This is a genomic window from Streptomyces sp. NPDC004051 (assembly GCF_053604275.1).
The window spans coordinates 1-81,006 of sequence record NZ_JBSGHG010000033.1; the positions used below are offsets into that span (position 1 = coordinate 1).

Consider the following 81,006-nt stretch of genomic DNA (forward strand, 5'->3'; position numbering starts at 1 on the left):
GGACCGGGTCACGGGCGAGATCACCGGCCGCCCCGGCGCACAGCGTCTCGCCGTCACCTCCGGGGGCACGATCCCGGACACGGGGGCGACCGACTGGCAGGAGCCGAGGAGCGCATGTCCGCGGAGAGCACACCCGAGACCGGCCCCCGGGCCCGGACGACGCGCCGCACGTCCCACGACCGGCGGCACAGCGGTCTGCGGGCCACGGCGTGGGCCGTCACGGCCGTCCTCGCCCTGGGCGGCGCCGGAGCCGGATACGTGTACGCCGGGCTCGACGGCAACCTCAGCAGCGTCGACATCGACCGCCTCCTCGGCACCGACCGGCCCGAGAAGGCCGGCGACGGCTCCGAGAACATCCTCGTCCTCGGTTCCGACAGCCGCTCCGGGGGCAACCGGAAGCTCGGCGGCGGCGCCGACGACGGCGGCGCCCGCGCCGACACCGCGATGATCGTGCACGTCCACGGGGGACGCGAGAAGGCGTCCGTGGTGTCCGTTCCGCGGGACACCGTCGTCGACCGGCCCGAGTGCACCGACGGCGGGGGCGGCGCCCACCCCGCCGCGCACGGTGTGATGTTCAACTCCGCGTACGCCATCGGCGGGGCCGCCTGCGCGGTGAAGACCGTCGAGTCGATGACCGACCTGCGCATGGACCACTACCTGGAGATCGACTTCACCGGCTTCCGGAAACTCGTGGACGAACTGGGCGGCGTCGAGGTCACCACCACCGAGGACATCGACGACCCCGACAGCCGCCTCGAACTGGCGGCCGGCACCCACCGGCTCGACGGCGCGCAGGCCCTCGGCCTGGTGCGCACCCGGCACGGCGTCGGCGACGGCTCCGACCTGGGCCGCATCCAGCTCCAGCAGGCCTTCCTCAGGGCCCTGGCCCGGCAGGTGAAGGACCTCGGCCTCCTCACCGACCCCAAGAAGCTCTACGACATCGCCGACACGGTCACCAGGGCCGTCACCACCGACTCCGGTCTGGGCTCGGTGAACTCCCTGATGTCCTTCGCCGACGACCTGAAGGACATCGGCCCCGGCGGCATGCACATGGTGACCATGCCGGTGCGTTACGACCCGGCCGCCCCCAACCGCGTCCTGCCGCGGCAGGAGAAGGCGCGGCTGGTCTGGGAGGCCCTGCGGAACGACGAACCGATCCCGCGCGCGGCGACGGCGGACACGGCCACGGGAGGGGCCGGGGGCGTCGTCAGCGCCCCGTGAGCACGTCCCGAACGCCCCCTCGGCCCCCGGCCGCCGCGAGCCGGGTCCGCGGTCCGTACCCGGGAAACTCCGAGAGATCCCGGGAAACCCCGGGAAACCCCGGGAAACCCCGGGAACAAACGTCGGCCGCCCCCGGTTTTGGGGGATGGCCCCAGTCCTGGCAGACTGGTACGTCGGCTCCGGTTCACGCTCCCGCATCCCGTGGTGGCGACCCGGCGCCCTCCCCGATCTAGGAGACACCTTGAAGCGCGACATCCACCCCGCGTACGTCGAGACGCAGGTCAGCTGCACCTGCGGCGCGTCGTTCACGACCCGCAGCACCATCGAGTCCGGCACCGTCCGGGCCGAGGTCTGCTCCGAGTGCCACCCGTTCTACACGGGCAAGCAGAAGATCCTCGACACCGGTGGCCGTGTGGCCCGCTTCGAGGCCCGCTTCGGCAAGGCCTCCGGCTCCAAGAAGTAGCGAGCCACCCATCGCCGGTCCGCGGCAGCGCCTCCCCCGGGAGGCGCCCGCCGGGACCGGCGTTTTTGGTCGCCCGCCTTCCCCTTCCCACGCAGCAGCAGGAGCCCAAGATGTTCGAGGCCGTCGAGGAACTCGTCACCGAACACGCCGACCTGGAGACGAAGCTCGCCGACCCGTCGGTCCACGCCGACCAGGCCAACGCGCGCAGGCTGAACAAGCGGTACGCCGAGCTCACCCCGATCGTCGCCACCTACCGCTCCTGGAAGCAGACCGGCGACGACATCGAGACCGCGCGTGAACTGGCCGCCGACGACCCGGACTTCGCCGCCGAGGTCAAGGACCTGGAACAGCAGCAGGGGGAGCTGACCGAGAAGCTGCGGCTCCTGCTGGTCCCGCGCGACCCCAGCGACGACAAGGACGTCATCCTCGAGGTCAAGGCGGGCGCGGGCGGCGACGAGTCCGCCCTGTTCGCGGGCGACCTGCTGCGCATGTACCTGCGCTACGCCGAGCGCGTCGGCTGGAAGACCGAGATCATCGACGCCACCGAGTCGGAGCTGGGCGGTTACAAGGACGTCCAGGTCGCCGTGAAGACCAAGGGCGGCCAGGGCGCCACCGAACCCGGACAGGGCGTGTGGGCCCGGCTGAAGTACGAGGGCGGCGTGCACCGCGTGCAGCGGGTGCCGGCCACCGAGTCGCAGGGCCGTATCCACACCTCCGCGGCGGGCGTCCTGGTGACGCCCGAGGCGGAGGAGATCGACGTCGAGATCAACCCGAACGACCTGCGGATCGACGTCTACCGCTCCTCCGGCCCCGGCGGCCAGTCCGTCAACACCACCGACTCCGCCGTGCGCGTCACGCACGTGCCGACCGGCGTCGTCGCCTCCTGCCAGAACGAGAAGAGCCAGCTGCAGAACAAGGAGCAGGCACTGCGTATCCTGCGCTCCAGGCTGCTCGCGATGGCGCAGGAGGAGGCGGAACGGGAGGCCTCCGACGCCCGGCGCAGCCAGGTCCGCACCGTCGACCGCTCCGAGAAGATCCGTACCTACAACTTCCCGGAGAACCGCATCTCGGACCACCGCGTCGGGTTCAAGGCGTACAACCTGGACCAGGTCCTGGACGGCGACCTGGACGCGGTGATCCAGGCCTGTGTCGACGCGGACTCGGCTGCCAAGCTCGCCGCAGCGTAACTCTCGTAGACAGTCCGGAGGACCAGCGTGCAGCAACCATTTGGGGGGCGCCCCCCGAACCCCCGCAGCGTGCTGCTCACGGAGGTGGCCCAGGCCACCCAGCGGCTCGCCGACGCCGGCGTGCCCTCGCCGCGCACCGACGCGGAGGAGCTCGCCGCGTTCGTGCACGGAGTCAAGCGCGGCGAGCTGCACCAGGTGAAGGACTCCGACTTCGACGCCCGGTACTGGGAGGTCGTCGCCCGCCGCGAGGCGCGCGAACCGCTCCAGCACATCACCGGGCACGCCTACTTCCGCTACCTCGAACTCCAGGTGGGGCCCGGGGTGTTCGTGCCGCGCCCGGAGACCGAGTCGGTCGTCGGCTGGGCCATAGACGCGGTACGGGCCATGGACGTCGTCGAGCCGTGCGTCGTCGACCTGTGCACCGGCTCGGGCGCGATCGCGCTCGCGCTCGCGCAGGAGGTCCCGCGGTCCCGGGTGTACGCCGTGGAGATGTCCGAGGACGCCCTGGTGTGGACCCGCAAGAACATGGAGGGGTCACGGGTCGAACTGCGTCAGGGCGACGCCCTGACGGCCTTCCCGGACCTCGACGGCCAGGTCGACCTGGTGATCTCCAACCCGCCGTACATCCCGCTCACCGAGTGGGAGTACGTCGCCCCCGAGGCGCGCGACCACGACCCCGAGATGGCGCTGTTCTCCGGCGAGGACGGCCTCGACCTCATCCGCGGCCTGGAACGCACCGCGCACCGGCTGCTGCGTCCCGGCGGGGTGGTCGTCGTCGAGCACGCCGACACCCAGGGCGGCCAGGTGCCGTGGATCTTCGCCGAGGACCGTGGCTGGACCGACGCCGCCGACCACCCGGACCTGAACAACCGGCCCCGGTTCGCCACCGCCCGCAAGGCGGTCCCGTGAGCCCCCCGCAGACTTCACCCACCCCCAGCCGCACGTGCACGAGGAGGCCCGCCAGATGGCTCGGCGATACGACACCAACGACGCGACCGATCGCGCGACCGGTCTGCGTGAAGCCGCGTCCGCCGTCCGCCGTGGCGAGCTCGTGGTGCTGCCGACGGACACGGTCTACGGCATCGGCGCGGACGCGTTCACCGGGGAGGCCGTCGCCGACCTCCTGGAGGCCAAGGGACGCGGCCGCAACATGCCCACACCGGTGCTCATCGGCTCGCCGAACACCCTGCACGGCCTGGTCACCGACTTCTCCGAACAGGCCTGGGAACTGGTCGACGCCTTCTGGCCGGGCGCGCTGACCCTGATCGCCCGGCACCAGCCGTCCCTCCAGTGGGACCTCGGGGACACCCGGGGCACGGTCGCCGTGCGGATGCCGCTGCACCCGGTCGCCATCGAACTGCTCACCGAGGTCGGCCCGATGGCCGTCTCCTCGGCCAACCTGACCGGGCACCCCGCGCCGGAGAACTGCGACGCGGCGCAGGACATGCTCGGCGACTCCGTCTCCGTCTACCTCGACGGCGGGCCCACCCCGGGCATCGTTCCCTCGTCGATCGTCGACGTCACGCGCCCCGTGCCCGTACTGCTGCGCGAGGGCGCCGTCTCCCCGGAGGAGCTGCGCAAAGTGGTACCCGACCTCGAGGTGGCGAATTGACGGCGCCCGAGTCGGGGCGTGGCATAGGCAGCGGGGAGAGCGGCGCGGAGGAGACGACCACCTTCGGGTTCCCGCGCGACAGCTTCCGCATCCTCCACGTCAGCACCGGAAACGTCTGCCGCTCGCCCATCACCGAGCGGCTGACCCGGCATTTCGTGAACCAGCGGCTGGGCATCCTGGGCTGCGGCCTGATCGTGGAGAGCGCGGGCACCTGGGGTCACGAGGGCGCGCCGATGGAGACGCACGCGGAGACCGTGCTGGCCGAGTTCGGCGCGGACGCCTCCGGCTTCGTCGGCCGTGAGCTGCTGGACGAGCACGTCATCCGCGCCGACCTGGTCCTGACCGCGACCCGGGACCACCGCGCCCAGGTCATCTCCATGGGCCACTCGGCGGGCCTGCGCACCTTCACCCTGAAGGAGTTCACCCGCCTGGTGAACGCGATCGACCCGGCGACGCTGCCCCCGCTGGACGACGGCCTGGTCATGCGCGCCCGCGCCCTGGTCCGCGCCGCCGCCGCGCTGCGCGGCTGGCTGCTGGCCCCGACCGCCGAGGCGGACGAGGTCTTCGACCCGTACGGGGCGCCCCTGCCCCTCTTCCGCTCCATCGGCGACGAGATACACCAGGCCCTGGACCCGGTCGTCACCGCCCTCACCGGCGTCCCGACCCAGGTCTGACCGCCCCACCCGGCTCGCGCGCCCGACCGCCCTGTTCGGGTCGCGCGCCCGATCGCTCCACCCGGTGCGCGCTCGACCCGCCCCGCCTGGGGCGCCGGGGCTTCCCGACCCGGCCCGGGCCCGCCCGTCCTGCCCGGGGTGCGGCGCCCGACCGTCCTGCCCGGGGTGCGCGCCCGGCTGCCCCGCCCGGGGTGCCGGGGCTTTCCTGTCCCGGGCGCCGCGGTCCCGGGTCGTTCGTACCGCCGTCGTGCGGCGGGCCGTGCGGGTTGTCGGGGTGGTGGTGGCCGCGAGGCGACCGCCCGTCTACCTCCGGGGGCGTCCTGCCGCCCCGGGAGGGTGCGGCGCCGGGCGGACCGGGGACGGCGGGCCTACATTGGTCGTACGCCGGCGTCGACGTCCGGGAGTCCACCATGACGGTCACCCATGCCCTCGAGGGCGAGTTCGGGGTCCTGCGCAGGCAGGACCCCGAACTCGCCGAGATCCTGCTCGGCGAGCGCGAGCGGCAGGCGACCACGCTCCAGTTGATCGCCGCCGAGAACTTCACCTCGCCGGCCGTGCTGGCCGCCCTCGGCTCCCCGCTGGCCAACAAGTACGCCGAGGGGTACCCGGGCGCCCGCCACCACGGCGGCTGCGAGTTCGCCGACGCCGCCGAACGCCTCGCCGTGGAACGCGCCAGGGCGCTGTTCTGCGCCGACCACGCCAACGTCCAGGCGCACTCCGGCTCGTCGGCCGTGCTGGCCGCCTACGCCGCCCTGCTGCGCCCCGGAGACACCGTCCTGGCCCTCGGCCTGCCCCACGGCGGCCACCTCACCCACGGCTCGCCCGCCAACTTCTCCGGCCGCTGGTTCGACTTCATCGGCTACGGCGTGGACGCGGAGACCGGGCTCATCGACCACGACCAGGTCCGCACCCTGGCCCGTACGCACCGGCCCAAGGCGATCGTGTGCGGCTCCATCGCCTACCCGCGCCACATCGACCACGCCTTCTTCCGCGAGGTGGCCGACGAGGCGGGCGCGTATCTGATCGCGGACGCCGCGCACCCCATCGGCCTGGTCGCCGGGGGAGCGGCCCCGAACCCGGTCCCGTACGCGGACATCGTCTGCGCCACCACGCACAAGGTGCTGCGCGGGCCGCGCGGCGGCATGATCCTGTGCGGCGCGGAACTGGCCGAACGCGTCGACCGCGCCGTCTTCCCCTTCACCCAGGGCGGGGCGCAGATGCACACGATCGCCGCCAAGGCGGTCGCGTTCGGGGAGGCGGCGACACCGGCGTTCACCGTGTACGCCCACCGGGTGGTCGCCAACGGGCGGGCGCTCGCCGCCGCGCTGGCCGACGAGGGACTGACCGTCACCACCGGCGGCACCGACACCCATCTGATCACCGCCGACCCCGCCCCGCTCGGCCTCGCCGGGCGCGAGGCCCGCGGCCTGCTGGCGGGGGCCGGGATCGTCCTGGACTGCTGCGCGCTGCCGCACGCCGACGACCGCGGACTGCGCCTGGGCACCGCGGCGGTGACCACGCAGGGCATGGGGGAGCCGGAGATGGTGCTGATCGCGGGCCTGCTGGCGAGCGTCCTCAGAGGAGGCACCGAGCCCGCACGGGCCCGCGAGGACGTACGGGAACTGACCGCGGCCTTTCCGCCGTACCCCGGCTGAGACGTGTCACCCGGCTCGCCCGGTCGGGGTTTCGCACCCGTGTCGGCGCGCATGCGGGGCAGGCGCGCCCGTGTGCCGGACCGGCCGCGCCGTCACTCGTGCAACCATCGTCGCTACCCGGAAGTCCTCACCCGTATGCGTGCCTCGCTAGGGTGTGGGGCTGTGATGGCCAGCGAGATCTGTGGGGAAGCCCGTGCGTGAATACCTGCTGACGCTCTGCATCACGGCCGCGGTGACGTATCTGCTGACAGGGCCGGTACGGAAGTTCGCGATCGTGGCGGGGGCGATGCCGGAGATCCGGGCACGTGACGTGCACCGGGAACCCACTCCGCGGCTCGGCGGTATCGCCATGTTCTTCGGCCTGTGCGCGGGCCTGCTGGTGGCCAGCCACCTGACGAACCTGAACCAGGTCTTCGAGCGGTCCAACGAACCGCGCGCCCTGCTCTCGGGGGCCGCCCTGATCTGGCTGCTCGGCGTCCTGGACGACAAGTTCGAGATCGACGCCCTGCTCAAACTGGGCGCCCAGATGATCGCCGCCGGCGTCATGATCCTTCAGGGCCTGACCATCCTGTGGCTCCCCGTCCCCGGCGTCGGCACGGTCTCCGTGACCCCGTGGCAGGGGAACCTGATCACCGTGGCGCTGGTCGTCATCACCATCAACGCGGTCAACTTCGTCGACGGACTGGACGGCCTCGCGGCCGGCATGGTGTGCATCGCGGCCTCGGCGTTCTTCCTGTACAGCTACCGGATCTGGTACGGCTACGGTGCCGAGGCGGCGGCCCCCGCCACCCTGTTCTCCGCCGTGCTGATCGGCATGTGCCTCGGCTTCCTGCCGCACAACATGCACCCCGCCCGGATCTTCATGGGGGACTCCGGGTCGATGCTGATCGGTCTGGTCCTCGCGGCGAGCGCCGTGTCGGTCACGGGCCAGCTGGACGTCGAGGCGCTCAACGTCGACCTGGGCGGCACCCGGGAGACGACCCACGCGATGCTGCCCGTCTTCATCCCGCTGCTCATGCCGCTGACGATCATCGCGGTGCCCGTGGCCGACCTGGTCCTGGCCATCGTGCGGCGCACCTGGCGCGGCCAGTCGCCGTTCGCGGCGGACCGGGGCCATCTGCACCACCGTCTGCTGGAGATCGGCCACTCGCACAGCAGGGCGGTGCTGATCATGTACTTCTGGTCGGGGCTGATCGCCTTCGGCGCGCTCGCCTACTCGGTCAACTCGGCGTCGATGTGGATCGTGCTGGGCGTCGTCATCCTGAGCGCCCTCGGCCTGCTGTTGCTCCTGCTGCCCCGGTTCACCCCGCGCGCCCCGCGTTGGGCGGAGGCGTTCCTCCCGCCGCGCTACCGCCGCCGCAGGGCCCTGAAGGCGGCGAAGGCGCCGGAGACGTCCGGGGACACCGGCACGGCGCGGTCACGGGCCGCCGACGCCCCCGAGGAGGCCGCAGGCGGCGACCGCGCCCCGGCCGCCGCCGGCGTCTCGGGCGTCAACGGCGCGACGGCCCTCGGCCACCACGCACGTCTGGGCGACCGGGGGAAGGCCGGCAGCTCCCGCTGACGGGACGTCACGAGAGGCTTCTGGGCGGACATCACGGTCAAGGTAAGAATCCGACTAGAGCATTGCCAAGTCGTGGGGCTGCGATGGGGCGCTCTTGGGGGTGCGAAGCGCCCCAATATCAGACAAGTCCCCCTCTCGCGCGTTCGGACGTGCCGCTTCACCCTCGTGCGTGATGTTCCGCACGCCCATTAGGTAAAGACTCCATCAAATAGTTTGTGATACCGTTCACGAGTCTCGCCGGAGAGAGCCGACGGACCGTGGTGCGACGGTTCGACGGTGGGGAGGAAAACTCACTCCATCCGGGGGACTACGCTCGTCCCCGACGACATCTCATGTGCCTCATGCCTCATGCCCCCTGCTCAAAGCGGAGTTCCGTCATGCCGTCCAACGACGTCCGGATCCTGATTCAGTCCGCCGTCCCCACCGCTGCCGTCGGTGCGGTCGCGGTCGCGGTCGGTGGTGCCGTCGAAGGCGGCCAGGGGGTGATCGGAGCGGTCATCGGGGCGCTGCTCGTGATCCTGCTCATGGGCACGGGGCTGTACGTCCTGCAGTGGATCGCCAAGTCGATACCGCATCTGTTCCAGGCGATGGGGCTGATGATGTACATGACGCAGATCTTGCTGATCTTCGTCTTCATCGCGCTCTTCAAGGACACGACCCTGTTCCACCCGAAGGTCTTCGCCCTCTCGCTGCTCGTCTCCACCCTCACCTGGGTCGCCGCGCAGGCGCGGGCCACGATGAAGGCCAAGACCTTCTACGTGGACCCCGAGCCGACGCCGGCCGGGAACGCGGCGGGGAAGAGGGATTCCGCGGAGCGGTCGTCGTGAGACGTAGGGCCGGGATAAGGGCGCACCACGGACCCTGCTATCGTCCGGTGCCAACTGCGGCATCGCGGGCGCGGGCATCCACGCTGACGCCTGTCACATCGCGAGGCGAGATGCCCCACTGCCGCCCCCACATCCGTAACACCAGTCCCGTGCCGAACCGCGGCCCCGTGCCGCGCCGACACCACGAGGTTGCCGAATCCATGCGCCACGCTGAAGGAGCCCGCGGTGAGTGCTGACCCGACACAGGTGCTCGCCTTCGAGACCGACTGCCACATCTTCGACGGCTGTGGCTTCCCGTCTCCCGGGCTGCACTCGTTCCTGTTCGAGCCCCTGTGGGGCGACGGCGACAGCAGCGTGTACTTCAACAAGACGATGCTGCTGGCGCTGCTCGGCTCGATCATCATCATCGGCTTCTTCTGGGCGGCCTTCCGCCGGCCCCAGGTGGTCCCCGGCAAGCTCCAGATGGTCGCCGAGGCCGGCTACGACTTCGTCCGCCGGGGTGTCGTCTACGAGACGATGGGCAAGCGCGAGGGCGAGAAGTACGTCCCGTTCGTCGTCGCGCTGTTCTTCTTCGTCTGGATGATGAACCTCTGGTCCATCATCCCGTTCGCCCAGATGCCGGTGACGTCGATCTTCGCCTACCCGCTGGGGCTCGCGCTGATCGTCTACATCGTCTGGATCTCGCTGACCTTCAAGCGGCAAGGCTTCGTCGGCGCCCTGAAGAACTTCACCGGCTACGACAAGTCGCTCGGCGCCGCGCTGCCGGTCGTCATGCTGATCGAGGCCTTCTCGAACCTGCTCGTGCGGCCCTTCACCCACGCCGTGCGACTCTTCGCGAACATGTTCGCGGGTCACATCCTGCTGGTGCTGTTCACCATCGCCAGCTGGTACCTGCTGAACGGCATCGGGATCGCCTACGCCAGCGTCTCGTTCCTGATGGTCCTGGTGATGACCGTCTTCGAGCTCTTCATCCAGGCCCTGCAGGCGTACGTCTTCGTCCTGCTGACCGTGACCTACATCCAGGGCGCGCTCGCCGAGCAGCACTGAGCGTCCTGCACCTCCCCCATTCGACCGGTGGCCCACCCCCACCGGCCCGTGAAGAAAAGGAAGAACCGGAATGTCCCAGACCCTTGCTGCCGTCAGCGGTTCGATTGCTTCCATCGGCTACGGCATCGCCGCCTTCGGCCCCGGCATCGGCGTCGGCATCATCTTCGGCAAGGGCACCGAGGCCCTCGCCCGTCAGCCCGAGGCCGCCGGTCTGATCCGCGCCAACCAGATCCTGGGCTTCGCCTTCTGTGAGGCGCTCGCCCTGATCGGTCTGGTCATGCCGTTCGTCTACGGCCTCTGATCGTCTGATCCGCGACCGGCTCACCAGACGAAAGGCACTCTGATATGAGCCCCATGCTTCATATCGCGGCCGAGGAGCTTCAGAACCCCCTCGTCCCGCCGATTCCCGAGCTCGTCATCGGCCTGCTCGCCTTCGTCATCGTTTTCGGTTTCCTCGCCAAGAAGCTCCTCCCGAACATCAACAAGGTTCTGGAGCAGCGGCGTGAGGCCATCGAGGGCGGTATCGAGAAGGCCGAGGCCGCTCAGACCGAGGCCCAGAGCGTTCTCGAGCAGTACAAGGCCCAGCTCGCCGAGGCCCGGCACGAGGCCGCGCGCCTGCGCCAGGAGGCGCAGGAGCAGGGCGCCACGCTCATCGCCGAGATGCGCGCGGAAGGCCAGCGGCAGCGTGAGGAGATCATCGCCGCCGGTCACGCTCAGATCGAGGCGGACCGCAAGGCCGCCGCGTCGGTGCTGCGTCAGGACGTCGGCAAGCTCGCCACCGACCTGGCCGGCAAGCTCGTCGGCGAGTCCCTCGAGGACCACGCCCGGCAGAGCCGCGTGATCGACCGGTTCCTCGACGACCTCGACCAGAAGGCCGAGGCCGCACGATGAACGGAGCGAGCCGCGAGGCCCTGGCAGCCGCACGTGAGCGTCTCGACGCGCTGACGGACTCCACGTCCGTCGACGCCGGCTCGCTCGCCGAAGAGCTGGCCGCCGTCACCGCGCTGCTCCACCGCGAGGTGTCGTTGCGCCGGGTCCTCACCGACCCGGCGCAGGCCGGCGAGGCCAAGGCGGAACTGGCCCAGCGCCTGTTCGGTACCCAGCTCAGCGGCAACGCCGCCGACCTGGTGGCCGGCATGGTGCGCTCCCGCTGGTCGCAGTCCCGCGACCTGGTGGACGCACTGGAACAGCTGGCCGACCTCGCCGACCTCACCGCCGCGCAGCAGGCGGGCGCACTCGACGGTGTCGAGGACGAGCTGTTCCGGTTCGGCCGGATCGTCTCCTCGAGCAAGGAGCTGCGCGCCGCGCTGACCGACCGCAAGGCCACCACCTCCGCCAAGAGCGAGCTGCTGCGCAGCCTGCTCGGCGGCAAGGCGAACGCGACCACCGAGCGTCTCGTGACGCGTCTGGTGACCGCGCCGCGGGGACGTAGCCTGGAATCGGGACTCGACTCCCTCTCCAAGCTCGCCGCCGAGCGGCGCGATCGCATGGTGGCCGTCGTCACCTCCGCGGTGCCGCTGAGCGACGCGCAGAAGCAGCGCCTCGGCGCCGGCCTCGCGAAGCTCTACGGCCGCCGCATGCACCTCAACCTCGCCGTGGATCCCGAGGTCGTCGGCGGGATGCGGGTGCAGGTCGGCGACGAGATCATCAACGGCTCCATCGCGGACCGGCTGGAGGACGCGAGCCGCCGACTGGCGAGCTAGCGCCGACGCAGCAACTGAACACCAAGAACGTACTTGCGGCCCTGGTTGGGCCGTGCAGAGGATTCACCTCTTCCGGGGGGAGTCCCGACTCGTGGAATACCCCCCAAGTGAAACTTCGGGCCCAACAAGGAGAGCAGGGAACTCAGATGGCGGAGCTCACGATCCGGCCGGAGGAGATCCGGGACGCACTGGAGAACTTCGTCCAGTCGTACAAGCCGGACGCGGCCTCGCGCGAGGAAGTCGGCACGGTCACCCTCGCCGGCGACGGCATCGCCAAGGTCGAGGGTCTGCCCTCGGCCATGGCCAACGAGCTGCTGAAGTTCGAGGACGGCACCCTCGGCCTCGCCCTCAACCTCGAGGAGCGCGAGATCGGTGCCATCGTCCTCGGTGAGTTCAGCGGCATCGAGGAGGGCCAGCCGGTCGCCCGCACCGGCGAGGTCCTGTCCGTCGCCGTGGGCGAGGGCTACCTCGGCCGCGTGGTCGACCCGCTCGGCAACCCGATCGACGGCCTCGGCGAGATCGAGACCGAGGGCCGCCGCGCCCTCGAACTGCAGGCCCCCACGGTCATGCAGCGCAAGTCGGTGCACGAGCCGATGGAGACGGGCTACAAGGCCGTCGACGCCATGACCCCGATCGGCCGCGGCCAGCGTCAGCTGATCATCGGCGACCGCGGCACCGGCAAGACCGCGCTGGCCGTCGACACGATCATCAACCAGCGTGACAACTGGCGCTCCGGCGACGTGAACAAGCAGGTCCGCTGCATCTACGTCGCCGTCGGCCAGAAGGGCTCCACCATCGCGTCGGTCCGCCGCGCGCTGGAGGAGAACGGCGCCCTGGAGTACACGACCATCGTCGCCGCCCCGGCGTCCGACCCGGCCGGCTTCAAGTACCTGGCGCCCTACACCGGCTCGGCCATCGGCCAGCAGTGGATGTACCAGGGCAAGCACGTCCTGATCATCTTCGACGACCTGTCGAAGCAGGCCGACGCCTACCGCGCCGTCTCCCTGCTGCTGCGCCGCCCGCCGGGGCGCGAGGCCTACCCGGGTGACGTCTTCTACCTGCACTCCCGCCTCCTGGAGCGCTGCGCCAAGCTCTCCGACGAGATGGGCAAGGGCTCGATGACCGGTCTGCCGATCGTCGAGACCAAGGCGAACGACGTGTCGGCGTTCATCCCGACCAACGTCATCTCCATCACCGACGGCCAGTGCTTCCTGGAGTCCGACCTGTTCAACGCCGGTCAGCGCCCGGCCCTGAACGTCGGTATCTCGGTCTCCCGCGTCGGTGGCTCGGCCCAGCACAAGGCGATGAAGCAGGTCTCCGGCCGACTGCGCGTGGACCTCGCCCAGTTCCGTGAGCTGGAGGCGTTCGCCGCCTTCGGCTCCGACCTGGACGCCGCGTCGAAGTCGCAGCTGGAGCGCGGTCAGCGCATGGTCGAGCTGCTGAAGCAGGACCAGTACCAGCCGATGGCCACCGAGGACCAGGTCGTCTCCGTCTGGGCCGGCACCACCGGCAAGATGGACGAGGTACCGGTCGCCGACATCCGCCGCTTCGAGAAGGAGCTGCTGGAGTACCTGCACCGCAGCGAGCAGGGCCTCATGACCTCCATCCGCGAGGGCGGCAAGATGTCGGACGACACCCTCCAGGCCGTGGGCGACGCGATCGCGGCCTTCAAGAAGCAGTTCGAGACGAGCGAAGGCAAGCTGCTCGGCGAGGACGCTCCGGCCGCTGCCGCCAAGTGACGTTCAAGGAAGGGACCTGACTCATGGGAGCCCAGCTCCGGGTCTACAAGCGTCGCATCCGATCCGTCACCGCGACCAAGAAGATCACCAAGGCGATGGAGATGATCGCCGCCTCGCGCGTCGTCAAGGCGCAGCGCAAGGTGCGGTCCTCCACGCCGTACGCCGACGAACTGACCCGCGCGGTCACGGCCGTCGGCACCGGTTCGGACGCCAAGCACCCGCTGACCACGGAGGCGGAGAACCCGACCCGTGCCGCGGTCCTGCTCCTCACGAGCGACCGCGGCCTGGCCGGCGCCTTCAACGCCAACGCGATCAAGGCGGCGGAGCAGCTGACCGCGCGCCTGGAGGGCGAGGGCGTGGAGGTCGAGACGTACATCGTCGGCCGCCGCGGTCTGGCGCACTACAACTTCCGTGAGCGCACGGTCGCGGAGTCCTTCTCGGGCTTCACCGACGAGCCCTCGTACGCGGACGCCAAGACCGTCGCGGCACCGCTGATCGAGGCCATCGAGAAGGACACGGCGGACGGCGGTGTGGACGAACTCCACATCGTCTACACCGAGTTCGTCTCGATGATGACGCAGACCGCGGTCGACTCCCGGCTGCTTCCGCTGCGCCTCGAAGAGGTCGCGGAGGAGACGTCCACCAAGGACGAGATCCTCCCGCTGTACGACTTCGAGCCCTCGGCGGAGGACGTCCTCGACGCCCTGCTGCCGCGCTACGTGGAGAGCCGCATCTACAACGCGCTGCTCCAGTCGGCCGCTTCGAAGCACGCCGCCACGCGGCGCGCGATGAAGTCGGCCACCGACAACGCGGGTGAGCTGATCAACACGCTCTCCCGTCTTGCCAACGCGGCCCGCCAGGCCGAAATCACCCAGGAAATCAGCGAGATCGTCGGTGGCGCAGGCGCTCTGGCCGACGCAAACGCGGGGAGTGACAATTAATGACCACCACTGTTGAGACCGCGACGGCCACGGGCCGTGTCGCCCGGGTCATCGGCCCGGTCGTCGACGTGGAGTTCCCCGTCGACGCGATGCCGGAGATCTACAACGCCCTGCACGTCGAGGTCGCCGACCCGGCGAACGCGGGCGAGCTGAAGACGCTGACCCTGGAGGTCGCCCAGCACCTGGGTGAGGGTCTGGTCCGCACCATCTCCATGCAGCCCACCGACGGTCTGGTCCGCCAGGCCGCGGTGACCGACACGGGCTCGGCCATCTCCGTCCCGGTCGGCGACTTCACCAAGGGCAAGGTGTTCAACACCCTCGGTGAGGTGCTGAACAGCGACGAGAGCTACGACGGCGAGCGCTGGCCGATCCACCGCAAGGCGCCGAACTTCGACGAGCTCGAGTCGAAGACCGAGATGTTCGAGACCGGCGTCAAGGTCATCGACCTGCTGACCCCGTACGTCAAGGGCGGCAAGATCGGTCTGTTCGGCGGCGCCGGCGTCGGCAAGACGGTGCTCATCCAGGAGATGATCTACCGCGTCGCCAACAACCACGACGGTGTGTCGGTGTTCGCCGGTGTCGGTGAGCGCACCCGTGAGGGCAACGACCTCATCGACGAGATGAGCGAGTCGGGCGTCATCGACAAGACCGCGCTGGTCTTCGGTCAGATGGACGAGCCCCCGGGCACCCGTCTGCGCGTCGCGCTGGCCGGCCTCACCATGGCCGAGTACTTCCGTGACGTCCAGAAGCAGGACGTGCTGTTCTTCATCGACAACATCTTCCGCTTCACGCAGGCCGGTTCCGAGGTGTCGACCCTGCTCGGCCGCATGCCCTCCGCGGTGGGCTACCAGCCGAACCTGGCCGACGAGATGGGTCTCCTCCAGGAGCGCATCACCTCGACCCGCGGTCACTCGATCACCTCGATGCAGGCGATCTACGTCCCCGCGGACGACCTGACCGACCCGGCCCCGGCCACCACCTTCGCCCACCTCGACGCGACGACGGTGCTCTCCCGTCCGATCTCCGAGAAGGGCATCTACCCGGCCGTGGACCCGCTGGACTCCACGTCCCGCATCCTGGACCCGCGCTACATCGCGCAGGACCACTACGACGCGGCCATGCGGGTGAAGAACATCCTGCAGAAGTACAAGGACCTGCAGGACATCATCGCGATCCTCGGTATCGACGAGCTCGGCGAGGAGGACAAGCTCGCCGTCCACCGCGCCCGTCGCGTGGAGCGCTTCCTGTCCCAGAACACCCACGTCGCCAAGCAGTTCACCGGCGTGGACGGTTCGGACGTGCCGCTGGACGAGTCGATCGCCGCGTTCAACGCGATCTGCGACGGTGAGTACGACCACTTCCCGGAGCAGGCGTTCTTCATGTGCGGTGGCATCGAGGACCTGAAGAAGAACGCGAAGGAGCTGGGCGTCTCCTGAGCCTCGCGCTCGAGTCGGGGGGCGGGCACCGCCCCGCCCCCTGACCCCCGCCCATTAGACTTGTAACCAACACCCGGCGGACCTGCCGGGTGGTGACCCGAGGAGCCATCTTGGCTGCTGAGCTGCACGTCGCGCTGGTCGCGGCCGACCGAGAGGTCTGGTCGGGCGAGGCCACCCTGGTCGTCGCGCGCACCACGTCCGGCGACATCGGCGTCATGCCCGGTCACCAGCCGCTGCTCGGTGTGCTGGAGTCGGGCCCGGTGACCATCCGTACGAACGACGGCGGGACGGTCGTCGCCGCGGTGCACGGCGGTTTCATCTCGTTCGCGGACGACAAGCTGTCGCTGCTGGCCGAGATCGCCGAGCTGTCGGACGAGATCGACGTCAAGCGCGCGGAGCGGGCGCGGGACCGTGCGAAGTCGGAGGCCGACGCCTCGGCGGAGCGGCGCGCGGACGTACGACTGCGTGCGGCGGCGGGGCACTGAACGACCCGAGGAGCCTTCCAGGCCGTCTAGGCTCTGGGGGAGCCGTGCAATGACGTGACTCAGCCGCGGCTGGGACCGGAGCGATCCGGACCCGGTCGCGGCTGAGGCAGATCTGGATGATTTTTCCGTTCCGTTACCTAGGAGACGAGGAGGTCGGTGTCGATGGTCCTCGCTCTGACTGTGTGCGGAAGTGTCGTGGCGCTCGTGGTGGTGGGCCTCTTCGTGTTCGGCCTGCGCCGCCGCTTCCTCCAGCGTTCCGGCGGAACCTTCGACTGCAGCCTGCGCTGGGACGTCCCGGAGGAGGGCGACACCGGCGGCAAGGGCTGGGCGTACGGGGTGGCCCGCTACAACGGCGACCGGGTGGAGTGGTTCCGCGTCTTCTCCTACGCGCTGCGTCCGCGCCGCGTCCTGGAACGCTCGTCGATCGAGGTGGCCGGCCGCCGGGTGCCGGAGGGCGAGGAGGAGCTGGCGCTGCTGTCGGACGCGGTGATCCTGGCCTGTCTGCACCGGGGCAGGCGGCTGGAGCTAGCGATGAGCGACGACGCGCTGACCGGTTTCCTCGCCTGGCTGGAGGCGGCGCCCCCCGGGCAGAGGGTGAACGTGGCGTAGACACGTGCAGACGCGGGTGCTCCCCCGGACGAGGTCCGGGGGAGCACTTCTCGTTGCGTGTGATGCGGTGCCGGTGGCCTACTTCAGGCCGTTGTGGATGGCGCCGACCAGTTCGCCGTTCGCGGTGTCACCGCTGAACTCCCAGAAGAAGGCTCCGCCCAGGCCCTGGTTCTTGGCCCAGGCCATCTTGCCGTTGATGGTGGCGGGGGTGTCGTAGGACCACCAGTTGGTGCCGCAGTGGGCGTACGCCGTGCCGGCGATGGTGCCGGTGACCGGACAGCTGTTCTTGAGGATCTTGTAGTCCTCGATGCCGGCCTCGTAGGCGCCGGGCGCCGGGCCGGTGGCCGCGCCGCCGGGGGCGGCCTGGGTGACGCCGGTCCAGCCGCGGCCGTAGAAGCCGATGCCGAGCAGCAGCTTGCTCGCCGGGACGCCCTTGGCCTTCAGCTTGGCGATGGCGGCGGCCGAGTTGAAGCCGTCCTGCGGGATGCCGTTGTACGCGGTCAGCGGCGAGTGCGGGGCGGTGGGGCCGTCCTTGTCGAAGGCGCCGAAGTAGTCGTACGTCATCACGTTGTACCAGTCGAGGTACTGGGCGGCGCCGCCGTAGTCGGCCGCGTCGATCTTGCCGCCGTTCGAGCCGTCCGCGGTGATGGCGGCGGTGACCAGGTAGTCCTTGCCGAACTCGGCGCGCAGGGCCTGGGAGAGGTTCCTGAAGGCCGCCGGGCCGCTGGTGTCGCAGGTGAGGCCGCAGGCGTTCGGGTACTCCCAGTCGATGTCGATGCCGTCGAATACGTCGGCCCAGCGCGGGTCCTCCACGACCTGCTTGCAGGACTTGGCGAATGCGGCCGGGTTCTGCGCGGCCTGGCCGAAGCCGCCGGAGTAGGTCCAGCCGCCGAACGAGTACAGCACCTTGATGTGAGGGTACTTGGCCTTCAGCTGGCGCAGCTGGTTGAAGTTGCCGCGCAGCGGCTGGTCCCAGGCGTCGGCGGTGCCGCTGACGGACTGGTCGGCGGTGTAGGCCTTGTCGGTGGCGGCGTAGGCGTCGTCGAGCTTGCACTGGCCGCCCACGACGTTGCCGAACGCGTAGTTGATGTGCGTGATCTTGGCGGCGGAGCCGGACGTCACCAGGTCCTTGACGTGGTAGTTGCGGCCGTAGACGCCCCACTCGGTGAAGTAGCCGAGGTTGATCTTGCCGCCGGTGGGCGGCGGTTCCTCGGTGTTGCCGGTGGTGCGGACCCGCACCGCGCCGCTGACCGGACCGGTCTGGTCGGCGGTGTCCCGGGCCTGGACGGTGTACGAGTAGTCGGTGCCCTTGGCCAGCCCGGTGTCCGTGTACGAGGTGCCGGTCACGGTGGCGACCCTGGAGCCGTCGCGCAGCACGTCGTAGTTCTTGACGCCCTTGTCGTCGGTGGCCGCGGACCAAGACAGCCGCACGGAGGTGTCGGTGACGCCCGAGGCGCTGGGGGTGCCGGGGGCGGAGGGGGGCGTGTCGCCGGGAACGGAGGCGCCGTCGCAGCTGCCGCCGTTGAGCTTGCATCCGGTGGGGGAGCCGGAGCCGCTGCCGTTGAAGCCGAAGGAGATCGACGCCCCGGGAGCGAGGGTGCCGTTCCAGCCGACGTTCTTGGCGGTCCAGTGGTTGCCGGAGTTGGTGACCGTGGCGTCCCAGGCGGAGGTGACCTTGGTGCCGGAGGGGAAGTCCCACTCCACGGTCCAGGAATTGATCGTCGTGGTGCCGGTGTTCTTCACCGTCCACTTGCCCTCGAAGCCGGATCCCCAGTCCTGGGTCTTGGCGTAGGTGGCGGTCGCCGAGGTCGCGGCCTGGGCGGGGGTCGCGAGGGCGACGAGAGCGGAGAGGGGGAGGAGCAGGGTCGAGAACCCTGCCACGGCTCTGTGTCTGAAGCGCATACCGCGCCTCCTTCGTGGGGTGACGGATGTCGCCGTGGGCATGACTGAGCCTCCACACCCACGGTGCCGCGAGGATAGAAAGGTCTGGACCACGGGTCAATAGGTCTGGACCACCTACTCGTTCCGGTCAGATCCCCAGCTCCTGCGCCAGTACCGCGGCCTGCACCCGGCTGCGCAGCCCCAGCTTTCCCAGCAGGCGGCTGACGTGGGTCTTCACCGTGGCCTCCGCCATGTCGAGGCGCTCCGCGACGGCGGCGTTGGACAGGCCCTCGCCGAGACAGGACAGCACCTCCCGCTCGCGCCGGGTGAGGGAGTCCAGCACCGCCGGATCGACCGTGGACCCGCGGGCGGGCTTCGCGGCGAACGCGGCGATCAGCCGCCGGGTCACGGCCGGGGCGACGATCCCCTCCCCGCGCGCCACCGTGCGCACCGCCTCGACGAGGTCCTTCGCCTCCGTGTTCTTCAGCAGGAACCCCGAGGCGCCGGCCCGCAGCGCCCCGAAGACGTACTCGTCGAGGTCGAAGGTGGTCAGCACCAGCACGTCGGCGAGCCCCTCCGCGACCACCTGCCGGGTGGCCGACACCCCGTCCAGGCGCGGCATCTGCACATCCATCAGCACCAGGTCCGGACGCAGTTCACGGGCGAGCGCCACCGCCTGCTCACCGTCCGCCGCCTCACCCACCACCTCGATGTCGGGCGCGCTGCGCAGGATGAGCACCAGCCCGGCGCGGACGGCCGACTGGTCCTCGGCGACCAGGACGCGGATCATCAGGTGTCTCCTTGCACGACGTCGGTGACGGGGAGGGTGGCGCGCACCACCCACAGCCTGCCCTCCGGACCGTTCTGCGGACCGGCCTCGAACGTGCCGTCCAGCAGGGCGGCCCGCTCCCGCATGCCGACGAGACCGGCCCCCGAACCCGGCGCACGCGGGGCCTCCCGGCCGCAGTGGGGACTGGTCACCCGGATGTCGAGGGCACCGGCCGACCGGCGCAGGCACACGGTGACCCTGCCCGGCGCGGCATGCTTCAACGCGTTCGTCAGCGACTCCTGCACGATCCTGTACGCGGCGAGTTCCACCGGTGCGGGGACGTCGCTGTACGTGGCGTCGAGGGTGACGTCCAGGCCGTTGGCGCGGGCGCCCGCCACCAGGGTGCCGAGGCCGTCGAGGGTGGGGGTGGCCGCCGGTTCCCGGTCGTCCTCCCCGTCGCGCAGGATGCCGATGAGCCGTCGCATCTCGGACAGTCCCTGCACGCTGTTCTCCCGGATCACGCCGAGTGCCTCCTTGGAGGTGCCGGGGTCGTCCAGGGAGAGGGCGGCCGTGGAGTGGATGGCGATCGCGGAGAGGTGGTTGGCGACCATGTCGTGCAACTCGCGGGCCATGCGGGCACGTTCCGCGGTCACCGCCTGGGTGCGGTCCATCTCCGCGAGCAGCGCGGTCTGTTCGGCCCGCAGCCGGGCGGCCTCGGCGGCGTCGCGGTGGTTGCGCACGATGAGGCCGGTCGAGGCGGGCCCGAACGTCACGGCACCGACGACGAGCCCGAGGAGCAGTGCCTCCGGCACCCGCCACACGGCGTAGGGAACCAGCGTCGCCGCGATCGTGAACATGCCGGTGATCCACGGCAGCCGGCGGGCGGTGGCGGACGTGCCGTACACGACGGCGGCGTACATCAGGTCCGTGTACATCACGATCGTGGCGATGCTGCCCCGGGTCATGACGTCCGCGGCCAGCGCGAGCGTGCCGACGGCCAGGGCGGTGCGCGGGGTGGTGCGGCGCAGCAGTTCGCAACCGGCGGTCACGGCGAGCGGCACGAGGAGCGGCCAGCGGCCGTCGAAGAGGACGGTCGGGTCGTCGCCCGGCCGGACGCCCAGGCCGAAGCCCCACAGCAGCAGCCCGCCGGCGAGTCCGGCGAGCGCGACCCCCACGTCGAAGCGGGGCGGGCGGGGCGGTCGTACGGCCATGGCACCATCCAACACGGTGCGCGCACCCGGCGCCTGACCCCCGCGGACGGTCCTGGACTGCATCTTTCGATGTACCGCGAGTTCATCGGCGGCGACGACGCCCCGGGCCGCCCCGCACGGGAGCCTGGAAGGGTGACCGAGAGGAGCGAACCGTGATCGTCGCCTTGATCGCCGCATGCGAGATCGGCTTCTGGGTGCTGCTGGCCGCCGGACTGGCCTTCCGCTACCTGCTGAAGATGCCGCGCACCGGCCTGGCGCTGCTGCTGTGCGAGCCGCTGCTGGAGGTCGTCCTGCTGGTCGCCACCGCGCTGGACCTGAGGAACGGTGCCGAGCCGAGCTGGGCGCACGGTCTGGCCGCGCTCTACATCGGCTACACCGTCGGGCACGGCCACCGCACCGTGAAGTGGCTCGACGGCCACGCCGCCCACCGGTTCGGCGGCGCCCCGAAGCCTGCCGGCCCGCCCCGCTACGGCACGGCCCGCGCCCGGCACGAGACCAGGGTGTGGCTGGGCACGCTGGCGGGGGCCGTCGTGGCCACCGTGCTGCTCCAGCTCGCCATCCGGTACGTCGGCGACGCGAGCCGGGTGGGTCCCCTGGAGGGCTGGCGCGCCATCGCCTGGCGGGCCGCCGGCATCCACGGCCTGATCGCCCTGACCTACTGGCTCTGGCCGAAGAAGGCCCCGGCGGGCGAGGGGCGGGCGGAGCGGGACGGGCTCGCCGAGCCGAAGAAGAGCCTCCGCCGGTGAGCCCGCCCGGGCGTCTGCCCGCTGCCGTCGCCCCTCAGCGCTCCCCGCCCGGCACCCACAGCACGTCGCCGGTCTCCTTGTTGGCGGTGCGGGCCAGGATGAAGAGGAGGTCGGAGAGGCGGTTGAGGTAGGTGGCGGCGAGGGGGTTCATGGTGTCGCCGTGCACCTCCAGGGCCGCCCAGGTGGAGCGCTCCGCGCGGCGGACCACCGTGCAGGCCTGGTGGAGCAGGGCGGCGCCCGCCGTGCCTCCCGGGAGGATGAAGGAGCGCAGCTTCTCCAGCCGCTCGTTGAAGTGGTCGCAGTCCGCCTCCAGCCGGTCCACGTAGAACTGCTTGACCCGCAGCGGCGGGAACTCCGGGTTCTCCACGACCGGCGTCGACAGGTCGGCGCCCACGTCGAACAGGTCGTTCTGTACGCGGGTGAGGACCTTGACGACCTCCTCGTCCAGGGCGCCCAGCGCGATCGCGGCGCCGATCACCGCGTTCGCCTCGTTGGCGTCGGCGTAGGCGGCGATGCGCAGGTCGGTCTTGGCGACCCGGCTCATGTCACCGAGGTTGGTGGTGCCCTTGTCGCCGGTCTTCGTGTAGATGCGTGTCAGATTGACCATGCCGCCAGCCTAGTGACGCCCCGGCGGCCCGGACACCGGTGTGCCGACCGTCACGGCCCGCCGTGACGGTCGGTCCCGCGTGGGCGGAGCGCCGGTCAGATCCCGCAGGTGGGTGCGGACCAGTACGGTGACGGGTCGAAGGCCACGTGGGTGTGGTCGTTGTGGCCCGGGTAGCCGGGACCGAGGATCTCGGAGAAGCCGTGGACCCGGGACTGGCGGGCGAGGGTGCACAGGCTCGGCGAGCCGACGAGGTCGGCCGCGTCGCCGTAGAGGTGGCGGCTGGTCGACGAACCGCCGACCGCGCTGTTGCAGGCGTAGGAGCGGAAGCCGCTGGAGACGGTGATCGGCACGTCGCCGAGAGCGTGCCGCAGCGCCTCCAGCTTCCACATCGTTTTCAGCGCGTTCGCCTTGGCGGTGGCCGCCGGGACCGCGCCGCCCGACCAGGTGGAGTTGCACTTGTTGAGTTCGGCGTAGCCGAAGTGGACGGGCGTGCAGTCTGGGTCCTGGAGCGCGTAGATCTTGCTGAAGGTCTGCGGACCGGCGACACCGTCGGCGGACAGCCCGTACGCCGACTGGAACTTCTTGACGGCGGCGGCGGTGCGGGCACCGTACTGGCCGTCGTAGGAGAGCCGCTCGCCCGAGGTGACCCAGCCGGCGACCCGGATCTGCAGCTGCGTCACGTCGCTGCCGGAGGAGCCCTGGGACAGGGTGCGGTTCCAGGTGTAGCACTCGTCGGCGTGCGCCGCGCCGGCGGTGGCACCCACTCCGAGAACCGTACCAGCCATGACCATGACAAATGAGAGAAGGGTGCGTGCCGCGCGTCTCAGCATTTTGGCCTCCCGACCGTCCGTCGCTGGATGGAACGGTGCCGCCCACCCGGACGGCACCCGCCGACCAGCGTGCGGCACGGTGCTACGCGCGTCAACAATCAGTGGGCGAATGCCTGGAGTTGACGGTGGGGAGGGGTGGTGACCGGACCCTGGGAGCCGCGGAGTCGGCGGGAGTGATGGGCGTCTCACTGCGTGAGGCGTGACACGCATTACTAACCCCTCACACATTCGCTCGTGGGCGCTAGTGTCCGCGAGTGACGTACAGGAACAGTGTGTGAGTGGTTCGAAGGGGAGTCGCACAGTGGCACGGAAGCTCGCCGTCATCGGGGCCGGCCTCATGGGGTCCGGAATCGCCCAGGTCTCCGCTCAGGCGGGCTGGGACGTCGTCCTGCGCGACGTCACCGACGAGGCGCTCACACGAGGTGTCGACGGGATCAGGTCGTCGTACGAGAAGTTCGTGAGCAAGGGCAGGCTCGAGGCCCACGACGCCGACGCGGCCCTCGCCCGGATCACCACGACCACCGACCTGGACGCCTGCGCGGACGCGGACGTCGTGGTCGAGGCGGTCTTCGAGAAGCTCGAGGTCAAGCACGAGATCTTCCGCGCCCTCGACGGGATCGTGCGCGAGGACACCGTGCTCGCCTCCAACACCTCGGCCATCCCGATCACCAAGATCGCGGCCGTGACGGAGCGGCCGGAGCGGGTCGTCGGCGTGCACTTCTTCTCGCCGGTGCCGATGATGCAGCTGTGCGAACTGGTCCGCGGCTACAAGACCAGCGACGAAACCCTCGCCACCGCCCGCGAGTTCGCCGAGTCGGTCGGCAAGACCTGCATCGTCGTCAACCGTGATGTGGCCGGCTTCGTGACCACCCGCCTGATCAGCGCCCTCGTCGTCGAGGCCGCCAAGCTCCACGAGTCGGGTGTGGCGAGCGCCGAGGACATCGACCTGGCCTGCAAGCTGGGCTTCGGCCACGCCATGGGGCCACTGGCCACCGCCGACCTGACCGGCGTCGACATCCTGCTGCACGCCACCGGGAACATCTACACCGAGACCCAGGACGAGAAGTTCGCCCCGCCCGAGCTGATGCGCCGGATGGTTGACGCCGGTGACATCGGCCGGAAGAGCGGGCAGGGCTTCTACGCGTACTGATCACCCCGAACACCCCGGTGCTCATCACGCACCGGGGTGAATTCGGTACCGGTTCGCTCACGCGGGGCAACCTCTGCGGGCTCCACGCAGTCAGAGGGTGCATCACCCTCGTCGAAAACGTGAGAAGCCCGAACACCTGAAGAACCTGAACACCTTGAAAACGGAGCACGGCACGCACGGGAGCGCATATGCATATCAGGGGCGACCACGCCGAACTGGTCGTCGGGGGCCGCCTCGATGTCCGCAGCGCGGCGGACGCCCGTACGGTCCTGCACTCGGCCGTCGACGGCGGAGTCGGCGATCTGCTGCTGGACCTGTCCGAACTGGACTCCTGGGACGCCACCGGACTCGGCGTGATCATGGGGGTCCATCGACGGGCCGGCCGCTGCGGCCGGCGGCTGGTGCTGCGGGACGTACCGCCACAGCTGCAGCGCCTGTTGGTGGCCACCCGGCTGCACCGGATCCTGGCGATCGAGGGGGGCATCGGGGTGGACACGCTGCCCCGGGTGTGAGGTCCGTACGGGGGCTGCACCGGATGAACCGGTGAGAGCCCCCGGCGACCCGTGCGACGTGCGCAGAATCCTCACGAGACTGTGATGTCCCGGACCGGACGCCACCCCGGACTGTCGTAGATACTGGGGGAAGGTTTAGGGTTCGGCTGCCCGCTGCCTCACCAACCCTCGAGCGGGCCCGGGCCAGGAGCGACAGCGCGGTGTGCAGCACGGCCGGGAGGGGCTTGGACCCAGGCACACGACGCTTTTTGGGGGCTAGGACCTTATGGACCCGAACAACCCGGGACCCGAGGAGTACGGTCGTGACGGCGACGCGCACGCGCCGCGCCAGCGCCCGCCCAGGGAATCCCTCGCATCCGACTTCGGGCAGCCCGCGCCCGTGCTCGCCCGTACGGCGCAGCTCGTCTCCGGCGACTTCCTGCTGACCGTCAACCCCGTCGACGGCAGTGAGATAGAGCCCTGCCCGCCCGCCGAGCGGCCCGCACGCCCCGTGAAGCTGACGGAGGCCGAGCGCGCCGAGACCGACCAGGCCGCCCGGCCGCCCGTCCCGCCCGGCCCGTCCCGGCCCGAGCTGCCGCTGACGGCCCGCCAGGACGAGCGCGAGAAGCTGCTCCGGCTGCTCGCCCGCGGCCGCTCCGTGCGCCTCAGCGGCCCCGCGGGCTCCGGCCGCACCCGGCTGCTCGACGCGGTCGCCGAGGACTGCGCGGACCTCGCCCCCGGCGGCGTGGTCCGCCTGGACGGCCACCGCCGCAGCGCCGACGATCTGCTGTACGACCTCTTCCACGCCGTGTACAGCGCGCCGCTGCACCGGCCCGGCCGGGACGAACTCGCCGAGTGCCTCCGTGAGGTGGGCGCGGTCGTCGTCGTCGACGACCTCGGGTTCGGCGGCGCCGCCCTCGACGAACTGCTCGACGCGACACCCGAGTGCGCCTTCCTGCTCGGCGCCACCCCGGACGTGCCCGCCCCGTCGGCCGACTCCGCCGTGGAGGAGGTCGTCCTCGACGGACTCGACCGCGCGGCCGGTCTCGACCTGCTGGCGCGCGCCGTCGGCCGGGACCTCACCGAGGACGAGTCGAACTGGGCCGGCGACCTCTGGTTCGAGTCCGAGGGCCTGCCGCTGCGCTTCGTGCAGGCCGGTGCCCTGCTGCGGCAGCGCGACCGGCTGCGCGCCGGCACCAGCGCCGTCGACGAGTTCGGCGTCTTCGAGGACGTCTGGCCCGGCGACCCGGCCGACGAAGTGCCCGCCGACGCCGCCGAGGGTGACGAGATCCCGCTGCCCTCGCTCGGCGAGGCGGCCGCCCCCGCCCCGCTGCTCGCGGCACGGCTCAGCGCCTCCGCACGCGCCACCCTGCGGTTCGCCGTCGCGCTCGGCGGCGAACTCCCGCACCAGGCGCATCTGCCCGCGCTGGTCGGCGACACCCACGCCGACGCCGCGCTCGGCGAACTGGCCGCCTGCGGGCTGGTCGCCCCGGCCGGCTCCCGCTACCGGCTCGCCGCCGGCGTACCGGCCCAGCTGGAGGCCGCCGGGTACGCCGACGGGGCGCAGGCGCAGGCGCGCACCGCCGCCCAGCACTACGCCTGGTGGGCCGGGCACTCCTCGGTCACCCCGGAACGGGTCTGCGCCGAGGCCGACGCGGTGCTCGCCGCGCTCGCCGTGGTGGCGCCGCTCGCCTCGGCCGCCGGCGAGGGCGAGGAGGACGTGGCGGTGCAGCTGGCCCGCACCGCCGCCCCCGCGTTCGCCGCGGGCCTGCACTGGAGCGCCTGGGAGCGGACCCTGCGGGCCGGTGCGGAGGCCGCCCGGCTCGCCGGGGACGTGGCGGAGGAGGCCTACTTCCACCACGAGCTCGGCATCCACGCCCTGTGCGTGGGGGAGCTGGACCGCGCCCGCGCCGAACTGGAGGCCTCCGTCGGCCTGCGCGGGGCCGTCGCCGACAAGCGCGGCACCATCGCCGGACGCCGGGCGCTGGCCCTGGTCAGCGACCGCTCCGGCATCCCGGCGGCGCTCGCGCCGACCGCGGGGGATGAGGTGCCGGAGGCCCGGCACGAGGAGTCGGCCTCGCCGCCCCGCGGGGTGCCGATGGCCTTCCCGGAGCTGCGGCCGCCCACCGACACCGGCCTGGTCGTCCACCACACCACGCCCGTGCCGGTGGTTGCGCCCAAGGCCGCGCCCAAGGCCGGTGTCGGGTTGAAGGGCCTGGCCCGGCGCAACCTCGTGGCGGCCGGCGCGGGCGCGCTGCTCGTCGCCGTGCTGGGCACGGTGGTCACCCTCGGAGCCACCTCGGAGAACGACCCCGGCACCCCGTCGGAGAACGTCGGCGTCAACCCGTCCGCGAGCCAGGGCGCCGACGACGGCAGCCTGGGCGCGGACCGGCGGACCGAGAAGGGCGGTGACACCGGCGACGCCACCAGCCGGCCCGCCGACCCCGGCCCGGACGGCACCCTCGGCACCTCCGACGACCCGACGCCGACGGCCACGGAGTCGGGCGAGGCCTCGGCCGACCCGAGCGACACCGACCCGACGGACGACTCGACGACCACGCCCGCCACACCGTCCCCGTCCTCGTCCTCGCCCGCGAACCCGTCGACGACCAAGCCGAGCGATCCCACCGACAAGCCGACCGATCCGACGGAGGAGGAGCCGACGGACGAGCCCACGGACGAGCCGACCACCCCGACGACGAACCCGACGGAGGACTACACCCCGCCGCCGGAGACGTCCGCCTCGGCGAGCGGCCCCGCCTCCTCCACCCCGACCCGGACGGAGCCGGGGGCGAGCGGTTCGGCGAGCGTCCCGCAGAGCAGTGAGGCGGGCACGCCGAGCAGCTCCGGAACAGCGATGATCTGACGCCCGGGCCGTCCGCGGGCGCCCGGGAACACTTTCGGGCATGTGCGAGGGGCCGGGCTCCCGACGGGAGCCCGGCCCCTCGCACATGCCGTGACGCCCCTCAGAACAGGCGCAGCTTGTCGTCCTCGATGCCCCGCAGGGCGTCGTAGTCGAGGACCTGGCAGCCGATGCCCCGGTCGGTGGCGAGCACCCGGGCCTGCGGCTTGATCTCCTGGGCCGCGAACACGCCGCGCACCGGGGCGAGATGCGGGTCGCGGTTCAGCAGCTCCAGATAGCGCGTGAGCTGCTCCACGCCGTCGATCTCCCCACGACGCTTGATCTCCACCGCCACGGTCTGTCCCTCCGCGTCGCGGCAGAGGATGTCGACGGGACCGATGGCGGTCATGTACTCGCGGCGGATGAGGGTGTAGCCCTCGCCGAGCGTCTCGATGCGGTCCGCGAGCAGCTCCTGGAGGTGTGCTTCCACGCCGTCCTTGATCAGGCCGGGGTCGACGCCCAGTTCGTACGAGGAGTCGTGCAGGACCTCCTCCATCGTGATGATGAGTTTCTCCCCCGCCTTGTTGACGACGGTCCAGATCCCCTCCTCGTCACCGCTGCCCTCCTTGAGCGTGCAGGGCGGCGACATCCAGTTCAGGGGCTTGTAGGCCCGGTCGTCGGCGTGGATCGAGACACTTCCGTCCGCCTTGACCAGGATCAGGCGGGGTGCCGAGGGCAGGTGCGCGGTGAGCCGCCCGGCGTAGTCCACGGAGCAGCGGGCAATGACGAGACGCATGGTCGGCAACGCTACTCGACGGGCCGCGGTCGAGGCGATTCGCCCCGGTCCCGCGGGCGGCCCGGAACCAGGTCACAGAAACCACTCCAGACCCTCGAGACGTGTCCTGTATCTCCTGGAAAACGCGTGTTCGGCGATGGCCGATTACCGGCCCACAGCAAGTCCCCCATCCGGGGATTCTCCTGGTGCGGCCCCGGTCAGTTGCTTACGGTATTGAACGGGAGGTCGCGGCGTGTGCACGCAGCGTGTCGGATTCTGCGAACTCCCGTATCTGTCAGGCAACCCCCGCACGGCGGGGGTGCGAGAGGAGAACCCATGTCGCTCGACGTCTCACCGGCCCTACTCGAACAGGCCGAGCGAGGCGAGGTCGACGAAGCAGACTTCGTCGACTGCGTCCGGACCTCCCTGCCCTACGCGTGGGAGATGATCAGCTCCCTGGTGGCCCGGTTGAAGGTGGACGGCGGAGAGTTCGCCGACAACCAGACGCCTCCGCCGGACGAGCAGGCTCGCGGTCAGCTGCTGCGTGCGCTCGCGAGTGACGCGATACGCGGCGCGCTGCAGCGGCACTTCGGTGTCCGGCTGGCCTTCCAGAACTGCCACCGGTTGGCCGTGTTCCCGCTCGACTCCTCGGTCGACGAGAGGCTGGCCAAGTTCACCTCGGTCCGCGGACAGTTGCTGAACCAGTCGCCGGAACTGCGCGACTGCTGACGCACCACGACGCTTGCCGCTCCGCACACGGGAGGTGCGCTCTGTACCGGGGCGGCAAGTCCCGCCGGAATCCCCCGCTCGTTCAGACGAGTTGGGGGATCACCTCGGCACCGAGCCGCCGTACGTTCTCCTCGGTCGCCGCGAGGTCGCCGGAACCCTCGACGAGCAGGGCGAACCGGGAGATGCCGGTCCGCTCGCTGGTCGCGGCGAGCCGGTCCGCGCACAGCTGTGGGGTACCCACCGGGTGCAGCCCGCAGAGCAGTTCGGTGTAGGCCAGCGGGTCGCGCATCCGCCGTTCCCGGCCGTCCACCGTGACATGGGCCTCGAGCCCCTGCCGCAGCCAGCCGGGCAGCGCCTTGAGCAGCGTCTCCGCCGCGTCGGTGCGCCGGTCGGCGATCTGCACGACGCCGGCCGACACATGGGCCGCGCGGTGGACCTCCGCCGCGGGCCGTCCGCAGGCACGCGCGTGCCGCTGCCACAGGGCGACCATCTCGGCCTTCTCCTCGTCCCCCACGTGCATGCCGAGCAGCATCGGCAGTCCGCGCTCGGCCGCGAGCCGCACGCTCGCAGGGGAGGTGCAGGCGACCACCACCTCGGGGCCCTCCACCTCGACGAGGGACTCCGACGGGCGCGGGACGACGGGCACTTCACGGAACCGGAAACGCTCCCCGGCGGCCGCGACGGAGGGTTCGCGCAGCCAGCGCGTCAGGAGGTCGAGCGATTCGGGGAACCCCTTCTCGTACGCCTCGAGGCCGGACCCGAAGACCTCCAGGTCGACCCACGGCCCGCCGCGCCCGACGCCCAGCGAGAACCGCCCGCCGCTGGTGACGTGCAGCAGCGCGGCCTGCTCGCCGAGCGCCACCGGATGGACGGTGGGCAGCACGCTGACCGCCGTACCGACCCGGATGCGGCGGGTGCGGCCCAGCAGCAACGCCGCCAGGGTGACCGCCGACGGGCAGGTGCCGTACGGCACGAAGTGGTGCTCGCCCAGCCAGACCGCGTCCAGCCCGGCCTCCTCGGCCACCTCGGCCGAACGGACCGCCCGGTACAGTGCCTCCCCTTCGCCCTGCCCGGGGAACCGGGCGGCCAACACGAAACTTCCCACACGCATTGCTTTCCTGCTTCCTTGGCTCCGACCCGGAGCTCCCCCGCAGGGCATAACCGTCTGACACGTGCCGAGGACACGGCTGGAAGGGGAATTTACGGATTGTCTGCAGAATGGGCGATTTTGGAGCGGGTGTTGCGCCCTTGTGAAGGGAAGCTTGTGATGTTTGGTTCCCCGCGCGTACCCCGGCCGGCGCCGCGTAGGCTGGAAGCGTTCCCGCATCCTGGATAGCCCCGTGAGGTGTTCTGTGTCCCCGCGTCGTAACCGACCCAAGGGAGCCGGTTCGTCCGGCCGGAGCGCCGAGGAAGACCGTTCCGGGCGGTACGGCGGCTGGCAGTCCACCGAGAGCTGGCAGGACGAGGAGTGGAGCGTGCGGCACGTGGCGGGCTCCAGCGCCCAGGGCAAGGCGTACCGCTGCCCCGGCTGCGACCAGATGATCCCGGACGGGGTGCCGCACGTGGTGGCCTGGCCGGAGCACGGGGGCGTCGACGACCGCCGGCACTGGCACAAGGCCTGCTGGAACGCGAAGGACCGCCGCACCACGCGGGTGCGGCGGTCCCGTAACGCGCCGAGGTTCTGAGCCCGGCGGCCCTCCCGTTCCGGCCGGCTCCTACACGTCCCGTTCCCGCAGCAGGAAGAAGGCGCCGCCGAGCGCCACGGCCGTGACCCCGAGCATGATCCACAGCGGGTCCCAGCCGGACAGGCCGGACGTGCTCAGGGAATTGTTGTAGAAGATGTTCATCTGGTTCGGGATGGAGTACTCGAGCAGGAATGTGTGCACGCTCTCCAGCGAGGTGGCGAGCATGAAGATCGCGAGCACCAGCGGGGCGAGCACGACGCCGACCATGAGGGTGATGGCGCCCGCCGAGTGCCGGACGATCGAGCCGAGGGCCAGCGAGAGCGTGCCGAGCAGCGCGAGGTAGAGCGAGATGCCGACGGTGGCCTTCAGCCACTCACCGCCGGTGGGTTCCTTCGCGTTGTTGCCCCCCAACATCGACACGTGCAGGAACGCGACGGCCGTCACGGACAGCAGCGTCACCGTGAAGGCGACCAGGAAGAACACCAGGGCCTTCGCCGCGAGCACCCGCCCGCGCGAGGGGCAGGCCACCATGGTGGTGCGGATCATGCCGGTGCCGTACTCCGTGGCCGTGGTCAGCACGCCCAGCGTGATGATGCACATGCCGCCCAGGAGCAGTCCGAAGAAGCCCAGGGGCAGCGGGTTCTGACCGTTCAGGTCCGTGTCGGTGCTCGCCACCATCGCACCGGTCAGCAGGCCGATGCCGACGACGAGCAGCACGAACACGCCCAGCGTCCACATCGTGGAACGCAGCGACCGGATCTTCGTCCACTCGGAGGCGATCGCGTGCCCCAGGTGCGTGCGCACCACCGGGATCGGCGAGTGGTAGCCGGGGTCCGCCGCCTGCCACACGGGCGCGGCTTGCCGGGTCGGGGGCTGGGGCGTGCTCATCGGGCGTCCTCGGGCTTGGCCACGTCGGAGCTGGACGGGCTGGGCTGGCTGGGCTGGGCGGTGGGCGGCGCGGCCGACGGGGGAGCGGTCGCCGGGACGGGCCGGGCGTACGGGTTGGCCATCGGGGCCGCCGCGAACTGCGGACCGCCCTGCTGGGGCGGCGGCGGGGCGTACCAGCCGGGCTGGCCCTGACCCGGTACCGGCATCGGCGGCTGCGCACCCGGCGGCAGCGGCTGCTGGAGCCCCTCCTTCTGGTCGTCGGTCGAGCGGTAGTCGACCGCCCCCTGCGTCATCCGCATGTACGCCTCCTCCAGCGAGGCCTGGTGCGGTGACAGCTCCCACAGCCGTACGCCGGTCTCGTGGGCGATGTCACTGACGCGCGGCAGCGGCAGCCCCATCACCCGCAGCGCGCCGTCCTGCTCGGGCAGCACCTGGCCGCCGGCCTCGCTGAGCGCGGCGGACAGCTTCTCGCGCTGCTGCGGCTCGGTGTCGGGCGTGCGCACCCGCGCGAAGTCGGCGGAGTTGGCCGAGATGAAATCCTTCACGCTCATGTCGGACAGGAGCTGTCCCCGGCCGATCACGATGAGGTGGTCGGCGGTCAGCGCCATCTCACTCATCAGGTGGGAGGAGACGAAGACCGTACGGCCCTCCGCGGCGAGCGACTTCATCAGGTTGCGCACCCAGAGGATGCCCTCGGGGTCGAGGCCGTTGACCGGCTCGTCGAACAGCAGCACCTGGGGGTCGCCGAGCAGCGCGGCGGCGATGCCGAGCCGCTGGCCCATGCCCAGGGAGAAGCCCTTGGAACGCCGCCCGGCCACCTCGTGCAGCCCGACCACACCGAGCACCTCGTCCACCCGCCGGGCCGGGATGCCGGACAGCTGGGCCAGGCTCAGCAGGTGGTTGCGGGCGGACCGGCCGCCGTGCACGGCCTTGGCGTCCAGCAGCGCGCCGACCTGCCGGGCGGCGTTGGGCAGCCTGCGGTAGGGGTAGCCGCCGATCGTGACGTGGCCCGCGGTGGGGTTGTCCAGACCGAGGATCATCCGCATCGTCGTGGACTTGCCCGAACCGTTGGGACCGAGGAAGCCGGTGACGGCGCCGGGACGCACCTGGAAGGAAAGGTTGTACACAGCGGTCTTGTCGCCGTACCGCTTGGTCAGGCCGACTGCCTCGATCATGCTCCGCCCCATCGAGAGGTTCAGGACAACGAGGGCGCACGCCCCCCGTAAGGGTTAGGAGGATATCGAGAGGCTGACGGTTCCGCCCAAGGGGAGGTAAAGACGGCGGAGCCCCGGCCCCGCCCCGCTTCCCGGACGGGGCGCCCCCGCCCGGCCCGTGCCCTGCCGACAGGGCCGGCCCGGCGGAGCATGCCGCAGGCTCGGGGCCGACAGGCCCTCCCCGCTTCTCGGCTCCGCTCGAGCGGGAGGGGCCCCGTCGTCCCCGCTCACCCGCGCCGACGAGGCACCGCCGACTTCCTGCGACCTGTTCCGCCGGACAGGCCCTACGCGTCGCGTTTCCTCAGCACCAGGTATCCGCCGGCGAGCACCGCGACCACCCACAGCGCCATGATGCCGAGGCCGCCCCAGGGCCCGTACGGGATGTCGTCGTCGAGCGGTGTGACCACCTGCATGATCCTGCTGCCCGCCTGGTCGGGCAGGAACCAGCCGATCTTCTTCGTCGCGTCGACGTTGGCCAGGATGCTGGAGATCAGGAAGAAGAACGGCATCAGGATGCCCAGCGACAGCATCGGGGAGCGCAGCATGGTGGCGACGCCCATCGAGAACACCGCGATCAGGGTCATGTAGAGACCGCCGCCGAGGACGGCCCGCAGCACCCCCTCGTCCCCGATGGACGCCCCGTGCTCGCCGAGCACCGCCTGCCCGAGGAAGAAGGCGGCGAAGCTGGTGACCATGGAGACGGCGAGCGCGAGCGCGGTGGCCACGCCGAGCTTGCCGGCCAGGAAGGCGCCGCGCTGCGGTACGGCGGCCAGCGAGGTGCGGATCATGCCGGTGCTGTACTCGTTCGACACCACCAGCACCCCGAACACGATCATCGCGAGCTGGCCGAGACTCATCCCGGCGAAGCTGATGAACGTCGGATCGAAGGAGAGCCGGCTCTGCGGGCTCATGTTGTCGAACTCGTGCGCCGACAGCGCCGAGATCAGCATGCCGAGCGCGATGGTGACGACCACCGCCAGGGAGAGCGTCCACACCGTGGACGCCACCGACCGGATCTTGGTCCACTCGGACCGGACGACCTGTGCCGCCGTCATGCTCAGCCCTTCTTCCAGCCGTCGCCCCACTGCTGCGGGGGCGCGGGTGTGCCGGAGTGCGCGTGGTACTCCACCGACTCCGCGGTCAGCCGCATGAAAGCCTCCTCCAGGGAGGCCTGCTGCGGACTCAGTTCGTGCAGCACCAGGTGGTGGGCGGCCGCCAACTCCCCGATCTGCTCGGCCTGGGCGCCGTCCACCTCCAGCACCCCGCCGCCGCTCTCGACGGCCGTGATCCCGGCCTCGTGCAGCACGTCCAGCAGCCGTTCCCGCTGCGGACAGCGGATCCGGACGTACGAACGGGAGTTGTGCTCGATGAAGTCGGCCATGGAGGTGTCGGCGAGCAGCCGGCCCTGCCCGATGACGACGAGGTGGTCGGCGGTCAGCGCCATCTCGCTCATCAGGTGGGAGGAGACGAAGACCGTACGGCCCTGCGCGGCGAGCGACTTCATCAGGGTGCGGATCCAGTGGATGCCCTCGGGGTCGAGGCCGTTGACCGGCTCGTCGAACATCAGGATGCGCGGATCGCCGAGCAGCGCGCCGGCGATGCCGAGCCGCTGGCCCATGCCGAGCGAGAACCCCTTGGTCTTCTTCCGCGCGACGGAGGTCAGCCCCACCGTGTCCAGTACCTCGTGCACCCGCTGCCGGGGGATGCCGTTGCTCTGGGCGAGACACAGCAGGTGGTTGAAGGCGCTGCGGCCGCCGTGCGCGGCCTTGGCGTCCAGCAGCGCGCCGATGTGCTTCAGCGGGTCCTTGAGCCGGTCGTAGGGGCGGCCGTCGATGCGGACGTCGCCGGCCGTGGGCCGGTCCAGGCCCAGCATCATCCGCATGGTGGTGGACTTGCCCGCGCCGTTGGGACCGAGGAACCCCGTGACGATGCCCGGCCTGACCGTGAATGTCAGGTTGTTCACCGCCACCTTCTCGCCGTACCGCTTGGTCAGCCCTTCGAGCTCGATCATGCCGCCACGCTAGAACGGGGTGAAGCCCTCTGCCAACTCCCTGGCAGAGGGCTTCACCGATGTTCGGTCGCCGTATCCCGGCCGGTTACCGGGTCTGCTGGGCCGGAACCCCGCGGGAGGCGGTCTCGTCCTCGGTCGGCGAGCCGGCCGCGGCCACCGCGGCACCCGTGAGCGTGGCCAGCATCTCGCGGACGTTGGTCAGCTGGGCGTTGATGGAGTCGCGGCGGTTGGTCAGCGCCGCCAGCTCCCGCTCGGACTCCGAACGGATCCGGTCGGCCTTGGCGTTGGCGTCGGCCACGATGTCCTCGGCCTGGCGCTGGGCGGTCTCCACCGTCTGGCGGGCCCGGCGCTCGGCGTCGGTGCGCAGCTTCTCCGCCTCCAGGCGCAGCTGCTCCGCGCGGTGCTCGATCTCGGCGAGCCGCTTCTCGGCCTTGGCCTGACGCGAGGCCAGGTCGCGCTCGGACTGCTCGCGCCGCTTGGCCAGGTTCGTCTCGAAGTCGGCGGCGGCCTGCGCGGCCTTCGCGCGGGTCTCCTCGAAGAGGGCGTCCGCCTCCTCGCGCTTGGACTGCGCGTCCTTCTGCGCGTCCGACCGCAGTTGGGCGGCCTCGCCCTGGGCCTTCTCGACGATCCGGACGCCCTCGTCCTCGGCCTTCGCCTTGCGCTCGGCGGAGTACGACTCCGCGTCGTTGCGCACCTGCTGGGCGGCCGACTCGGCGAGTTCGCGGTGCTGTTCGGCCGCGCGCCGGGCCTCCTCGCGGAGGTCCTTCGCCTCCTCCTCGGCCAGCCGCAGGATCTTCTCCACGCGCGCGCCGAGCCCCGCGTACGACGGCTCGGCGTCGGTGACCTGGGACTGGGCGTTCTGCGTCTCGAGGTGGAGCTCTTCGATGCGCTTTTCCAGAGCAGTGATGCGGGCGAGAGCGCTGTCACGGTCGGAGACGAGCTTGGAGATGCGTTCGTCCACCTGAGCGCGGTCGTATCCACGCCGCACAAGCTCGAAGCCGTAGGGGGAAGTGTCGCTCATGGGGTTCCTGTCGAATGAGACCGGTGAGGTGATACGGGGAATCCTAGGTGCCGAAGCGCTCTGTCATCGAGCGGATGCACGTTTGATACGGAGAATGACACCCCTTTTGAGTGGCCGGCACCCGGAGCGCTTGCCAAGTGCATGCTCAAACCCCCTTGTCGGCACGGGACTTGCCGTGCCGACAAGGGGGTTCCCACACTGTCGCAGAGTTTGACCGGTTCGTTATGCGGCACCCTAACTGTCCGAAGACTTGCCCCGCTGGCCCGGCGGACCGGCCGCCGCGGCGGCCTTCACCCCGTTGTCCTTGCCGCCGCCCGGGGCCTCGAACGACTCCAGCGCCTCCAGGACGTCCTGCACGCGGGAGATCTCGGCGTTGATGTCCTCGCGCCGCCGCACCAGGACCTCCAGCTCGCGCTTGCCCTCCTCGACCGTGGCCCGCGCCTCGCGGATCGCCTCGGCCTTGAGCTCCTCGGCCTCCTTGACGAGGGTGGCCTTCTTCTGCTCGGCCTCCTTCAGCAGCCCCTCGGCCTTCTTCACCGCGGCGATGCGCACCTTGCCCGCCTCGGAGTTGGCCTCGGACACGAGCTCCTTGGCCTTCGCCTGGGCCTTGGCGAGCTGCTCCTCGGCCGCCTTGATGAGCGCGTCGCAGCGGTCACCGGTGGACTTCATCGTCTCGGCCGCCTCCCGGCGGGCCCGCTCGTGCAGCTCCTCGATCTCGCTGGTGACGCGGTCCCGCAGCTCCTCGGCGCGCTCCCGGATCCGGGTCGCGTCCTGACGGGCCTCGACCAGCAGCTCGTCCGCGTCCGTACGGGCCTTCTCCACCCGGGAGTTGCCCTCGACGGTCGCCTCGGAGACGAGCCGGTCGGCCTCGGTGCGGGCCGCGCCCACCATCGAGTCGGCCTGGGTCTCCGCGTCCGCGGTGGTCTGCTGCGCCTGCTGCTGCGCCTCGGTGAGCAGTTTGTCCGCCTCGGCGGCGGTCTCCGTGATGAGCGTGTCCACCTGCTCGGCCGCCTCGGAGCGCCGCTTGTTGGCGTCCTTGCGGGCCTCGTCCAGGGTGCGCTCGGCCTCCTCGCGCGCCGAGGCAACCAGCCGCTCGGCCGTCTGCTCCGCGTCGGCCCGCAACCGCTCCGCCTCGCCCCGGACCTGCTGCGCGTGCTGCTGCGCCGAGCCGACCGCCCGGGACGCCTCGGCCCGCAGCCGCTCCGCGTCGCCGGTCGCGTCCGAGATCAGCTTCTCGGCCTTGGCGACCGACTCCGCGCGCTGCCGGTCGGTCTCCGCGACCGTCTCCGCGGTGAGCCGCTCCGCCTCGCCGCGCGCCTCGGTGATGAGCGTGTCCGCCTGCGTCGCCGCCTCCGAACGGATCCGGTTGGCGTCCTGGCGGGCCTCGGCCCGGGTGCGCGCGGCGCTCTGCTCGGCCTCGGCGACCGTGTCCGACGCCTCCGTGCGCATCCGCTGGGTCTGCTCGGAGACCTCCGAACGGACCCGCTCCGCCTCGGTGATCGCCTCGGACACCGTGCGCTCGGCGAGCGACTTGGCGGCCTCCGACTCCTCCTGCGCCTCGCGCCGCAGCCGGCTCGCGTCCTCGCTCGCCCGCTCCCGCTCCGCGTAGGCGTCGGCCCGGACCCGGTCCGCCTCCTCCTCGGCCTCGCGCCGGGTGCGGTCCGCCGCGTGCTCGGCGGCGCTGCGCAGACCGGTGATCTCCTCCTGCGCCTGCTCGTGCAGGTCCGCGACCGACTCCCGGACCTGCTGCGCGTGCTGCTCGGCCGCCGACACCATCTCGGTGGCACGCCGGTCGGCCTCCTCGACCAGCCGTACGGCCTCGGCCTGCGCCTCCTCCACGCGCGTACGCGCCGCGGCCAGCAGCTCCTCGCTCTGCTCCCGGGCCCGCTCGCGCTCCTGGTCGGCCTCCTGCCGGGCCGCGCCCAGCAGTTCCTCGGCCTCGCGGCGGCGCCGGGCGGCCTCCTCCTGCGCACCGGCCAGCGCCTGGGACGCCTCCGCGCCGAGCCGCTCGGCGGCGGCCAGCGCCTCGGCCCGCATCCGGTCGGCGCTGTCCTGCGCCTCCGCCTTGAGCCGCTCCGCCTCCGCCGCGGCCTCCGAACGCAGCCGCACGGCGACCGACTCGCCCTCCGCGCGGGACGCCGACGCGTCCGCCGCGGCCTCGTTCCGCAGCCGCTCGGCCTCCGCCTCCGCCTGCTCACGGAGCGTACGAGCCCGCTCCGCCGCCTCGGCGCGCAGCCGCTCGGCCTCGTCCGAGGCCTCCCGGCGGATGCGGCCCGCCTCCTCACGGGCCTCGCTCAGCGCCTGCTCGGCCGAGGCCAGCCGCTCCTCGGCCTCCGTGTGCAGCCGGGTCAGCTCCCCGGCGGCCTCCTCACGGCGTGCCGCGACGGCCCGCTCGGCCTCCTCGTGCAGCTCGCGCGCGGCCCGCTCGGCGTCCTCCTTGAGCGCGTCGGCCTGCTCGGTGGCCTCCGCGCGGTGCCGCTCCGCCTCCTTGCGGGTGCGCTCCAGCGTCTCCTCGGCCTGCCGGCGCAGCGTCGTGGCGCGCTCGATGGCCTCGGTGCGGACCTTCTCGCTGTCCGTCTGCGCGGTGGAACGCAGCTCGTCCGCGTCCGCCTTCGCCTTGGCCAGCAGCTCCTCGGCGGACCGGGCGGCCTCCTCGATCTGCGCCACGGCCTCCTTGCGGGCCTCCGCGCGGATCTTCTCGCCCTCGGCGACCGCGTCGGCACGCAGGTGCTCGGCCTCGCCGCGCAGCCGGCGGGCCTCCTCCTGCAGCTCGACCGTCTTGGCGCGGTACTCCTTGGTGTCGTCCTTCGCCGCGCCCTTGAGCTGGGTGGCGATGTCGTGCGCCTCGGCCCGCAGCCGGTCCGCCTCGGCCTCGGCCTCCCCGCGGATCCGCTCGGCCTCCTCGGCCGCCGCCCTGGTGGTCCGCTTGGCGTCCTCCGACGCCTTGTTGAGCACGTCCTCGGCGGTCTTGGCTGCCTTGGACAGCTGGGTGGCGCTCTCCTCGGCGGTGATCGTACGGGCCTTCTCGGAGGCCTCCGCGACGATCTTCTCGGCCTCCGCACGGGCGTCCGCGACGATCTGCTCGGCGTCCGACTTGGTGGACTCGGCCTCCTTGGTGGCCTCGCTGACCAGCCGGGCGACCTGCTCCTTGGCCGTGCGGGTACGGGTCTCGTTGGCGGCCTCGGCGGAGGCCAGCGCCTTCGACGCGGCCTCCTTCGCCTCGGCGAGCACCTTGTCCGCCTCGGCACGCGCCTCGCGCAGCGCCGCCTCGGCGTCCGCCATGCGCTGCTCGGCCGCCCTGGCGAGCTCCTGGGCCTCGCGGCGGGCGGACTCCGACTCACTGGCCGTCGACGTCCGCAGCCGCTCGGCGTGGTCGGTGGCCTCCTGGGCCTGTGCGGAGGCGGCGTTCAGCAGCCGCTCGGCGTCCGCGCGGGCCCGGCGCAGGGTCTGGTCGGCCTCCTGCCGTGCCGCCTCGGCCTCGCTGTGCAGCCGCTGGCGGGCCTCGGCGGTCACCCGTTCGGCCTCCGCGCGGGCGGCGGCCAGGGCCTGCTCGGCCTCCGCGCGGGACTCGTCGAGCAGCCGGCGGGCCTGCTGCTCGGAGCGGGCCCGCACCTGCTCCGCCCACGCCACGTTCTCGTTGACGTGCGACTCGACGGTCTGCCGACGCTCCGCCAGCTCCTGGTCGAGCTGCTGGCGCCGGGTCACGGCCTCCTGGTGCAGCTCCGACTGGAGCCGGGCCGCCTGCTCGGCGTGCTCCTGGAGGATCCGCTGGGTCTGCGCCCGGACCTGGCTCAGCTCACGCTCGGCGTCCGCGCGGAGCTGGTCGGCCTGCATCTGCGCGTTACGCAGCATCTGCTCGGCCTGGTAGCCGATGTCGCCGCCCTCGTAGGCGGGCCGGGACATGATGGTGCGCCGCGCCTCGTGCAGCTTGGCCCGCAGCACCTCGACCTGGTAGCCGAGGTCATCGGCGTGCTGGATCGCCTTTTCCCGCTCGGTCTTCAGCCGCTTCATCTCGGCCTCGAACCGAGAGAGGTGGTCGACGTCAGCCGCCGGCTCTCGCTCCTGGCTCTCGTAGCCCCGCACTGCGCGGTCCCATCCGTCCCCTGGTCGCAACTCTGGCCGAGCCCCGCCCATCTGCCGAACGGGGCCCCCGGGGAATGGTGTCAGATCGGTGGCGGAGCATGCGCTGCTGCCCCCGCGCTCGCCCCCGAAACCCGAACCCCGGTAAGTCCTGCAGCCAAGTAAGGACGACGTTCACCCGAACGGAGGCAGTCGTCGCCTTTTTGACGGCAGGACATGATCGCCCTGCATCGAGCGGCGACCGCACCCAACCCTACCGGCCCTTATGTACGTGGGTCAGTGCTCAGGTGACTCAACGGGCGCCGAAGTGACCAGTTCGGTCAGTACGCCGTGGCAGTCCTTGGGGTGCAGGAAGGTGATCCGTGACCCCATGGAGCCGCGCCGGGGCTCTTCGTACAGCACGCGTACGCCCTTGTCCTTGATGTCGGCGGCCGCGGCGTCGACGTCCGCCGTGCCGAAGGCGATGTGATGGACCCCCTCCCCGTTCTTCGCGAGCCACTTCGCGACGGTGGAGTCCTCCCTGGTCGGCTCGAGCAACTGGAGGTAGGAGGCTCCTCCGTCCGAGGTCTCGTTGATCTTGAGCATCGCCTCGCGCACTCCCTGCTCCTCGTTGACCTCGGAGTGGAACACCTCGAAGCCGTACGTGGACCGGTAGAACTCCACGGTCGCGTCGAGGTCGTGGCAGGCGATCCCGATGTGGTCGATTCGCGTCAGCATGGAATCAGTGGAGCGCTACCGGGGCGGTTACGCAACGTGCGCGCGATCACACCGTACGCCCGGTGACGGGGCGGACCGCAGCTCAGTACATTCGAAGTAAACCCTCGTTCACTCCTCGGCTGTGCAGCCGGAAGGGGATCGCAGCTCATGACTTTCGCAGCTTCTGAATCCACCGCATCATCAGCACCTTCCGCTCCGAACGGCACGAACGGCACGACGTCCGTCATCGTCGCGGGCGCCCGGACCCCGATGGGCCGGCTGCTGGGCTCGCTGAAGTCCTTCTCCGCGGCCGACCTCGGCGGTTTCGCGATCAAGGCCGCCCTCGACCGTGCGGGGATCGGCGGCGACCAGGTGCAGTATGTGATCATGGGGCAGGTGCTCCAGGCCGGGGCGGGGCAGATCCCGGCACGTCAGGCCGCCGTCAAGGCGGGCATCCCGATGAACGTCCCGGCGCTCACCGTCAACAAGGTGTGCCTGTCGGGGCTGGACGCGATCGCGCTGGCCGACCAGCTGATCCGGGCCGGTGAGTTCGACGTGGTCGTCGCCGGCGGCCAGGAGTCCATGACCAACGCCCCGCACCTGCTGCCGAAGTCCCGCGAGGGCTTCAAGTACGGTGCGGTCCAGATGATCGACGCCATGGCGCACGACGGTCTGACCGACTCCTTCGAGAACATCGCCATGGGCGAGTCCACGGAGAAGCACAACACGCGCCTCGGCATCGGCCGCGCCGAGCAGGACGAGATCGCCGCCCTGTCCCACCAGCGGGCCGCCGCCGCGCAGAAGAACGGCGTCTTCGCGGCGGAGATCACCCCCGTCGAGATCCCCCAGCGCAAGGGCGACCCGGTCCTCTTCAACCAGGACGAGGGCATCCGCGGCGACACCACCGCCGAGTCGCTCGGCAAGCTGCGCCCCGCCTTCACCAAGGACGGCACGATCACCGCCGGCACCTCCTCGCAGATCTCGGACGGTGCGGCGGCCGTGGTCGTGATGAGCAAGGCCAAGGCGCAGGAGCTCGGCCTGGAGTGGATCGCCGAGATCGGCGCCCACGGCAATGTGGCCGGTCCCGACAACTCCCTCCAGTCGCAGCCGTCCAACGCGATCGTCCACGCCCTCAAGAAGGAGGGCCTGGAGGTCTCCGACCTCGACCTGATCGAGATCAACGAGGCCTTCGCCGCGGTGGCCGTGCAGTCGATGAAGGACCTCGGGGTCTCCACGGAGAAGGTGAACGTCAACGGCGGCGCCATCGCCCTCGGCCACCCGATCGGCATGTCCGGCGCCCGGCTGGTGCTGCACCTGGCGCTGGAGCTGAAGCGGCGCGGCGGCGGTGTCGGCGCGGCGGCGCTGTGCGGCGGCGGCGGCCAGGGCGACGCCCTGATCGTACGGGTGGCCAAGGCCTGACCCGGCTCGGACGGTCGGCCGGTTTCTCTCTCGTGAACGGAGCTGTGATGCAGGACGTCTCCACTCTGGTGGCCCAGGCCAGGGACGGCAGGCCGCGGGCCGTGGCCCGGCTGATCTCCTTGGTGGAGGGGGCGTCCCCGCAGTTGCGGGAGGTCATGGCGGCCCTGGCGCCGCTGACCGGCAACGCGTACGTGGTCGGGCTGACGGGATCACCGGGCGTCGGCAAGTCGACGTCCACCTCGGCACTGGTGACCGCGTACCGCAAGCGGGGCAAGCGGGTCGGCGTCCTGGCCGTCGACCCGTCCTCGCCCTTCTCCGGCGGCGCGCTGCTCGGCGACCGGGTCCGGATGTCGGAGCACGCCTCCGATCCCGGCGTCTACATCCGCTCCATGGCGACCCGCGGCCACCTGGGCGGCCTCGCCTGGGCCGCGCCGCAGGCCATCCGCGTCCTGGACGCGGCGGGCTGCGAGGTGGTCCTGGTGGAGACGGTCGGCGTGGGCCAGTCGGAGGTGGAGATCGCCTCCCAGGCCGACACCTCGGTGGTGCTGCTGGCACCCGGCATGGGCGACGGGATCCAGGCGGCCAAGGCCGGGATCCTGGAGATCGGCGACGTCTACGTCGTCAACAAGGCCGACCGCGACGGCGCGGACGCCACCGCCCGCGACCTGAACCACATGCTGGGCCTCGGCGAGGCCCGGGCCCCCGGTGACTGGCGCCCGCCGATCGTCAAGACGGTCGCCTCGCGCGCGGAGGGCGTCGACGAGGTCGTCGAGGCCCTGGAGAAGCACCGCGCGTGGATGGAGGAGCACGGGGTCCTGGCGGAGCGCCGACGGGCCCGCGCCGCCCGCGAGGTCGAGACGATCGCCGTCACGGCCCTGCGGCAACGGATCGGCGACCTGCACGGCGACCGACGGCTGGACGCGCTGGCGGACCGGATCGTCGGCGGCGAGCTGGACCCGTACCGCGCGGCGGACGAACTGGTGGCGGGGCTGACGGAAGGCTGACGGGGAACCGACGGGAAGGGGCGGTGCGGGCGGATCCGCCCGCACCGCCCCTTCGCTCACCGGTCCGTTCAGCGGTCGTCGCGGTCGTCCCGGTCGTCATCGTCTGCCGTGACCTTGCCGCTGTTCAGGTCGACCAGCCATTCCCGGTCGTCGTCGCCGGAGGTGACCGTCTCGACCTCCCAGCCCCGGTCGTCGCGGTCGTCGTCCAGGTCCACCGAGGTCACGGTGCCCTTGGCGGCGGCCGCCTTCGCGGCCTGCTCGGCCGTCACCGACGTGCCCTTCAGCGCCGTCCGCACCTCGTCGGCGTCGGCGGCGTCGTCATCGTCGACCTCCGAACCCAGGACCTTGCCGGTGTTCGGGTCGATCCACACGCTGTACCAGGTGGCGCCCTTGCCGAGGATGTCGACCTCCCAGGCCGCCGTGGAGCGGTGGTCCCGGTCGTCGTCGCCGTCCTCGTCCATCTCGACGGAGACCGCGGTGCCCGGCCGGTGCTCCAGGGCGGCGGCGACGGCGTCGGCCGCGTTCACCTTCGCGGGGCGCGCCAGAGCGTCGTCGTCATCGAGGTCGTCGCGGTCGTCCCGGTCGTCGAGGTCGTCACCGTCGTCGTCACGCCGGTCGTCGCGGTCGTCGTCCGAGCCCAGCGTCTCCACCGGGTGCGTCGTCGTCGGCGTTTCATCGTCCCCCGAGATCGCGATGGCCGTCGCGGTGCCTCCCCCGATCAGTGCCGCGGCGGTGACGACGGCGATCACGATGTTGCGCTTCATGGTGGTTCCTCCCCAGTCGCTTCGTTTTCGACGTCTTCAATCTCGCTGATCGATCCTGAGGGGAACCTGAAGGCACCTGAAGTGATCTTCAGGTTCGCTCTGCGACCCTTGTGCGCATGCGCCTGTTGATCGTGGAGGACGAAAAGCGCCTCGCCCTGTCCCTGGCCAAGGGTCTGACCGCCGAGGGATACGCCGTGGACGTCGTCCACGACGGCCGGGAGGGCCTGCACCGGGCCACCGAGGGCGCCTACGACCTCGTGATCCTCGACATCATGCTGCCGGGCCTCAACGGCTACCGCGTCTGCGCCGCCCTGCGCGCAGCCGGCCACGAGGTGCCGATCCTGATGCTCACCGCCAAGGACGGTGAGTACGACGAGGCCGAGGGGCTGGACACCGGCGCCGACGACTACCTCACCAAGCCGTTCTCCTACGTCGTCCTCGTCGCCCGGGTGAAGGCGCTGCTGCGCCGCCGGGGCCAGGGCGCCGGGGCCTCGCCGGTGCATGTGCACGGGGAGCTCAAGGTGGACACCGCGGCCCGCCGGGTCTTCCTCGGCGAGGACGAGGTGACGCTCACCGCCAAGGAGTTCTCCGTGCTGGAGCAACTGGTGCTGCGGGCCGGTGAGGTGGTCTCCAAGGCGGAGATCCTGGAGCACGTCTGGGACTTCGCCTACGAGGGCGACCCGAACATCGTCGAGGTCTACATCAGCGCCCTGCGCCGCAAGCTCCGCGCCAAGCTGATCCGGACGGTGCGCGGCGCCGGTTACCGGCTGGAGACGGCGCCATGAGCCGGCTGTTCGGCTCGGTCCGCGCCCGGGCGACGCTCGGTGCCACCCTCGTGGTCGTGGTCGCGCTGGTCGTGACCGGCGCCGCGGTCCTGCAGGCGCTGCGTTCCAACCTGACCGCCGAGGCGGGCACCCAGGCGGAGCGCAGGGCGCAGTCGATCGCCTCGGAGCTCGCCGAGCGGACCCCGTACGAGGAGCTGTCGGGGATGGACGGCGAGGCCGGGCCGGTGCAGGTCGTCGACGAGGACGGGAACCTGGTGAAGGCCGCCGAGGGCCTGCAGCGGATCAGCGGCACGGTCACCGACGAGGTGAAGCCCCGGCCGTCCTCCTCACCCTCCGCATCGCCCTCGCCCTCGGTCTCGGTCCGCGAGGACGACGAGGACGACGATGACGGCGACGATGACGATGATGACGACGATGCTGACGACGAGGACGACGACCCGGCCGGAGCGGGGGCGACGCAGGACGCCGACGCCGCCGCCCCGACCCTCGCCCCCGGCGAGTTCAGCCGGCGGACCGTCTTCGGCAACGGCGCCGCGACGATCGGCGGCGAGACCGCCGACTACCGCTTCGCGGCGGTCGACGTGCGGACCCACGAGCGGGGCCTGCTCACCGTCTACGCCGGCTCCCCGCTGGCCGCCGAGCACAGCGCCGTACGGACCGCGCTGACCGTGATGCTGATCGGTTTCCCGCTGCTGGCCGCGCTCGTCGCCGGCATGACCTGGGTGCTCACCGGGCGCGCCCTGCGTCCGGTCGCCGCGATCCGCGAGGAGATGGCCGCGATCACCGCGTCCGAGGACCTCACGCGCCGCGTCCCGGAACCGGCGACCCACGACGAGATCGCGCGGCTCGCCCGCACCACCAACGAGACCCTCGCGGCCCTGGAGACGTCCGTGGAGCGGCAGCGGAGCTTCGTCGCCGACGCCTCGCACGAACTGCGCAGCCCGATCGCCTCCCTGCGCACCCAGCTGGAGGTGGCCGCCGCCCACCCCGAGCTCCTGGACCTGGACGGCGCCGTCCAGGACACCGTGCGGCTCCAGCACCTCGCCGCCGACCTGCTGCTGCTCGCCCGGCTGGACGCGGGGGAGCGGCCCGTCGAGGGCAGGGTGGACCTGGCCGCGATGGCCCGCGAGGAGGCGGCGGGACGGACGGGTGTGACGGTGGACGCGGAGACGGCGGAGGTGGCCGGGTCGCGGGGGCAGCTGGGCCGGGTGCTCGGCAACCTGCTCGACAACGGCCGCCGGCACGCCCGCGAGAAGGTCTCGGTGACCGTGCGGCGCGAGGGCGACTGGGCGGTGCTCGGCGTGGCCGACGACGGCGACGGGGTGCCCGAGGCCGACCGGGAGCGGATCTTCCAGCGGTTCGTACGGCTGGACGACGCCCGCAGCCGTGACGACGGCGGAGCGGGCCTGGGCCTGGCCATCGCGCGGGACGTCGCCGCGCGGCACGGCGGGACGCTCACGGCCGGTGCGGCGCCGACAGGCGGAGCCCTGTTCGAACTCCGCCTGCCGCTCGCCCGAAGAGAACCGGTGGTCCCGCTCGCCTGAGCGGGACCGGTGGGTCAGAGGCGCCCGCGCTGGCCGCGCAGGTGCTCCGCGATGGGCTTGAGGGCCTTCTCCAGTTCACCGAGGGTCTCGGGGGAGAGCAGGTCGATGAAGTGCCGGCGCACCGACGCCACGTGATGGGGCGAGACCTTCTGCATGGTCTCCATGCCGTGGTCGGTGAGGACGGCGAAGAGGCCGCGCCGGTCGGACTCGCAGTGCTCCCGCCGGACCAGGCCCGCGTTCTCCATCCGGGTGACCTGGTGCGAGAGCCGGCTCTTGGACTGCATGGTGGCGGCGGCGAGGTCGCTCATCCGCATCCGGCGGTCGTCCGACTCGGACAGGTTCACCAGGATCTCGTAGTCGTTCATTGTCAGGCCGAAGGGCTGCAGGTCCTTCTCGAGCTGGTACGTCAACAGCCTGTTGACCTCCAGGTGGGTGCGCCAGGCGCACTGCTCCGCATTGGTCAGCCAGCGGGTGGCCGTCTCGGTCTCCATGAATGAAGTCTACCTAAAAAGTTGAAAGGCGAACTAGTGATGGTTTCCGTGACGGTGGCAGCGTGCACGCGTTCGACGTCACACTCCGCAGACTACCGCTCACAGACCGAAGCGACGCTGGAGGTCGCCCAGCTGTCCGGGAAGGCGCGGTGCCCCCGTGGCCTGCCCGGGTGCTCCGGAAGCCCCGCCTCCGGGCACCCCCGGCGCCTGCGGAACGGCCCCCGTGGCCTGCTCCGTCATCAGGATTTCGGAGGACTGCAGCAGCACGGTGCCCGCCCCCACGAACTCGAACTGGTGCTCCTCGCCGGAGGCCCCGCCGAGGCCCGTCATCGCACGTAGACCGCCCATGACACCGGTCATGTAGCCGTGGTCGTAGTGGTGGCACGGGGAGGGGCAGTCGGCCCATCCCACCAGCGCCTGCGGGTCCACCCGGAGCGGGGGTTCCATGAAGACCACCGGACCGTTCGACGCGGCCACGAACTTTCCGGTTCCGATGAGGGTCAGGAAACCCGGCACGATCGACTGCTTCAGCGACAGACTTGGCTGAAAAGCGAGCAAGTTGCCCGAGCGAATGGTCAGATTGCCGTCCTCGAGGTCGTACGAATTCACGTCGAAGGCCCGGTCGGCGAGGAGCATCTTGCCCGAGCCCTCCGCCACGACCCAGTCGCTCGCGTGCAGTGGTGAATGGAACGCCGTACGGACAAGTCGGTCGAGTCGGCCGTGCCCGATGCCGTTGAACTCGATCGTGCCGTAGTAGGCGATCATCTTCCCCTTCTGCAGGAACCACTGGCTCCCCCGGAGCTCCACGCAGAAGGTGTAGGCGTCGACGTTGTCGTCGGACGGCAGCGTCGTCGGGTCGAAGACCGTGACGGCGGGCCCGGGGCCGCCCTGGAATCCGTAGGGGCTCACAGCTTCTCCTCCGACGCCTGGACGTACACCGCACCGCTGCCGCTGAGCTCCAGCTGGAACGCCTCACCGGAGCCGCGCCCCACCATGTCCCGCCAGCCGAGCGCGGTGGACAACCTGTTGCGGACGTCGCCGTGGTGGGCGACGTAGGCCTGGGGGTCGACGTGCACCGGGCGCTGCGGGGTGATCGGGATCTCGACCACGCCCCCGTGCGCCATGACGGCCACGGAGCCGTGCCCCCTGAGCGTGGTGGTGAACAGGCCCTGCCCGGAGACCTGGCCCCGGACCATGCCCATCACCCCGCCCTGCGAGCCCAGGAACACCGTGCCCTGCTCCAGCGTGCCCTCGAACGCCAGCAGGCGGTCCGCCTCGACGTACAGGGTGTCCCCGGAGAGGTCGATCACCTGGATGTGGTGGCCGCCGTGCCCGAACAGGACCGTGCCGTCGCCCTCGACGCTCATCAGGGGCGTGGCCTCCCCGGCCACCCGCCGGCCGATCATGGACCGCAGGCCGTCCTGACCGCCCGTCATGTCGGGCGTGAAGCCGACCTCCCCCCGGTACGCGAGCATCGCGCCGCGCTGGCTGAACAGCCGCCGGCCGGGCACCACGGTCGCCTCGACCACCTTCGAGTTGATCTCCCGGAAGCCCATGTCAGACGTCCCCCGCGATCGTGTTCCGCTCACTGGGCTGCACATAGACCAGCCCGTCGCCCTCGAACCTCATCTGGAACGCCTCGCCGCCGCCCTCCCCGAGCAGTGTGCGGAACGTCACCCCGGACTGCAGGGACTGCCGCAGATTCCCCTGGTGGGCGACGTAGGCACCGGGGTCGACGGTCAGCGGGTACTGCGGACCGACCCGGAGCACCACGGCCGGCCCGTCCGACATGACCGCCGCCTGGCCGTGCCCCTCGACGGTGGTCGTGAACAGCCCGTTGCCCTGCGAGGCCCCGCGCAGGCCCGTGAAAGTGGTCCCGGTGCGCAGGCCGCCGTCGGTCGCCAGCAGGTTGCTCGACTCCACATGGAGCTTGTCCCCCCGGAGGCCGATGAGGTTGATGTCGGCGGCGCGATCGGCGAACCAGCAGGTCCCGCGTCCCTTCACCTCCATCATCGTCATCTGCTCACCGGTCAGCCGCCGGGTCACCATCCCCCGGATGCCGTCCCCGCCGCCCGTGAGCTTCTTGAACGCCATCTCGCCGTCGTACGCGACCATCGAGCCGTTCTTCGCCTTCACGGCATCCCCGGTCATGTCGACGACGAGCACCTTGCTGCTCTGAAGTCGGAACATCGCCACATCTGCGACGTTAACCGCCGCCCCGCTCCGCGGACAGGCCCTGTGGGGTGAGTCGCACCGTTCCTATGGGGGTTGGCCAGTGTTGGTCAACTCGCCACAAGCCGGGCCGGTGAGGGCCTGGTGACCTCGCGAACGGTCTTCGAGGTCGGGGAACAGCACAAGCTGGTCACCTCGGCACGGTCGGGTCTTGCCGCCCCGTGGGGGCGTGCCCGCTGTCCTGGGTGGGCTCGTGGTCCCGCGCGGCCCGGGAAGGGATGCGGTCTGGCCGGTAGCTCTCCGCTGCCCGATCCTCTGGTCGGGTGCGGTCACACCTGGCCGACGCCGGATCCTGTGTCCCAGGCCGCGCCTGCCGATCGCCACGGCGGCACCGTGGTGCCGGGTGACGGTGGTCCTGGTCTGCTGCTGGAGCGAGGGGGTCCAGTGCTTCCCGCCCCAGATGCTGGTGTAGGCGGGGTCGACGGCGATGACGATCAGGCCGTGGTGGTGGGCCATGCCGCGCAGTCGTTCGCGGAATCGTGCGGTGGGGATGCCTGCGACCGTGCGGCGGAAACGTTTGCCGCGCTGCCCGCGGCCCATGGTCTCGCGGCCGGTGGCGCGGGCGTCGGTGAAGCCGAGGTTCTCGATCGTGATGCCCGCGCAGCCGTGCTCATGGGCGATGAGGATCAGGCGGCGGATCGCTGCCCGGAGCCTGCCGTCCCGAGTGGTGGTGGGGCCGGTCAGGTCGAGCGGGACGGTGTGTGGTTCACCGGTCGGGTTGCCGTGCTCGTCAAGGACGATGGCCGCGAGGTGGTCGGCGTTGAGGTCGACGCCGAGCATGCGCGCACCCGCGGCGCGGATCTCTTTCGGGGTGGGCGGCGTGGCCTTGTCCGAGGACCAGGAGGCATCGAGGTACCAGCGGTCCCGGGCGGGGTCGTGGACGATGTCGTAGCGGACGGCCCGGTTGGCGGTGACGCGGTCGAGCCATTCCTCGCGCAGGTGGTGGAAAAGCACCGTGCACTGAAGCCGGTAGCGGCCGCGGGGTGCGTTGGCCAGGTGCCGCAGGGGTTCGGGCAGTACGAGGGTGACGGTGCCGTCGCCCGGGTCGACGGTGACGGTGTAGTTGCCGAACGGGGCCGCGGACTCGCCGTCAGCCGTCAGGAACAGGCGCGAGGCCTCCCATCGCCGGCGCCACTGCTCTTCGGTGAGCCGGGCGTCGGCGAGGTGGTGGCGCTTCTTCAGCAGTCCTCGGCCGCCGACGGTGATTGCCGGACGACCGGATGCGATGCGCTGCTCCACGGCAGCCAGGCGGGTCTTGAGGGACTGCAGGCGGCACTGTTTGTGGAAGCGCTCGTTCTGGTCGGTGTAGCCCCGGGTCTTGCCCACGCGCTTCCCGCACGGCACGGCGAGACGGCGTTCGATGGCGCGGGCGGCGCGACGCAGCCCGGCGGCCTGGTCGTACAGACACCGCAGGGAGAGCTGGTACTGATCCTCCGAGGCGCGGGTCATCGCCCCGGCCCACCGCGAGGACGACACGGCGGTGAGCGCCTTCTTGCGCTCCGCCCGCCGATTGCCCTTCACCGGCACCGCGCCGAGGCCCACGCGCTCGGCGAGGTCGGCTCGCTGGTGGTGTCCGAGGTGCTCGCCGGCCAGCCGGAGGACCTTCTCGTCGGCCGTGGCCAGGCGTAGCCGGTCACGGATCCTCGCTCCCGAGGGAGCGGCCACGGTGAACGGGGCCGCGATCTCGCGCGGTGTCCGTTTCCCGCGGCGTTTCGCCATGATCGCAGCCTCCTTCCCCGACGGATTCCTCAACCAGTAAACGAGACCCTGCGCATGTCCATGAGTGACCTACACACCATTCACTCCTTCGGTGGACTTCACCACCTGGGTGAGGGCGCGCGCCTTCGCCGAGCGCGACCCGTACAGGCGCCCCGAGAACGACGTGACGATCGCGATCACCTCCCGCACCAGCTCCCCGCCCTCGCCCCGGCACCCGGCCCCGCCGCCACGTCAGCGCATCCAGGTCGCCCACACGCAAGATCTGCCCGGCGAACGGCGGTCCTCCGGCACACCCGCAAGGGTGTGACGCCGCAGTGTCCACGTCGACACCCCCAGCCGCTTGGCCGCCTTGCCCGCAGAAATCCAGTCGCCGGTCTTCTCACTCACAGGAGTGAATCTGTGGCCAACCGTGACCTACAACCGAATCAACAGCCACCAACCCGGAAGATTCCCCTGGGGACCGCCCCCGCTCCGGTGATCGCGGACGGGGTTTGTCACAATGGCCACACGCTTGTGCGTGCATTCACAAACGTCTCTCCCACCGAAGGTGATCCGTGGACCTCAAGACCGCCAGTGCCCTCCGCCGCCTCCGCCTGGTATCAGCCCCCGAGGCGATCTCGTTCCTGCTGCTGCTCGTCGCCTCGGTCCTGAAGCGGACCACGGAGTTCAACGCCGTCCCGGCGCTGGGCGCGATCCACGGGTTCCTCTTCGTCGTGTACGTGATCTTCTGGGCCGACGCCTGGAACCGCGCCAAGTGGCCGCTGAAGACCGCCGCCTTCTACTTCCTGATGTCGGTGCTGCCCACCGGCGGCTTCTTCGCCGACCGCCGGCTGAAGACCGAGGCCGAGGACGCGGTCATCGCCTCCCGCGCCCGCGCCGAAAAGGTGGTGGGCGCGTGATCGTCGCCTTCTCCGTGACACCGCTGGGCGTCGGCGAGGACGTGGGGGAGTACGTCGCCGACGCCGTGCGGGTGGTCCGCGAGTCCGGGCTGCCGAACCGCACCGACGCCATGTTCACCTCGGTCGAGGGGGACTGGGACGAGGTGATGGACGTCGTGAAGCGCGCCGTGGCCGCGGTCGAGGCACGCGCCCCGCGGGTCTCGCTCGTCCTCAAGGCGGACCTCCGCCCCGGGGTCGAGGACGGCCTCACCGCCAAGGTCGACACCGTCGAGCGGCACCTGGCGCGGAACCCGGAACACACGGAATAGCGGGCCCGCGTCCTGCCCGACGGCCGGACGGCGCTGCCCGGCCGGCCGACGGGCGTGTCAGCGGGGGCCGGCTGTCCGGCGCAGGTGATGACGCACCGCGCGGTGCGCGATCGGGCCGAGATCGTCGAGCGCGGCGACGAGGGCCCCGAGCCGCTCCAGGGCGTCCAGCGCCGCCCCCGCCCCCGCCGGGTCCACCCCTTCGTACAGCTCGAGACCCACGAAAGACGCCGCCACCGCGCGGGCGAGCCCTCCGGAGTCGGTGAACTCGCCGAACGGTGTTCCCGGCAGGACCCGGTCGAGGACCTTCTCGATCTCCACGATCCACAGGTCGAGCCCCGCCGCAGTCGCCGGCTTCAGGGCGTCGTGGGTCTGCGCACCGGCCAGCAACTGCCCGAGCAGGGCCACTTGGCCCGCAGCGCGCTCCTCGGCGTGCATCTCCCGGCCGAAGGCGAGGAGTTCCGTGAGGGAGCCGATGGTCGCGAGGCGGGGGCGGTGGCGGGCGACCCGCTGCTCGGCCCCGTACCGGCAGGCGGCGGAGAGCAGTTCGTCCACCGAGCCGAAGTGGTAGAAGACCAGCGCCTGGTTGACTCCGGCCGCCGTTGCGATCGTGCGGGCCGAGACCTTGGCGATGCCCTGTTCGGCGAGCGTGCGCAGGGCGCCCTCCAGCAGCTTCTTCCTGGTGTCGGGGGCGGGACTCATGCGCGCGGCTCCTCACGGACCGGACGCAGATCCGGGCGTACCCCGTGTGTGCGCACGTTGCTGTAGACGGCGGTGAACGAACCCTCGTAGCCGAAGAGGGGCCCGAGACGGTGGTGGGTGACATCGACCCGGATGCGGAAGCGGCCGCTGCGTTCGTCGTAGGACTCGCGCACCTCCGCCGTCCCGTTGACTGCCTCGGGGACGCGTACGTCCATCGGGCCCTGACGGAAGCGGTGCCGGTCCGAGCGGATCAGCAGGGAGCCGTCGGGTTCCGCGCCGAAGTGGAGGTCGCAGGCGAGGTGCTGGTGGGTGCCGAGGTAGTCGACGATGTGGTCGCCCCGGGGGCCGAGCACCATCTGGGCGTCGAACCGGCGGGGGCGGCCGGGTAGGTGGAAGGTGCGCACGAAGGTCACCGTCTCACGGCCGAAGCCGTCGGTGTACGGGACGTTCTCGATGGTGAAGGGGATGTGCCTGCCCTGCCGGGGGACCAGGATGTTCCGGGTCGCGCCGAGGGCGAGGAACGGCTTCACGAAGGCGCCGCCGTGCCAGGGGCGGTCCATCACGCCGTGGCCGGTGCAGGCCTCGCCGCTGGTCAGGCCGACGGAGAAGCGGCGGCGCAGCGCGGGGTGGAGGCGGTCGAAGTCGCCGCCCATCACGGTGCGGAAGATCGAGGTCATCGCGGCGTCTCCAGGGAACGCAGCAGGCGGGGCGGGCGGACCCGGGCCGGTGGGGTGCGCAGGCAGCGACGGGCGGCCGGCGTGCGGGGCAGCGGCGGGGCGAGCAGTGCCGCGCCGGCCGCCGAGGCCAGGAGCAGCGGGACCGGAAAGGCCCCGGCAGGGCCGAGCGGGGCGGCGGGACCCGTGGCGAGGGCGGCGCAGGCGGCGGAGGCCACCAGGGCCCGGAGCGTCAGCTCGGCCAGCCAGTTGCGGCGGGCGCGCTCGGGGGTGACGCCGTGCTCGAACCAGATCCGCAGGCGGTCGAAGGACCAGGCCGTCGCCCAGCCCATCAGGGGCCGCAGGACCAGCCGGTCCGCGAACGCGCCGAGGGCGCCCCAGCGGGGCCGGTAGTCGTACCCGGTCAGGAAGCGGACCCCGTCCCCGTCGGGGACGTAACGCCAGTAGCCGCTGCCGTCCGCGAGCAGGGAGAGCGGGTGCGGGCAGGAGAAGCGGAGCGCGGAGGTGCGGGTGCCGTCCGGGCGCTCCTTCTCCCCGGCCGAGACACCGGTGCCGGCGAGGGTGAGGAACGGCAGTACGCGCGTGGCGTACCGGAAGTGCTGAGGCTCGTCGTCCGCGCGCGGGAGGTTGCGGATCTCGGTGAAGCGGAGGTCCCAGCGCCGGTGCTCGGCCGGATCCTGGGTGCGTGCCCACAGCTCGTCGAGATCCGCGCGGACGTGCGTCTCTATGTACAGCCCCATGTCGCCCCCGGTCAGCCGCGTGTTTGAGCGAGTGCTCAAAATCTATGGAGCGCAGACTAGCGCTGTTTTGAGCGATTGCTCAACCGGTCGGCCCGCCCTCGGACGCCATACCGCGCGGACCGAAAGGCGAGACGGGGCTGACCGGCATATGACCGGCCGGTAGGGTCGGCTTCGTGCCGAAGCCGCTCAGTCTCTCGTTCGATCCCATCGCCCGCGCCGACGAACTCTGGAAGCAGCGCTGGGGAAGCGTGCCGTCCATGGCCGCGATCACCTCGGTCATGCGCGCCCACCAGATCCTGCTGGCCGAGGTGGACGCGGTGGTCAAGCCGTACGGGCTCACCTTCGCCCGGTACGAGGCGCTGGTGCTGCTCACCTTCTCGAAGTCGGGCGAGCTGCCGATGTCCAAGATCGGCGAGCGTCTCATGGTGCACCCCACCTCGGTGACGAACACCGTGGACCGGCTGGTGCGGTCGGGCCTGGTCGCCAAGCGCCCCAACCCCAACGACGGCCGCGGCACCCTCGCGAGCATCACCGACAAGGGACGCGAGGTCGTCGAGGAGGCCACCCGCGACCTGATGGCCATGGACTTCGGCCTCAGCGCCTACGACGCCGAGGGGTGCGCCGAACTCTTCGCCGTCCTCCGCCCCCTCCGACTCGCGGCGGGGGACTTCGAAGGGGAGTGAAGCCCGTCAGCACCGGGCCAGGGGTACCACTTGACGGTGGTTTCCTCCCCGTCGGCCCGCAGAAACGCTTGGGCACTCGTCTCCGGCTGAGATCCTGCTGGTCGGCCCCCATTTGGAGGGCTGACGTCCGTTTTCTTCGGGTGGGAGCTCGCGCGTGGGTCTTCGTCGCTTTGTCCGTGGTGTCGTGGCCGCCACCGCTGTGCTGGGTTTCGCAGCAGCCGGTTCCATGGGCGCGGCGGGACCGGCGCACGCCGGCGCCTTGGGGTCCACCGCCATCGGCACTTTCACCTACGAGGTGCGGGGCGCAGCTGTGAAGGTCCCCGTCGGATGCTTCCTGACCCACAGGATCGACGGCTCCGGGAAACGGGTCTCCGGCCAGCTCGCGGGCGTCGACTGCGTCGGCGCCGCCGCGACCTTCTCGCGATTCTGCAACTGGCGCATCGACTTCGCCTACGCCGACACGAACGGCAGGGCGTACCGGACCGTGCGGGGTGCCACACACGCCGAGTGCGACGGCGCCCCGCTGCGCCGGGCCGGCGCCCGGACGCTGCCGAGCTATGGCAAGGCCTGCGCGAAGCTGTTCGTCAACGGCAAGCTGCGTGCCACGCAGTGCCACTACATCACGGAGTGAGGTGGCGCCCCGCGCCGACGGTCAGGCTGTCGCGGGCGTGGTGTCGGCGTCCTTCGCGATGAGCGGTTCCGCCTCGCGGGTCACCCGGCGTTCGACGAAGAAGGCCGCCGTCGGGACGGTTCCGGCGAGCAGTACCCACAGCTGCCGTCCCACGGGCATCTTCATCTTGCTGCCGAGGTCGAACGCGAAGACCAGGTACAGCACGTAGAGCCAGCCGTGAGCGATGCCGACCACCGAGACGAAGCCGTCGAAGCCGTCCATGCCCAGCACGCGCTTGCCGATCACGCCGACGGTCAGCAGAACCAGAAGGACTGCGGTGACATGTGCCAACACCCGGTACCGGGTCAAGACGCTCTTCTTCATGCCGTCGAGGGTATCCGGTCCGCCGTGACGTCCCGTGCCCCCGTCCTGGCCTGCACCGCTATCATTTACTAGGACGTCCTAGTAAATTCGAAGGCATGGACGCTGACGCCATCGAGGAAGGCCGCCGTCGCTGGCAGGCCCGGTACGACGCCGCGCGCAAGCGCGACGCAGACTTCACCACGCTCTCCGGCGATCCCGTGGAGCCGGTGTACGGGCCGCGGCCCGGGGACGCCTACGAGGGGTTCGAGCGGATCGGCTGGCCGGGGGAGTACCCCTTCACCCGAGGCCTGTACCCGACCGGCTACCGGGGGCGCACCTGGACGATCCGGCAGTTCGCCGGGTTCGGCAACGCCGAGCAGACCAACGAGCGCTACAAGATGATCCTGGGCAACGGCGGCGGCGGGCTCTCCGTCGCCTTCGACATGCCGACGCTCATGGGCCGCGACTCCGACGACCCACGCTCCCTGGGCGAGGTCGGGCACTGCGGGGTGGCCATCGACTCGGCAGCCGACATGGAGGTCCTGTTCGACGGCATCCCCCTCGGGGACGTGACGACCTCCATGACGATCAGCGGGCCCGCCGTGCCCGTCTTCTGCATGTACATCGTCGCCGCCGAGCGTCAGGGCGTGGATCCCGCCGTGCTCAACGGCACGCTGCAGACGGACATCTTCAAGGAGTACATCGCCCAGAAGGAGTGGCTCTTCCAGCCCGAGCCGCATCTGCGCCTGATCGGCGACCTGATGGAGTACTGCGCGGCCGGCATCCCCGCCTACAAGCCGCTCTCCGTCTCCGGCTACCACATCCGCGAGGCCGGTTCGACGGCCGCCCAGGAGCTGGCGTACACGCTGGCGGACGGCTTCGGGTACGTGGAGCTGGGGCTCAGCCGCGGGCTCGACGTGGACGTGTTCGCGCCCGGCCTGTCCTTCTTCTTCGACGCGCACCTCGACTTCTTCGAGGAGATCGCCAAGTTCCGTGCGGCCAGGCGCATCTGGGCCCGCTGGATGCGGGACGTGTACGGCGCCGAGAGCGAGAAGGCGCAGTGGCTGCGGTTCCACACGCAGACCGCGGGCGTCTCGCTGACCGCGCAGCAGCCGTACAACAACGTCGTGCGGACGGCCGTGGAGGCGCTCGCCGCCGTCCTCGGCGGGACCAACTCCCTGCACACCAACGCCCTGGACGAGACGCTCGCCCTGCCCAGCGAGCAGGCCGCCGAGATCGCCCTGCGCACCCAGCAGGTGCTCATGGAGGAGACCGGCGTCGCCAATGTGGCCGACCCGCTGGGCGGTTCCTGGTTCGTGGAGCAGCTGACGGACCGGATCGAGGCGGACGCGGAGAAGATCTTCGAGCAGATCAAGGAGCGGGGACTGCGCGCGCACCCCGACGGACAGCACCCCATCGGGCCGATCACCTCCGGCATCCTGCGCGGTATCGAGGACGGCTGGTTCACCGGCGAGATCGCCGAGTCGGCGTTCCGCTACCAGCAGGCGCTGGAGAAGGGCGACAAGAAGGTCGTCGGGGTCAACGTCCACACCGGCTCGGTCACCGGCGACCTGGAGATCCTGCGGGTCAGCCACGAGGTGGAACGCGAGCAGGTACGGGCGCTGGGCGAGCGCAAGGCCGCCCGCGACGACGCGGCGGTGCGCACCGCCCTGGCCGCCATGCTCGACGCGGCCCGCTCCGGCGCCAACATGATCGAGCCGATGCTGGACGCCGTGCGCGCCGAGGCGACCCTCGGCGAGATCTGCGACGCGCTGCGGGACGAGTGGGGGGTGTACACCGAGCCCGCGGGCTTCTGACCGCCGCACCGCCCCCGGCCCTGATCACTTACGGGCCAGGGGCGGTGAGGCCGGTGAGGCCGGTGAGGAGGACGCGGGTGAGGTCGTGGACCCACTCCTCGTCCGCCGGGCGCCCGCTGACCAGCGTGCGGTGCAGCACCGCGCCGGCGACCATGTCGAAGATCAGCTCCACGGTGCGGGACGCCTCGGCCGGGTCGGGGTCGGGCGGCAGTTCGCCGCGCCTCTGGGCGCGGACGCGGCCGGTGTGGACCAGGCGTTTCTGCCGCTGGACGATCGAGGCGCGGATGCGTTCGCGCAGGGCCTCGTCGAGGGTGGACTCGGCGATCGCCGCCATCAGCCCGCACCTGGCCTCCGGGCGGGACAGCAGCGCCGCGAGCTGGAGGACCACGCCCTCGACGTCCGCGGCGAGGCTGCCGCGGTCGGGGAGGTCGAGCTCGTCGAAGAGTTCGGCGATCGCGTCCACGACCAGCTCGTTCTTGCCCGCCCAGCGCCGGTAGAGGGTGGTCTTGGCGACCCCCGCGCGGCCGGCGACGTCCCCCAGGGTGAGCTTGGACCATCCCAGTTCGACCAGGGCCTCCCGCGTCGCGGCCAGGATCGCGGCGTCCGCCGCGGTGCTGCGCGGGCGTCCGGTGCGCGTGGCGGGGGGCCGACCGGTACTGCTCTGCATGGACACGACCCTATCCGCCGGTTCCCGCGCCGCGGTGCGGGGAGCGTGAGGGAGATCACCGGGACGGCCCGGCCCGTGCGCCGTGCCGGGTATTACGCTACGACCCGTAGCGTAAGTGTGGGTGGCCCGGACGGAACGGCCGGCCCGCTCGAGCGACGACCACCGGCGCGGGTGGGGACCCGGCGCCGAAGAGGACGCGGGCGACCGGGTCTCCCGGCGTTTTCACAGACACGCGGGGTACGGGGGAGGATAGACGCATGCAGCCACGGAACATGTCCATGAGCGGAGTCGTCGACCTCGGCGCGGTGAAGGCGGCCCAGGAGGCCAAGACGAAGGCGGAGCAGGCCCGCGCGGAGGCGGTCCGGCAGGGCGGCGGGGGCGCGGTCTCCCCGGCTGACCTCGTCATCGACGTCGACGAGGCCGGCTTCGAGAGCGACATCCTGCAGCGGTCCACCGAGGTTCCGGTCGTCATCGACTTCTGGGCCGAGTGGTGTGAGCCCTGCAAGCAGCTGAGCCCCGTCCTGGAGCGGCTCGCCGTCGAGTACAACGGGCGCTTCCTGCTCGCCAAGATCGACGTCGACGCCAACCAGATGCTGATGCAGCAGTTCGGCATCCAGGGCATTCCCGCGGTGTTCGCGGTGGTGGCCGGGCAGGCGCTGCCGCTCTTCCAGGGGGCCGCGGGCGAGACGCAGATCCGCCAGACCCTGGACCAGCTGGTGCAGGTCGCCGAGGAGCGCTTCGGGCTGACCGGGCTCACCGTCGACCCCGACGCCGTGCCGGGCGGCGGCGGTGCCGCGTCGGGCGCCGAGGCGCCCGTCGGTCCGTACGACGCCCTGCTGGAGGCCGCCGTGCAGGCGCTGGACGCCGGAGACCTGGGCGGCGCGATCCAGGCGTACAAGAACGTGCTCACCGACGACCCGGGCAACCCGGAGGCCCAGCTGGGGCTCGCCCAGGCCGAGTTGCTCCGGCGGGTGGAGGGTCTGGACCCGCAGCGGGTGCGCGCGGACGCCGCCGGGAAGCCGCAGGACGTCCAGGCGCAGATCACCGCCGCCGACCTGGACCTGGTGGGCGGTCATGTCGAGGACGCCTTCGGCCGGCTCATCGAGACGGTGGGGCGCACGGCCGGCGACGACCGCGAGGCCGTGCGGGTGCGCCTGCTCGAGCTGTTCGAGGTGGTCGGGGCCGAGGATCCGCGCGTGATCGCCGCGCGCCGAGCGCTGGCACGCGCCCTGTTCTGAACGGGTCCGGTGCCTTGTCCGGCCGCCCGAGGCGGTTTCCGGACCGGTGGTGCCCGAGTGGAAGATCGGCCGACCGAAGGCCCGTGCGGCCGCGCTTTGCCAAAACTTGGCAATCGCGGCCGCTGTTACTGCGAGTAAGTCGCACCCGCTGATCTGCCGGACTCCGTCCGGGTGTCAACTGCTTTGTCCGACCTCCGTGGGGCACCGAGGGTCGCCGTCCGGCGCCGGTGGGTCGCCCTCCGGTCGTCCAGTCGTTACCGGCGAGTAATGAACCCCCTTGTGCGGGCGGCGAGAATGCACCACGATCGGCGACGCTCGGTCCATTGCCTGTACTCCGACAGCCGGTCGGGACGCGGGTGAGCTGGGTCCCCACCGAGCAGGACCGGCGGCAGTGGAGCCGGTTCTCGGGCAGGGGGGTCTTCGCCCACCCGGTGAAGCCTGTCCGGCAGGTTGTGCGTGATGCGTGTCAGGCGCGACCAGTGGTTGTCGCTCGGGGGTGATCGCCGGTGATCCGGACGCTTCGTGCGCTGCCGGGTGCGGCGCTCCCCTTCCCGAGGACGTAGCACTTCTCCCATCCCTGCCCGGCTGCCCGCCCGTCGGCGGTGCGTCAGGGCAGGAGATGTACGTCCGAGAAGGAGGAAATATGGAGTCCCAGGTGCGTGGCGGGACCAGATGGAAGCTGTTCGCCGTGGTGATGGTGCCCAGTGTGGCCGCCACGGCTTGTATAGGCGTCGCGCTCGCGCAGGGCGCTCTCGCCGCGTCGTTCAGTGTCTCCGGCCAGTCGTTCAAGGTGACGGCGGACCGGCTCGAGGGGACGGGCTTCGCCCAGTACGGAGCGCTCGACGAGGGGCACACCCTCAAGGGCGAGAAGGCGGCTCACCCCGTCGCGGTCTCGGCGTTCCGGACCGCGGAGATCACGAACATGTGCCAGTCCGTGGTGACCCCGGGCATCCCGGGGTTCGGCTCGGTCAGTCTGATGCTGAAGGCCGGAGGTGGCGGCACCCCGGTCCGTGCGGAGAACCTGTACATCGACGTCGCGAACCTCGAGGCCGACGCCACCTTCCGCAACATCGACATCGGTGTGGCGGCCAAGGACGCGAACAAGGGTCCGGGCATGAAGGGCGGCAACGAGCAGGCGAACCCGTACGGTTTCGCCCAGCAGGCCGACTCGGCCACGCTGACCAAGGTGAAGCAGACGGCGTGGGCGACCACCGCCGGAACCTTCAAGCTCAGCGGGTTGAAGATGTCGCTGTCCACGGGCGTCAAGGAGTGCTACTAAGCACTCGCCGACGGGCGGGGGAGCCGATGGCGCCCCCGCCCGTCCACCTTCCCGCCGCGTCTTCACGCGCGGTGCACATCACCACCACAGCAAAGCCGTACCAGGGAGCTGTTTTCCATGAGCGCCGAGACTCCTGCCGCTTCCGGCCAGTTCACCCGCCGCAGGCAGCAGTTCCGTGCCTGGCGAGGCGCACGGCCGTTCTGGGCCGGCCTGTTCGTCACGCTCGGCGGCTTTCCGATCATGTACTTCCCGTATGCGAACCTCCGGCTCGGTCACCTGACGCTGACGATGGCGACCACCGCGGGCGCGGGGTCCCTGATCATCGGGGTGCTGCTGGTCGTGCTGGGCATCAGCCTGTGGGTCCAGGAACACATCCGGGTCTTCGCGGGCGTCGCGGCGATCCTGCTGGGGCTCGTCTCCATTCCGCTGTCCAACTTCGGTGGCCTCGGCATCGGCTTCCTGCTCGCGCTGGTCGGCGGGGCGATGGCCATCGCGTGGGCGCCGGGCGTCCCGCCCGAGCAGGAGTCGCAGGCGGACTTCCCGGTCCGGGGCGGCTTCCCGCAGGGCACGGCACCCGGCACCACGGCCCCGGGACTCGTGAAGCGCACCACGGCAAGGGGAGACGGCGGCCCCTCCCAGGCCCCTGAGGCACAGGGCGAGGACGATCTGTCAGGAACGAGCCCGGCGAACGGGGCGAACGGGAGGCACAGTGCCGGCTGACGAGGTGACCCGCGGGGCCGACGTGGAGACGTTCCGTGGGAGAACCGGGCCGCGCCACGCGGCTCCCAGGAAGCCGCTGCTCACCAGGCTCCACATGCCTGCCGGGAAGGCGATAGCCCTCGCGGCGATGCCGACCGCGGTCCTCATGGGGATGGGGTTCACGCCGACGCTCGCCCAGGCCGAGGACCGGCCGCAGTCGAAGAACCTGACCGCGGACGAGTACAGGGACTGCCTGAAGGCCTTGGAGGAATCCGAGGACGACGCGTCCTCCTCACCCGGTCCGTCCGCCTCGGCGAGCGGCACGGCGACGCCGCCCCCCGACGCCGACCCCACCACGGAGCCGGGCCCCTCGGCCTCCGCCGGGGAACGCGAGACCGCGAACCCGGGCACGGACAACGGCTCGTCGCCCTCGCCGGAGTCGTCGGGGTCGGGGTCGGGTTCCGGTGACTCCGGCGGCAGGAAGGAGCCCGCGCCCGCTCGGTCCGCGGCCCCGGGCGGGCAGAACTCCGGGGGGCGGACCGCACCCGCGCCCACGCCCTCGGAGACCGGGCGCAACCTCCTGGAGGACATCGGGAACGCCATCAAGGACGTCCTCACCCCCAAGGACAAGAAGGCCGAGGAGAGCCCGAGCCCCACCCCGTCGGCCTCCGCCCCCGAAGCCGTCGAGAAGACCACCGAAACCGCGAAGGACACCGCCGGGGAAGCCGCCGACACGGCGGCCGGGGCGACGGAGGCGGCCGGGAACCCGGCAGCCCCGGCGGCCCCGGAAACCCCGGCGGCCCCGGAGACGGCGGATCCCGTCACCGCCTCGCCGAGCCCCTCCGCGCCGTCCGCATCGGCCGCACCCTCCGGGAGCGCCGGGGCCGGCCTCGACGGCTGTCCGGTCGCCACCGACGCCCGGGGCGGGGTCGACAACAGGGTCCCGCTGCCCGAGGACCCCTGGTTCCTGAACGCCAGTTCGCTGCTGCTGAAGGGCGCCGACTACCAGGGCATCGTCGAGGTCCGGACCGCGAGCGGCAAAGTCAAGAAGGTCCTGAAGTACGTCGTCTCCGACGGCACCGACATCGGCGACCTGCACCAGACGGTCGAGGACAAGTCGATCGGCAGGACCTACCACGTGCGGGCGGCCAAGGGCTCGATGTCCACCATCCGCGACGGCGACACCGTGATGTACACGGAGCGCATCTCCGGCAAGCTGCTCGGACTGATCCCGGTCACCTTCGACCCCGAGAACCCGCCGCCGCTCAACATCCCCCTGATCTACTTCACCGACGTGACGGTCCGGCAGGCCGGCCAGTTCGGCGGCACCCTGCACATCCCGGGACTGCGGCAGTACGTCTCCTGAGTGCCGGCGCCGGCCCCTTCGGCTTCCGGGAGCCGCACACCACCGAGGGCGCCCCCTGGAGAGGGGGCGCCCTCGGTGGTGTGCACGCGGGTGGGTCAGCTGGTGGAGCCGCCCATGTGGTGGACGCGGACCATGTTGGTGGTGCCGGGGACGCCGGGCGGCGAGCCGGCGGTGATCACCACGATGTCGCCCTCGTCGAAGCTGTGAAGCCGGACCAGCTCCTGCTGGACCAGGTCGACCATCTCGTCGGTGCTGTTCACGAACGGCACGACGTGCGGCTCCACACCCCAGCTGAGCGCGAGCTGGTTGCGGGTGGACTCGTCCGTGGTGAAGGCCAGGAGCGGCTGGCTGGCGCGGTAGCGGGACAGCCGCCGGGCCGTGTCGCCGGACTGGGTGAAGGCCACCAGGCCCTTGGCACCGAGGAAGTCGGCGATCTCGGCGGCGGCCCGGGCGACCGAACCGCCCTGGGTACGGGGCTTCTTGCCGGGCACCAGCGGCTGCAGGCCCTTGGAGAGCAGCTCCTGCTCGGCCGCCTGGACGATCTTCGACATCGTCCGCACGGTCTCGATCGGGTACGCGCCCACGCTCGACTCGGCCGACAGCATGACCGCGTCGGCGCCGTCCAGGATCGCGTTGGCCACGTCGGAGGCCTCGGCGCGGGTCGGACGGGAGTTGGTGATCATCGACTCCATCATCTGGGTCGCCACGATCACCGGCTTGGCGTTGCGCCGGCACAGCTCGATCAGGCGCTTCTGCACCATGGGGACCTTCTCGAGCGGGTACTCGACGGCCAGGTCGCCGCGGGCGACCATCACACCGTCGAACGCCATCACGACGTCCTCCATGTTCGCCACCGCCTGCGGCTTCTCCACCTTGGCGATGACGGGCACCCGGCGGCCCTCCTCGTCCATCACGCGGTGGACGTCGGCCACGTCCTTGGCGTCCCGGACGAAGGACAGCGCGACCATGTCGCAGCCCATGCGCAGCGCGAACCGCAGGTCCTCGATGTCCTTCTCGGACAGCGCGGGCACGTTCACGGCCGCGCCGGGCAGGTTGATGCCCTTGTGGTCGGAGATGACACCGCCCTCGATGACGATCGTCCGCACCCGGGTGCCCTCGACGTCCAGCACCTTCAGCTCGACGTTGCCGTCGTTGATCAGCACCTGGTCGCCGCGGGAGACGTCGCCCGGCAGGCCCTTGTAGGTCGTTCCGCAGATGGTCCGGTCGCCGGGAACGTCCTCGGTGGTGATGGTGAACTCGTCACCGCGCACCAGCTCGACGGGGCCCTCGGCGAAGGTCTCCAGACGGATCTTCGGGCCCTGGAGGTCGGCGAGGACACCGATGGCCCTGCCGGTCTCCTTGGCGGCGGCACGGACCCTCTCGTACCTGCCCTGGTGCTCGGCGTGCGAGCCGTGGCTGAAGTTGAAGCGGGCCACGTTCATGCCGGCTTCGATCAGGGCGACGAGCTGCTCGTGGGAGTCGACCGCGGGGCCGAGAGTACAGACGATTTTGGAACGGCGCATGGGGCGATCCTATCGGTTTGTTTCGCTCCGGAATATTCCGTCTGGCGGAAGATACATATGAGAAAGTCGCTGCTCAGTTGCGCTTTCCGGCCAGTGCGTAGGTCTGTGTGGCGATCTCCATTTCCTCGTCCGTCGGTACCACGGCGACCGCGACCCGCGCACCCCGGGGCGAAATCAGCCGCGGCCCGTCACCGCGCGCTCCGTTGCGCTCGGCGTCGACCTCCAGGCCCAGTTCCGTCAGGCCCGCCACGGCCGCCTCCCGTACCGGAGCGGCGTTCTCGCCGACCCCGGCGGTGAACGCCACCGCGTCCACTCGTCCGAGAACGGCGTAATAGGCGCCGATGTACTTCTTCAGGCGGTGGACGTAGATGTCGAACGCGAGCTTCGCCTGTTCGTCGCCCGCGTCGACCCGGCGGCGGATCTCCCGCATGTCGTTGTCACCGCACAGACCGACCAGTCCGCTCTTCTTGTTGAGAAGAGTGTCGATCTCGTCGGCGGACATTTCGCCAACACGCATCAAATGGAAGATGACGGCCGGGTCCATGTCTCCGGACCGGGTACCCATCACCAGTCCTTCCAAGGGCGTCAGCCCCATGGAGGTGTCCACGCACCGCCCGCCCCGCACCGCCGAGGCGGACGCCCCGTTGCCCAGGTGCAGCACGATGACGTTCACGTCCTCGGGCGCCTTCCCCAGCAGCCGGGCCGTCTCCCGGGAGACATACGCGTGCGAGGTGCCGTGGAAGCCGTAGCGGCGGACGCGGTGCGCGTCGGCGGTCTCGACGTCGATCGCGTAGCGGGCGGCCGACTCCGGCATCGTGGTGTGGAAGGCGGTGTCGAAGACGGCGACCTGCGGCAGGTCCGGGCGCAGCGCCATGGCGGTGCGGATGCCCGTCAGGTTGGCCGGGTTGTGCAGCGGGGCGACCGGGATGAGCCGCTCGATCTCGGCGAGCACCGCGTCGTCGACGACGGTCGGCTCGGTGAAGTGCATCCCGCCGTGCACCACCCGGTGCCCGATCGCGGCCAGTTCGGGGGAGTCGAGCCCCAGCCCGTCGAGGGCCAGTTCCTCGGCCATCGCCTTCAGGGCGGCGTCGTGGTCGGCGACCGGGCCGGTCCGCTCGCGCGTCTTCCCGCCCGAGGCCAGCGGAGTGTGCCGGACCAGCGAGATCCGCTCGCCGATCCGCTCGACCAGGCCGGACGCGAGCCGGCTGCGGTCCCGCATGTCCAGCAGCTGGTACTTCACCGACGAGGAGCCGGAGTTGAGGACGAGGACCAGAGAGGGGCCGGAGGCAGCGGCCGAGTGCGGCTCGCCGGGCAGGGCGGTGGTGGGGGACGGGTGGGCGCTCACTGGGTGACTGCCTTCTCGTTCGGGGCCGGGGACCCGGCGACGGACTGGGCCTGGATCGCCGTGATGGCGACGGTGTTGACGATGTCCTGGACGAGGGCGCCCCGGGACAGGTCGTTGACCGGCTTGCGCAGACCCTGCAGCACCGGGCCGACCGCGATCGCGCCGGCCGAGCGCTGCACGGCCTTGTAGGTGTTGTTGCCGGTGTTCAGATCGGGGAAGATCAGCACGGTCGCCTGCCCGGCGACCTCGGAGTCCGGCAGCTTGGTGGCCGCGACCGACGGCTCCACGGCGGCGTCGTACTGGATCGGCCCCTCGATCCTGAGGTCGGGGCGGCGGGCCCGTACCAGCTCGGTCGCCTCGCGCACCTTGTCGACGTCGGCGCCGGAGCCGGACGTACCCGTCGAGTACGACAGCATCGCGATCCGCGGCTCCACCCCGAACCGCGCGGCCGTGGCCGCCGACTGCACGGCGATGTCGGCGAGTTGCTCGGCGTCCGGGTCGGGGTTGACCGCGCAGTCGCCGTAGACCAGGACCCGGTCGGCCAGGCACATGAAGAAGACGGAGGACACGATCGAGGAGTCCTGCCGGGTCTTGATGATCTCGAAGGCCGGCCGGATGGTCGCGGCCGTGGAGTGCACCGAGCCGGACACCATGCCGTCGGCGAAACCTTCCTCCACCATCAGCGTGCCGAAGTAGTTCGGGTCCGAGACGACGTCGTAGGCCAGCTCGACGCTGACCCCGCGGTGGGCGCGCAGGGCGGCGTACTTCTCGGCGAAGGCGTCGCGCAGCTCGGAGGTGGCCGGGTCGATCAGCTGGGTGTCGCCGAGCGCGATGCCGAGGTCGGCGGCCTTCTTGCGGATGTGGTCGACCGGCCCCAGCAGGGTGAGCTCGCACACGCCCCGGCGCAGCAGCACCTCGGCCGCGTGCAGCACCCGCTCCTCGCCGCCCTCGGGCAGGACGACCCGCTTGAGGTCGGAGCGGGCCTGTTCGAGCAGCTTGTGCTCGAACATCATCGGCGTGACGCGGTCGCTGCTGGGCGCGGAGACCCGCCGGGTGAGGTCGGCGGTGTCGGCGTACCGCTCGAAGAGGCCGAGCGCGGTCTCCGCCTTGCGCGGGGTGGCCGCGTTCAGCTTCCCCTCCAGGGAGAACAGCTGCTCGGCGGTGGGGAAGCTGTTGCCGGGCACCGACAGCACCGGGGTGCCGGGGGCGAGGCGGGAGGCGAGGGTGAGGATGCGGTCGGCGGGCACCTCGTCCAGGGTCAGCAGCACCCCGGCTATCGGCGGGGTGTTGGTGCTGTGCGCGGCCAGCGAGCCGACGACCAGGTCGGCGCGGTCTCCCGGGGTGACCACCAGGCAGCCCGGGGTCAGGGCGGCGAGGAGATTGGGCAGCATGGCGCCGCCGAAGACGAAGTCCAGGGCGTCGCGGGCCAGCCCGGAGTCGTCGCCGAGCACCACCTTCGCGCTCAGGGTGTGGGCGATCTGGGCCACGGTGGGGGCGGCCAGCGCGGGTTCGTCGGGCAGGACGTAGCAGGGCACCGGGAGCCGGGTGGAGAGCCGTTCGGCGATCTCGTCCCGGTCCTCGCGGGCCACCCGGTTGACCACCATGGCGAGCACGTCGCAGCCCAGCGTCTGGTAGGCACGGAAGGCGTTGCGGGTCTCGTCGCGCACCGACTCGGAGCTCTGCCTGCGGCCGCCCACGACCGGGATCACCGAGGCGCCGAACTCGTTGGCGAGGCGGGCGTTGAGGAACAGTTCGTCCGGGAACTGGGTGTCGGCGTAGTCGGTGCCGAGGACGAGGACGACGTCGTAGTCGCGGGCGACGGCGTGGAACCGGTCGACCAGGGTCGACACCAGCTCGTCGGAGCCGCGTTCGGCCTGGAGGGCGGACGCCTCCTGGTAGTCCATGCCGTAGACGGTCGCCGGGTCCTGGGTGAGCCGGTAGCGGGCGCGCAGCAGTTCGAAGAGGCGGTCGGGGCCTTCGTGCACCAGGGGACGGAAGACGCCCACCCGGTCGACCTGCCGGGTCAGGAGTTCCATGACCCCCAGTTCGACGACCTGGCGGCCGTCGCCTCGGTCGATGCTGGTGACGTACACACTGCGGGTCACGCGTGCTCCGTTTCGTCGGGGGTCTCGCGGCGCTTGTCGGCCCTGCGGGATCCGGCCCGGACACCGCGCTCGCCGGAGCGGACTGATCCCCCTCGACAGTACCTCCGGCGCTGGTGGGGGGCCCGCCTGCGGGGTGCGGCCCGGAGGCCGGGGGCGCGGGGCCCGGGCGGTTTTCGGACAGGGCCGGGCGGGCGGCCGGACAGGGGACTCGTCGAGCGGCCGGGGCGGGGAACCGGCGGGTGACCGGGACGGGGGACCGGCGGGCGGCCGGGGCGGGGGGCCCGGCGGGGCCGGGCGGCATGGAACAATCGAAGCTGGCTCACCGGTATCCACAGCGACCAGGAGACGACAACACGATGCGCATCGGAGTTCTCACCGCAGGCGGCGACTGCCCCGGCCTGAACGCCGTGATCCGGTCGGTTGTGCACCGAGCGGTCGACAACTACGGCGACGAGGTCATCGGCTTCGAGGACGGCTACGCGGGCCTGCTCGACGGCAACTACCGGACCCTCGACCTCAACGCGGTCAGCGGCATCCTGGCCCGCGGCGGCACCATCCTCGGTTCCTCCCGGCTGGAGCGCAACCGGCTCCGCGAGGCCTGCGAGAACGCCTCCGACATGATCCGCGACTTCGGCATCGACGTGCTCATCCCGATCGGCGGCGAGGGCACGCTCACCGCCGCCCGCATGCTGTCGGACGCGGGACTGCCGGTGGTCGGCGTCCCGAAGACGATCGACAACGACATCTCCTCCACCGACCGCACCTTCGGCTTCGACACCGCCGTCGGCGTCGCCACCGAGGCGATGGACCGGCTGAAGACCACCGCCGAGTCCCACCAGCGGGTGATGGTCGTCGAGGTCATGGGCCGGCACGCGGGCTGGATCGCCCTGGAGTCCGGCATGGCCGCCGGCGCCCACGGCATCTGCCTGCCCGAGCGGGCCTTCGATCCGGCCCAGCTGGTCAAGATGGTCGAGGCGCGCTTCGCCCGCGGCAAGAAGTTCGCGGTGATCTGCGTCGCCGAGGGTGCCCACCCCGCCGACGGCACCATGGACTACGGCAAGGGCGAGATCGACAAGTTCGGCCACGAGCGCTTCCAGGGCATCGGCACGGCGCTCGCCGGTGAACTGGAGCGCCGCCTCGGCAAGGAGGCCAGGCCGGTCATCCTCGGCCACACCCAGCGCGGTGGCACGCCGACCGCGTACGACAGGGTGCTCGCCACCCGCTTCGGCTGGCACGCGGTGGAGGCCGCGCACCGCGGGGAGTTCGGGATGATGACGGCGCTGCGCGGCACCGACATCGTGATGGTCCCGCTCGCGGAGGCCGTCACCGAGCTGAAGACGGTCCCGCAGGACCGCATGGACGAGGCCGAGTCGGTCTTCTGACCGGCCCCGGCGGCCGGGGAGGAGACGTGCGCGGGCCCGCCCGCGCCGGCCCCCGGCCGCCCCGCCCGGCGTCGAAACCGGCACCGTGAACGCGGTGGTCGGCGCACTCGGCGCGAAGAGGATCGTCAGCGGGGACGGCCGGTGGAGCCGGTCGAGTCGTCGAGGGGAAGCGGAAGCGGGAGAGCGGGCAGGCCGCAGACACCCGTACCACCCGGGCCGGCGCGAGGCGCGGGGCAGGGTGCCGTACTCGGTGAAGGCCTCGGTGCCTCAGCACCTCACCTCACCGCCCCGTCACCCACCGGTACTGCAGCTCCGGCCGCCCCACGGTCCCGTACTGCGGGCGCCGGGCCGCGCGGCCCGCGTCCACCAGGTGCTCCAGGTAGCGGCGGGCGGTGATGCGGGAGATGCCCACCGCCTCCGCCACCCCGCTCGCGGTCAGGCCCTCCTCGGCGTCCCGCAGGACCACGGTCACCCGCTCCAGGGTCGGCGCGCTCAGGCCCTTGGGCAGGGCGGCCGGTCCGGGGGCGCGCAGAGCGGCCAGCGCGCGGTCCACCTCGGCCTGGCCGCTGGCCTCGCCCACGGACGCGCGGAACTCGGCGTACCGCACCAGGCGGTCCCGCAGCGTCGCGAAGGTGAACGGTTTCAGCACGTACTGGACGACGCCCAGCGACACCCCCTCGCGCACCACCGCGAGGTCCCGTGCCGAGGTCACCGCGACGACGTCCGCGTGGTGCCCGGCCGTCCGCAGCGAGCGGGCCAGCTGCAGTCCGTGCACATCGGGCAGGTGCAGATCGAGGAGGAGCAGGTCGACGGGGGTGCGCTCCAGCGCCCGGCGGGCCTCGGCGCCCGTCGTCGCCTTGCCGACCACGACGAACCCGGGCACCCGGCCGACGTACATCACATGGGCGTCGGCGGCGACCGGATCGTCCTCCACCACCAGGACACGGATGGGCCTGTCGGTCATGCCCCGCCTCCCGTGCCGGAGCCGACGCCCTTCGCGTCCGCACCGCTTCCGGCCATGACGTGCCCGGCGGTCCGCAGCGGGAGCCGTACCTCGAAGTGGGCGCCGCCCTCCTGCGCCGAGGTCACCGCCAGCGTGCCGCCGTGCCGGTGCACCGCCTGCCGTACCAGCGCCAGACCCAGCCCCCGGCCGTCCGGCCCCGACGGCTTGGTCGTGAAGCCGCGCTGGAAGACCGCCTCGGTGTGGTCCGGGGCCACGCCCGGTCCGGTGTCGGAGACCTGAAGGATCAGCTCCGTGCCGGCGTCGGTGAGGGCCGTGACCGTCACCCGGGCACTGAGGCCGCCCTGCGCCGCGTCCACCGCGTTGTCGATCAGGTTGCCCAGGATGGTGACCAGGTCGCGGGCGGGCAGGCTGTCCGGCAGCAGCCCGTCGTCCAGCCGGCTGGCCGGCGAGACCACCAGCTCCACGCCCCGCTCGTGGGCCTGGGCCGTCTTGCCCAGCAGCAGTGCGGCCAGCACCGGCTCGCCCACCGCCGCCACCACCTGGTCGGTGAGCGCCTGGGCGAGCTCCAGCTCCGCGGTCGCGAAGTCCACCGCCTCCTCGGCCCGGCCCAGCTCGATCAGCGAGACGACGGTGTGCAGCCGGTTCGCCGCCTCGTGCGCCTGCGAGCGCAGGGCCTGTGTGAAGCCCCGCTCCGAGTCCAGCTCGCCCATCAGCGACTGGAGCTCGGTCACGTCGCGCAGGGTCACCACGGAACCGCGCCGCTCACCGCCCGACACCGGTGAGGTGTTCACCACCAGCACCCGGTCCGCGGTGAGATGCACCTCGTCCACCCGGGGCTCCGAGGCGAGCAGCGCGCCCGTCAGCGGTGCCGGGAGACTGAGCTCCGCGACCGACCTGCCCACCACGTCCTCCTCCGGGGCCACCCCCAGCAGCTCCCTGCCACCGTCGTTGATCAGCGCCACCCTGTACTGCCCGTCCAGCATCAGCAGTCCCTCGCGCACGGCGTGCAGCGCGGCCTGATGGTAGTCGTGCATGTGGCTGAGCTGCCTCGCGTTCATCCCGTGGGTGTGCCGGCGCAGGCGGGCGTTGATGACGTACGTGCCGATCGCGCCCAGTCCGAGCGCACCGGTCGCGACCGCGAGCAGGGCCGTCAGCCGGGCCTGCGCGCGCTGGCTTATCTCCTCGACCCGGATGCCCGCGCTGACCAGGCCGACGATCCGGTCGCCGTCCCGGACCGGGGTGACCGCGCGGACGGACGGGCCGAGGGTGCCGGTGTAGGTCTCGGTGAACGTCCGGCCCCGAAGGGCGGGCCCGGTGTGGCCGCGGAAGGGCAGTCCGAGCTGGCCCGGGTCGGGGTGGGTCCAGCGGATGCCCCGCGGATCCATGATCGTGACGAAGTCGATGTCGGTGTCGCGCACCACCGCCAGCGCGTACGGCTGGAGCGTGGCCGAGGGATCGGGGGTGCGGATCGCCTCGCGCACCGAGGGGGAGTCGGCCACCGAGAGGGCCACCGCCCGTGCCTGGTGACTCGCCGCCTCCTCGGCCTGGCTGCGGTCGCTGAAGTAGCTGAACAGGGCGTATCCCACCACGAGGACCGCCACCAGCACCGCCTGCATGGCGAAGAGTTGGCCCGCGAGGCTGCGGGGCCGGGGGAGGGCGAGGCGCATCCCGACAGTGTGCCCGCCGTACGGGCGTGAACTAAATGAACGGAAGGGTGACCACGCTCACAAGGCGGGACATAGTCACGGCGTTCCCCCAAAAGTTCATCCCCCGGACGTGAGCCGCACGCCGGTCGATGCCGACGACGTCATCAAGGAGGCCGCCGTGACCAGCACCACCGATACGGCACCTGCCGCTCCCAAAACGAAGCGGGACCGCACGCACTATCTCTACATCGCGGTGATCATCGCGGTCGCCCTCGGTATCGCCGTCGGTCTGATGGCCCCCGACTTCGCGGTCGAGCTGAAGCCGATCGGCACCGGCTTCGTGAACCTGATCAAGATGATGATCTCGCCGATCATCTTCTGCACGATCGTGCTGGGCATCGGCTCCGTGCGGAAGGCCGCCAAGGTCGGCGCGGTCGGCGGTATCGCCATGGTCTACTTCCTGATCATGTCGCTGGTCGCGCTCGGCATCGGCCTGGTCGTCGGCAACATCCTGGACCCCGGCACGGGTCTCGCGGTCACCGACGCGGTCAAGGAGACCGGTCAGGCCCAGGTCAACGCGGAGGCCAAGGACACCACCGAGTTCCTGCTCGGCATCATCCCGACCACGATCGTGTCCGCCTTCACCCAGGGCGAGGTCCTGCAGACCCTGCTGGTCGCCCTGCTGTGCGGCTTCGCGCTGCAGGCCATGGGCAACGCCGGCCAGCCGGTCCTGCGCGGCATCGAGCACATCCAGCGGCTGGTCTTCCGGGTCCTCGCCATGATCATGTGGGCGGCTCCGGTCGGTGCGTTCGGCGCCATGGCCGCGGTCACCGGCTCGGCGGGCCTGGACGCGCTGAAGAGCCTCGCGGTGCTGATGCTCGGCTTCTACATCACCTGTGCGCTGTTCATCTTCGTGGTGCTCGGCGCGCTGCTGCGGATCGTCGCGGGTCTGAACGTCTGGAGCCTGTTCAAGTACCTGGGCCGTGAGTTCCTGCTGATCCTGTCCACCTCCTCGTCCGAGTCGGCGCTGCCGCGGCTCATCGCGAAGATGGAGCACGTGGGCGTCAGCAAGCCGGTGGTCGGCATCACCGTCCCCACCGGTTACTCCTTCAACCTCGACGGCACCATGATCTACATGACCATGGCCTCGCTGTTCATCGCCGACGCCCTGGGCACGCCGATGTCGATGGGCGAGCAGATCACGCTGCTGCTCTTCCTGCTGATCGCCTCCAAGGGCGCCGCCGGTGTCTCCGGCGCCGGCCTGGCGACGCTGGCCGGCGGTCTGCAGTCGCACAAGCCGGCCCTGGTGGACGGCATCGGTCTCATCGTCGGCATCGACCGCCTGATGAGCGAGGCCCGCGCCCTGACCAACTTCGCGGGCAACGCGGTCGCCACGGTGCTGATCGGCACCTGGACCAAGGAGATCGACAAGGAGCGGGTGAACCAGGTCCTCTCCGGGGCCATCCCCTTCGACGAGACCACCCTGCTGGACGACCACGACGGCGCCGGCCCCGCCGACCGCGCCGAGGCCCCCGCGGCGGCCGGCGAGAAGGAACTCGCCAAGGCCTGACGCACACAGCCCCTTCGGGCCTCCCCAGCCGCCGAGCGGCCGGACTCCTTCCCCCGTGAGCCCGGCCGCTCGGCCTTTTCGCCGCCCCGCCCGGCCTTGCCCTGACGCCGACGTCAAGGCGTACGTCCACCGGTATGCGAATCGGCGGGCCGGCCGCACGCGCCGGAACCACCACACGGACGCTGCGGTACTACGAGTCACGGGGACTGCTGCCCGCGCGGCGCACGGGCAACAACCACCGGACGTACGACGAGAGCGACCTGAAGCTGCTGCGGCAGATCCGGACGCTCCAGGACCTCGGGTTCGAGCCGGAGGAGCCCCGGCCCTTCGTGGAGTGTCTGCGGACCGGGCACCCCGAGGGGGACTCGTGCCCTGCGTCGCTCGTGGTCCACCGGCGCAAGCCGGACGAACTCGACGCGCTCGTCGGCGAGCTGCGGACCGTACGGGAGAGCGTCGGGGCGCAGCCGGCCCGGGCGGAGAGGGCGCGCGACGAGCTGGCGGCCGGCTCTGCGGTCCCGGGGGGTCCGGAACCGGTGTACGAACTCGGAGGGCGGCACGGATGCACGGATGAGCAGGGCGGAAGGCGTGGTGGAGGGTGGGGGCACCTCCCTGCTCGAACGAAGCTGAGAGCGTGGGGGAGGATGCGGACTTCGCGGCGGAGGTGATCGGAGCGGAGCTGCCGGTGCTGCGCGCGCTCGCCGCCGAGCAGGGCGAGCGGCTGAAGGTCGTGCAGCTGAACGTGGACGCCGACCCGGTGACCACCCACGCGTACCAGGTGCCGTCGATGCCGACGTTCATGGTGTTCCGGGACGGGGAGCCGCTGCGGTCGACGGTCGGACCCAGGCCCGAGCGGCGGCTGCTGGAGGAACTGGCCGAGGTGATCTGAGCCGTCGTCCCGCGCCGCTGCCGGGCACGGGAAAACCCCCGGGTAATTGCGCCCGGGGGTTTTCGTTGCGTATATTCATTGACTTGCGACTTCAATTGCGACAAGTCGCAGAAAAGTTCAGTGAGCACAGTATATCCGGGCGGGAGCGGAATTGTCAAACAGCGAATTTCCGGACCATGAATTCCGGCAGGAACAGGAATTCATCGACGGACTGTACGCACGGGTGGACGCCCTGCGCGGCGACACCGAGGCCTCCGTCACGGACGCGCTCGGGCAGGGCGACACGCCCATGCAGGCCAGGCTGGAGCGGGACATCCTGGTCGCCGAGCGGTCCGGGCTGCTCGCCGCGCTGAACGCGGTGGACGGTTCGCTGTGCTTCGGCCGGATCGACCTCTCCTCGGGAGACACCCACCACATCGGCCGGATCGGTCTGCGCGCCGACGACGAGGAGCACACCCCCGTCCTGATCGACTGGCGCGCCGACGTCGCCCGCCCGTTCTACCTGGCCACCGGCCACACCCCGATGGGCCTCAGGCGCCGCCGGCACATCACCTCCGAGGGGCGCACGGTCACCGCCCTGCACGACGAGATCCTCGACCTCGGCGACGAGACCCGCACCGGCCACGAGGACCCGACCGGCGACGCCGTGCTGCTCGCCGCGCTCAACTCCGCGCGCACCGGCCGCATGGGCGACATCGTGCGCACCATCCAGGCCGACCAGGACCGCATCATCCGCGCCCCGCACCGGGGCGTGCTGGTGGTCGAGGGCGGCCCCGGCACCGGCAAGACCGCGGTCGCCCTGCACCGCGCCGCCTACCTCCTCTACGAGCACCGCGAACTGCTGGCCCGCCGCGCCGTCCTGATCGTCGGACCCAACCCGGCGTTCCTCGGCTACATCGGCGAGGTGCTGCCCAGCCTCGGAGAGACCGGGGTGCTCCTCTCGACCGTCGGCGAACTGTTCCCCGGCGTGCGGGCCACCCGGACGGACACCCCCGAGGCCGCCGCCGTGAAGGGCCGGGCGGACATGGCGGACGTCCTCGCCGAGGTCGTCCGCGGCCGGCAGGCGCTGCCCGATCCGGTGATCACCATCGAGCACGACCGCGAGGTCCTGATGCTCGACGACGGCCTGGTCCGGGTCGCCCGGGAACGCACCCGCGCCGCCAAGCTGCCGCACAACGCGTCCCGCGAGTACTTCGAGGGCCACATCCTCAACACGCTCACCGACATGGTCGCCGAACGCATCGGCACCGACCCCTACGACGGCTCCAATCTGCTCGACCCCAGCGACATCACCCAGATCCGCGACGAGCTCGCCGAGAACCCCGACGTGTGGTCCGCCATCGATCAGTTGTGGCCCCTGCTCACCCCGCAGCGGCTGGTCGCCGACTTCCTCGCCGAGCCCGAGGGCTTCCTGCCCGCCGAGGACGCCGCCGCGATCCGCCGCCCGGTGACCAGGCACTGGACCGTCGCCGACGTGCCGCTGCTCGACGAGGCCGCCGAACTCCTCGGCGAGGACGACCGGCCGGCCCGGGAGCGGGCCGACCGCGAGCGGCGCACGCAGATCGCCTACGCGCAGGGCGTACTGGACGTGTCGTACGCCTCCCGGACCTACGAGTTCGAGGACAAGGAGGAGGACGACCCCGAGTCCTCCGAGGTGCTCTCCGCACACGACATCATCGACGCCGAGCGCTTCGCCGAACGGCACGAGGAGGACGACCACCGCAGCGCCGCCGAACGGGCCGCCGCCGACCGCACCTGGGCGTTCGGGCACATCGTCGTCGACGAGGCGCAGGAGCTGTCGCCGATGGCCTGGCGGCTGCTGATGCGACGCAGCCCGACCCGCTCGATGACCCTGGTCGGCGACCCCGCGCAGACCTCGGAGGAGGGCGGTGTCGGCTCCTGGGAGGGCATCCTCGCCCCGTACGTCGAGGACCGCTGGGAGCACACCCGGCTCGGCGTCAACTACCGCACCCCGGCCGAGATCATGGACGTCGCGGCGGCCGTGCTCCGCGCCGAGCACCCCGGCTTCGAGCCGCCCGGTTCGGTCCGCTCCACCGGCGTGCGCCCCTGGGCCCGCGCCACCGACGACCTGCCCGGCGCCGTCGCCGAGGCCGTCGCGGAACTCGGCGGAACGGAGGACGGCCGGCTCGCCGTCGTCGCCCCGCGCGAACTGCACCGCGCGCTGGCCGCCCGGCTGGACGGGGTGACGGCCGGCGCAGAACCCGATCTGACGCAGGGCGTGGTCCTGCTCGACCCGCGCCAGGCCAAGGGGCTGGAGTTCGACTCCGTCCTGGTGGTCGAGCCGGGGCGCTACGGCACCAGCGACCTGTACGTGGCGCTGACCCGCGCCACCCAGCGGCTCGGCGTCCTGCACACCGAGCCGCTGCCGAAGCCGCTGGCCGACGCCCTGGCGCAGTAGCGCACCCGCCGGGGCGCGGAGCCCGCACCCAGGCTCTCAGGCCGGGCGCAGCCACACCGTCGCCAGGGGCGGCAGGGTCAGCCGGATGCTCGCCGGGAGGCCGTGCCACCCCTGCGGCTCCGGCTTGACCGGGTCCGGACGGGTGACGTCCCCGCCGCCGTAGCGGGCCGCGTCGGTGTTCAGGACCTCCTGCCAGGCGGGCACGTCGTCGGGGACGCCGATGCGGTACTCGTGCCGGACGACGGGGGCGAAGTGGGAGACCGCGAGCAGCGGGGAGCCGTCGGAGTCGTACCGCAGGAAGGCGACCACGTTGTCGTCGGCGGCGTCCCCGGTCACCCACCGGAAGCCGGACGGCTCGGTGTCGCACCGCCACAGCGCGGGGGTGCGCCGGTACTCGGTGTTGAGGTCGCGCACCAGATCGCGCACCCCGCGGTGGTCGGCCTCCGCGCCGTAGGCCGGGTCCAGCAGCCACCAGTCCGGACCGTGCTGCTCGGACCATTCGGCGCCCTGCGCGAACTCCTGTCCCATGAACAGCAGTTGCTTGCCCGGGTGGGCCCACATGAAGCCGAGGTAGGCGCGCAGGTCGGCGCGCTGCTGCCACCAGTCGCCGGGCATCTTCGACACCAGGGACCGCTTGCCGTGCACCACCTCGTCGTGCGAGATCGGCAGCACGTAGTTCTCGCTGTAGGCGTACACCATCGAGAACGTCATCTCGTGGTGGTGGTACCTGCGGTGGACCGGTTCGTGGCTCATGTACTGGAGCGAGTCGTGCATCCAGCCCATGTTCCACTTCAGCCCGAAACCGAGCCCGCCGAAACCGCTCGGGCCCCCGTGATGGGTGGCCCGGGTGACCCCGTCCCAGGCCGTGGACTCCTCCGCGATCGTCACCACGCCGGGGCAGCGCCGGTACACGGTCGCGTTCATCTCCTGGAGGAACGCCACCGCGTCCAGGTTCTCCCGGCCGCCGTGCTCGTTCGGCGTCCACCGGCCGGGCTCGCGCGAGTAGTCGAGGTAGAGCATCGAGGCGACGGCGTCCACGCGCAGCCCGTCGATGTGGAACTCCTGGCACCAGTAGACGGCGTTGGCGACCAGGAAGTTGCGCACCTCGCGCCGTCCGAAGTCGAACTCCAGGGTCCCCCAGTCGGGGTGGGCGGCCCGCAGCGGATCCCCGTGCTCGTACAGCGGGCGGCCGTCGAACTCGGCCAGCGCCCACTCGTCGCGCGGGAAGTGCGCCGGCACCCAGTCCATGATCACGCCGATCCCGGCCCGGTGCAGGGCGTCGATCAGGTACTTGAAGTCGTCCGGGGTGCCGAGCCGGGCCGTGGGCGCGTAGAACCCGGTGACCTGGTAGCCCCAGGAGGGACCGTAGGGATGCTCGGCGACCGGCATCAGCTCGACATGGGTGAACCCGAGGTCCTTCACGTACGCGGGGAGCTGCTCGGCCAGTTGGCGGTAGGTCAGGCCCGGTCGCCAGGAGGGCAGATGCACCTCGTACACCGAGAACGGGCTCCGGTGCGCGGGCGCTTCGGCACGTCGCTCCAGCCACCGCGCGTCACCCCACTCGTACCGCGAGGACGTGACGACGGACGAGGTGGCCGGCGGGACCTCCGTGCGGCGCGCCATCGGGTCGGCGCGCAGGGTCCGCGAACCGTCGGGACGGGTGATCTCGAACTTGTACAGCTCGCCCTCGCCGACCTCCGGCACGAACAGCTCCCACACCCCGGACGAGCCCAGCGACCGCATCGGATGCCCGGTGCCGTCCCAGAAGTTGAAGCCCCCCGCCACCCGCACCCCGCGCGCGTTCGGCGCCCACACGGTGAAGCGGGTGCCGCTCACGCCCTGGTGGGTCATGGGGTGCGCGCCGAGCGCGGTCCACAGCTCCTCGTGCCGTCCCTCGCCGATCAGGTGCAGGTCGAACTCGCCCAGCGCGGGCAGCAGCCGGTACGCGTCCTCGACCTCCCGCACCGTCCCCTCGTAGGTCACCAGCAGCCGGTACGCCGGGACCTCCCGGAACGGCAGCAGAGCCGAGAAGAACCCGTCCCCGTCCTCGTGCAGGTCGACGGTGAGGCCCCCGGAGACCACGGAGACGGCCCGGGCGTACGGCTTGAACGTCCGGAACACGACTCCGCCGGGCACCGGGTGCGCGCCGAGCACGGAGTGCGGGGCGTGGTGCGTGCCGTTCAGCAGCCGCTCCCGGTCGTCGGCGCCCACGGCGGGGGAGACCGCGACCTCCGCCTCGGGCGGCGCGGGCCGCCCGAGGGCCGGGGTCCTGTCGACGGCCTGTTGCGCCTCGGCCCTCTTCGTCCCGGCCTTCCGCGCATCGGCCTTCCTCGTCCCGGGTTTCCTCGCCCCGGCCTTCCGCGCCCCGGCCTTCCTCGTCCCGGGTTCCCTCGTCCCGGGTTCCCTCTCGGCGGCCTTCGCCGCCCCGGCTTTCTCGGCCCCGGTCTTCTCGGCGGCGGTCGCCTTCTCGGTGGTCGTCTTCGCGGCGGCGGTCCGCTTCACCGCCGCGTCTTTCTTCACGGCGGTCCTCTTCGCCGTGGCCTTCCGGGGTGTCTGTTCGGCCGGCTGCTCCGGGCGCGAACCGCTGGATTCGGGACGGGGGGTCACGGACGGAGCCTCCTGGTCGACGTGCGGGACGGACGGGAGCGGATCGTGTGGATCACCGGCTCGCCGGATCACCCTGGTCCGGATCCGGCGAGCCGGCGTACGGCGGCCATCGGGACCTGCAGCCACTCGGGGCGGTGCCGGGCCTCGTACAGCACCTCGTAGACGGCCTTGTCCGTCTCGTACGCGCGCAGCAGCACCGGATCGGTGCGCGGGTCCCGGCCCGCGGTCTCCGCGTAGCCGGTGCAGTACGCCGCGCCGCACCGCACGGCCCAGCCCGGCTGCGGTGGGTCCGCGGAACGTGCCGCGTAGTCGAAGGAGCGCAGCATCCCGGCCACGTCCCGCACCACGGGCTGCGGCATCCGCCGCTCGGCCAGCGGCCGTGCCGGTTCGCCCTCGAAGTCGATCAGCGACCACTCTCCGGCCGGGGACCGCAGGCACTGGCCGAGATGGAGATCGCCGTGCACGCGCTGGGCGGTCCAGGTCTGCCCCTCGGCGGCCAGGTCGTCCAGCGCCGTGTACGCCGAGCCCAGCCCGTCCGCGTACGGCCGCAGCGCGGGCACCGCCTGCACCGCCGCCCCCAGCCGCTCGGCCATACCGGCGACCATGCGCCGCAGCCGGCTTCGGCCCAGGGTGACCGTCGGCAGCGCGCGGGCCAGCGCGGTGTGCACCTCGGCGGTGGCCCGCCCCAGCGCCCGCGCCTCGGCGACGAAGTCCTCGCCCTTGGCCAGCTCCCGCAGCGCCAGCTCCCAGCCGTCCGTCGCGCCCCGCACGAAGGGCTGGAGCACGCCCAGCACGTACGGCTCGGATGCGGCCGGCTCCCGGGCGGCACCATGAGCGCCGGTGGCGCCGGGGCCGTCGGGGTCCGCCACCAGCCAGGCCGTGGGCGGGGGCACCCGGGGGCAGCCCTCGCGGGCCAGCGCCAGGGGCAGCTCCAGGTCGGGGTTGGCGCCGGGCACGATCCGGCGCAACAGCTTCAGAATGAACGTATCTCCGTAGACGACGGACGAGTTCGACTGCTCGACGGTCATCAGGCGCGGCACCAGACCGGACCCGATCTTCTGCGCCGGGTCCCGCTCGAAGCGCAGCCCGCCGATCCGGGCCCGGGAGCGCATGGCCTCCAGGAGCAGTTCGGCGGGCCGGGTGTCGTACAGGGCCTCGTACACCGTCCGCCCGGCCAGCGGGCCCTGGCCGAGGTGCCCGATCAGCGCGGACGCGAGCCTGGGCGGCAGCGCCTCGCGCACGCCCAGCAGCAGTTGGTAGCAGTCGCCGGGGTTCTCGGGGCCGCCCCGGGCGGACAGGGCGGGCTGGTGGGCGCGGACGAGCAGGTGGTACAGGCCCAGCCTGGCGCTGGGCGGAAGTAACTCGGTGGCCGCGACCAGAGTGAACCCGGTGACCGGGCGCCCCTTGCCCGCGAACCAGCGCTGTCGTGGCAGCCACTCCCTCAGCAGCGGATCCAGTGACGCAAGGAGGCCGGGCGGGGGTGCGACCGTACGTATGACGGTTTCCGACATTTCAGTCGCGTCCTTTCCCCGGATCGTCGGGGTGTTACTGATGCGTGCCCCGGGCGGCACGGGGGAAACCGCCCCGCCCGGGAGCCGGCGGATACTACGCGGCGTCCCCGCGCAGCCGGAACCAGTAGAAGCCGTGGCCTCCCAGGGTCAGCAGGTAGGGCAGCTCGCCGACGGCCGGGAAGCGCACCCCGCCGAACAGCTCGACCGGGTGCCGGCCCGCGAAGGCGCTCAGGTCGAGCTCGGTGGGCTGGGCGAAGCGGGA

The 81,006-nt window shown here is 71.5% G+C and carries 75 protein-coding genes and 1 pseudogene; 43 read left to right on the forward strand and 33 right to left on the reverse strand.

All coding sequences use genetic code 11. The features are described from left to right. Positions 1-114 precede the first annotated feature (114 nt). From ACWEQO_RS26770 to ACWEQO_RS26855, 18 genes are all read left to right on the forward strand, one after another. Positions 115-1,221: an LCP family protein gene (locus tag ACWEQO_RS26770; protein ID WP_452985543.1), complete on the forward strand. Its 1,107-nt coding sequence runs from the start codon at positions 115-117 to the stop codon at positions 1,219-1,221. Positions 1,222-1,462: 241 nt separating this feature from the next. Next, entirely contained in the window at positions 1,463-1,684 is a 222-nt protein-coding gene (rpmE, locus tag ACWEQO_RS26775) for a 50S ribosomal protein L31 (RefSeq protein ID WP_202277427.1), read from the forward strand. Positions 1,685-1,794: 110 nt separating this feature from the next. Continuing rightward, a complete protein-coding gene (prfA, locus tag ACWEQO_RS26780) occupies positions 1,795-2,871 on the forward strand; it encodes a peptide chain release factor 1 (RefSeq protein ID WP_361462082.1) in 1,077 nt (358 codons plus the stop codon). A 69-nt stretch (positions 2,872-2,940) separates the two neighbouring features. Then, positions 2,941-3,780, forward strand: coding sequence for a peptide chain release factor N(5)-glutamine methyltransferase (prmC, locus tag ACWEQO_RS26785; RefSeq protein ID WP_452985544.1), 840 nt, complete (start codon positions 2,941-2,943; stop codon positions 3,778-3,780). 55 nt (positions 3,781-3,835) lie between these two features. Beyond that, positions 3,836-4,483: an L-threonylcarbamoyladenylate synthase gene (locus ACWEQO_RS26790; protein WP_279333850.1), complete on the forward strand. Its 648-nt coding sequence runs from the start codon at positions 3,836-3,838 to the stop codon at positions 4,481-4,483. Continuing rightward, the gene (locus ACWEQO_RS26795; protein WP_361462077.1) at positions 4,480-5,157 is read left to right on the forward strand and encodes an arsenate reductase/protein-tyrosine-phosphatase family protein; all 678 of its coding nucleotides are present in this window, start codon (positions 4,480-4,482) and stop codon (positions 5,155-5,157) included. Before ACWEQO_RS26790 ends, ACWEQO_RS26795 begins: the two co-directional genes overlap by 4 nt. Positions 5,158-5,567: 410 nt before the next feature. Next, positions 5,568-6,812 carry a serine hydroxymethyltransferase gene (locus tag ACWEQO_RS26800; RefSeq protein WP_452985545.1) on the forward strand — a complete coding sequence of 415 codons (1,245 nt, stop codon included), beginning with the start codon at positions 5,568-5,570 and terminating at the stop codon, positions 6,810-6,812. Between the two features lie 193 nt (positions 6,813-7,005). After that, the gene (locus tag ACWEQO_RS26805; RefSeq protein WP_452985546.1) at positions 7,006-8,373 is read left to right on the forward strand and encodes an MraY family glycosyltransferase; all 1,368 of its coding nucleotides are present in this window, start codon (positions 7,006-7,008) and stop codon (positions 8,371-8,373) included. Positions 8,374-8,750: 377 nt separating this feature from the next. Continuing rightward, on the forward strand, positions 8,751-9,200 hold the full coding sequence (locus ACWEQO_RS26810; protein ID WP_452985547.1) for a hypothetical protein: 450 nt from the start codon (positions 8,751-8,753) through the stop codon (positions 9,198-9,200). A gap of 225 nt (positions 9,201-9,425) precedes the next feature. Further along, entirely contained in the window at positions 9,426-10,247 is an 822-nt protein-coding gene (gene atpB, locus ACWEQO_RS26815) for a F0F1 ATP synthase subunit A (RefSeq protein ID WP_452985548.1), read from the forward strand. A gap of 70 nt (positions 10,248-10,317) precedes the next feature. Beyond that, positions 10,318-10,548 (forward strand): ATP synthase F0 subunit C, encoded by a 231-nt coding sequence (gene atpE, locus ACWEQO_RS26820; protein ID WP_055607474.1) that lies wholly within the window; start codon positions 10,318-10,320, stop codon positions 10,546-10,548. A 44-nt stretch (positions 10,549-10,592) separates the two neighbouring features. Then, entirely contained in the window at positions 10,593-11,138 is a 546-nt protein-coding gene (locus ACWEQO_RS26825) for a F0F1 ATP synthase subunit B (RefSeq protein WP_361462063.1), read from the forward strand. Continuing rightward, positions 11,135-11,950, forward strand: coding sequence for a F0F1 ATP synthase subunit delta (locus tag ACWEQO_RS26830; RefSeq protein ID WP_452985549.1), 816 nt, complete (start codon positions 11,135-11,137; stop codon positions 11,948-11,950). The genes ACWEQO_RS26825 and ACWEQO_RS26830 overlap by 4 nt, the downstream gene beginning before the upstream one ends. Positions 11,951-12,096: 146 nt before the next feature. Next, positions 12,097-13,689 (forward strand): F0F1 ATP synthase subunit alpha, encoded by a 1,593-nt coding sequence (gene atpA / locus ACWEQO_RS26835; protein WP_109378019.1) that lies wholly within the window; start codon positions 12,097-12,099, stop codon positions 13,687-13,689. 23 nt (positions 13,690-13,712) lie between these two features. Beyond that, on the forward strand, positions 13,713-14,630 hold the full coding sequence (locus ACWEQO_RS26840) for a F0F1 ATP synthase subunit gamma (RefSeq protein WP_452985550.1): 918 nt from the start codon (positions 13,713-13,715) through the stop codon (positions 14,628-14,630). Continuing rightward, positions 14,630-16,066 carry a F0F1 ATP synthase subunit beta gene (atpD, locus tag ACWEQO_RS26845; protein WP_361462055.1) on the forward strand — a complete coding sequence of 479 codons (1,437 nt, stop codon included), beginning with the start codon at positions 14,630-14,632 and terminating at the stop codon, positions 16,064-16,066. Before ACWEQO_RS26840 ends, atpD begins: the two co-directional genes overlap by 1 nt. Before the next feature lie 110 nt (positions 16,067-16,176). After that, positions 16,177-16,551 carry a F0F1 ATP synthase subunit epsilon gene (locus ACWEQO_RS26850; protein ID WP_202277415.1) on the forward strand — a complete coding sequence of 125 codons (375 nt, stop codon included), beginning with the start codon at positions 16,177-16,179 and terminating at the stop codon, positions 16,549-16,551. Positions 16,552-16,713: 162 nt separating this feature from the next. Beyond that, positions 16,714-17,160 carry a DUF2550 domain-containing protein gene (locus tag ACWEQO_RS26855; protein ID WP_361462053.1) on the forward strand — a complete coding sequence of 149 codons (447 nt, stop codon included), beginning with the start codon at positions 16,714-16,716 and terminating at the stop codon, positions 17,158-17,160. A 78-nt stretch (positions 17,161-17,238) separates the two neighbouring features. Here ACWEQO_RS26855 and ACWEQO_RS26860 read toward each other — a convergent pair whose 3' ends face one another. The 3 genes from ACWEQO_RS26860 to ACWEQO_RS26870 form a co-directional block, all read right to left on the reverse strand. Next, complete coding sequence (locus ACWEQO_RS26860; protein WP_452985551.1) at positions 17,239-19,062, reverse strand: glycosyl hydrolase family 18 protein; 1,824 nt, start codon at positions 19,060-19,062, stop codon at positions 17,239-17,241. 127 nt (positions 19,063-19,189) lie between these two features. After that, on the reverse strand, positions 19,190-19,831 hold the full coding sequence (locus tag ACWEQO_RS26865; RefSeq protein WP_361462048.1) for a response regulator transcription factor: 642 nt from the start codon (positions 19,829-19,831) through the stop codon (positions 19,190-19,192). After that, on the reverse strand, positions 19,831-21,021 hold the full coding sequence (locus ACWEQO_RS26870) for a sensor histidine kinase (RefSeq protein WP_361462045.1): 1,191 nt from the start codon (positions 21,019-21,021) through the stop codon (positions 19,831-19,833). Before ACWEQO_RS26870 ends, ACWEQO_RS26865 begins: the two co-directional genes overlap by 1 nt. 152 nt (positions 21,022-21,173) lie before the next feature. Between ACWEQO_RS26870 and ACWEQO_RS26875 the strand changes: the two genes are divergently transcribed. After that, positions 21,174-21,767 (forward strand): hypothetical protein, encoded by a 594-nt coding sequence (locus tag ACWEQO_RS26875; protein ID WP_452985552.1) that lies wholly within the window; start codon positions 21,174-21,176, stop codon positions 21,765-21,767. 34 nt (positions 21,768-21,801) lie between these two features. On the opposite strand, the gene ACWEQO_RS26880 is transcribed toward ACWEQO_RS26875, so the two are convergent. Beyond that, positions 21,802-22,374 carry a cob(I)yrinic acid a,c-diamide adenosyltransferase gene (locus ACWEQO_RS26880; protein ID WP_452985553.1) on the reverse strand — a complete coding sequence of 191 codons (573 nt, stop codon included), beginning with the start codon at positions 22,372-22,374 and terminating at the stop codon, positions 21,802-21,804. 95 nt (positions 22,375-22,469) lie between these two features. Beyond that, entirely contained in the window at positions 22,470-23,204 is a 735-nt protein-coding gene (locus ACWEQO_RS26885; RefSeq protein ID WP_361462037.1) for a D-Ala-D-Ala carboxypeptidase family metallohydrolase, read from the reverse strand. Between the two features lie 301 nt (positions 23,205-23,505). On the opposite strand from ACWEQO_RS26885, the gene ACWEQO_RS26890 reads away from it, so the two are divergent. From ACWEQO_RS26890 to ACWEQO_RS26900, 3 genes are all read left to right on the forward strand, one after another. Further along, positions 23,506-24,354: a 3-hydroxyacyl-CoA dehydrogenase family protein gene (locus ACWEQO_RS26890; RefSeq protein ID WP_361462034.1), complete on the forward strand. Its 849-nt coding sequence runs from the start codon at positions 23,506-23,508 to the stop codon at positions 24,352-24,354. Between the two features lie 188 nt (positions 24,355-24,542). Continuing rightward, complete coding sequence (locus ACWEQO_RS26895; RefSeq protein ID WP_202277406.1) at positions 24,543-24,866, forward strand: STAS domain-containing protein; 324 nt, start codon at positions 24,543-24,545, stop codon at positions 24,864-24,866. Positions 24,867-25,131: 265 nt separating this feature from the next. Further along, positions 25,132-27,711 (forward strand): ATP-binding protein, encoded by a 2,580-nt coding sequence (locus ACWEQO_RS26900; protein WP_452985554.1) that lies wholly within the window; start codon positions 25,132-25,134, stop codon positions 27,709-27,711. 100 nt (positions 27,712-27,811) lie between these two features. Here ACWEQO_RS26900 and nucS read toward each other — a convergent pair whose 3' ends face one another. Further along, the gene (gene nucS / locus ACWEQO_RS26905; protein ID WP_361460488.1) at positions 27,812-28,483 is read right to left on the reverse strand and encodes an endonuclease NucS; all 672 of its coding nucleotides are present in this window, start codon (positions 28,481-28,483) and stop codon (positions 27,812-27,814) included. A 315-nt stretch (positions 28,484-28,798) separates the two neighbouring features. Between nucS and ACWEQO_RS26910 the strand changes: the two genes are divergently transcribed. Beyond that, positions 28,799-29,191, forward strand: a complete 393-nt coding sequence (locus ACWEQO_RS26910) for an SCO5389 family protein (protein WP_361460489.1) — start codon at positions 28,799-28,801, stop codon at positions 29,189-29,191. 82 nt (positions 29,192-29,273) lie between these two features. Here the strand turns inward: ACWEQO_RS26910 and ACWEQO_RS26915 are convergent, their stop codons facing one another. After that, positions 29,274-30,302 (reverse strand): LLM class flavin-dependent oxidoreductase, encoded by a 1,029-nt coding sequence (locus tag ACWEQO_RS26915; RefSeq protein ID WP_452985555.1) that lies wholly within the window; start codon positions 30,300-30,302, stop codon positions 29,274-29,276. Between the two features lie 241 nt (positions 30,303-30,543). Between ACWEQO_RS26915 and ACWEQO_RS26920 the strand changes: the two genes are divergently transcribed. Beyond that, a complete protein-coding gene (locus ACWEQO_RS26920) occupies positions 30,544-30,876 on the forward strand; it encodes an ATP/GTP-binding protein (protein WP_452985556.1) in 333 nt (110 codons plus the stop codon). 30 nt (positions 30,877-30,906) lie between these two features. On the opposite strand, the gene ACWEQO_RS26925 is transcribed toward ACWEQO_RS26920, so the two are convergent. The 7 genes from ACWEQO_RS26925 to mce all read right to left on the reverse strand — a co-directional run bounded on the left by ACWEQO_RS26925 (position 30,907) and on the right by mce (position 40,807). Continuing rightward, complete coding sequence (locus ACWEQO_RS26925; RefSeq protein ID WP_361460495.1) at positions 30,907-31,764, reverse strand: ABC transporter permease subunit; 858 nt, start codon at positions 31,762-31,764, stop codon at positions 30,907-30,909. Beyond that, entirely contained in the window at positions 31,761-32,939 is a 1,179-nt protein-coding gene (locus ACWEQO_RS26930; protein WP_452985557.1) for an ABC transporter ATP-binding protein, read from the reverse strand. The genes ACWEQO_RS26925 and ACWEQO_RS26930 overlap by 4 nt, the downstream gene beginning before the upstream one ends. Positions 32,940-33,262: 323 nt before the next feature. Then, entirely contained in the window at positions 33,263-34,033 is a 771-nt protein-coding gene (locus ACWEQO_RS26935; protein WP_452985558.1) for an ABC transporter permease, read from the reverse strand. Between the two features lie 2 nt (positions 34,034-34,035). Further along, complete coding sequence (locus ACWEQO_RS26940; protein ID WP_361460499.1) at positions 34,036-34,989, reverse strand: ABC transporter ATP-binding protein; 954 nt, start codon at positions 34,987-34,989, stop codon at positions 34,036-34,038. Positions 34,990-35,074: 85 nt separating this feature from the next. Further along, complete coding sequence (locus ACWEQO_RS26945; protein WP_361460500.1) at positions 35,075-36,010, reverse strand: coiled-coil domain-containing protein; 936 nt, start codon at positions 36,008-36,010, stop codon at positions 35,075-35,077. 234 nt (positions 36,011-36,244) lie between these two features. After that, entirely contained in the window at positions 36,245-40,093 is a 3,849-nt protein-coding gene (gene scy / locus ACWEQO_RS26950; RefSeq protein WP_361460502.1) for a polarized growth protein Scy, read from the reverse strand. Between the two features lie 273 nt (positions 40,094-40,366). After that, positions 40,367-40,807 carry a methylmalonyl-CoA epimerase gene (mce, locus tag ACWEQO_RS26955; RefSeq protein WP_361460503.1) on the reverse strand — a complete coding sequence of 147 codons (441 nt, stop codon included), beginning with the start codon at positions 40,805-40,807 and terminating at the stop codon, positions 40,367-40,369. Positions 40,808-40,954: 147 nt separating this feature from the next. Between mce and ACWEQO_RS26960 the strand changes: the two genes are divergently transcribed. Together ACWEQO_RS26960 and meaB are read left to right on the forward strand one after the other, a co-directional pair. Then, positions 40,955-42,205 (forward strand): acetyl-CoA C-acetyltransferase, encoded by a 1,251-nt coding sequence (locus ACWEQO_RS26960; RefSeq protein ID WP_452985559.1) that lies wholly within the window; start codon positions 40,955-40,957, stop codon positions 42,203-42,205. A gap of 47 nt (positions 42,206-42,252) precedes the next feature. Then, positions 42,253-43,209: a methylmalonyl Co-A mutase-associated GTPase MeaB gene (gene meaB, locus ACWEQO_RS26965; RefSeq protein WP_361460507.1), complete on the forward strand. Its 957-nt coding sequence runs from the start codon at positions 42,253-42,255 to the stop codon at positions 43,207-43,209. A gap of 68 nt (positions 43,210-43,277) precedes the next feature. Here meaB and ACWEQO_RS26970 read toward each other — a convergent pair whose 3' ends face one another. Further along, positions 43,278-43,973 carry a PepSY domain-containing protein gene (locus ACWEQO_RS26970; protein ID WP_452985560.1) on the reverse strand — a complete coding sequence of 232 codons (696 nt, stop codon included), beginning with the start codon at positions 43,971-43,973 and terminating at the stop codon, positions 43,278-43,280. Positions 43,974-44,089: 116 nt separating this feature from the next. On the opposite strand from ACWEQO_RS26970, the gene ACWEQO_RS26975 reads away from it, so the two are divergent. Beyond that, positions 44,090-44,758, forward strand: a complete 669-nt coding sequence (locus ACWEQO_RS26975; RefSeq protein WP_361460511.1) for a response regulator transcription factor — start codon at positions 44,090-44,092, stop codon at positions 44,756-44,758. Next, on the forward strand, positions 44,755-46,302 hold the full coding sequence (locus ACWEQO_RS26980; protein WP_452985561.1) for a sensor histidine kinase: 1,548 nt from the start codon (positions 44,755-44,757) through the stop codon (positions 46,300-46,302). The genes ACWEQO_RS26975 and ACWEQO_RS26980 overlap by 4 nt, the downstream gene beginning before the upstream one ends. Before the next feature lie 14 nt (positions 46,303-46,316). On the opposite strand, the gene ACWEQO_RS26985 is transcribed toward ACWEQO_RS26980, so the two are convergent. From ACWEQO_RS26985 to ACWEQO_RS27005, 5 genes are all read right to left on the reverse strand, one after another. Next, positions 46,317-46,793: a MarR family winged helix-turn-helix transcriptional regulator gene (locus ACWEQO_RS26985; RefSeq protein WP_361460515.1), complete on the reverse strand. Its 477-nt coding sequence runs from the start codon at positions 46,791-46,793 to the stop codon at positions 46,317-46,319. A 99-nt stretch (positions 46,794-46,892) separates the two neighbouring features. Next, on the reverse strand, positions 46,893-47,702 hold the full coding sequence (locus ACWEQO_RS26990; RefSeq protein ID WP_361460517.1) for an AIM24 family protein: 810 nt from the start codon (positions 47,700-47,702) through the stop codon (positions 46,893-46,895). Next, positions 47,699-48,349 carry an AIM24 family protein gene (locus ACWEQO_RS26995; protein WP_452985562.1) on the reverse strand — a complete coding sequence of 217 codons (651 nt, stop codon included), beginning with the start codon at positions 48,347-48,349 and terminating at the stop codon, positions 47,699-47,701. Before ACWEQO_RS26995 ends, ACWEQO_RS26990 begins: the two co-directional genes overlap by 4 nt. 1 nt (position 48,350) lies before the next feature. Beyond that, positions 48,351-48,983, reverse strand: coding sequence for an AIM24 family protein (locus tag ACWEQO_RS27000; protein WP_452985563.1), 633 nt, complete (start codon positions 48,981-48,983; stop codon positions 48,351-48,353). Positions 48,984-49,052: 69 nt separating this feature from the next. Then, positions 49,053-50,744: a hypothetical protein gene (locus ACWEQO_RS27005; protein WP_452985564.1), complete on the reverse strand. Its 1,692-nt coding sequence runs from the start codon at positions 50,742-50,744 to the stop codon at positions 49,053-49,055. A gap of 91 nt (positions 50,745-50,835) precedes the next feature. Here ACWEQO_RS27005 and ACWEQO_RS27010 point away from each other — a divergent pair, with 91 nt between their 5' ends. From ACWEQO_RS27010 to ACWEQO_RS27020, 3 genes are all read left to right on the forward strand, one after another. Further along, positions 50,836-51,051, forward strand: a complete 216-nt coding sequence (locus tag ACWEQO_RS27010) for a hypothetical protein (protein WP_452985565.1) — start codon at positions 50,836-50,838, stop codon at positions 51,049-51,051. 247 nt (positions 51,052-51,298) lie between these two features. Continuing rightward, entirely contained in the window at positions 51,299-51,643 is a 345-nt protein-coding gene (locus tag ACWEQO_RS27015) for a DUF3817 domain-containing protein (protein WP_452985566.1), read from the forward strand. Beyond that, entirely contained in the window at positions 51,640-51,951 is a 312-nt protein-coding gene (locus ACWEQO_RS27020) for an MTH1187 family thiamine-binding protein (protein ID WP_452985567.1), read from the forward strand. The genes ACWEQO_RS27015 and ACWEQO_RS27020 overlap by 4 nt, the downstream gene beginning before the upstream one ends. Positions 51,952-52,008: 57 nt before the next feature. Here the strand turns inward: ACWEQO_RS27020 and ACWEQO_RS27025 are convergent, their stop codons facing one another. Genes ACWEQO_RS27025 through ACWEQO_RS27035 form a run of 3 tightly spaced genes read right to left on the reverse strand, consistent with a single transcriptional unit; the run spans position 52,009 to position 54,064 of the window. Further along, the gene (locus tag ACWEQO_RS27025) at positions 52,009-52,650 is read right to left on the reverse strand and encodes a TetR/AcrR family transcriptional regulator (RefSeq protein ID WP_452985568.1); all 642 of its coding nucleotides are present in this window, start codon (positions 52,648-52,650) and stop codon (positions 52,009-52,011) included. Then, positions 52,647-53,327, reverse strand: coding sequence for a DUF4166 domain-containing protein (locus ACWEQO_RS27030; protein WP_452985569.1), 681 nt, complete (start codon positions 53,325-53,327; stop codon positions 52,647-52,649). Before ACWEQO_RS27030 ends, ACWEQO_RS27025 begins: the two co-directional genes overlap by 4 nt. After that, positions 53,324-54,064: a hypothetical protein gene (locus ACWEQO_RS27035; protein WP_452985570.1), complete on the reverse strand. Its 741-nt coding sequence runs from the start codon at positions 54,062-54,064 to the stop codon at positions 53,324-53,326. Before ACWEQO_RS27035 ends, ACWEQO_RS27030 begins: the two co-directional genes overlap by 4 nt. 173 nt (positions 54,065-54,237) lie before the next feature. On the opposite strand from ACWEQO_RS27035, the gene ACWEQO_RS27040 reads away from it, so the two are divergent. Both ACWEQO_RS27040 and ACWEQO_RS27045 read left to right on the forward strand, forming a co-directional pair. Beyond that, entirely contained in the window at positions 54,238-54,747 is a 510-nt protein-coding gene (locus ACWEQO_RS27040; RefSeq protein WP_452985571.1) for a MarR family winged helix-turn-helix transcriptional regulator, read from the forward strand. A 184-nt stretch (positions 54,748-54,931) separates the two neighbouring features. Further along, positions 54,932-55,378 carry a hypothetical protein gene (locus tag ACWEQO_RS27045; protein WP_452985572.1) on the forward strand — a complete coding sequence of 149 codons (447 nt, stop codon included), beginning with the start codon at positions 54,932-54,934 and terminating at the stop codon, positions 55,376-55,378. 21 nt (positions 55,379-55,399) lie between these two features. On the opposite strand, the gene ACWEQO_RS27050 is transcribed toward ACWEQO_RS27045, so the two are convergent. Further along, a complete protein-coding gene (locus tag ACWEQO_RS27050) occupies positions 55,400-55,741 on the reverse strand; it encodes a DUF3817 domain-containing protein (RefSeq protein ID WP_279333803.1) in 342 nt (113 codons plus the stop codon). Between the two features lie 95 nt (positions 55,742-55,836). Here ACWEQO_RS27050 and ACWEQO_RS27055 point away from each other — a divergent pair, with 95 nt between their 5' ends. Then, the gene (locus tag ACWEQO_RS27055) at positions 55,837-57,537 is read left to right on the forward strand and encodes an acyl-CoA mutase large subunit family protein (RefSeq protein WP_452985573.1); all 1,701 of its coding nucleotides are present in this window, start codon (positions 55,837-55,839) and stop codon (positions 57,535-57,537) included. A gap of 28 nt (positions 57,538-57,565) precedes the next feature. Here the strand turns inward: ACWEQO_RS27055 and ACWEQO_RS27060 are convergent, their stop codons facing one another. Next, the gene (locus ACWEQO_RS27060) at positions 57,566-58,204 is read right to left on the reverse strand and encodes a TetR/AcrR family transcriptional regulator (RefSeq protein ID WP_452985574.1); all 639 of its coding nucleotides are present in this window, start codon (positions 58,202-58,204) and stop codon (positions 57,566-57,568) included. 257 nt (positions 58,205-58,461) lie between these two features. Between ACWEQO_RS27060 and ACWEQO_RS27065 the strand changes: the two genes are divergently transcribed. The 4 genes from ACWEQO_RS27065 to ACWEQO_RS27080 all read left to right on the forward strand — a co-directional run bounded on the left by ACWEQO_RS27065 (position 58,462) and on the right by ACWEQO_RS27080 (position 62,786). Continuing rightward, positions 58,462-59,442: a tetratricopeptide repeat protein gene (locus ACWEQO_RS27065; RefSeq protein ID WP_452985575.1), complete on the forward strand. Its 981-nt coding sequence runs from the start codon at positions 58,462-58,464 to the stop codon at positions 59,440-59,442. A 643-nt stretch (positions 59,443-60,085) separates the two neighbouring features. Continuing rightward, complete coding sequence (locus ACWEQO_RS27070; RefSeq protein WP_361460531.1) at positions 60,086-60,721, forward strand: DUF6230 family protein; 636 nt, start codon at positions 60,086-60,088, stop codon at positions 60,719-60,721. Positions 60,722-60,838: 117 nt separating this feature from the next. Beyond that, entirely contained in the window at positions 60,839-61,441 is a 603-nt protein-coding gene (locus ACWEQO_RS27075; protein ID WP_361460533.1) for a DUF6114 domain-containing protein, read from the forward strand. After that, on the forward strand, positions 61,431-62,786 hold the full coding sequence (locus ACWEQO_RS27080) for a hypothetical protein (RefSeq protein ID WP_452985576.1): 1,356 nt from the start codon (positions 61,431-61,433) through the stop codon (positions 62,784-62,786). Before ACWEQO_RS27075 ends, ACWEQO_RS27080 begins: the two co-directional genes overlap by 11 nt. A gap of 95 nt (positions 62,787-62,881) precedes the next feature. Here ACWEQO_RS27080 and pyk read toward each other — a convergent pair whose 3' ends face one another. The 3 genes from pyk to pta all read right to left on the reverse strand — a co-directional run bounded on the left by pyk (position 62,882) and on the right by pta (position 67,759). Then, on the reverse strand, positions 62,882-64,309 hold the full coding sequence (gene pyk, locus ACWEQO_RS27085) for a pyruvate kinase (protein WP_361460536.1): 1,428 nt from the start codon (positions 64,307-64,309) through the stop codon (positions 62,882-62,884). A 73-nt stretch (positions 64,310-64,382) separates the two neighbouring features. Beyond that, the gene (locus ACWEQO_RS27090) at positions 64,383-65,624 is read right to left on the reverse strand and encodes an acetate kinase (RefSeq protein WP_452985581.1); all 1,242 of its coding nucleotides are present in this window, start codon (positions 65,622-65,624) and stop codon (positions 64,383-64,385) included. A gap of 26 nt (positions 65,625-65,650) precedes the next feature. After that, positions 65,651-67,759 (reverse strand): phosphate acetyltransferase, encoded by a 2,109-nt coding sequence (gene pta / locus ACWEQO_RS27095; protein WP_361460538.1) that lies wholly within the window; start codon positions 67,757-67,759, stop codon positions 65,651-65,653. 356 nt (positions 67,760-68,115) lie between these two features. Between pta and ACWEQO_RS27100 the strand changes: the two genes are divergently transcribed. Then, positions 68,116-69,141 carry an ATP-dependent 6-phosphofructokinase gene (locus ACWEQO_RS27100; protein WP_452985577.1) on the forward strand — a complete coding sequence of 342 codons (1,026 nt, stop codon included), beginning with the start codon at positions 68,116-68,118 and terminating at the stop codon, positions 69,139-69,141. Positions 69,142-69,421: 280 nt separating this feature from the next. Here the strand turns inward: ACWEQO_RS27100 and ACWEQO_RS27105 are convergent, their stop codons facing one another. Together ACWEQO_RS27105 and ACWEQO_RS27110 are read right to left on the reverse strand one after the other, a co-directional pair. Then, entirely contained in the window at positions 69,422-70,105 is a 684-nt protein-coding gene (locus tag ACWEQO_RS27105) for a response regulator (RefSeq protein ID WP_361460541.1), read from the reverse strand. Beyond that, entirely contained in the window at positions 70,102-71,772 is a 1,671-nt protein-coding gene (locus ACWEQO_RS27110) for a sensor histidine kinase (RefSeq protein WP_452985578.1), read from the reverse strand. Before ACWEQO_RS27110 ends, ACWEQO_RS27105 begins: the two co-directional genes overlap by 4 nt. Before the next feature lie 157 nt (positions 71,773-71,929). Between ACWEQO_RS27110 and ACWEQO_RS27115 the strand changes: the two genes are divergently transcribed. From ACWEQO_RS27115 to ACWEQO_RS27130, 4 genes and pseudogenes are all read left to right on the forward strand, one after another. After that, complete coding sequence (locus tag ACWEQO_RS27115) at positions 71,930-73,321, forward strand: cation:dicarboxylate symporter family transporter (protein ID WP_361460551.1); 1,392 nt, start codon at positions 71,930-71,932, stop codon at positions 73,319-73,321. A gap of 134 nt (positions 73,322-73,455) precedes the next feature. After that, positions 73,456-73,872, forward strand: a pseudogene (locus ACWEQO_RS27120) (MerR family transcriptional regulator); the annotation flags it as partial. Between the two features lie 80 nt (positions 73,873-73,952). Next, positions 73,953-74,207, forward strand: a complete 255-nt coding sequence (locus tag ACWEQO_RS27125; protein WP_452985579.1) for a thioredoxin family protein — start codon at positions 73,953-73,955, stop codon at positions 74,205-74,207. Between the two features lie 133 nt (positions 74,208-74,340). Continuing rightward, the gene (locus ACWEQO_RS27130; RefSeq protein ID WP_452985582.1) at positions 74,341-76,626 is read left to right on the forward strand and encodes a HelD family protein; all 2,286 of its coding nucleotides are present in this window, start codon (positions 74,341-74,343) and stop codon (positions 76,624-76,626) included. A gap of 36 nt (positions 76,627-76,662) precedes the next feature. Here ACWEQO_RS27130 and glgB read toward each other — a convergent pair whose 3' ends face one another. The 3 genes from glgB to ACWEQO_RS27145 form a co-directional block, all read right to left on the reverse strand. Beyond that, complete coding sequence (glgB, locus tag ACWEQO_RS27135; protein ID WP_452985583.1) at positions 76,663-78,837, reverse strand: 1,4-alpha-glucan branching enzyme; 2,175 nt, start codon at positions 78,835-78,837, stop codon at positions 76,663-76,665. A gap of 464 nt (positions 78,838-79,301) precedes the next feature. Then, positions 79,302-80,744 (reverse strand): maltokinase N-terminal cap-like domain-containing protein, encoded by a 1,443-nt coding sequence (locus ACWEQO_RS27140; protein ID WP_452985580.1) that lies wholly within the window; start codon positions 80,742-80,744, stop codon positions 79,302-79,304. 94 nt (positions 80,745-80,838) lie between these two features. Next, positions 80,839-81,006, reverse strand: a 168-nt coding sequence (locus ACWEQO_RS27145; RefSeq protein ID WP_452985584.1) for an alpha-glucosidase C-terminal domain-containing protein, incomplete at its 5' end; no start/stop codon positions are given.

Coding starts and splice junctions, on each gene's coding strand:
- ACWEQO_RS26930 (WP_452985557.1), bottom strand. CDS start 32,939: ATGATCGAGGCAGTCGGCCTGACCAAGCGGTACGGCGACAAGACCGCT.
- ACWEQO_RS27055 (WP_452985573.1), top strand. CDS start 55,837: ATGGACGCTGACGCCATCGAGGAAGGCCGCCGTCGCTGGCAGGCCCGG.
- ACWEQO_RS26970 (WP_452985560.1), bottom strand. CDS start 43,973: ATGAAGCGCAACATCGTGATCGCCGTCGTCACCGCCGCGGCACTGATC.
- ACWEQO_RS26895 (WP_202277406.1), top strand. CDS start 24,543: ATGCATATCAGGGGCGACCACGCCGAACTGGTCGTCGGGGGCCGCCTC.
- ACWEQO_RS26935 (WP_452985558.1), bottom strand. CDS start 34,033: ATGACGGCGGCACAGGTCGTCCGGTCCGAGTGGACCAAGATCCGGTCG.
- ACWEQO_RS26910 (WP_361460489.1), top strand. CDS start 28,799: ATGTCGCTCGACGTCTCACCGGCCCTACTCGAACAGGCCGAGCGAGGC.
- ACWEQO_RS27065 (WP_452985575.1), top strand. CDS start 58,462: ATGCAGCCACGGAACATGTCCATGAGCGGAGTCGTCGACCTCGGCGCG.
- ACWEQO_RS26840 (WP_452985550.1), top strand. CDS start 13,713: ATGGGAGCCCAGCTCCGGGTCTACAAGCGTCGCATCCGATCCGTCACC.
- ACWEQO_RS26915 (WP_452985555.1), bottom strand. CDS start 30,302: ATGCGTGTGGGAAGTTTCGTGTTGGCCGCCCGGTTCCCCGGGCAGGGC.
- ACWEQO_RS26940 (WP_361460499.1), bottom strand. CDS start 34,989: ATGATCGAGCTCGAAGGGCTGACCAAGCGGTACGGCGAGAAGGTGGCG.
- ACWEQO_RS26855 (WP_361462053.1), top strand. CDS start 16,714: ATGGTCCTCGCTCTGACTGTGTGCGGAAGTGTCGTGGCGCTCGTGGTG.
- pyk (WP_361460536.1), bottom strand. CDS start 64,309: ATGCGCCGTTCCAAAATCGTCTGTACTCTCGGCCCCGCGGTCGACTCC.
- ACWEQO_RS26985 (WP_361460515.1), bottom strand. CDS start 46,793: ATGGAGACCGAGACGGCCACCCGCTGGCTGACCAATGCGGAGCAGTGC.
- ACWEQO_RS26980 (WP_452985561.1), top strand. CDS start 44,755: ATGAGCCGGCTGTTCGGCTCGGTCCGCGCCCGGGCGACGCTCGGTGCC.
- ACWEQO_RS27035 (WP_452985570.1), bottom strand. CDS start 54,064: ATGGGGCTGTACATAGAGACGCACGTCCGCGCGGATCTCGACGAGCTG.
- ACWEQO_RS26885 (WP_361462037.1), bottom strand. CDS start 23,204: ATGCTGAGACGCGCGGCACGCACCCTTCTCTCATTTGTCATGGTCATG.
- ACWEQO_RS26945 (WP_361460500.1), bottom strand. CDS start 36,010: ATGAGCGACACTTCCCCCTACGGCTTCGAGCTTGTGCGGCGTGGATAC.
- ACWEQO_RS26925 (WP_361460495.1), bottom strand. CDS start 31,764: ATGAGCACGCCCCAGCCCCCGACCCGGCAAGCCGCGCCCGTGTGGCAG.
- ACWEQO_RS26900 (WP_452985554.1), top strand. CDS start 25,132: ATGGACCCGAACAACCCGGGACCCGAGGAGTACGGTCGTGACGGCGAC.
- ACWEQO_RS27105 (WP_361460541.1), bottom strand. CDS start 70,105: ATGACCGACAGGCCCATCCGTGTCCTGGTGGTGGAGGACGATCCGGTC.
- ACWEQO_RS27005 (WP_452985564.1), bottom strand. CDS start 50,744: ATGGCGAAACGCCGCGGGAAACGGACACCGCGCGAGATCGCGGCCCCG.
- ACWEQO_RS27060 (WP_452985574.1), bottom strand. CDS start 58,204: ATGCAGAGCAGTACCGGTCGGCCCCCCGCCACGCGCACCGGACGCCCG.
- ACWEQO_RS26825 (WP_361462063.1), top strand. CDS start 10,593: ATGAGCCCCATGCTTCATATCGCGGCCGAGGAGCTTCAGAACCCCCTC.
- ACWEQO_RS27110 (WP_452985578.1), bottom strand. CDS start 71,772: ATGCGCCTCGCCCTCCCCCGGCCCCGCAGCCTCGCGGGCCAACTCTTC.
- ACWEQO_RS26810 (WP_452985547.1), top strand. CDS start 8,751: ATGCCGTCCAACGACGTCCGGATCCTGATTCAGTCCGCCGTCCCCACC.
- ACWEQO_RS27100 (WP_452985577.1), top strand. CDS start 68,116: ATGCGCATCGGAGTTCTCACCGCAGGCGGCGACTGCCCCGGCCTGAAC.
- ACWEQO_RS27140 (WP_452985580.1), bottom strand. CDS start 80,744: ATGTCGGAAACCGTCATACGTACGGTCGCACCCCCGCCCGGCCTCCTT.
- ACWEQO_RS26830 (WP_452985549.1), top strand. CDS start 11,135: ATGAACGGAGCGAGCCGCGAGGCCCTGGCAGCCGCACGTGAGCGTCTC.
- ACWEQO_RS26880 (WP_452985553.1), bottom strand. CDS start 22,374: ATGGTCAATCTGACACGCATCTACACGAAGACCGGCGACAAGGGCACC.
- ACWEQO_RS27050 (WP_279333803.1), bottom strand. CDS start 55,741: ATGAAGAAGAGCGTCTTGACCCGGTACCGGGTGTTGGCACATGTCACC.
- ACWEQO_RS26865 (WP_361462048.1), bottom strand. CDS start 19,831: ATGATCCGCGTCCTGGTCGCCGAGGACCAGTCGGCCGTCCGCGCCGGG.
- ACWEQO_RS26790 (WP_279333850.1), top strand. CDS start 3,836: ATGGCTCGGCGATACGACACCAACGACGCGACCGATCGCGCGACCGGT.
- ACWEQO_RS26960 (WP_452985559.1), top strand. CDS start 40,955: ATGACTTTCGCAGCTTCTGAATCCACCGCATCATCAGCACCTTCCGCT.
- ACWEQO_RS26870 (WP_361462045.1), bottom strand. CDS start 21,021: ATGGCCGTACGACCGCCCCGCCCGCCCCGCTTCGACGTGGGGGTCGCG.
- ACWEQO_RS26770 (WP_452985543.1), top strand. CDS start 115: ATGTCCGCGGAGAGCACACCCGAGACCGGCCCCCGGGCCCGGACGACG.
- atpA (WP_109378019.1), top strand. CDS start 12,097: ATGGCGGAGCTCACGATCCGGCCGGAGGAGATCCGGGACGCACTGGAG.
- nucS (WP_361460488.1), bottom strand. CDS start 28,483: ATGCGTCTCGTCATTGCCCGCTGCTCCGTGGACTACGCCGGGCGGCTC.
- ACWEQO_RS27000 (WP_452985563.1), bottom strand. CDS start 48,983: ATGTTCCGACTTCAGAGCAGCAAGGTGCTCGTCGTCGACATGACCGGG.
- prfA (WP_361462082.1), top strand. CDS start 1,795: ATGTTCGAGGCCGTCGAGGAACTCGTCACCGAACACGCCGACCTGGAG.
- meaB (WP_361460507.1), top strand. CDS start 42,253: ATGCAGGACGTCTCCACTCTGGTGGCCCAGGCCAGGGACGGCAGGCCG.
- ACWEQO_RS27030 (WP_452985569.1), bottom strand. CDS start 53,327: ATGACCTCGATCTTCCGCACCGTGATGGGCGGCGACTTCGACCGCCTC.
- ACWEQO_RS27025 (WP_452985568.1), bottom strand. CDS start 52,650: ATGAGTCCCGCCCCCGACACCAGGAAGAAGCTGCTGGAGGGCGCCCTG.
- ACWEQO_RS26975 (WP_361460511.1), top strand. CDS start 44,090: ATGCGCCTGTTGATCGTGGAGGACGAAAAGCGCCTCGCCCTGTCCCTG.
- atpE (WP_055607474.1), top strand. CDS start 10,318: ATGTCCCAGACCCTTGCTGCCGTCAGCGGTTCGATTGCTTCCATCGGC.
- ACWEQO_RS26860 (WP_452985551.1), bottom strand. CDS start 19,062: ATGCGCTTCAGACACAGAGCCGTGGCAGGGTTCTCGACCCTGCTCCTC.
- ACWEQO_RS27070 (WP_361460531.1), top strand. CDS start 60,086: ATGGAGTCCCAGGTGCGTGGCGGGACCAGATGGAAGCTGTTCGCCGTG.
- ACWEQO_RS26800 (WP_452985545.1), top strand. CDS start 5,568: ATGACGGTCACCCATGCCCTCGAGGGCGAGTTCGGGGTCCTGCGCAGG.
- ACWEQO_RS26995 (WP_452985562.1), bottom strand. CDS start 48,349: ATGGGCTTCCGGGAGATCAACTCGAAGGTGGTCGAGGCGACCGTGGTG.
- atpD (WP_361462055.1), top strand. CDS start 14,630: ATGACCACCACTGTTGAGACCGCGACGGCCACGGGCCGTGTCGCCCGG.
- mce (WP_361460503.1), bottom strand. CDS start 40,807: ATGCTGACGCGAATCGACCACATCGGGATCGCCTGCCACGACCTCGAC.
- ACWEQO_RS27075 (WP_361460533.1), top strand. CDS start 60,839: ATGAGCGCCGAGACTCCTGCCGCTTCCGGCCAGTTCACCCGCCGCAGG.